At 60.5% G+C, this 115343-nt stretch carries 99 protein-coding genes and 1 tRNA gene (2 of these 100 cut by a window edge); 44 read left to right on the forward strand and 56 right to left on the reverse strand.

Features of this window, described 5'->3' with window-relative positions:
* Positions 1-2592, forward strand: partial view of a bifunctional proline dehydrogenase/L-glutamate gamma-semialdehyde dehydrogenase PutA gene (putA, locus tag PQU94_RS03435; RefSeq protein WP_272740102.1) — the 3' portion only. 480 nt of this gene lie to the left of the window's left edge; 2592 of the gene's 3072 nt are visible here — the last part of the coding sequence; its start codon lies beyond the left edge, outside the window; it ends in the stop codon at positions 2590-2592.
* A gap of 195 nt (positions 2593-2787) precedes the next feature.
* On the forward strand, positions 2788-3078 hold the full coding sequence (locus PQU94_RS03440; RefSeq protein ID WP_272740103.1) for a hypothetical protein: 291 nt from the start codon (positions 2788-2790) through the stop codon (positions 3076-3078).
* A gap of 6 nt (positions 3079-3084) precedes the next feature.
* Here the strand turns inward: PQU94_RS03440 and PQU94_RS03445 are convergent, their stop codons facing one another.
* On the reverse strand, positions 3085-4089 hold the full coding sequence (locus PQU94_RS03445) for an alpha/beta hydrolase (RefSeq protein ID WP_272740104.1): 1005 nt from the start codon (positions 4087-4089) through the stop codon (positions 3085-3087).
* Positions 4090-4197: 108 nt separating this feature from the next.
* Between PQU94_RS03445 and PQU94_RS03450 the strand changes: the two genes are divergently transcribed.
* Together PQU94_RS03450 and PQU94_RS03455 are read left to right on the forward strand one after the other, a co-directional pair.
* Complete coding sequence (locus tag PQU94_RS03450) at positions 4198-4458, forward strand: glycoside hydrolase family 97 C-terminal domain-containing protein (protein WP_272740105.1); 261 nt, start codon at positions 4198-4200, stop codon at positions 4456-4458.
* Between the two features lie 222 nt (positions 4459-4680).
* Positions 4681-5697 carry an alpha/beta hydrolase gene (locus tag PQU94_RS03455; RefSeq protein ID WP_272740106.1) on the forward strand — a complete coding sequence of 339 codons (1017 nt, stop codon included), beginning with the start codon at positions 4681-4683 and terminating at the stop codon, positions 5695-5697.
* Positions 5698-5864: 167 nt separating this feature from the next.
* Here PQU94_RS03455 and PQU94_RS03460 read toward each other — a convergent pair whose 3' ends face one another.
* The 14 genes from PQU94_RS03460 to PQU94_RS03525 all read right to left on the reverse strand — a co-directional run bounded on the left by PQU94_RS03460 (position 5865) and on the right by PQU94_RS03525 (position 21087).
* The gene (locus PQU94_RS03460) at positions 5865-7364 is read right to left on the reverse strand and encodes a CoA-acylating methylmalonate-semialdehyde dehydrogenase (protein ID WP_272740107.1); all 1500 of its coding nucleotides are present in this window, start codon (positions 7362-7364) and stop codon (positions 5865-5867) included.
* Positions 7365-7475: 111 nt separating this feature from the next.
* Positions 7476-8651 (reverse strand): aminotransferase, encoded by a 1176-nt coding sequence (locus PQU94_RS03465; protein WP_272740108.1) that lies wholly within the window; start codon positions 8649-8651, stop codon positions 7476-7478.
* A 14-nt stretch (positions 8652-8665) separates the two neighbouring features.
* Positions 8666-8818 (reverse strand): DUF2256 domain-containing protein, encoded by a 153-nt coding sequence (locus PQU94_RS03470; RefSeq protein ID WP_272740109.1) that lies wholly within the window; start codon positions 8816-8818, stop codon positions 8666-8668.
* Complete coding sequence (locus tag PQU94_RS03475; protein ID WP_272740110.1) at positions 8818-10338, reverse strand: cryptochrome/photolyase family protein; 1521 nt, start codon at positions 10336-10338, stop codon at positions 8818-8820. The genes PQU94_RS03470 and PQU94_RS03475 overlap by 1 nt, the downstream gene beginning before the upstream one ends.
* Positions 10339-10369: 31 nt before the next feature.
* Positions 10370-10759: a hypothetical protein gene (locus tag PQU94_RS03480; protein WP_272740111.1), complete on the reverse strand. Its 390-nt coding sequence runs from the start codon at positions 10757-10759 to the stop codon at positions 10370-10372.
* Between the two features lie 283 nt (positions 10760-11042).
* Positions 11043-12356: an NADPH cytochrome P450 oxidoreductase family protein gene (locus PQU94_RS03485; protein WP_272740112.1), complete on the reverse strand. Its 1314-nt coding sequence runs from the start codon at positions 12354-12356 to the stop codon at positions 11043-11045.
* Positions 12353-13354: an FAD:protein FMN transferase gene (locus PQU94_RS03490; protein ID WP_272740113.1), complete on the reverse strand. Its 1002-nt coding sequence runs from the start codon at positions 13352-13354 to the stop codon at positions 12353-12355. The genes PQU94_RS03485 and PQU94_RS03490 overlap by 4 nt, the downstream gene beginning before the upstream one ends.
* Before the next feature lie 142 nt (positions 13355-13496).
* The gene (locus PQU94_RS03495) at positions 13497-14003 is read right to left on the reverse strand and encodes a DUF2271 domain-containing protein (RefSeq protein WP_272740114.1); all 507 of its coding nucleotides are present in this window, start codon (positions 14001-14003) and stop codon (positions 13497-13499) included.
* Positions 14004-14011: 8 nt separating this feature from the next.
* A complete protein-coding gene (locus tag PQU94_RS03500; protein ID WP_272740115.1) occupies positions 14012-14632 on the reverse strand; it encodes a PepSY-associated TM helix domain-containing protein in 621 nt (206 codons plus the stop codon).
* 199 nt (positions 14633-14831) lie between these two features.
* Positions 14832-15929: an alpha-hydroxy acid oxidase gene (locus PQU94_RS03505; RefSeq protein WP_272740116.1), complete on the reverse strand. Its 1098-nt coding sequence runs from the start codon at positions 15927-15929 to the stop codon at positions 14832-14834.
* Positions 15929-16609 carry a Fe2+-dependent dioxygenase gene (locus tag PQU94_RS03510; protein WP_272740117.1) on the reverse strand — a complete coding sequence of 227 codons (681 nt, stop codon included), beginning with the start codon at positions 16607-16609 and terminating at the stop codon, positions 15929-15931. Before PQU94_RS03510 ends, PQU94_RS03505 begins: the two co-directional genes overlap by 1 nt.
* 115 nt (positions 16610-16724) lie before the next feature.
* Entirely contained in the window at positions 16725-18962 is a 2238-nt protein-coding gene (locus tag PQU94_RS03515) for a TonB-dependent siderophore receptor (protein ID WP_272740118.1), read from the reverse strand.
* A gap of 416 nt (positions 18963-19378) precedes the next feature.
* Positions 19379-20290, reverse strand: coding sequence for a DUF4198 domain-containing protein (locus PQU94_RS03520; protein WP_272740119.1), 912 nt, complete (start codon positions 20288-20290; stop codon positions 19379-19381).
* A 35-nt stretch (positions 20291-20325) separates the two neighbouring features.
* Positions 20326-21087: an energy transducer TonB gene (locus PQU94_RS03525; protein ID WP_272740120.1), complete on the reverse strand. Its 762-nt coding sequence runs from the start codon at positions 21085-21087 to the stop codon at positions 20326-20328.
* A gap of 205 nt (positions 21088-21292) precedes the next feature.
* Between PQU94_RS03525 and PQU94_RS03530 the strand changes: the two genes are divergently transcribed.
* Both PQU94_RS03530 and typA read left to right on the forward strand, forming a co-directional pair.
* Positions 21293-23764, forward strand: coding sequence for a S9 family peptidase (locus PQU94_RS03530; RefSeq protein WP_272740121.1), 2472 nt, complete (start codon positions 21293-21295; stop codon positions 23762-23764).
* A 292-nt stretch (positions 23765-24056) separates the two neighbouring features.
* Positions 24057-25892 carry a translational GTPase TypA gene (gene typA, locus PQU94_RS03535; RefSeq protein ID WP_126420263.1) on the forward strand — a complete coding sequence of 612 codons (1836 nt, stop codon included), beginning with the start codon at positions 24057-24059 and terminating at the stop codon, positions 25890-25892.
* Between the two features lie 80 nt (positions 25893-25972).
* On the opposite strand, the gene PQU94_RS03540 is transcribed toward typA, so the two are convergent.
* Positions 25973-27568: an FMN-binding glutamate synthase family protein gene (locus PQU94_RS03540; protein ID WP_272740461.1), complete on the reverse strand. Its 1596-nt coding sequence runs from the start codon at positions 27566-27568 to the stop codon at positions 25973-25975.
* Positions 27569-27841: 273 nt separating this feature from the next.
* On the opposite strand from PQU94_RS03540, the gene PQU94_RS03545 reads away from it, so the two are divergent.
* Together PQU94_RS03545 and PQU94_RS03550 are read left to right on the forward strand one after the other, a co-directional pair.
* On the forward strand, positions 27842-31006 hold the full coding sequence (locus PQU94_RS03545; RefSeq protein ID WP_272740122.1) for an autotransporter outer membrane beta-barrel domain-containing protein: 3165 nt from the start codon (positions 27842-27844) through the stop codon (positions 31004-31006).
* Positions 31007-31240: 234 nt separating this feature from the next.
* Positions 31241-32188 carry an SMP-30/gluconolactonase/LRE family protein gene (locus tag PQU94_RS03550; RefSeq protein WP_272740123.1) on the forward strand — a complete coding sequence of 316 codons (948 nt, stop codon included), beginning with the start codon at positions 31241-31243 and terminating at the stop codon, positions 32186-32188.
* On the opposite strand, the gene PQU94_RS03555 is transcribed toward PQU94_RS03550, so the two are convergent.
* Positions 32185-33351, reverse strand: coding sequence for a Gfo/Idh/MocA family protein (locus PQU94_RS03555; protein ID WP_272740124.1), 1167 nt, complete (start codon positions 33349-33351; stop codon positions 32185-32187). The two genes, PQU94_RS03550 and PQU94_RS03555, sit on opposite strands and share 4 nt — an antisense overlap.
* Before the next feature lie 158 nt (positions 33352-33509).
* Between PQU94_RS03555 and PQU94_RS03560 the strand changes: the two genes are divergently transcribed.
* A complete protein-coding gene (locus tag PQU94_RS03560; RefSeq protein WP_272740125.1) occupies positions 33510-34631 on the forward strand; it encodes a PA0069 family radical SAM protein in 1122 nt (373 codons plus the stop codon).
* Between the two features lie 3 nt (positions 34632-34634).
* Here PQU94_RS03560 and PQU94_RS03565 read toward each other — a convergent pair whose 3' ends face one another.
* Entirely contained in the window at positions 34635-35360 is a 726-nt protein-coding gene (locus PQU94_RS03565; RefSeq protein ID WP_272740126.1) for a TetR/AcrR family transcriptional regulator, read from the reverse strand.
* A 279-nt stretch (positions 35361-35639) separates the two neighbouring features.
* On the opposite strand from PQU94_RS03565, the gene PQU94_RS03570 reads away from it, so the two are divergent.
* The 4 genes from PQU94_RS03570 to PQU94_RS03585 all read left to right on the forward strand — a co-directional run bounded on the left by PQU94_RS03570 (position 35640) and on the right by PQU94_RS03585 (position 42875).
* Positions 35640-36842 (forward strand): efflux RND transporter periplasmic adaptor subunit, encoded by a 1203-nt coding sequence (locus PQU94_RS03570; RefSeq protein ID WP_272740127.1) that lies wholly within the window; start codon positions 35640-35642, stop codon positions 36840-36842.
* A 193-nt stretch (positions 36843-37035) separates the two neighbouring features.
* The gene (locus tag PQU94_RS03575; RefSeq protein ID WP_272740128.1) at positions 37036-40260 is read left to right on the forward strand and encodes an efflux RND transporter permease subunit; all 3225 of its coding nucleotides are present in this window, start codon (positions 37036-37038) and stop codon (positions 40258-40260) included.
* Positions 40260-41741 (forward strand): efflux transporter outer membrane subunit, encoded by a 1482-nt coding sequence (locus PQU94_RS03580; RefSeq protein WP_272740129.1) that lies wholly within the window; start codon positions 40260-40262, stop codon positions 41739-41741. The genes PQU94_RS03575 and PQU94_RS03580 overlap by 1 nt, the downstream gene beginning before the upstream one ends.
* Before the next feature lie 126 nt (positions 41742-41867).
* Entirely contained in the window at positions 41868-42875 is a 1008-nt protein-coding gene (locus PQU94_RS03585; RefSeq protein WP_272740130.1) for a family 43 glycosylhydrolase, read from the forward strand.
* Here the strand turns inward: PQU94_RS03585 and PQU94_RS03590 are convergent, their stop codons facing one another.
* Positions 42876-43328 carry an Lrp/AsnC family transcriptional regulator gene (locus PQU94_RS03590; protein ID WP_272740131.1) on the reverse strand — a complete coding sequence of 151 codons (453 nt, stop codon included), beginning with the start codon at positions 43326-43328 and terminating at the stop codon, positions 42876-42878.
* 129 nt (positions 43329-43457) lie between these two features.
* On the opposite strand from PQU94_RS03590, the gene alr reads away from it, so the two are divergent.
* The 4 genes from alr (at position 43458) to PQU94_RS03610 (ending at position 48188) form a co-directional block, all read left to right on the forward strand.
* Positions 43458-44588: an alanine racemase gene (gene alr / locus PQU94_RS03595; RefSeq protein ID WP_272740132.1), complete on the forward strand. Its 1131-nt coding sequence runs from the start codon at positions 43458-43460 to the stop codon at positions 44586-44588.
* 3 nt (positions 44589-44591) lie between these two features.
* Entirely contained in the window at positions 44592-45848 is a 1257-nt protein-coding gene (locus PQU94_RS03600; RefSeq protein ID WP_272740133.1) for a D-amino acid dehydrogenase, read from the forward strand.
* A gap of 110 nt (positions 45849-45958) precedes the next feature.
* Positions 45959-47719 (forward strand): DUF885 domain-containing protein, encoded by a 1761-nt coding sequence (locus PQU94_RS03605; protein WP_272740134.1) that lies wholly within the window; start codon positions 45959-45961, stop codon positions 47717-47719.
* Between the two features lie 7 nt (positions 47720-47726).
* Positions 47727-48188, forward strand: coding sequence for a GNAT family N-acetyltransferase (locus PQU94_RS03610; protein ID WP_272740135.1), 462 nt, complete (start codon positions 47727-47729; stop codon positions 48186-48188).
* On the opposite strand, the gene PQU94_RS03615 is transcribed toward PQU94_RS03610, so the two are convergent.
* Together PQU94_RS03615 and surE are read right to left on the reverse strand one after the other, a co-directional pair.
* Entirely contained in the window at positions 48185-48835 is a 651-nt protein-coding gene (locus tag PQU94_RS03615) for a protein-L-isoaspartate(D-aspartate) O-methyltransferase (RefSeq protein ID WP_272740136.1), read from the reverse strand. The two genes, PQU94_RS03610 and PQU94_RS03615, sit on opposite strands and share 4 nt — an antisense overlap.
* A complete protein-coding gene (gene surE, locus PQU94_RS03620) occupies positions 48828-49643 on the reverse strand; it encodes a 5'/3'-nucleotidase SurE (RefSeq protein WP_272740137.1) in 816 nt (271 codons plus the stop codon). The genes PQU94_RS03615 and surE overlap by 8 nt, the downstream gene beginning before the upstream one ends.
* Before the next feature lie 498 nt (positions 49644-50141).
* On the opposite strand from surE, the gene PQU94_RS03625 reads away from it, so the two are divergent.
* From PQU94_RS03625 to PQU94_RS03645, 5 genes are all read left to right on the forward strand, one after another.
* On the forward strand, positions 50142-51155 hold the full coding sequence (locus PQU94_RS03625) for an NAD-dependent epimerase/dehydratase family protein (protein ID WP_272740138.1): 1014 nt from the start codon (positions 50142-50144) through the stop codon (positions 51153-51155).
* A 654-nt stretch (positions 51156-51809) separates the two neighbouring features.
* Positions 51810-52439 (forward strand): GntR family transcriptional regulator, encoded by a 630-nt coding sequence (locus PQU94_RS03630; protein ID WP_272740139.1) that lies wholly within the window; start codon positions 51810-51812, stop codon positions 52437-52439.
* 150 nt (positions 52440-52589) lie between these two features.
* Positions 52590-52745, forward strand: coding sequence for a benenodin family lasso peptide (locus PQU94_RS03635; RefSeq protein ID WP_272740140.1), 156 nt, complete (start codon positions 52590-52592; stop codon positions 52743-52745).
* Between the two features lie 354 nt (positions 52746-53099).
* Positions 53100-53447: a lasso peptide biosynthesis B2 protein gene (locus tag PQU94_RS03640; protein ID WP_272740141.1), complete on the forward strand. Its 348-nt coding sequence runs from the start codon at positions 53100-53102 to the stop codon at positions 53445-53447.
* A 1-nt stretch (position 53448) separates the two neighbouring features.
* The gene (locus PQU94_RS03645) at positions 53449-55188 is read left to right on the forward strand and encodes an asparagine synthase-related protein (protein WP_272740142.1); all 1740 of its coding nucleotides are present in this window, start codon (positions 53449-53451) and stop codon (positions 55186-55188) included.
* A gap of 77 nt (positions 55189-55265) precedes the next feature.
* On the opposite strand, the gene PQU94_RS03650 is transcribed toward PQU94_RS03645, so the two are convergent.
* The 6 genes from PQU94_RS03650 to PQU94_RS18140 all read right to left on the reverse strand — a co-directional run bounded on the left by PQU94_RS03650 (position 55266) and on the right by PQU94_RS18140 (position 63085).
* Positions 55266-57344, reverse strand: coding sequence for an Atxe2 family lasso peptide isopeptidase (locus PQU94_RS03650; RefSeq protein ID WP_272740143.1), 2079 nt, complete (start codon positions 57342-57344; stop codon positions 55266-55268).
* 1 nt (position 57345) lies between these two features.
* The gene (locus PQU94_RS03655) at positions 57346-59901 is read right to left on the reverse strand and encodes a TonB-dependent receptor (protein WP_272740144.1); all 2556 of its coding nucleotides are present in this window, start codon (positions 59899-59901) and stop codon (positions 57346-57348) included.
* A gap of 114 nt (positions 59902-60015) precedes the next feature.
* Complete coding sequence (locus PQU94_RS03660; protein ID WP_272740145.1) at positions 60016-60969, reverse strand: FecR family protein; 954 nt, start codon at positions 60967-60969, stop codon at positions 60016-60018.
* A 79-nt stretch (positions 60970-61048) separates the two neighbouring features.
* Positions 61049-61924, reverse strand: a complete 876-nt coding sequence (locus PQU94_RS03665) for a sigma-70 family RNA polymerase sigma factor (RefSeq protein ID WP_272740146.1) — start codon at positions 61922-61924, stop codon at positions 61049-61051.
* 371 nt (positions 61925-62295) lie between these two features.
* The gene (locus PQU94_RS03670) at positions 62296-62718 is read right to left on the reverse strand and encodes a DNA -binding domain-containing protein (RefSeq protein ID WP_272740147.1); all 423 of its coding nucleotides are present in this window, start codon (positions 62716-62718) and stop codon (positions 62296-62298) included.
* A gap of 145 nt (positions 62719-62863) precedes the next feature.
* Entirely contained in the window at positions 62864-63085 is a 222-nt protein-coding gene (locus PQU94_RS18140) for a transcriptional regulator domain-containing protein (RefSeq protein WP_368407056.1), read from the reverse strand.
* A gap of 442 nt (positions 63086-63527) precedes the next feature.
* On the opposite strand from PQU94_RS18140, the gene PQU94_RS03675 reads away from it, so the two are divergent.
* The gene (locus PQU94_RS03675; RefSeq protein WP_272740148.1) at positions 63528-63875 is read left to right on the forward strand and encodes a hypothetical protein; all 348 of its coding nucleotides are present in this window, start codon (positions 63528-63530) and stop codon (positions 63873-63875) included.
* A gap of 254 nt (positions 63876-64129) precedes the next feature.
* Positions 64130-64738, forward strand: coding sequence for a hypothetical protein (locus tag PQU94_RS03680; protein WP_272740149.1), 609 nt, complete (start codon positions 64130-64132; stop codon positions 64736-64738).
* A 296-nt stretch (positions 64739-65034) separates the two neighbouring features.
* Here the strand turns inward: PQU94_RS03680 and PQU94_RS03685 are convergent, their stop codons facing one another.
* The 6 genes from PQU94_RS03685 to PQU94_RS03710 all read right to left on the reverse strand — a co-directional run bounded on the left by PQU94_RS03685 (position 65035) and on the right by PQU94_RS03710 (position 72657).
* The gene (locus PQU94_RS03685; protein WP_272740150.1) at positions 65035-65967 is read right to left on the reverse strand and encodes a hypothetical protein; all 933 of its coding nucleotides are present in this window, start codon (positions 65965-65967) and stop codon (positions 65035-65037) included.
* A gap of 409 nt (positions 65968-66376) precedes the next feature.
* Entirely contained in the window at positions 66377-69604 is a 3228-nt protein-coding gene (locus PQU94_RS03690; protein WP_272740151.1) for an error-prone DNA polymerase, read from the reverse strand.
* Positions 69604-71124, reverse strand: a complete 1521-nt coding sequence (locus PQU94_RS03695; protein WP_272740152.1) for a Y-family DNA polymerase — start codon at positions 71122-71124, stop codon at positions 69604-69606. The genes PQU94_RS03690 and PQU94_RS03695 overlap by 1 nt, the downstream gene beginning before the upstream one ends.
* A gap of 6 nt (positions 71125-71130) precedes the next feature.
* Entirely contained in the window at positions 71131-71649 is a 519-nt protein-coding gene (locus PQU94_RS03700) for a hypothetical protein (RefSeq protein ID WP_272740153.1), read from the reverse strand.
* Positions 71646-71903, reverse strand: coding sequence for a hypothetical protein (locus tag PQU94_RS03705; protein WP_272740154.1), 258 nt, complete (start codon positions 71901-71903; stop codon positions 71646-71648). Before PQU94_RS03705 ends, PQU94_RS03700 begins: the two co-directional genes overlap by 4 nt.
* A 13-nt stretch (positions 71904-71916) precedes the next feature.
* The gene (locus tag PQU94_RS03710) at positions 71917-72657 is read right to left on the reverse strand and encodes an ImuA family protein (protein ID WP_272740155.1); all 741 of its coding nucleotides are present in this window, start codon (positions 72655-72657) and stop codon (positions 71917-71919) included.
* Positions 72658-73481: 824 nt separating this feature from the next.
* On the opposite strand from PQU94_RS03710, the gene PQU94_RS03715 reads away from it, so the two are divergent.
* The 5 genes from PQU94_RS03715 (at position 73482) to PQU94_RS03735 (ending at position 78281) form a co-directional block, all read left to right on the forward strand.
* Positions 73482-74612 carry an alginate export family protein gene (locus tag PQU94_RS03715; protein ID WP_272740156.1) on the forward strand — a complete coding sequence of 377 codons (1131 nt, stop codon included), beginning with the start codon at positions 73482-73484 and terminating at the stop codon, positions 74610-74612.
* 13 nt (positions 74613-74625) lie between these two features.
* Positions 74626-75876 carry a CmpA/NrtA family ABC transporter substrate-binding protein gene (locus PQU94_RS03720; RefSeq protein ID WP_272740157.1) on the forward strand — a complete coding sequence of 417 codons (1251 nt, stop codon included), beginning with the start codon at positions 74626-74628 and terminating at the stop codon, positions 75874-75876.
* A gap of 75 nt (positions 75877-75951) precedes the next feature.
* Positions 75952-76839, forward strand: coding sequence for a nitrate ABC transporter permease (ntrB, locus tag PQU94_RS03725; protein WP_272740158.1), 888 nt, complete (start codon positions 75952-75954; stop codon positions 76837-76839).
* Between the two features lie 12 nt (positions 76840-76851).
* On the forward strand, positions 76852-77661 hold the full coding sequence (locus PQU94_RS03730) for an ABC transporter ATP-binding protein (RefSeq protein ID WP_272740159.1): 810 nt from the start codon (positions 76852-76854) through the stop codon (positions 77659-77661).
* 38 nt (positions 77662-77699) lie between these two features.
* Complete coding sequence (locus PQU94_RS03735; RefSeq protein ID WP_272740160.1) at positions 77700-78281, forward strand: MogA/MoaB family molybdenum cofactor biosynthesis protein; 582 nt, start codon at positions 77700-77702, stop codon at positions 78279-78281.
* Between the two features lie 32 nt (positions 78282-78313).
* Here PQU94_RS03735 and cobA read toward each other — a convergent pair whose 3' ends face one another.
* The 6 genes from cobA to PQU94_RS03765 form a co-directional block, all read right to left on the reverse strand.
* Entirely contained in the window at positions 78314-79144 is an 831-nt protein-coding gene (gene cobA / locus PQU94_RS03740) for a uroporphyrinogen-III C-methyltransferase (protein ID WP_272740161.1), read from the reverse strand.
* Positions 79137-81797, reverse strand: a complete 2661-nt coding sequence (locus PQU94_RS03745) for a nitrate reductase (protein WP_272740162.1) — start codon at positions 81795-81797, stop codon at positions 79137-79139. Before PQU94_RS03745 ends, cobA begins: the two co-directional genes overlap by 8 nt.
* Before the next feature lie 35 nt (positions 81798-81832).
* Positions 81833-82180 (reverse strand): nitrite reductase small subunit NirD, encoded by a 348-nt coding sequence (gene nirD, locus PQU94_RS03750; RefSeq protein WP_272740163.1) that lies wholly within the window; start codon positions 82178-82180, stop codon positions 81833-81835.
* Positions 82177-84663: a nitrite reductase large subunit NirB gene (nirB, locus tag PQU94_RS03755; protein ID WP_272740164.1), complete on the reverse strand. Its 2487-nt coding sequence runs from the start codon at positions 84661-84663 to the stop codon at positions 82177-82179. Before nirB ends, nirD begins: the two co-directional genes overlap by 4 nt.
* A gap of 228 nt (positions 84664-84891) precedes the next feature.
* Positions 84892-86037, reverse strand: a complete 1146-nt coding sequence (locus PQU94_RS03760; protein WP_272740165.1) for a CmpA/NrtA family ABC transporter substrate-binding protein — start codon at positions 86035-86037, stop codon at positions 84892-84894.
* On the reverse strand, positions 86031-86624 hold the full coding sequence (locus PQU94_RS03765; RefSeq protein ID WP_272740166.1) for an ANTAR domain-containing response regulator: 594 nt from the start codon (positions 86622-86624) through the stop codon (positions 86031-86033). The genes PQU94_RS03760 and PQU94_RS03765 overlap by 7 nt, the downstream gene beginning before the upstream one ends.
* Before the next feature lie 299 nt (positions 86625-86923).
* Between PQU94_RS03765 and PQU94_RS03770 the strand changes: the two genes are divergently transcribed.
* Both PQU94_RS03770 and PQU94_RS03775 read left to right on the forward strand, forming a co-directional pair.
* Entirely contained in the window at positions 86924-88135 is a 1212-nt protein-coding gene (locus PQU94_RS03770) for a nitrate/nitrite transporter (protein WP_272740167.1), read from the forward strand.
* 387 nt (positions 88136-88522) lie between these two features.
* Positions 88523-89344, forward strand: a complete 822-nt coding sequence (locus PQU94_RS03775; RefSeq protein WP_272740168.1) for a hypothetical protein — start codon at positions 88523-88525, stop codon at positions 89342-89344.
* Between the two features lie 51 nt (positions 89345-89395).
* On the opposite strand, the gene PQU94_RS03780 is transcribed toward PQU94_RS03775, so the two are convergent.
* From PQU94_RS03780 to PQU94_RS03800, 5 genes are all read right to left on the reverse strand, one after another.
* Entirely contained in the window at positions 89396-89905 is a 510-nt protein-coding gene (locus tag PQU94_RS03780) for an MOSC domain-containing protein (protein ID WP_272740169.1), read from the reverse strand.
* A gap of 119 nt (positions 89906-90024) precedes the next feature.
* Positions 90025-90801: a hypothetical protein gene (locus tag PQU94_RS03785; RefSeq protein ID WP_272740170.1), complete on the reverse strand. Its 777-nt coding sequence runs from the start codon at positions 90799-90801 to the stop codon at positions 90025-90027.
* A gap of 79 nt (positions 90802-90880) precedes the next feature.
* A complete protein-coding gene (locus PQU94_RS03790) occupies positions 90881-91285 on the reverse strand; it encodes a WYL domain-containing protein (RefSeq protein WP_272740171.1) in 405 nt (134 codons plus the stop codon).
* The gene (locus tag PQU94_RS03795; RefSeq protein ID WP_272740172.1) at positions 91285-92340 is read right to left on the reverse strand and encodes an endonuclease/exonuclease/phosphatase family protein; all 1056 of its coding nucleotides are present in this window, start codon (positions 92338-92340) and stop codon (positions 91285-91287) included. Before PQU94_RS03795 ends, PQU94_RS03790 begins: the two co-directional genes overlap by 1 nt.
* A gap of 69 nt (positions 92341-92409) precedes the next feature.
* Positions 92410-92772, reverse strand: a complete 363-nt coding sequence (locus PQU94_RS03800; RefSeq protein ID WP_272740173.1) for a hypothetical protein — start codon at positions 92770-92772, stop codon at positions 92410-92412.
* A gap of 106 nt (positions 92773-92878) precedes the next feature.
* On the opposite strand from PQU94_RS03800, the gene PQU94_RS03805 reads away from it, so the two are divergent.
* Positions 92879-93559, forward strand: coding sequence for an SOS response-associated peptidase (locus PQU94_RS03805; RefSeq protein WP_272740174.1), 681 nt, complete (start codon positions 92879-92881; stop codon positions 93557-93559).
* Between the two features lie 60 nt (positions 93560-93619).
* Here the strand turns inward: PQU94_RS03805 and PQU94_RS03810 are convergent, their stop codons facing one another.
* Complete coding sequence (locus PQU94_RS03810) at positions 93620-94537, reverse strand: AraC family transcriptional regulator (RefSeq protein WP_272740175.1); 918 nt, start codon at positions 94535-94537, stop codon at positions 93620-93622.
* A gap of 162 nt (positions 94538-94699) precedes the next feature.
* Between PQU94_RS03810 and PQU94_RS03815 the strand changes: the two genes are divergently transcribed.
* The gene (locus tag PQU94_RS03815; protein ID WP_272740176.1) at positions 94700-95728 is read left to right on the forward strand and encodes an aldo/keto reductase; all 1029 of its coding nucleotides are present in this window, start codon (positions 94700-94702) and stop codon (positions 95726-95728) included.
* A 168-nt stretch (positions 95729-95896) separates the two neighbouring features.
* Here the strand turns inward: PQU94_RS03815 and PQU94_RS03820 are convergent, their stop codons facing one another.
* Positions 95897-96331 (reverse strand): helix-turn-helix domain-containing protein, encoded by a 435-nt coding sequence (locus PQU94_RS03820; RefSeq protein WP_272740177.1) that lies wholly within the window; start codon positions 96329-96331, stop codon positions 95897-95899.
* 69 nt (positions 96332-96400) lie between these two features.
* On the opposite strand from PQU94_RS03820, the gene PQU94_RS03825 reads away from it, so the two are divergent.
* On the forward strand, positions 96401-97648 hold the full coding sequence (locus tag PQU94_RS03825) for an MFS transporter (protein ID WP_272740178.1): 1248 nt from the start codon (positions 96401-96403) through the stop codon (positions 97646-97648).
* 372 nt (positions 97649-98020) lie between these two features.
* On the opposite strand, the gene PQU94_RS03830 is transcribed toward PQU94_RS03825, so the two are convergent.
* The 3 genes from PQU94_RS03830 to PQU94_RS03840 form a co-directional block, all read right to left on the reverse strand.
* A complete protein-coding gene (locus tag PQU94_RS03830; RefSeq protein ID WP_272740179.1) occupies positions 98021-98995 on the reverse strand; it encodes an alpha/beta fold hydrolase in 975 nt (324 codons plus the stop codon).
* A gap of 133 nt (positions 98996-99128) precedes the next feature.
* A complete protein-coding gene (locus tag PQU94_RS03835; protein WP_272740180.1) occupies positions 99129-99914 on the reverse strand; it encodes an SDR family oxidoreductase in 786 nt (261 codons plus the stop codon).
* On the reverse strand, positions 99914-100240 hold the full coding sequence (locus PQU94_RS03840; protein ID WP_272740181.1) for a nuclear transport factor 2 family protein: 327 nt from the start codon (positions 100238-100240) through the stop codon (positions 99914-99916). The genes PQU94_RS03835 and PQU94_RS03840 overlap by 1 nt, the downstream gene beginning before the upstream one ends.
* Positions 100241-100376: 136 nt before the next feature.
* Here PQU94_RS03840 and PQU94_RS03845 point away from each other — a divergent pair, with 136 nt between their 5' ends.
* The gene (locus PQU94_RS03845; RefSeq protein ID WP_272740182.1) at positions 100377-101273 is read left to right on the forward strand and encodes a LysR family transcriptional regulator; all 897 of its coding nucleotides are present in this window, start codon (positions 100377-100379) and stop codon (positions 101271-101273) included.
* A gap of 178 nt (positions 101274-101451) precedes the next feature.
* Here the strand turns inward: PQU94_RS03845 and PQU94_RS03850 are convergent, their stop codons facing one another.
* Positions 101452-101919, reverse strand: coding sequence for a MarR family winged helix-turn-helix transcriptional regulator (locus PQU94_RS03850; protein ID WP_272740183.1), 468 nt, complete (start codon positions 101917-101919; stop codon positions 101452-101454).
* A gap of 144 nt (positions 101920-102063) precedes the next feature.
* Here PQU94_RS03850 and PQU94_RS03855 point away from each other — a divergent pair, with 144 nt between their 5' ends.
* A complete protein-coding gene (locus PQU94_RS03855) occupies positions 102064-102849 on the forward strand; it encodes an alpha/beta fold hydrolase (RefSeq protein ID WP_272740185.1) in 786 nt (261 codons plus the stop codon).
* Positions 102850-103048: 199 nt separating this feature from the next.
* On the forward strand, positions 103049-104029 hold the full coding sequence (locus PQU94_RS03860) for a recombinase family protein (protein WP_272740462.1): 981 nt from the start codon (positions 103049-103051) through the stop codon (positions 104027-104029).
* On the opposite strand, the gene PQU94_RS03865 is transcribed toward PQU94_RS03860, so the two are convergent.
* Positions 104015-104088, reverse strand: a tRNA-Gln gene (locus PQU94_RS03865). The genes PQU94_RS03860 and PQU94_RS03865 overlap by 15 nt on opposite strands.
* Before the next feature lie 145 nt (positions 104089-104233).
* Here PQU94_RS03865 and PQU94_RS03870 point away from each other — a divergent pair.
* From PQU94_RS03870 to sppA, 4 genes are all read left to right on the forward strand, one after another.
* Positions 104234-104914, forward strand: a complete 681-nt coding sequence (locus PQU94_RS03870) for an alpha/beta fold hydrolase (protein ID WP_272740186.1) — start codon at positions 104234-104236, stop codon at positions 104912-104914.
* The gene (locus PQU94_RS03875) at positions 104914-105393 is read left to right on the forward strand and encodes an MEKHLA domain-containing protein (RefSeq protein WP_272740187.1); all 480 of its coding nucleotides are present in this window, start codon (positions 104914-104916) and stop codon (positions 105391-105393) included. Before PQU94_RS03870 ends, PQU94_RS03875 begins: the two co-directional genes overlap by 1 nt.
* A gap of 51 nt (positions 105394-105444) precedes the next feature.
* The gene (gene trhO, locus PQU94_RS03880) at positions 105445-106317 is read left to right on the forward strand and encodes an oxygen-dependent tRNA uridine(34) hydroxylase TrhO (protein ID WP_272740188.1); all 873 of its coding nucleotides are present in this window, start codon (positions 105445-105447) and stop codon (positions 106315-106317) included.
* A 149-nt stretch (positions 106318-106466) separates the two neighbouring features.
* Complete coding sequence (sppA, locus tag PQU94_RS03885) at positions 106467-108245, forward strand: signal peptide peptidase SppA (RefSeq protein ID WP_272740189.1); 1779 nt, start codon at positions 106467-106469, stop codon at positions 108243-108245.
* A 110-nt stretch (positions 108246-108355) separates the two neighbouring features.
* Here sppA and clpA read toward each other — a convergent pair whose 3' ends face one another.
* The 3 genes from clpA to PQU94_RS03900 form a co-directional block, all read right to left on the reverse strand.
* Positions 108356-110665: an ATP-dependent Clp protease ATP-binding subunit ClpA gene (gene clpA / locus PQU94_RS03890; RefSeq protein WP_272740190.1), complete on the reverse strand. Its 2310-nt coding sequence runs from the start codon at positions 110663-110665 to the stop codon at positions 108356-108358.
* A gap of 160 nt (positions 110666-110825) precedes the next feature.
* Complete coding sequence (clpS, locus tag PQU94_RS03895; protein ID WP_272740463.1) at positions 110826-111134, reverse strand: ATP-dependent Clp protease adapter ClpS; 309 nt, start codon at positions 111132-111134, stop codon at positions 110826-110828.
* Between the two features lie 341 nt (positions 111135-111475).
* Positions 111476-112258 carry a hypothetical protein gene (locus PQU94_RS03900; protein ID WP_272740191.1) on the reverse strand — a complete coding sequence of 261 codons (783 nt, stop codon included), beginning with the start codon at positions 112256-112258 and terminating at the stop codon, positions 111476-111478.
* A gap of 204 nt (positions 112259-112462) precedes the next feature.
* On the opposite strand from PQU94_RS03900, the gene PQU94_RS03905 reads away from it, so the two are divergent.
* Positions 112463-113074, forward strand: a complete 612-nt coding sequence (locus PQU94_RS03905; RefSeq protein WP_272740192.1) for an LOG family protein — start codon at positions 112463-112465, stop codon at positions 113072-113074.
* Between the two features lie 96 nt (positions 113075-113170).
* Entirely contained in the window at positions 113171-113371 is a 201-nt protein-coding gene (locus PQU94_RS03910; RefSeq protein WP_272740193.1) for a hypothetical protein, read from the forward strand.
* A 32-nt stretch (positions 113372-113403) separates the two neighbouring features.
* On the opposite strand, the gene dksA is transcribed toward PQU94_RS03910, so the two are convergent.
* Together dksA and PQU94_RS03920 are read right to left on the reverse strand one after the other, a co-directional pair.
* A complete protein-coding gene (dksA, locus tag PQU94_RS03915; RefSeq protein ID WP_013478760.1) occupies positions 113404-113835 on the reverse strand; it encodes an RNA polymerase-binding protein DksA in 432 nt (143 codons plus the stop codon).
* Positions 113836-114081: 246 nt separating this feature from the next.
* Complete coding sequence (locus PQU94_RS03920) at positions 114082-114504, reverse strand: flagellar assembly protein FliX (protein ID WP_272740194.1); 423 nt, start codon at positions 114502-114504, stop codon at positions 114082-114084.
* A gap of 250 nt (positions 114505-114754) precedes the next feature.
* On the opposite strand from PQU94_RS03920, the gene PQU94_RS03925 reads away from it, so the two are divergent.
* Positions 114755-115343, forward strand: partial view of a flagellar basal body P-ring protein FlgI gene (locus PQU94_RS03925; protein WP_438263732.1) — the 5' portion only. Its footprint extends 524 nt past the window's final position; the window shows 589 of its 1113 coding nt (coding positions 1-589); it begins with the start codon at positions 114755-114757; its stop codon lies beyond the right edge, outside the window.

The raw sequence follows: 115343 nt of genomic DNA on the forward strand, positions 1-115343 counted from the left end.
AAGATGATGGGCGAAGTCTTCGTCATGGGCCGCACCATCGACGAAGCGCTTGATGTCGCCGCAAAGCCTGAAAACAAGGGTTTCACCGCTTCTTTTGACATGCTGGGCGAGTCGGCGCGCACCTTTTCCGATGCCGAAAAATACTTCGCGGCCTATGAACAGGCGCTGGACACAGTCGGGCGTTCGCCAAAAGGCAATGGCCATTCCATTTCGATCAAGCTGTCGGCCCTGCACCCACGCTATGAAGTCGCCAATCAGGAAACTTGCGTTCCGCAACTGATTGAGATGATCCGGTATCTGGCCGCCAAAGCCGCAGGCTACAATATGGACCTGACCATCGACGCCGAAGAGACCGAGCGCCTGATGATCTCGCTCGACATCATCGAAGGCGTGTTGCGCGATCCCGCCCTGTCCGGCTGGGACGGCCTCGGCATGGCGGCGCAGGCCTATGGCAAGCGCGCCCGTCCGCTGATCGGCTGGGCGCAGGCCATCGGTCAGGCGACCAGCCACCGCCTTAAGGTGCGTCTGGTCAAGGGGGCCTACTGGGATTCCGAAATCAAGCGCGCGCAGGTCGAAGGCCTCAGCGACTATCCGCTTTTTACACGCAAACCGGCCACCGATGTCTCCTACCTCGCCTGTGCGAGGGATATGCTGGACGCCTCGCACATCTGGCCGGCCTTTGCGGGCCACAATGCCCTGACCGTGGCGACGATCATGGAGTGGGCGGGCGAACGTCGCGACTTTGAGTTCCAGCGCCTGCACGGCATGGGCGAAGGTCTGCATGAGCGTCTGGTGCGCGAATTGGGCTATAACTGCCGCACCTATGCGCCGGTTGGTGGTCATAAAGAACTACTGGCCTATCTGGTGCGGCGCCTGCTCGAAAACGGCGCCAATTCGTCCTTCGTGCATCAACTGGCCGACCCAACTGTCAATGAGGAAACGCTTTTGTCAGATCCTGCCGCCCACATCGCCGCCGTCAAAGGCCGCCCGCACCCGGCCATCCCCCTGCCCGCCGGCCTATTCCCCGGCCGCACCAATTCGCAGGGTCTGGACCTCAGTGATCAGGCCACGCTCGACGCCACACTTAACGCCATTGCCACCGTCGGTGCCAAATCTCACGCCGCCACAGCGCTGGTGTCAGGTCAGGCCGTCAGCGGCACGGCCAGGACGGTTGTGCGCCCCGCCGACCCGTCGCAGCCCATCGGCACCGTGATCGAAGCCTCCGCCGAGGACGTGGCGCGGGCCCTGAAGGCCGCCGATGCCGCCGCCGATCGCTGGGCCGCGACACCGGTCGAAGACCGTGCCGCCTGTCTGGAGCGTCTCGCCGATCTCATGGAAACGCACCGCCTCGAACTGATGGGGCTGTGCGTACACGAGGCGGGGAAGACCATTGGCGACGCCGTGGCCGAAATCCGCGAAGCCGTCGATTTCTGCCGCTACTACGCCGTCAATGCCCGCGAACAGTTCCGTCCCGTGACCCTGCCGGGGCCGACGGGCGAACTGAACGAACTGCGCCTTACCGGCCGCGGCACTTTTGCTTGCATTTCGCCATGGAATTTCCCGCTGGCCATTTTCATCGGGCAAGTGACCGCCGCTCTGGTCGCCGGAAACCCTGTGGTGGCAAAGCCCGCGCCGCAAACGCCGCTGATCGCGTTCCGCGCCGTACAACTGGCTCATGAGGCCGGAATCCCGGCCGATGTGCTGCACTTCCTGCCCGGCGGCCCGGACGTCGGCGCGGCCCTGACCGCTTCATCCGCCGTCTACGGCGTCGCTTTTACGGGTTCCACCGGTACGGCGCGCGCCATCGCCCGCAGCCTGCTCAGCGACGACAGCCGCCCCCTTGTGCCGCTTATTGCTGAAACCGGCGGCCTCAACGCCATGATCGTCGATTCCACCGCCTTGCCGGAACAGGTGGTGGGCGATGTGGTGACCTCGGCCTTCCGCTCCGCCGGTCAGCGTTGCTCGGCCCTGCGTCTGCTGATCGTTCAGGAAGACGTGGCCGACACGATTATCCATATGCTCAAGGGGGCGATGGATACGCTGGTGCTGGGCGACCCGGCGGATATCCGCACCGATGTAGGTCCGGTCATCGACGCCGCCGCACGCGACAAGTTGCTTGCGTATCGCCAGTCGATGCAAACGCAATGGATTCATACGCTTGAAGTCCCGCAGACGGGCCTCTTCGTGCCGCCGACCCTGATCCGCCTCAATGCCATCGAAGACCTGTCGCAGGAATGGTTCGGCCCCATCCTGCACGTCGTCACCTGGAGGGCCGGAGAACTGGACAGCGTCGTCGCCCGCGTCAATGCCCGCGGTTATGGCCTGACCATGGGGCTGCATTCGCGCGTTGCCGAAACCGCCGAGCGGGTCAAGTCTCTGGCCAAGGTCGGCAATCTTTATGTCAACCGCTCGATGATCGGGGCCGTGGTCGGATCACAACCGTTTGGCGGCGAAGGCCTGTCCGGCACCGGGCCCAAGGCGGGTGGCCCGCACTATCTGTTGCGCTTTGCCAGCGAACGTACCGTCTCTGTCGATACCACCTCGGCGGGCGGCAATGCCACCCTGTTGTCGCTGGCCGAAACAGACATCTGACGCCCTTTATTTCGGACGCCCCTTCTCCTGATTGTCCGTTTACGGCTTCGGAGGCAGCCTCATCTTATCGGATGAGGTTGTCCTTGAGCATTCGTCGGCTCATTGGAGTTGCCTCATAGCTCATACTTTTGCATCGCTTCATGTTGTCCCGAAAAGCGGAGCCCCTTTTCGGCATGAGGCTTTAAGAGGCCTGCTATGATGATCGACCTGAAGGTTCTGGAACACGCGCTTGACCGGCTTCTCTACGTCTATGCCACCGACGATGAGGCCGAAGGGGCCGTGGTACGGGCGCTGGCCATACTGATCAGCGATCCCCTACCCGACCTGACGGGCGAAGACATCACACGCATCCACGCCTACATCTATCATGCCCTTCAGGGCTTCTATGCACCGACCATTGACTACCCGGCCATCCGGCGCGAGTTTGTCACCGCGGTTCTGGCGGCGCGCAAAGGCAACTCGGTCCTGCGGCGAATGATTGCGTGATCTGCTTTATCCCCACAGGCCGTGGCGTTGGGCAAAGGCCTCGAACAGCGGCATATAGGGCTGATCCTGACCATTGACGCGCAGGCCGTGGCCGCCGTTTTCGAAAATATGCAGCTCCGTCGGCGTCTTTTGGGTGCGCAGGGCCTGATAGAGAATCAGGCTGTTTTCCGCCGGAACAGTGCGGTCATCCCCCGCGTGGGCGAGGAAGGTCGGCGGCATATCGACCGGCAGATTAAACTCCAGCGACACCTTGCGCTTCTGCTCATCGGTACCGCCGTTCGGGAACATCGCCTTGACCGAGCCGCCATGCGCATAAGGGGCCATCATGGTCATCACCGGGTAGAACATGCCGGTCACCAGCGGCTTCGTCGGCTGCGTGTCGGCGGCATCGACCGGCGCATAGGTTTCACGCCCGAAACTTTCCGACAACCATCCGGCCAGATGGCCGCCTGCCGAAAAGCCGATGACACCGATACGGTTGGGGTCAATGCCAAACTCTTTGGCGCGGTGGCGGATCAGACGGATGGCGCGCTGAGCGTCCTGCAATGGCGCTTCCGGTCCCGCGCCCCAGCCGTCGGCCGGCAGACGGTAGGTCATGACAAAGACCGTCGTGCCGCGATCCGCAAAGTCCTTGTCCGTGCCGCCGCCCGCGCGACTGACGGCCACGCGCACATAGCCGCCGCCGGGGATCATCAGTATCGCCGAGCCGTTCGGGTTTTTCGCGCGACGCACCATCAAAATCGGCTCCGTGACGTGCGTCGCGGCTGTGTCGTTGGGATTGCCGTCCTTCGGATTGCGAAGAATCCACTCTTCCTTCACCGTCACGCCCTTCGAGCCCGGCACCTTGCCCCTGGGCCACAGCGGAAAGCTCTCCAGCGGCGGCAGAAGCGGCACCTTCATCCCTTCGGCCACCAGCGGTGCCCCGGAATCCTGCGCAAAGGCCGTCAGCGGCATCAGGGCCGAGGCGGCAGCACTGGCCAGTATCTGACGGCGGTCCAAAGAAATGGGCATGGCGGGGCTCCCTGCGCGATGTTGATTATTTCTGCGCAGTTTAGAGCCTAAACGCGATTTGACAAGCGACAGCACCAACGAAGACGGTGGCTTACCGTTATTTAGCGGTTGCCGGGTCCGGCTATCCCCCTGACCCGCCGCAACGGGAAGACCTGGTATATCGGCCTGATGAACGACAATCAGGCCCGCGCGGTCAAACTGCAGCTGAGCTTCCTGCCCCAAGGCACCTTTACAACCCGCCTGCGGACCGACGGTGCCCAACGGGCCGATGTCGTCACGTCAACGCAAAAAGCGTCGAACACCAGCGTCCTCACCCTCAACGCCAAACCCTCTGGCGGGAGTTCATTGGTAATTAAGATGAGAGAGTGAGGCGAGCGCTGACCGAGCTGAGATATAAGCCCGTGTCATAAGTCCGATTTGAGCCCTAAGTGGGCTCAAGTCCGCAACGACATCTAAAGCAACTAGGCAACCTAGGCCTGCCCTTAAGAAAGTGGGGCCTTGCTGCTTTAAAATATCAGTAGTAATTTACTAAACAAATAAAAGTCTGTTCTCAGGGATAACTCACGTTTGAGTTGGGGGGGGATGCACAAAGTGAAAACGTCGGTTTTTGTTGCGCTGACAATGAGCTTCGCGGGGGTGGGCCCGCTCGCTGCTCAGACCGCAATCCCATCCGAAAATTATGCGCATCCGCAGCGTCTGGTCGCCATTGACGGCCATCGCCGCATTAACTTGTTTTGCCAAGGTCAGGGCGCGCCAACGGTCCTTTTCGATTCGGGGCTCGGTGACACGACGGTGTCGTGGCGCTATGTTCAGGGCGAGGTCGCGAAGACAACGCGGGCCTGCAGTTATGATCGCGCCGGATATGGCTTTTCCGATCCTCCGCCGGGCGCATCGGACGTGAATGCGAATGTCAGGGACATCCACCTGTTGCTCAAGGCTACAGGAACGGACGGCCCGATAGTATATGTTGGCCACTCTATAGCGGGGCTTTACGGCGTAGGTGTGCAGGGAAAGTATCCCGAAGACGTCGCAGCTGAAGTTCTGGTCGATCCGTCTTATGCCGACATGGGCAGATGGACGCCGCCGGCGGATGCGTCCGACGACCTCCCACCGCCATGGGCACCGTTAGAGGCGTGCCTCGCCCTAGCAAAGGGTGGCGAGTTGCAGGAGCCCAAGACGGATGCCGCTAAAGCCTGTGTTCGCGAAAACCGTTCGCTTGACGAAGTCCTGCGCCGCGTAGACAGACAGCAGCAGACGAACCCCGCGACCATCAGCACTAAAATTTCGGAAATTCAGAGCCTTACGCCATCAGCGCCAAGCTGGGTGTCCACGGATACGGCCCAAATTGACGCCCTAAACCCGCAATTCGGCGATAAGCCGCTGATTATCCTGACGCATAGCAGTATGCCCGTAATGCCGGGGGACACGCCGGAACAGCATAAACTGATGGAAGACAGGTGGATGGCCGCGCATGGCAGACTCGCCGCCCTGTCAACGCGTGGCAGCCATATCGTGGTTCCTGACAGTCGTCACTATATCCATTTTAATCAGCCTAAGGCGGTTATCGACGCCATTAATAAAGCTGTCGCCGACGTGCGTGCAAAGTAGGGGCCGTTATTAGCCGCTCGGCGTAACATCCACAAACGACCTTCCGCATTTATGTCATAACTCGTCAGACGCCTACATATGGGATTAAACAGGTTGTAAGCTCGTATGCATGGGTGCGAAAAGTTGCAAACGGCTACTTTCGCGCCTCTATTTTCTGCGAAGCCCCCCTACCCCATCGTCGGGATCACAAAGCTCTGATCACGCACGACCCCGCCTTGCGGCCATCGTTGGGTGACGGTTTTGGTGCGGGTGTAGAAGCGCACGCCGTCCATGCCGTACTGGTTGAGGTCGCCGAAGCCGGAGCGCTTCCAGCCGCCGAAGGAGTGATAGGCCACGGGCACCGGGATGGGGACATTGATGCCGACCATGCCGACCTCGACCTGAGAGGCGAACTCGCGCGCCGCATCGCCATTGCGCGTGAAGATGGCCACGCCATTGCCGTAGGGGTGTTGCGACGGCAGGCGAATGGCTTCCTCCAGCGTTCCGGCCCGCACGATCTGCAACACCGGGCCGAAGATTTCGTCCTGGTAGGTCTGCATGGCGGGCGTCACGTGGTCGAACAGGCTGGGGGCCAGGAAGAAGCCGTCCTCATGCCCCTGAAGTTTGAAGCCGCGCCCGTCGAGCACCAGTTCGGCCCCCTCATCGACGCCCATCTGGATATAGTGTTCGATGCGCGCCTTGTGCGCCGCCGACACGACCGGGCCATAGTGGGCCTCGGCGTCGGTCGAGACACCGACGCGCAAGCCTTCGGCGGCGGCCAGCAGCTTGGGCCTAAGACGCTCGGCCGTCTCTTCGCCCACCGGCACCACTACGGGCAGGGCCATGCAGCGTTCGCCGGCGGACCCATAGGCGGCGCCCATAATATCGGCCACCGCCTGATCGAGATCGGCATCGGGCAGGACGATGCCGTGGTTCTTGGCCCCGCCCATGCACTGCATCCGCTTGCCATTCTGCGACCCGCGGCCATAGACGTATTGTGCGATGTCGGACGAGCCGACGAAGCTCACGGCGCGGATGTCGGGGTGATCGAGTATGGCATCGACCACGACCTTGTCGCCGTGCACGACATTGAGCACGCCTTCGGGCAGCCCGGCCTCCAGCAAAAGCGCCGCCAGCCGCACGGGCACGGAGGGGTCACGCTCGGACGGCTTGAGGATAAAGGCATTGCCGGTGGCCAGCGCCGGGGCGAACATCCACATGGGGATCATGGCCGGGAAGTTGAACGGCGTGATGCCGGCCACCACCCCCAGCGGCTGCCGCAGCGAAAAGACGTCGATGCCGGGCCCCGCCCCTTCGGTATATTCGCCTTTCAGCAGGTGCGGGATGCCGCAGACGAACTCCACCACCTCCAGCCCGCGCTGAATGTCGCCTTTGGCATCGGAAATGACCTTGCCGTGCTCAGACGCCAGAAGATGCGCCAGGGCGTCCATATCGCGCTCCAGCAGGCGCTTGAACTCGAACATCACCCGCGCGCGGCGCTGAGGATTGAGCGCGGCCCAGCCCGGCTGCGCGGCCTTGGCCACCGCTACGGCCTGCGCCAGCTCATCGGGCGTGCCCAGATCGACCTGCGCCTGCACCCGGCCAGTATTGGGATCGAACACCTCACCCATCCGGCCCGACACCCCCGCTACCGCCTGACCGCCGATAAAGTGTGAGATGTGTCGCATGGGGAGCCTCCACAAGCGCATCCCGGAAAGTGGTCGCGGTTTTCGGACCAGATGCGCGCTAAAAATGTGATCACAGATTAGCGCATTCCTCACACGGGAAAAGAGGCAATCTCAGCTCAGCAATTGCCGCGCGGCGCTGAGGCGTTCAATGCCACGATCCAGCGTCGCATCGCTCTTGGCAAAGCACAGGCGGACGACCGGCAGGCCCTCGCCACCGGGCGCGCAGAAGGCATCGAGCGGGATGGTGGCCACACCGGCTTCTTTTACGCCGCGCAGGGCAAAAGCCTGCCCGTCCAGAGCCACACCCGACCCCGGCAGGTCGATATTGAGGAAATAGGTGCCTTCGGACGGCAGGGTGCGGAAGCCTCCGGCCTCAAGCCCGGCGCGCAGGCGGTCGCGCGACCGCTGAAGGGCGGCCACCTCTTCGGCAAAGCGACCGTCGGGCAGGCCCAGACCAAAGGCGACGGCCGATTGCAGCATGGGCGGCGTGGCGAAGGTCAAAAACTGATGCGCCTTGGCCATCTGGTTGATCAGGCGCTCATGGGCGCAGACAAAGCCGACCTTCCAGCCGGTCAGGGCAAACAGCTTGCCCGCCGAGCCGATCTTGACCCCCAAAGTCTCCAGTCCGGGGACGTTCAGCACGCCGTGATGCGTCGTGCCATCGAACACCACCTGTTCCCACACCTCGTCCGACACCACACAGGCCCGATGCGCGACGCAGAACCGCGCCAGCAGCGCCCAGTCTTCGGGCGGTATCAGGCGAGTCGTCGGATTATTGGGCGTGGTGACCATCACCATGCGCGTGCGCGGCGAAAAGGCTTTGGTTAGTTGCGCCTCGGTAAAGCGCCAATCCGGCGGGTTGAGGCGCACGCGCACCACCACGCCCCCGGCGCGTTCGATCAGCGGCGCATAGGCGTCGTAATGGGGCTCAAAAACGATCACCTCATCGCCCGGCGAGATCAGCGAAAACACCGCTGCGGCCAGCGCTTCGGTCGCGCCGGAGGTGATCAGCACATTTTTTGCCGGATCAAGGCTGAGGCCCTGCGTGCGGCCGTAAAAGCCCGCAACGGCCTCCAGCAACGCGCCCTGCCCTTTCATCGGCGCGTACTGGTTTGAACTGTCGGTCAGCGCGCGCGCAGCGGCCTCACGCACCTCCGGGAAGCCGTCCGTTTCGGGAAAACCCTGCCCCAGATTGATGGCACCGGTCTCTGCCGCCAAGGCTGACATGGTGGTGAAGATGGTCGTGCCAAGCCCGGCATAGACCGGATTGAGCGGCGGCAGGGTCATGAGAGCGGTTCCAGCTATCGGGATGGCTTTTTAGCCCGGCGGCAGCGGTCCGAGCAATAGCGCACCTCGGCCCACACCTTTTCCCACTTCTTGCGCCAGGTGAAGGGAAGGCCGCACCCCTGACAGGTCTTTTGCGGCAGGTCGGATTTCTTCACACCGCGTGGCATCACAGACGCCCTTCGCGCATGGCCTGAAGGTGTGCCTGTGCCTGTGTGCGCAGGGCCATTTGCTTGTCTTCCCCCATGCGCGCCCAGTTGGCATAGACGTAGGACAGGCGCGGATTTTTGCGGAACCGCTCTTCGTGACGTGCCATAAAATCCCAGTACAGAGCATTGAACGGACAAGCTTTTTCACCGACCGGCACATCGACCTTGTAATGACAATCCTTACAATAGTCGCTCATGCGGGCGATATAGGCCCCCGACGCGGCATAGGGCTTTGAGGCCATAATCCCGCCATCGGCGTGCAACGCCATGCCGAGCGTATTAGGCAGCTCTACCCACTCATAGGCATCGGCATAGACGGCCAGATACCATTCATGCACCTGCCGTGGCTCTATACCCGCCAGCAGGGCGAAATTGCCGGTGATCATAAGCCGCTGGATATGGTGCGAATAGGCGTGCTCCAGCGTATGCGCCACCGCCGTTCGCACGCAGTTCATCTGCGTGTCGCCGGACCAGTAGAACCACGGTAAATCCTCGTGGGCTTCCAGCGCGTTCATCGCCCCATAGTCCGGCATAAAGTGCCAGTAGAGGCCGCGCACATATTCGCGCCAGCCCAGCACCTGCCGGATAAAGCCTTCCACGGCGTTGAGCGGCGCGCCGTCTTCGCGATAGGCGCGCTCAGCCGCCTGACAGACTTCGAGCGGATAGAGCAGGCCGGCATTGATATAGGCCGACAGTAACGAATGATACATATAGGGCTCACGTCCCAGCATGGCGTCTTGCCAGGTACCGAACTGCGGCAGGATGTGCGCCACAAAGTGTTCGAGTTCCTTTAGCGCCTGCGCACGCGTGACCGCAAAGTGAAAGGGCTCAAGCTGACCGGGATTGTCGGAAAAGGCTCTGGCGACCAGATCAAGCACCTCGCGCGTGATGGCATCCTTGCGAAAGCTGAGGCGGCGCGGAATGACCAGACCGTCGCGCGGCGGCGCGCGGTTTTCGGCGTCGTAATTCCATTCGCCACCGCAGGGCTTGCCATCGTCGATCAGTATGCCGTGGGCGCGGCGCATTTCGCGGTAGAAGTATTCCATGCGCAGTTGTTTGCGCCCTTCGGCCCAGCGTGAAAACCACTGCGGCGAACAGAGGAAGCGATTGTCTTCGAGCAGTGTGACATCGTCCATGGCAGCAACGACCTGCTTCAGCCGCCATTCGCCGGGTTCGGTCACCTGCACCTTGGACAGGTTCAGTTCCGTGCGGGCGCGTTCGATTTCGCCCTTCAGGCTGTGGGTATTGTCCGGATCATCAAACCGCACATAGCGAACGCGATAGCCTGCCTGTTGCAAGGCCTCGGCATAGTGGCGCATGGCTGAAAACAGAAAGGCGATCTTCTTGACGTGGTGGCGGACATAGCTGGCCTCTTCAGCCACCTCCGCCATCAGAAAGACGTCGGTTTCCTTATCGGCGCGGGTTCGGATGTCGAGCCGCGCCGACAATTGATCCGCAAGAACAAGCCTGAGTGTACCCATATGGCCAATACGACCCGCACACGGTCACGGTTCAGCAGGCGGGCGCGTGTTCTTTGGGGCCATAGGTGACGATCAGGCGGTAAAGCTCATCCTTGCCGGCAAAACTGCGCGGCAGCATGACCTCCTGACGCTGGATCAGAGCGGGGTCGTAGCCCTGAAGCGTGATCTTTGACTGCACATATTTAAGACCGGCGGCCTGAAGATCGACGATTTCCGGGTGAATACGCGAAGAGGCGAAGGTCAGCTCAATGCGGCCGGTGTCCGGATCGACCTTGTCAAGCAGAGGTTTGAGCATCGGATCATAGGGTTTGGATTTGTAGTCTATGTTGCGAATGTCGAGCGTAATCGTCCGCTCACACGGTTGCGCCACCACTTGTCCGGCGCCAAAAGCAACACTAAAAACGCCAATCAGAGCGATCATTCGCTTCATCCGTTTTGTACCCTCCCGGCGCTTTGGTTCACCTGACAAGTGTAACCGAATTCGCCTCCTCGGCTATTCGCATTTCCGTGAACGGAAACCTCTGGCTCTATAAATATGCGAATAATTCTCATTGACAAATCCGTCCGATTTCGTCACTATCAACTCAAGCGTTCGGGACCGGACAGCCTCCCCTTCCGGCGCTTTCTGGGTAACGTCTTGTTGCTCAATTATCCTCGGTGCACTCAAAACCCGCCTCAGCCTGAGGCGGGTTCTTTTTTAGCCCTCAGTACAGATCGCGGCGATAACGTCCTTCGCTGAGCGCCGCTTCCAGCCAGTCCGGGCCAAGCGCCTCTTTCAGAGCCGCATCGACACCGCGCCCCATATCCAGCCCACCGCAGACCAGCACGCTGCCGCCCTGCCCCAGCCAGTCGCGGATGGCCGGGGCCTGTTGGGCTATCACATCCTGCACATAGATTTTCACGCCGTCATCAGGGCGCGAGTAAGCCAGATCCAGTTTGCGGAGACGCCCGCCGTGTTGCCAGCCGCGCATCTCATCGGATAGACGCCCATCGTGCAGCGGATGGCGCTCGCCATAGATCAGCCAGCACGGACGGCCGCGCCCGGCCAATTCCAGCAGATGCGGTCGCACACCCGCCAGACCCGACCCTGCAGCAATCAGCAACACCGGGCCGTCGCCCGCCGGGGCATGGAATCCTTTATGCGTTTTCAGCCGCAGCGGCACGCTTTCGCCCAGGGGAAGCGTCGTCAGCAGGCCGGAGCCTTCGCCGCGTGAACCATCGGCTTTGATGACTTCGCGCACGAACAGGCGCACCCGCCCCTCTTCGGGCAGGGAGGCGATGGAATAGTCGCGACGATGCCCGGACGGCGTCAGGATTTCGGCCAGATCACCGGCCACCCACGTAGCGCCTTCGGCTATTGCAAAATCAATGGCGTAAAGCCCCGCTGATGGACTTTCGGGATTGAGCCGTTCGCGGGCAATAAGGGTTGTAGCGGCGAAATTGGCGTCCGCTTGCATCGCCGCGCCACCCCACTCTTTGAGGTAGGATTCCCACTGTTTCAGGGCCTGTGCGTCGAGATCATCGACCTCGGTGATCGGCTTTTTGGCCGTCGCGCCGCAGGCGGTAAACCAGTCGTGCAGCCGATGGCCAAAGGCGCAGAAGTCTTCGTAACTGCGATCACCCAGCGCCAGGACGGCAAAGCTCTGCGCCGACAGGTCGGGACGCGAAGACATAAGTGCGCGCTCAAAGGCCGCACCGTCGTCCGGGGCATCCCCGACACCGGTGGTCGAGGCCACCACCAGCACCAACTTCGCCTGTTGCAGGTCAGCGACGGTTGCTTGGCCCAGCGACATCAGACGCGTCGTCAGACCGCCCGTGCTCAGCGCTTTGTGCGTATGGCGCGCCAGTTCTTCCGCCTGCCCGGTCTGCGAGGCCGAGAGGATCAGGGCATCGACGGCCACGGCTGACGCACGGGCGCGACCGCGCGTCAGCATGACGCCGCTCATCAGCATCCACAACACGCCGGCCCCGGCAGCCAGTCCCACGCGCAGCGGATCGGTGGTAACGAAGTCGATCATAGCCAGTCCTCAAGGGCGGGGCTCAGCACCTCACGCCCGTCGCTCAGCCCCATCAGACAAGGGATAGCATGGGTTTGTGCAAAAGACATGGCAGGATGTTCGCCCATCACCATCAGGGCGGTGGCCAATGCATCGGCGCGCCAGCACTGCGCATCAAAGACGCTGACCTGACGGATACCGCTCTGCACCGGGGCGGCGGTGGCGGCGTCGATCGTGTGCGACAGGCGCACACCGTCATGGATGAAATAGCGTTGGCTGTCACCCGTGGTGGCCACGGCCAGATCGCTGAGCGCCACAAGGGTTTCAGTGTTGAACGTTCTATCTGCGCGTTCAATCTCCACCCACCACGGCTGCCCCTCGGCACGGATGCCAAACGCTTTCAATTCACCACCAATCTCAATCAGCGCCGAACGCACCCCCGGCGTTGCCTTGAGACTGTCGGTTACGGCATCGACCGCATAGCCCTTGGCGATGCCGCACAGGTCGAGTTTGAGACCTTCGGGTTTGGTCAACCCGTCCGGCCGCCAGTCAAGCGCGCGCCAGTCCCGACGCTTTCTCAGCGCGGCGCGCGCTTGGGGTGTCGGCGGGCCTTCAGGCACGATCTTCGCGCCGAAACCCCAGATTTCGACCGCTTCCAGCAGGGCCGGATCGAAGCCCCCCCGGGTTAAACGCGCCATATCCAGCGCGTGGGCGATGACCTGCATCAGCATAGGCGGCAGGGGCACAAACGCCCCTGCCCTGGCCTCATTGAAGCGCGTCAGGTCAGAATCAGCGCGATAAGGCGACATTTCGGCGTCAATGCGGTCGAGAATAGCCTGAATCCGCTGGCAAAGGCCCGTTCGATCCACCGGCCCGTCACTGAACAGCCGCACCTGCCACGTCGTGGCAAAGGCCTCCCCTGACACGTCACACGGCAGGCACGCTGACACGTCTTCCGGCGGCGTGATCAGCGCCGGGACCAGAACACGCCGGTTTGGTAAAGTGTCAGTTTGCGTCATTACACTTAGCTTAAGCCCCTTCCCTAATTTTAGGGGAGGTGGCATTCGAGCCCCAGGCGAGAAGGACGGTGGGGTTAATGGCCGAGCTTCATCCCCACCGCCTTTGTCACTATTTCTAGTAAAATCAGGAGAGGGATTTTTCTTACGGTTTGATGGTGAACGCCACAGCGCCCAGCTCGGTCGCCCCCTTGGTCGAGACTGCAACCGCCTTTTTGCCGTCCCACTTGAACGGCGCCTTGACCACTTCGCGGCCGCCGCCTTCACGCGCCGCTTCGACATTCAGCACGTAGTCACCGGGCGTCATGCCCTTCAAAGCCGAGGTGTCGATCTTCGCCGTCTGACGGCCGGGAGCCTTGGTGGCCGACGACAGACCGCTGACTTCGGAGGCGCTGAGGTCGCGGCCCGATTTGCGCCACCAGGTGCGCAGGTCTTTCAGCCACTTGTCGCCCTTCCCCACCTGATACCAGACAAACAGGTTGGATTTGTGCGCGCCCGCACCGTCCTCGACCCACGCCGCCACATAGGGCTTATGGTATTCAGCGACGTTGAGACGCGGCACTTCGACATCGACGGCTACTGTCCCGGCCTGAGCGGCACCCACCGCACCGGCGCTGAGAACTGTCGTCCAGATGGCGGCTTTAGCGAACATGATAAACCTCACGCATGAATAAACAGAAGGAAGAGGATGAAGGGCACGATGGTGCCCAGACCGACCAGAGGCCAGGTGATGCGACGTCCCCGCGCATAGATCCACAACAGACCCAGACCGGTGACGCAGAAGATGACCGAGGCAATGGCGATGATGTCGATAAACAGGCTCCAGGCCGGTCCGGCATTGCGCCCTTTGTGCAGGTCATTGAGCATCGCAATAAAGCCGCGATGGCTCTTTTCATAGGTGACATGGCCCGTATCGCGCTCGACGCTCATCCATTCGTCAAAGCCCGGACCCGGCATGGCGAAATAGAGTTCGCTATCAGAGACTTCCGGCAGAACTTTTGAGACATCAATCCCCGTATCGGCCTTCAGTGCCCGGGCCACATCGTCCGGCAGTCGCGCCTTGTCCTGCGCCTTGGGCAGCAGGGCCAGAGTCTGCGCGCTGAGGTCCTTTTCCCAGTTGGTGACCTGCGGCTTCGCCTCGATAAGGCTGGCGTGGTTGAGCGTAAAGCCGCTGACCGAAAACAGGATCATGCCGACCAGACAGAGGGCCGAGGATATCCAGTGCCACTGGCGTAACTGATTGCGCCAGAAGGAGGGAGTCGGTTTGAACGAAGTCGTCATCAGGCTTGGGGCTCTACTTAATAATCATTCTCATTATCAAGGCGTCCTGGCTTTTGCAAGGCAGCAAACCGTCTTATACCAAGGGTCATTGAAAATGACTCTTGGTATTCCATTCGAGAATTTCTCACGTCGCTGATACATATAAGACATTCTCGTTTCTTCAACGGCCGGATGCTGTCAGCATCTTAGGCCGTTGGTATTAAATCGACAGATGTTCAGCTCTTATACGGTCCAGGGTCGGCGTTCCCGACAGGGCCATGACCACTTCCAACTCTTCGCGCAGCGTGCGTATCGCATGGGCCACACCCAGGGGCCCCGCCGCGGCCAGCGCCTGAATATAGGGTCGCCCGATCAGCACGGCCGATGCCCCAAAAGCCAGCGCCTTGAACACATCGCTGCCGCGTCGGATACCGCCGTCCAGCAGGATCGGGACGCGACCACCGACGGCAGCGGCTATGGCTGGCAGGGCTTCGATGGCCGCCGGCAGGGTATCGAGCACCCGGCCCCCGTGATTGGAGACGATCAGCCCGTGCACCCCCATGCGGCAGGCATGATCGGCGTCTTCCGGGGCCATAATGCCCTTGAGGATGACCGGCAAACGGGCCTCGGACAGTACCCACTCGATATCGTCCCATCCGGGGGCTGCCTTCATCAGGCCTTCAAATACGCGGCTATGTCCGGATGCGGTCGGGGTGGCGGCTGACACCGGCGGTAGATTGACCGCCGAGAGGTGCGGCGGCAGGCGGAACCCCGCGCGTTGTTCCCGATTGCGCACCCCGGCCATGGCCGCATCGACCGTTATGACCAGCGCGCGATAGCCTTCGCGCTCGGCCCGGTGAATCAGGTCGAGCGATACGCCGTGATCGGCCTGTAGGTAGAGCTGAAACCACAGGGGCGGCGCGGTTTCGGCCTGCGCCACCTCTTCGAGCGTGACGGTTGATAGGGTCGAGAGCACCATCAGGGTCTGGGTCACCGCAGCCCCCAGCGCCGTGGCGCGTTCGCCGTCCGGATGAAACAGTTTCTGATAGGCGACAGGCGCTAAAAAGATCGGATGTTCATAGAGATGTCCGAACAGGTTCAGGCGCGTGTGACCGCCGGCGACCGAGCCCAGAACCCGCCCCTTAAGCAGGATTTCAGAAAAGGCCTCGACATTGCGACGCACCGTGTGCTCGTCACCGGCCCCGGCCTGAAGATAGGCCCACGTCATATCGCTCAGCCGTTCGCGCGCATAGGCCTCGTAGTCTGAGACCGCGACTATATCGGGAGGAATGACCGTCAGTAGTGCCTTGGGTGACATCACATCTGCGCCCATTGCCGCAGAAGGTTGTGATAGTGGGCGGTGAGACTCACCACTTCCTCGCTGTCGCCCAACTGGCTGCGCAAGCGCAGAATGGTCATATCAAGTTCAAACAGCATCCGCCGTTGCTCGCTGTCCTTCACCAGACTTTGCGTCCACAGGAAGGCGGCCAGCCGCACGCCACGGGTGACCGGCTCGACGCGGTGCAGGGAGGTGGACGGATAGAGGATGGCATCCCCGGCGTTCAGCTTGACCTCATGCGCGCCGTAGGTGTCTTCGACGATCAGTTCACCACCCTCATACGCTTCCGGATCATTGAGGAAGACCGTTGTTGAAACGTCGGTGCGCGCTGTGAGGCCCTTAAACGGATCGTGGTGAAGGGCGCTGTCCACGTGGTTGCCGTAATGCCCGCCGCCCTCATAGGCATTAAAGCGCGGCGTCAGGACAATATGCGGCAGGGCGGCGGACTGAAACAACGGATGACGGCGCAGCGCCGTCTCTATGCGCTCGCCCAGTATCCGCGCCTCCGGCACATCGGCGGGGAGTTGTTTGTTTTGTTTGACCTTCTGCGCCTGCGGCCCGGCCGATGCCGCGCCATCGGCCCAGCGTGCCTCAGCGAGTGCGGCGCGTATCTCGGCCACCCCTTCGCGGCTCAGGACTTCGGGCAGGTGCAGCAGCATGGCGAACTCATATAAACATGGCCCCGAGCGGAAGGTCGGAGCCAAAGATCATGAAGCGATTGATAAACGGTGGAAAGGGCCGCGCCCGCGAAACAGTGCCGCAGCCCTCGTTTTTTTAGAATTGGTAGTTCAGGGTAACAGTTGCCGAACGCGGCGCACCGGGGATCAGACGCGAGCCACCATTGTTCAGCGTGGCTATATAGTCCTCATCCAGCAGGTTATAGACGTTTAGTTGCACCGACACCTTGTCCGTCAGCTTATAAGAACCATAGGCATCGACCACCCAGTATTCCGGGATGAACGGCACGTTCTGGGTCGCCAGATCGACGCCCGGCGTATTGGCGCGGACCTGCTCACCGGTATAGCGGGCTCCGCCACCTAAGGTCAGCTTCGGCGAGACTTCATAGGTGGTCCAGACCGTGGCCGCCAGTTCCGGCGACCAGCGAGTGACCGCCCCCGTGGCGTTGGCACCGGTCGTGCCTCTTTCGACCTCGGTATCCATAGTCTGGATACCGGCGGTCAGGTTCCACTTGTCAGTGATCTTGCCGACCACGCCCAGATCGAAGCCCTTGACCGTGCGCTTGCCGAAGTTTTCGCCAAAGCCGGTATTGAAGGGATCTTCGACAAACTCGTTCAGATGTTCGGTCGAATAGTAGGCAGCGGTCAGAGACACACGACCTGACAGCACGTCCCACTTGACGCCGGCTTCGAGATTACGCGTCTCGGTGGGATCGACATTGGGGTTGTTGATATTGGTCGAGGTTTCGCTGCCGCCGACCGTGGTTGTCGAAGCCCCCAGATTGACTGTGCCCGGCGGGGTCTTTGAATTGGCATAGGCCACATACAGGCTGGCCGTTTCGACCGGCTTATAGACCAGACCAGCCTTATAGCTGGTCAGGGTGCCGTCGCCTTCGAGGCGGGCATTGGTCGCGGTTGTGGTGGTAATGTCGTAGCTATCGACACGTATCCCGGCATTGAACAGCCATTTTTCGCCAAAATGGATGGTGTCAAACAGATAGGCCGAGCCGACATTCAGCTTGACGAAGGCACGTGTGCCGTTCAGCCCATTGACCGGCAGATCGACATTGGGGTTCGGAGTGTACAGATTAGCTTGCTGAGCCGTGGTCAGGGTCACGGCGTTAACGCCATAAACCGCCACCTTTTCTGTCGAAAACTCGAGCCCGTAGGCCAGATCGTGCGTAAAGGCCCCCGTGGTCGCCGAAGCCGTGAAGTTGGTCGCATTGATCAGGGCGTCATTGTCCTTGACCACGTGCTGACGCGAACGGTTGACGGTCCAGGTCGAGCGATCATTGAGATTGGTCGCCGTAATACCGGCATTGCCCGTGCTCACCCCGGTCAGGACACGATCCAGCGACGTGCGGCTGAGGCGCGTCGTATTGGTCATATAGATGCCGGACGCGAAGTCGTGCTCGAACTTCACCGTAAACTGCGACGAGTCCGTGTCTTCATAATCATGGACGGAGCCGTAGAAGTTTTCGGAACCAACACGCGGAGCCGACTTGATGGCGGGCGTCGCATTGTAAAAGCCTGGATAGCCGACGGAGGGGATACCACCGTCCGGCACATTGTCGCCCTTTGACACTTGCGCAAAGCCATAGAGGCGCGTCGGCGTACCGATGCCGATGCCATAGGCGGCAGCGAGTGCGTAGCCCGACTTCTTCACCTCGTCGCGGCCTACGGCATTGATGTCTTCGGCCATCAGGTTGAGGCGCAGACCGCTGGTCTTACCCACGGCGCGGTTGACATCGACCGTGGCGCGCGCCCCGCCCTGACTGTAGGCCGCCAGCGTACCGGAAGCCGCCGCCTCAAGCGTCGGGTGCTTCGAGACCAGATTGATATAGCCCGAAGAGGCGCCACGCCCGATATCGGCACCACCGGCCCCCCGGATCACTTCGACCTGCTCCAGATTGAAGGTATCGCGCGAGGCCGAACTCATATCGCGCACCCCGTCGACCAGCACCGAAGTCGAGGCATCGAAACCGCGCATCTGGAAGGTGTCACCGGCTGAGGTGTTGCCGTTTTCGCCCATCTGAACCGTAATGCCCGGCACATTGCGCAGGGCTTCCATCAGGGACGCGGCCTGTTGCTGCTGAAGGACTTCCTTCTTGATGACGCTGACGGTCTGTGGCGTGTCGATCAGGGCTTGGGTCTGCTTGGGCGACGACACCACGTCGGCCTTATAGCTGTTGTCGTCTGCGGTAACGGTGACGCCTTCCAGCTTCTTGTCCTGCGCCAGAGCCGTTGCGGAAAGCGCCGGAACCGCCGCTGCGGCCATCAGGGCGGCGGTCAGGTAACGGTTGGAAGCGTGCTTGCCATTGCGAATGTGAGACATGTGCATCAACATCTTTAAAAAAAGGCGTCGCGGTTTCCGTCTGACGCCGAGGGAGGGTGACCGGCAGACCGGCCTGCGAGCATTCTCGGTGGAATTGCGAATAATTGTCAGGTGCAAATACCGCACTTCGGCTTTATTGCAACCGCAAAATGACCCTTTTCCACCGTATGACGTCGTTTTTTGCAAGTGTGTCGCAAATTCAACAAACGGCGACACCGAAAATGACCGGGGGCCGACGCCGTGGTCCCACACCCGCAACGCCGGCCCCCGTTCCCGCCGGAGCGGGTAAGGCATATTGTACCCTCTGAAAAGCCCTAGAGCATTCGTCGGCTAAGTTGAGCCGCCGAATGGCTCTAAATTTTTGTTTTGTCGCGATGTTTTTGCGGAAAACCGCTCACACTTTTCCGCACATCGCTTTAGAAGGGCAGGACTTCCAGCGTCACGGCGTAGGACGACCGCACCGGTGGCATATCACGCGACATGGGTTGTCCCTGCGGGCGCGCGGCCTGAGCGCCGGGCTGAGCACCGGCCTGCTGACCCGCTTGCGGACCATGGTCGTCATCGGCTTCGGGACGCGGCGGGTAAGAGGTATTCAGATAATACTGGCCACCGAACTTCCAGTTGACGGCGATTGTACCTTCGGCATCAGCGGTCACGGTCTGCTCGTCCAGTTCGCCGCGGAAGCGCACGCCGCCCGGCACCACCTTGACCTTGAGGCCCGGCATCGGCTTGCCATCCATCAGTACACGGAACTTTGCCGTTTCACCCACCACCAGATCGGTCGTCGGTTGCAACGGGAACAGTTCAAGTCCCTGCCCCACAGGCTTGATTTCAGACGGTTTTCCCGACGTCACGAAGGTTTCGACACGGCCAAAATTGCGGCTGACCTTAAGCTCCGGCGCATTGGCGGGCACCTGTTTGGCGAAGTCGTCTTCGGAACCACGGAAGCTCTTGGTTTCTTCGCCCGCCTTCCAGGTGGCCATCACCATGCGATTGACCGAAGCGATGCGATAGGTGCCTTCGGTCGCCAGCTTGACGTCAAAGGTCGAGCGCAGCTTGCCCGTCGAGGCGTTTTCGGCTTCGAGCGGCGAACCGTCCGGCGCGCTGATCTGAAGATTGGTCAGGCGCATGGCGTTATGGTCAGCGTAGAACAGGCCGTTGGACGAGGCGGCATCCACCGTCACATAGGTCGGGCGCTGTGGATTGGTCGAGGCTTCGACCTGCGTCGCCGAGGGCAGCAGCCACTGGCTGTGGGCCAGAGCCGCCGGGGCCGCCGCCAGAAGGCCCAGCGCGGCGGTGCCGGTCAGAAGGCGCTGAATCAGGGTCATCAAAAGTCTCCGGAAGTCTGTTCTGAAAAAATACGTCAGGCGCGTCTGAGGCCAAAGGTAATGGGGACGGTGGCCCAGGATTCGATCGCCTGACCGCCGCGCGTCGCCGGCCGGAACTTCCAGCGTTTGACGGAGTCTATGGCGGCGCGATCCAGTCGCATGGAGCCGCTGGACGCCTGCACCTGCACCTCACCAACGCTGCCGTCGGGGCGCACCTGAAGGCGCAACTGCACCGTCCCCTCCTCGCGCCGCGCCTTGGCTTGCGGGGGATAGGCGGGCGGCGGATTGCTGTTGAGTGCCGACTCGACATCGACACCCACAAAGTCATTGCGCGGTTGCGCCGCCGCCGGAGCGGCCTTAGCCACAACTTGGGCCACAACGGGAGCCGCTACCGGTGCCTGAACCGGCGGGGCCTTGACCGGAGCCATATCCAGCGGCGCGACCTGAGCGACCAGGGGCGCCGGGGTTTCGCGCGGCTGAAGCATCGGCTTGGGCTCAACCACAGGCGTTTCGGGTTTGGGCGTATCAGGCGTGATCACGGGCTTGGGCGGCGCGCGGCGCGATTCAATCGGCACCATCTCAACGACCACGGGCGCGGTTTCCTCAATCTCCGGGGTCGTCAGAGTAAACTGTGTACTAACGATATAGGCGGCCAGAGCGGCATGGACCGCCAAGGACACGCCGATAGCCACCGATGCCCCGCCGCCTGTGCCCTTGCGACGCCTTACAGGGGCAGACACGCTACATTCGCTGCGCGTTGTGCCGTTTGCGTCGGTGAGAATACTCTGAGCGGTCATGCGTCAAAAGCCAGTGACAACGAACCGGACCCCAACGATCCGGACGATAGGGCTGACTAGCACTCCTGCAATTCATTCGCAAGCGCATTGAAAACAATTCTCATTATGATAAATCGTCGCACCCTTGCGGTCCTATGTGTGTTCGCCCCTTGATTACATTTGTGACAAACGTAAGACTGTCGCCCTAATCAAAAGGGGCCATGCCATGAGACTCAGCCACCTGCGCGCCACTGCGGCCGCCGTCACCGCCTTTATTGCCGCCGCCACCCTGACTCCGGTCTGGGCCGCACCGGCCACAGGCTATCAGTTACCTCCGGCACCGATTGCGCAGATCCTCGACGCCCCGCCGACCCCCGGCGTCATGGTCAGCCCCGAACGCCGCACCATGGCGCAGATCGGCCGTGAGAACCTGCCCTCCATCGCCGCCGTGTCGGAACCGATCCTGCGTCTGGGCGGCTATCGCATCAATCCGCGCAATAATGGCCCCATCGAAGCGCGCGCGGCTTGGATGAATAGTCTGGCCTTTGAAGACGTGGCCACGGGGGCCGTGCGTCCGGTTGCCTTGCCCGCCGGGACGCGCTTCCTGTCGCCGCGCTGGTCACCGGACGGCACAAGGCTGGGCTTTCTGGTCGATGCCAGCGGTGGTCTTGAGCTGTGGGTCGCCGACGTTAAGACAGCAACGGCCAAGAAGCTGACGGCGGGAATCGTCAATAGCGCTTTTTCCCCAGATTTCGACTGGCTGTCGGATGGTTCCGGGCTCATCTTCCCGGCTGTTCCTGCCGAACGCGGCGCTGCCCCGGTGAAGGACACCACGCCCTCCGGCCCCATTATTCAGGAATCAAAGGGAAGCACCGCCGCCATCCGCACCTATCAGGACCTGCTGGGCAATGCCTATGACGAGGCCCTGTTCGACTATTATTTCACGTCCCAGATCACGCGCGTTTCGCTAAGCGACGGGGCGATCACGCCGATCGGCACGCCGGGTCTCTACACCTCGATGTCCGTTTCACCGGACGGCAAGTACCTGCTGACCAGCCGCCTCAAGCGTCCCTACAGCTATCTTGTCCCTGCCGGGCGTTTCCCGACCGAGATCGCGGTGAGCACACTGGATGGCAAGCCGGTCAAGCTTCTGGCTGATCGTCCGTTAACGGATAATCTCCCCGCCGCCTTCGACGCCGTGCCCACCGGGCCGCGCTCCGTCTCATGGCGGGCCGATGCCCCGGCCACGCTGGTGTGGGCCGAAGCGCAGGACGGCGGCGATCCGAAAGCCAAGGCGGCCATCCGCGATACCCTGTTTACGCTCAATGCGCCGTTCGACAGCACGCCGCAAAAGCTGATCGACCTCGATCAGCGCTATGCCGGGCTCGACTGGGGCCGCGCCGACTTCGCGCTGGTCACCAGCCGCTGGTTCGATACGCGCAAGGAAAAGCGTATCGCACTCGATCCCTCCAGGCCCGGCAGCGGCCGCGTGCTGCTGGAACGCAACTATCAGGACCGCTACAATGATCCGGGCAGCGCCGTGTCGCGCCTCACCGCCGAGGGCGAAGAGGTGCTGCACTTCACCCCGGACGGCAAGTCGGTCTTTGTGATGGGGGCCGGCGCCTCGGCCAAGGGCGAATTCCCCTTTGTGGGCAAGATGTCGCTGAGCGACGGCAAGGTCACCCGCCTGTGGCAGGCCGAAGCCCCCTATTACGAAGCGCCGGTGGCGCTGGCTGATCTGGCGGGCAAGTCGGTCATCACCCGCCGCGAAAGCAAGGACGACGCCCCCAACTACTTCATCCGTCCGGTGGCCACAGGCTCGAAGTCCCGTGCCCTGACGCAGTTCCCGGACCGCGCGCCGCAATTTGCCGGGGTTACCAAGCAGACCCTGACCTATACGCGGGCCGATGGCGTCAAGCTGTCGGGCACCCTCTACCTGCCCGCCGGTTATGATAAGGCCAAGGATGGTCCCCTGCCCCTCTTCATGTGGGCCTATCCGGAAGAGTTTACCGACGCCTCGGTCGCCAGCCAGACGGTGGATAGCGGCAATCGTTTCGTCCGTCCGGGCGGGGCCAGCCACCTGTTCCTGCTGACGCAGGGCTATGCGGTGCTGGACGGGCCTTCCATGCCGATCATCGGTAAGGACGGGGCCGAACCGAACGACACCTATGTCGAGCAACTGACCGCCAGCGCCAAGGCCGCGGTCGATGCCGTCGTGGCTCTGGGCGTCGCGGATCGTAACCGCATTGCTGTGGGCGGCCACAGCTATGGGGCCTTCATGACCGCCAACCTGCTGGCGCACACCGACCTGTTCCGGGCCGGGATCGCGCGCTCAGGGGCCTATAACCGCACCTTGACGCCGTTTGGTTTCCAGTCGGAACAGCGCACCTACTGGGAGGCGACCGACACCTATACGAAGATGAGCCCCTTCACCTATGTGCGTAACATCAAGGACCCGATCCTGCTGATCCACGGCGAAGCGGACGACAATTCCGGCACCTTCCCCATCCAGAGCGAGCGCTTCTACGCCGCCCTGAAAGGTGCCGGGGCCAATGTCCGCTATGTGGTGCTACCCAATGAGGCGCATGGCTATCGCGCGCGCGAGTCCAACCTGCATACGCTGTGGGAAATGACGCGCTGGCTGGACACCTATGTCAAGAACGCCCCGCCGCGCGCGGATAAACCCGCCGCGAAGTAAGCGAAGGGACGGAGCGCCTCCGGTAAGACGCGCTCCGTCCCTTCGCATCCGCAAAAATAATCCACGGTTCGGGGTGGCGCTTTGACGCAGATTCGGTTATAGACCGCGCCAAATCACGCGCGCCGAACCGGTTTGGCCTCTCACATATGTCTGCGAGAGGCTTTTTTATGGGTTGGCAAGCGCCTCCGGCACCTGACGGAGGCGTGCGGAAAAGCCCCCCACCCGGCCCCCGGTTTATATATCGGCGCGCCATCCTCTCCCGATATGGGCCGAGGAAAGATCAGAGTCTTTTATGAATCTTCGCAATATCGCCATTATCGCCCACGTTGACCACGGCAAGACGACGCTCGTGGACGCCCTTCTGGCTCAGTCGGGCGTGTTCCGCGCCAACGAAGCCACGGTTGAGCGCGCCATGGACTCCAACGATCAGGAGCGCGAGCGCGGCATCACCATCCTCGCCAAGTGTACCTCGGTCCTGTGGAACGGTAAGGCCGGCGAAACCCGCATCAATATTATCGACACACCGGGCCACGCCGATTTCGGCGGCGAGGTTGAGCGCATTCTGGGCATGGTGGACGGCTGCGTCATCCTCGTGGACGCCGAAGAAGGCGTCATGCCGCAGACCAAGTTCGTGCTGGGCAAGGCGCTGAAGCTGGGCCTGCGTCCGATCCTGTGCATCAACAAGGTTGATCGCGCCCACGCCGATCCCGACCGCGTGCACAACGAAGCCTTCGACCTGTTCGCTGCCATGGGCGCGACGGATGAGCAACTCGACTTCCCGCACATCTATGCGTCGGGCCGTTCAGGCTGGGCGACGCTGGACCTCAATGTGCCGTCCGACAACCTCGCGCCGCTGTTCGACCTGATCGTCGATCACGTGCCGCCGCCCGCCGTGCAGGCAAAGGTCAATGAGCCGTTCCAGATGCTGGCCGTGCTGATCGAATCCGATCCGTTCCTGGGCCGCATCCTGACGGGCCGGATCGCTCAGGGTAAGGCTACCCCCGGTCTGGCCATCAAGGCGCTGAATCGCGACGGTCAGGAAATCGAGCGCGGCCGCATCACCAAGGTGCTGGCCTTCCGCGGCCTGAAGCGTCAGCCGCTGGACGAAGGTTCGGAAGCCGGTGACATCGTCGCCATCGCCGGTCTGTCGAAGGCCACGGTTGCCGATACGCTTTGCGATATGTCGCTCGACACCGCCCTGCCGGCGCAGCCGATCGACCCGCCGACCATCTCGATGACCGTATCGGTCAACGACTCGCCGCTGGCCGGTCGTGAAGGCTCCAAGGTGCAGTCGCGCGTTATCCGTGACCGGCTGCTGAAGGAAGCCGAATCGAATGTCGCGATCCGCGTCACCGAATCGGGTGAAAAGGACGCCTTCGAAGTCGCCGGTCGCGGCGAACTGCAACTGGGCGTGCTGATCGAAAACATGCGCCGCGAAGGCTTCGAAGTCGCCATTTCTCGTCCACGTGTGGTCTATCAGACCGATCCGGAAACTGGTGAGCGCATGGAGCCCATCGAAGACGTCATGATCGACGTGGACGAAGAGTTTACCGGCGTCGTCATCGAAAAGCTGTCGGCGCGCAAGGCCGAGCTGAAGGACATGGCGCCGTCGGGCGCGGGCAAGACGCGTATTCAGCTCAAGTCACCGTCGCGCTCGCTGATCGGTTATCAGGGCGAGTTCCTGACCGATACGCGCGGTTCGGGCGTCCTCAACCGAGTCTTCTCGCACTACGAAGCCTATAAGGGCCCGATCGAGCAGCAGCGCAAGGGCGTGCTGGTGTCAAACTCGGACGGTGAAACGGCGGCCTACGCCCTGTGGAACCTCGAAGAGCGCGGCGTGATGTTCGTCGGTGCCGGTGAAAAGACCTATATGGGCATGATCATCGGTGAAAATTCGCGCGCCGACGACCTCGACGTCAACCCGATGAAGGCCAAGCAGCTGACCAACGTGCGCGCGTCGGGCAAGGATGAAGCCATCCGCCTCACCCCGCCGCGTCGCCCGACACTGGAACAGGCCATCGCCTATATTGAAGATGATGAACTGGTCGAAGTGACCCCGCTCAATATCCGCCTGCGCAAGAAGGAACTGAACCCGTCGTTCCGCAAGAAGCGCGCCAAGGAAGACTAAAGCGAACGGCCCCGGAAACGGGGCCGTTTTTCTTTGACATCGGTATTGGGAGCAAGGGGACCTTGCCCCCTTGTCTTGCCCTAGCCCTTCAACATCTGCTCGACGATGGCCTCGTCCAGCGGCTCGAAAGTGTCGATCTGGGCGCGGTGCCACTGCTTCATCAGACCTTCGCGCGCTGTGCCATTGAGGATGGCGCCCGGTTCGACGTGAGGATAGGCAACATCGCCGCGCACAACCTCGCCATTGGCGGCGCGCACGTGCAGATGCCACGGCTTGAGGTCACGCGGGTGGTTAAGGCCCGCCGCCGCCAGCATTTCTGACAAGGCTTTCAACGTATTGCGATGGTAGTGCTCCACGCGCGGCGCCTTGTCCCTGACCACAAGCGCGCGTCTGCGCCACCACGCCTGAGTTGTCACCCCGGTCGGACAGTGATTGGTATGGCAGGCGCGGGCCTGAATACAGCCGGCAGCGAACATGAAGGCGCGCGCCGCCATTACAAAATCGGCCCCCAGGGCGTGCACGCGGCAAAAATCGAAGGCCGAGACAACCTTGCCCGACGCGCCGATGCGGACATGACCGCGCAGCCCGGCCCCCACCAGCGCATTGTGCACAAAGCTCAATCCTTCGAACAAAGGCAGGCCGACGTGGTTGGACAATTCGACCGGTGCCGCGCCGGTGCCGCCTTCGCCCCCATCGACAACGATATAGTCCGGCGTGATGCCGGTGGCCAGCATGGCCTTGACCAGCGCCAGAAACTCGGCCCGGTGGCCGATCGCCAGTTTCAAACCTACCGGTTTGCCGCCCGACAGGCGACGCAGTGCGGCGATAAAACTCATCATTTCGCGCGGCGTCGAAAAGGCCGGGTGGGCGGCAGGCGACACGCAATCACGTGTGCGATCAATCAGGCGGGTGCGTGCGATTTCGCTGGTGATTTTGGCGCGCGGCAGAACACCCCCGTGTCCCGGCTTGGCCCCCTGACTGAGTTTCAGTTCGATCATCTTCACCTGATCGAGCGCAGCCGTGCGCGCAAAGGCCTCCGGATCAAACTGCCCTTCCGGCGTGCGACAGCCAAAATAGCCCGAGGCGATCTGCCAGATCAGGTCCCCGCCATATTTGCGGTGATATTTGGAAATGGCCCCTTCACCGGTATTGTGGGCAAAGCCGCCGAGCTTCGCCCCTTTATTGAAGGCCATGATGGCATTGGCCGACACGGCACCGAAGCTGGTGCCCGAAATATTGAGCACCGAGGCGAAATAGGGCTTCTGACAATCGCGCCCGCCGATGCTGAGGCGAAAGTCGCTGGAGGCGATTTTGGACGGGCGCATCGAATGAGATATCCATCCGTAACCCACGGCATTGACGTCGCGGATAGTGCCAAAGGGCAGCTTGTCCGACACATTCTTGGCGCGGCGATAGACGAGCGCGCGCTGCTCGCGGGTGAAAGGCACCGGGTCGCGGTCGTCCTCGATCAGGTACTGGCGGATTTCCGGCCGCACCGCCTCAAGGATAAAGCGAAAATGCCCGATAATCGGATAGTTGCGCAGGATGGCGTGTGAGGTCTGGGTCAGGTCGCGCAAACCGATCAGGCTCAACGGCGCAAGGAGGAGCAAACCCCACCACAGACGCTGATCAACAAAATAGCCCGCCACCGCGCAGGCAAGCGTCAGCAACCACACACCCTGAAGGATAAAAAATCTCGATATCACCGCCGCCCCGCCCGATTAGTCATATAGCTGACATTATCAAGCGCTTGCGACGGTTTTCTGAACGGTGCTGTTAAACCGCATCAGGGCTTTTTGGGTACGGAACTGAAACCACCCCATTGCCGGCAAAGTGCATCCGCATTGCAGCCCTGACACTCTGCGACCTTCGCGTAATCTTAAGGCCCTTCTGCCGCCTCAGCGGCCCTTTACCCCCTTGGCGACTGTCATTCCCCGCCAAGGTCAATCATGCGCCATCCCCGTCGTTCGCTGCTTCTTTCTGCCACCGCTCTGGCTCTCGTTTTTAACAGCCCGGCGGCTTTAGCGACCACCACGGTTTCGACGGCCACCACGGCGCCCTTACAAACGGCCACAGCCAACAGCGGCAGTGCAGACGATATCGACGTCACCGATGCCGCCACGATCACTTTGACAAGCGGCACCGCCCTCACCGTCAATTCGAACAACGCACTGGTGCTCAATGGGGTGGTCGAAATGTCCTCCTCAGACAGCGGCGCCACCGCCGTCCTGATTGACGGCGCCCGGACAACCAGCCTCGACCTGTCGGGGACAATTACGGTTACGGATAGCTACACCGCAGAGGACAAGAACAGCGACAATATCGTCGATGGCGTCTTCGCAGAGGGGACCAACCGCTATGGGGTTCGTGCTACTGGACTGCTGACGGGTGATGCCGATATCGACTCGACGATCAGCGTCCATGGTAATCAGTCCGCCGCCATCCTGTTTGAAAAGGGTCAGGTCGGTGATTTTCTGTTTGATGGCGCGATCAGCGTCCTCGGCGACGACGCCCGCGGTATCGCCCTGCGTGGCCCGCAAACCGGTCAGGTCTATCTGAGTGGCTCTATCTACACGCAGGGCAAGGACGCGCAGGCGGTTGAACTTTCCGGCGCGATCAACGGTGTTTTGGTGATCGACGCCTCAGTCACCAATACCGGCTATCGCTACACAAGCATCTCCGACGATTATCTGGATCTTCTGGACGCCGACGACCTCTATCAGGCCAAGGCCGCGATACAGGTCTCAAATACTGTCAGCGGTGGTGTGCTGATCAACGCCGCCGTCACCAGCGAGGACGACACCAATACCGATGAAAACGGCAATGATATAGAAGATACCGAAGAGGGCACGGCCTCTATCGTCCAGTACGGCACGGCTCCGGCCCTGCTGATCGGTTCCGATACGCAGGCCATTACGCTTGGGGCCATAGCCTATAATGACACGGCCACCGATGATTACAGTGGCCGTACCTACGGGCTCGACATACGCGGTTCCGTGGCCGCTCATGGGGGCTATGAAGGCGTCAGCGCGACCGCTGTACAGATCGCCGGTCTGGGTTACGACGTTAACGTCACCAATGGCATTGGCCTGTCCGGCTCGGTCAGCGCCTCCGCCAATGAAGCGACCGCCACGGGCCTGACGCTGAAAAGCGGTGCGCGGGTGGGTACACTGAATCTGTCAGGGACCGTTTCAGCGAACACCACCACGACCCATTCCGACACGGCCTATGGTCTGGATATCGGCAGCGGTGCGACTCTAAGCACGCTGAAGATTGAAACAGGGGGTGCCCTCACCGCCTACGGCTATGGCACGACCGCCAATGCCACGGCCTTGCGCGACACCTCCAATACCCTGACCTCGCTCCTGATCAATGGCAGCCTCTCCGCCGGCATCACCCCCGGCGATGAGGACGAAGACGATGTGACCGACACCGCCGTAAACCGCGCGGTGGCCATAAATCTCAGTGCCAACAGCGTGGGCACGACGATTGAGGTGGTCAATGCCCATCTCGATGATGACGACTACGCCCTGCCCTATATCACCGGCGATGTGAAACTGGGGTCTGGCAATGATACGCTGCGTGTCTCCAACGGCCATATTTACGGCAATATCGACTTCGGCGCGGGCAGCAACAGCCTGACCATTGAAGAGGAAGGCGTTGTTCTGGGCAAGCTGACCGGAGCCGGAACGGTGGCCGTCGATGTCGCCAACGGACGTCTGGGGCTGAGCGCGGGCTCGCAGCTTATCCTGTCGAGCCTGCATGTGGGGAGTGAGAGCGAGCTTTATCTGGGGCTGACCACCACAGCCCCCACCCGGCCCCTTCTGATCAATACCGGCACGACGGTGTTCGACGATGGCGCGGCGCTTTATCTGACGCTGGACAAGATCATCCAGACGCCGACGCGCTTCACCCTGATGACCGGCAAAAATATCGACTTCGGGACGCTCGACTTCGCAGACATGGATGAGCAGGTTCCCTGGCTTTACAAATCCACCCTGACGACGGGCAGCGCCCATGACGGACTCTATGCCGATTTTCGTCTGCGCACGCAGTCCGAATCCGGTCTGAGCGTCACCGAGTACAGCGCCTTGGGGGCAGTGCTGACGGCGGCCGCGACCGACGATGACACGACGAGTACGCTTCTGGCCGCCACGACTGAAAGCGGTTTTGTCAGGACCTTTGCGGCCTTTCTGCCCGACTTTTCGGGCGAAACCCTGCTGTCTCTGTCGCGCGGGCGCGAGGCCCTGACGCGCTCGATTGAAAAGCAATCCATCCTGCCCGGCATGGGTGAAACCCATTACTGGATTCAGGAAGAGGGCTATCAGCTCAACCGCGAACGCGGCCAGACCCTGGGGTTCAAGACCACCGGGTTCAGCTTTGCCGGCGGCATCGAACGTGGTCTGGGCTATGGGCAGGCGGTGGGGCTCTTCACCAGCTACACGGCGGCGACACCGAAGGACACCTACGCCACCGCCTATGAAACCTCTTCGGCGGCCGATTTCACCGTGGGCGGTTACTGGCGACTGGATCGTGGCGGTGTGAAGGCCTGGTTAAGCGCCGGCGCTGGCGGCACCTTCTTTGAGACGGAGCGTCAGATGGTGGGGTCAGCCAATACCCTCACGGCGCGCGCCAAATGGAACGGCTACAGTCTCTCAGGCAGTACGGGGGCCTCCTACCGGGCGACGCTGGGGCCAATCAGCGTAAAGCCGCTTGTCTCCCTCGACTATTACGCGCTCAAAGAAGAGGCGCGGGAAGAGAGCGGCGGCGGCACCGCCTTCAACCTCAGCGTGGGGGAACGCCAGAGCCATATCGCTACGGCCTCTGCGCTCCTGAGCTTCGGACGTGGCGACCGCACGGCGCTGCTGCAACCGGAGTTCTGGGTGGGTTATCGCAATAATGTCTCGGTGAAGGTGGACGATACCGTCGCGCGCTTTACGGATGGTGAGGCCTTTAGACTCTCGGCGGGAAACGTTAAGGGCGGCGCGCCGGTCATCGGTTTGCGTATGATGGCAGGCAACGAATATGGTTATCTATCACTTGAAGCCGAGGGCGAAAAATACAGTGAATACAGTAATTACAAACTTAGTCTTCGCACCGGTTTCAAATTCTGATCCCGTACCTAAAGCGTCAGTTTGCAAAAAGATAAATTATTATTTATAAACAACGTTTATTATACATTTTCTCATATATCAATTGAGCCTTATCGTCCATTGCAGGGAGTGAGCCACCTGTGGCAGCAGTAGGTTCAGAAGCGCTTTTCTCTGTTCGCACCGTTCGAGAGGTGATAACGTTGTCACCCTATAATGCAGGGCGAATCCGCGCCCTCCGGACAGAGGAAACCCACCATGATCACCCGTCGCCATAGCCTTGCCCTTGGACTGGCCGCTCTTACCTTACCGATGCAAGCCGTGGCTGCCGACACGGGTATCCGGGGCCTCGGTGGAGCGGGCGACGCCTTGGGCGAAGGCCCCTACTGGTCGGCGGCCCACAAGCGAATTTTCTGGGTCAATATTTCGGGTCAGACCATTTACGCGCTCGATCCGAAAAGCGGCGATCTGAAAACCTGGAAGACACCCAGGCCCGTCTGTTTCCTCGCCGACCGCAAATCGGGCGGCCTGATTGCGGGCCTTAGCGACGGAGTCTATGGCTTCGATCCCAAAAGCGGTGCGTTCACCCTTCTCGTCCAGCCCGAAAAGCGCGAAGACACGCGGCTGAACGACGGCAAGGTCGATGCCAAAGGCCGTCTGTGGACCGGCACCATGGACACCAAATGGAAGGAAAAGGTCGGGGCCTTCTATCGCATCGGCGCCGATCTCAGCGTCACCAAGGTTGATGGTCCCTATCTGTGCGCCAATGGCCCGACCTTCAGCGCGGATGGCCGCACCCTGTGGCACACTGAAACCTACGACAAGGAGGTCTTTGCCTTTGATGTCGCGCCCGATGGTACGCTGTCCAACAAGCGGCTTTTCGTGAAATTTGACGGCGATATGGGCGCGCCGGACGGCATGACTACGGATGCGCAGGGTGGCGTATGGATCGCCCATTATGGCGGTGGCCGCGTCAGCCGCTATAATCCGGATGGCAAACTGGATTTCGCCATCACCCTGCCCGCCACCCAGATCACCAGCATGGCCTTCGGCGGGGCCAAACTCGATCACCTGTATATCAGTTCAGCAGCGCAGTTCCTGCCCGACACTGCGCCGGATAAGGGCGTGGCCGGGACACTGTTTGAAGTGTCGCCGGCCCGGCTGCGCGGGCACACAGGCCTGCCCGCGACGCCTTTCGCGGGTTAAACCTTAACAGGCACTCCGCCCTGATCGGCGCTGCGGTACATGGCCTGAATCAATCGGATGTCACGCAGCCCCATCTCGCCCGGCGTGCGGTGCGGCGTATTGCTGCGCGCGGCCTGCGAAAAACCGTCCACCTGCGCGGCGAACTGGGTATAGGGCGGGGCAGCACGCACCGGCGTACCGGGGTCCCAGCCGCGGTGCAGATTGGCGCGGTTATCGTAATAGTCCGATGCCGGGTCCATATTGATGGCGGCGCTGGCCCCGAACACCTTGATGCGCGATCCGCCTGCGTAGCAGTAGGAGGACGAGCCCTGTGCACTGAGCCCCGACGGGAAGGTCATGCGCCAGTTTAGCCCGCCTTCGACGGTCTTAAAGCGCGGATCATCCTTCGGATAGGCATAGACCGCCGACACCGTGTCGGGCATCTGGTCGGCCAGCATCAGGGTGCCGTTCAGCGCATAGATGCCGATATCGTACATCGAACCGCCACCGGCCAGCGGCTTGTCCAGACGCCACTTCATCGGCGGGTATTGCGGGTCGGCATTGAAGCCGGCATCGCCGGTGATGTAGCGCAGGTCGCCCAGTTCACCCTGCTTGCAGCGGCGCTTCACCTCGATATTGAGCGGCTCGAAATGCACACGATAGGCCACACCCAATTGCCGATTGGCCGCCCTGGCGGCCGCGACCATCGCCTCGCACTCCTCGACCGTCGAGGCCATCGGCTTTTCGCACAGGACGTGCTTGCCGGCCTTCAGGGCGCGGATCGTGTATTCGGCGTGCAGCCCTACCGGCAGGACGATATAGACGCAGTCGATGTCCTTGTCGGCGGCGATCTTGTCGAAATCGTCATAGCCATAGGTTTTGGCCACGCCATACCGCTCGGCGAGGTCCTTTGCCTTGGCCGGATTGCCGGAGACGAAGGCGGTCATGCGCGACTCGTCGGCCTGAAGGAAGCCGGGTATCACCTGATTGATGGCGTAGCTGCCCAGACCGACCACGGCCCAGCCCAGACGCTTTTTGGGCGGTTCCGGCAGATCAACCCCGTTGGGCAGGGGCTGACCGGCGGCTTTGCCTGTTGTTTGAGCGGTAGCGGCGGCGGTAGCGGCGGCACTGGCGGCCAGCGGTAGCCCTCCGGCACCTATTAAAAGCTGTCGGCGATCCATCATGGGGGTTTCCTCTGTTTGAATTTGTAAGGTGGCGGTACTGTAAACCGGAATTCGACCATGTGACAACGTTTACCCAAGGCTTTTTTCACTGAACCTGACTTAGCTGTCCCGATACATTTTGTTCTTGTTCTGTTCTTTTTAAGTGGTAAGCTCAGGGCATGTCCTCAAAGCCCCTGCCTACCCTGCGCACCGAACGCATTACCGATGAAAACGCCCTGCCCGATCGGGTGCGCAAGGGACGCGGCGCGGTGTCGAACCGCCTTAGCGGCCGTTTTGATGCCCCTGATCGCTACGACACGACCGACGGCTGGGATTGCGAAGACCATCCTGACATCGAGCGCGTGAAAACGATCCTCGGCGTAGACGCCGTGCGCAAGGTCATAAGCTATAACGAGTCGCCGGATGTGGGTTCGAGCCGCTCCATCAATCCGTACAAGGGCTGCGAGCACGGCTGCATCTATTGTTTCGCCCGTCCGACCCACGCCTATCTGGACCTGTCGCCGGGACTGGATTTCGAAACCCGTATCTTTCGCAAACCCGACGCCCCGGAACGGCTGCGCGAAGAACTGTCACACCCCAAATACCGCGCCGCGCCGCTGGCGCTCGGTATCAATACCGACGCCTATCAGCCGATTGAACGCAGCGAACGCCTGACGCGACGGTTGCTGGAGGTGCTGTGGGAGTTTCGCCATCCGGTGCATATCGTCACCAAATCAGCCCTGATTCTGCGAGATCTGGATATTCTGGCCCCCATGGCGGCGGCCAATCTGTTTTCGGCCACCCTGTCGGTGACGACGCTCGACCGCCATATTGCGCGGGTAATGGAGCCGCGCGCCGCGACGCCTATGAAGCGTATCGAAACCATCCGCGCGCTCAGTACCGCCGGTATTCGGGTAAATGTACTAGCCGCCCCGCTGATCCCCGGCCTGACCTGTCACGAAATGGAAAACATCCTCAAGGCCGGGGCCGAAGCCGGTGCCATCCGCGGCGGCTATATTCCTGTGCGGTTGCCGCACGAGATCAAGCTGCTGTTCGAAGACTGGTTGCGACTTAACTTTCCAGATCGCGCCGACCGCGTACTTAATCGCATCCGCGCCCTGCGCGGCGGCAAGCTGAACGATCCCAATTTCAAGACGCGCATGACCGGCACGGGTCTGGAGGCGGATCTGCTCAAACAGCGCTATGATCTGGCCGTGCGGCGGTATGGCTTGGATGCGCCGCGCACACCGCTCGATTCGACGCAGTTCCGTGGCGGCGACCCGCAGATGCGCTTGTTTTAACTCTTATCCGAACAGCATCCGCGTCATATTCCCGGCAATGCCGCGCAGTTCGTCCGCTGACGCCCCGGCACGGGCGCGCACCCCCAGATTGGCCGTGATGCCGCCGATCATCTGGGCCAGCACCTTCGGGTCATGATGGGGGGGCAGACAGCCATAGGTCTGGGCGTCGGTAAAGAAGCGCTCGAAGCGCACGTCGAACTCTTCGATGGTGTTTTGCAGCATCTCTAGGATCGATTCGTGCTGTGGCGCTTCGTTGAGCGCCGTGCACATGAAGGCGCAGCCCAGCGGGTGTTCGCTCTGACCGGTGTAGGTGCCGATCATGATGTCGAAATAGCGCCCGACAATGGTGCCGAGACTATCGCCCTGCCCCTTGCAACTCAGCACCGTATCCAGTTGCTCGCTGATGCGATGACGGTAACGCTGCATGGATTTGAGATAGAGGGCTTCCTTGTCGCCGAAGCCGGCATAGAGGCTGGGGCGGTTGACGCCCGTCGCTTCGACCAGATCATCCAGAGAGGTCGCGGCAAAACCCTTTTCCCAGAACACAAACAAAGCCTTTTCCAGCACGAGATCGGGGTCATAGGCGCGCGGACGACCCCGCGGACGCTTGCAGCAGGCACTCGCCTCCAGCGCCTGATCGCCGCAGACATCGGGCAGACCCAGCACCACAGCGTCGGCATCTACGGCCTCGCTCTTATGAATCAGCGTCTCGTAAGGCTGGTGCACCATGGCAGCACGATTACTCCTTTTACTGTCCCCTATGTAGCGTGTCCTCTCCCCTGCTGCCAGTCCCCGACACGCAGATGTCATATCTGCCCGTCGACACACTAAGATTTCGACACACTTTCACGACTGCTGACAAATTTTTGTACCAATTCGCACAAAAATTTGCCCAAGCCTCTATTAATTTGCGAAACAGTACATAAATGGATGTCTGCGGCTCCGGTTCAAGGGCTGTTCCTGTGGCCGCTTCCTTTTCTTTTCCCTTTCTCCCCAAAGGTGACCCGCATGTTGACCCCGTCCGATCTTTACCGGCGCGCGCCGCGTCAGGCGCTTCTGACCGCCGCCGCCATCGCCACCCTGAGCGTGGGAGCCTTCGGCATCTACGCCCTGACTACCAAAGCCGACGCTCAGGCCACCGCCGCCGCCCCGCAGGCCATTCCCGTTAAGGTGGCGCTCATCGAAGAACAGACCGTCAGTGGCTGGGACTCCTTCTCCGGCCGTCTGGAAGCGGTGGAGCGCGTTGAAATCCGCTCGCGCGTCTCCGGGGCCGTAAAGGCTATCCACTTCCGCGAAGGCGCCTTCGTCAAGGAAGGCCAGCTTCTTGTCACCATCGACCCGGCGCCTTACGCCGCCGAGGTCGCCCGTGCCCGCGCGCAGGTGCAGGCCGCCGAGGCGCGTCTGACGCTGGCGCGCTCTGAAAACAGCCGCGCCGAACGCCTGCTGAATGAACGCGCCATCTCACAATCCGAGGCCGAAACGCGCATCAATGCCTTGCGCAGCGCCGAAGCCGACCTCGCCGCCGCGCAGGCCGTTCTGCAATCGGCCAATCTCAACCTCTCCTATACGCAGGTCCGTGCCCCGGTGTCGGGTCGCGTGGGTAAGATCGAAATCACGCAAGGCAATCTGGTCGCCTCCGGCCCCGGTTCGGCCGTGTTGACGACCCTGGTGTCGGTCTCCCCCATCTATGCCAGCTTCGATGCCAATGAAGAGGTGATCAACCGAACGCTGGCCGATCTCAACGGGGCGGAATTCGGCAAGGTGCCGGTGAAGCTGGAGCTGGACAACGGTTCCGAACCGCTGAGCGGGCACCTGCAACTGATCGACAATCAGTTCGACAGCCAGTCCGGCACCGTGCGCGCCCGTGCCGTCTTCGCCAATACCGACGGGAAGCTGATCCCCGGCCAGTTTGTGCGCGTCAAGCTGGGGGAGGCCACGGCCAAGCCGGCCATACTGATCAATGAAGTGGCCATCGGAACCGATCAGTCCAAGCGCTTCGTTTATGTGGTGGGCAAGGGCAATGCGGTGGAATACCGTGAAGTCCAGCTCGGCGGCACGATTGACGGTCAGAAGGTGGTCACGGCAGGACTGAAACCCGGTGATCGCGTGGTGATGTCGGGGCTTCAGGCGCTGCGGCCGGGTACGGTCGTCGCGCCGCAACTGATGGCCGCCCGCCCGGTCATCGACGCCACACCCAAGCCGAACGTTTAACCCCTCCCTTCCCTGTCACGCAGCGATGATGGTGGAGGGGAATGACTCCTAAAGCCTGATTTCGCTACCTTTGGCGTAACCCCCCTCCGTCTTTTGCCGCTTCGCGTCAAAATCCACCTCCCCATGCCTGAGGCACAGGGAGGAGGGCGTGCCTGCGCCGCAATCTTTCCCGTCCGCCCATAAGGGGGCACTTATGAACCTCTCAAAATTCTTCATCGACAGGCCGATCTTCGCCGGTGTGCTGTCGCTGCTTATCGTGGTGTTCGGGCTCCTCAGCCTGCGCACCCTGCCCGTCTCCGAATACCCGGAAGTCGTGCCGCCGCAGGTGGTGGTGCGCGCCGTCTATCCGGGCGCAAGCCCCGCCGTCATCGCTGAAACCGTCGCCACCCCCATCGAAGAAGCCCTCACCGGCACCGAAGACATGATCTACATGTCCTCAGCCTCGACCTCCGACGGGCAGATGACCCTGACCCTCACCTTCAAGCTGGGCACCAATCCGGACCTGGCGCAGCAGATGGTGCAAAACCGGGTGTCTCAGGCCGAGGCCCGCCTGCCGGCCGATGTGCGGGCGCTGGGCGTCACCACGCAAAAGAGCCAGTCCTCCCTGCCGCTGGTGGTGCACCTCGTCTCGCCCAATGGCCGCTATGACGAAAACTATCTGCGCAACTACGCCCTGATCCACGTCAAGGACCGCCTGCAAAAGATCGAAGGCGTTGCCCCCATCCAGATGTTCGGCGGCGGCGAATATTCCATGCGTATCTGGCTTGACCCGCAAAAGGTCGCCGAACGCGGCCTGTCGGCATCGGATGTCGCCAACGCCGTGCGCGGCGAAAACGTGCAGGCCGCCGCCGGTATCGTCGGGGCCTCGCCCGGACAACCCGACATCACGCTACAGATGTCGGTCAATGCGCAGGGCCGCCTGAAAACCGAAGAGGACTTCCGCAACATCATCGTCCGCTCCGATAACGGCGCCGTCACCTATCTGGGCGACGTGGCCCGCGTTGAGCTGGGGGCCGCCGACTATTCGCTCCGCTCGCTGCTGAACAATCAGAAGGCCGTCGGCATCCCGATCTTTGAACAGGCCGGGGCCAATTCGCTGAAGGTCTCCGCCGACGTTAAAAAGGCAATGGCCGAGCTTCAGAAGACCATGCCCGAAGGCGTTGAGTACCGCATCGCATACGACACCACCGAATATGTGCAGGAATCCATCGACTCGGTGATCCACACCCTGCTCGAAGCCATCCTGCTGGTGGTGATCGTCGTCATCGTCTTTCTTCAGACCTGGCGCGCTTCGATCATCCCGCTTCTGGCCGTGCCCGTATCCGTTATCGGCACCTTCGCCGTCATGCACGCCTTCGGTTTCTCCATCAACGCCCTGACCCTTTTCGGCCTCGTTCTGGCCATCGGTATCGTCGTCGATGACGCCATCGTCGTCGTCGAAAACGTCGAGCGCAATATCGAAGCCGGCAAATCGCCCAAGGAGGCCACCTATCAGGCCATGCGCGAAGTCTCCGGCCCGATAATCGCCATCGCGCTGGTGCTGGTTGCGGTCTTCGTGCCGCTGGCCTTCATCACCGGCCTGTCGGGGCAATTCTACCGTCAGTTCTCGCTGACCATCGCCATCTCGACCGTCATTTCGGCGATCAACTCGCTCACCCTGTCCCCGGCTCTGGCGGCGCTCCTGCTTAAGGACCACCACGCCAAAAAGGACGCCCTGACGCGCTTCATGGACCGCTGGCTGGGCGGCTTCTTCCGCCTGTTCAACCGGTTCTTCCACCGTTCGTCGGAAAACTACGGCAGGGGTCTGGGGGGCATCATTTCGCGCAAGGCCCTGATGCTCGGCGTCTATGCGGTGCTGGTGCTGGCCACCCTGTTCATGTTCAGGACCGTCCCCACCGGCTTTATCCCGGCGCAGGACAAGCAGTATCTGGTCGGCATGGTCCAGCTTCCAGACGGTGCGACGCTCGACCGCACCGAAACCGCAGCGCGCGCCATGACCGATATCGCCATGAAGCAGGACGGCGTAAAGGACGCCCTCGCCTTCCCCGGCCTGTCGATCAATGGCTTTACGCTGGCCTCCAACTCGGCCGTGGTGTTTCTGGCGCTCGACTCGTTTGAGGAACGCGGCAAAAACCACCTCGACGCCGGCACCATCGCCGGTGCGCTGAACCAGAAGTTTCTGGGCATTGGCGACGCCTATGTCGTCGTCTTCCCGCCGCCGCCGATCCTCGGCCTCGGCACCACGGGCGGTTTCAAGCTTCAGCTTCAGGATCGCGGCGCGCTTGGGCCCGAAGCGCTCGATCAGGCCACCAAGGCCTTCGTTGCCAAGGCCTATCAGACCAAGGAACTGGCGGGGGTCTTCTCCAACTATCAGATCAATGTGCCGCAGGTCTATGCCGACATTGATCGCGTCAAGGCCCGTCAGCTCGGCGTCAATGTGCAGGATGTCTTCGACACCATGCAGATCTATCTCGGCTCGATGTATGTCAACGACTTCAACAAGTTCGGCCGCACCTATTCCGTCCGTCTTCAGGCCGATGCGCCCTATCGCGCCCGCCCGGAAGACATCGGGCAGCTCAAGGTTCGCTCCAATTCGGGCGAAATGATCCCCTTGTCCGCGCTATTGAAGGTCGAACCGTCCTTCGGGCCGGTGAACGCCACCCGCTATAACGGCTATCTGGCGGCCGACATCAATGGTGGACCCGCCCCGGGCTTCTCATCCGGTCAAGCCGAAGCCGCCGCCGCCAGGATCGCCGCCGAAGTCCTGCCACCGGGGATCGAATACGAGTGGACCGACCTGACCTATCAGCAGATTCTGGCGGGCGATTCCTCCGCCGTCATCTTCCCGCTGGTTATCCTGCTCGTTTTCCTCGTGCTGGCAGCGCAATATGAAAGTCTGGTCCTTCCGCTGTCGATCCTGCTGATCGTGCCGATGGGCCTGCTGGCCGCGATTACCGGCGTGTGGGTTTCGGGCGGCGACAACAACATCTTCACCCAGATCGGCCTCTTCGTTCTGGTGGGGCTGTCGGCCAAGAACGCCATCCTGATCGTGGAATTTGCCCGCGAGCTGGAACTGGCCGGACACAAGCCGCTACAGGCCGCTATTGAGGCCAGCCGGTTACGTCTGCGCCCGATCCTGATGACCTCGATTGCCTTCATCATGGGCGTCCTGCCTCTGGTGCTGGCGCACGGAGCCGGGTCGGAAATGCGTCACGCCATGGGTGTGGCCGTCTTCGCCGGCATGATCGGTGCCACCGTTTTCGGCTTGTTCCTGACCCCCGTCTTCTACGTCACCCTGCGCGCCCTGACCGGCAATCGTCCGCTCAAGGCCCATACCCACCCCGATGAGTCCAGCGACGATGGTATCGACCCCGCGCCGAGCACCGCCACGCTGAACTCACATCCGGAGGTACATTAATGTCCCCATTTTTATCGCTCAAACGCCGCGGGGCTCCTCGCATCAGCTCGGGCGGCCAGTCGGCCTTGCCAAAGCGTGACTGGTCACGCTTTGGAGTCATCCCTCTTGCCTTTGCAACCCTTCTTCTGACGGGTTGCGCCACCGAACCGCTGACGAAGAACGCCGGGCTTACCGCCCCGGCGGCCTTCAAGGCCCCGGCCACGACCGAGACCACCGCGCCGCCTCTGGCCCAGAAGGCCGACGCCTTCTGGCTGATCTTCGGTGATCCGGTGCTTGACGATCTCGAAGCGCGTGCCATGACCCGCAATACGGACGTGGCCATCGCCGCCGCCCGCGTTCAGCAGGCCCGCGCCCTGATCCGTCAGGCCCGCGCCGTGCAGTTGCCGCAGGTCAGCGCCGGGCTGCAATCCTCGCGCGCCTCGCAAACAGGACAGTCGCCCAAGGCTTCAACCCTGCACGCGGCCGGCCTCGACCTCGGGTACGAGGTCGATCTGTCGGGCCGTCTGTCGAAGGCGACGCAGGCGGCGACGCTTGACGCCTCCGCCGCCGAAGACACTGCGAAATGGGCGCAACTGCTCGTTCAGGGCGCGGTGGCCGAAACCTATTTCGCCCTGCGCGCCCTCGATGAAGACCGCGCCATCGTGGCCGAAACGCTGGAGGCCTATCAGGGCACGCTCAGCGTTACGCAAAACCGTTATGCGGCCGGTGACGTCGCCGAACTGGATGTGGTGCGCCTGCAAACCGAGGTCGCGACGACCGAGGCCGAGTTGAAGGCGCTCGACCGTCAGAGGGCGCAGGTCGAAAACGCCCTGAGCCTGCTGGTCGGCGACCTTCCTTCGACCTTCCGCGTCGAGGCCAAGGCGTGGGAGGCGCAGCCATGGGCCGGGGCCGTGCCGCTGATCCCGGCGGGACTGCCGTCTGAGCTTCTGACGCGCCGCCCGGACGTCACCGCCGCCGAAAAGGCCATGCAGGCCGCCCAGAAGCGCGTCGGCATCGCCAGGGCCGCGTGGTTCCCGCGCCTTAGCCTGACCGCCTCTGCCGGGGGCGCGTCGAACGACCTGTCGGACATCTTCGCCGAAGGCGCGCGTAACTGGTCGCTCACCGCCATTGTAGCGCAGGCGATCTTCGACGGCGGGCAACGCAAGGCCGGCGTCGAGCTGGCGCAGGGTGATCTGGCCATTGCCTTTGCGCAGTATCGTCAGTCGGTTCTGGTGGCCTTTGGCGACGTCGAAAACGCCCTGTCGGACATAGACGGCCTGACCGGCGAAGCCCAGACCCAGTCCACGGCTCTGGCGGCGGCGCGCCGGGCGCTCGACCTGTCGCAGTCGCGCTACAAACACGGCTATGTGTCTCAGCTTGAGGTGCTGGATGCCCAGCGCTCCTATCTGCGCATCCGCCGTCAGGATCTTCAGGTCCGCGCCCAGCAATATCAGGCAACCGTGCGCCTGATCCGCGCTTTGGGTGGCGACTGGACGGTGTAAACCAGCCTCTTTGTGACTCTGACGCCTGCCGACCCGATCGGCAGGCGTTTTTTTTGCGAGCGATAACGCTTGGAATTGAACACATTTGCTCTATAAGTCGGACAAATAATTAAAGGGAAACGTCCGATGAAAACGCGCCTCAGCCTTGTCATTATCGCCCTGTCGCTGGCGGGCTGCGCCGCCCTGACACCCGCCAAACCGTCCGCCACAGCGCCCAAGCCCCTGTACCGCGACCCGGTCTATGATGGGGCAGCCGATGTGTCGATCATCTACGACCGCGCGGCAAAAGACTGGAAGATGTTTTACACCAACCGGCGGGCGACCCTGAAGACGCCAGACGGCGACGTATCCTGGGTGCATGGCACACCCATCGGGGTGGCGGCCTCGAAAGACGGCGTGAACTGGGCCTATCAGGGCATGGCCGATATTCCGCTGTCGTGCACGGGCGAAACCCTGTGGGCCCCGGAAGTCTATGCCGATAAGGGCACCTATCATATGTGGCTGACCGTCGTGCCGGGTGTCTTCAAGGATTGGAAGGCTGGGCGCTTCATCGTCCACCTGACGAGCCCGGACCTGAAAAACTGGACGTGCGGTGAGCGGCTGGAACTGGGGACCGACCGCGCGATTGACGCCAGCGTCATCCACAAGGACGGCCTCTATCGCCTGTGGTTTAAGGACGAGCGCAAGGGCAGCCGCCTGTTCGTGCTGGAAAGCCCGGATCTGACCTCATGGGTACGTCTGCCCGATCCGGTCACCGACACCAATGCCGAAGGGCCGAAGGTGTTTCAGTTCGGCGGCCACTACTGGCTGATCGCCGATGTGTGGAAGGGGTTGATGGTCCTGCGCTCCGACGATCTGAAGACCTGGACGCCACAACCCAACCGCCTGCTGGAACAGCCGGGCACGCAAGCCACCGATAACGACAAGGGCCAGCACCCCGACGTGGTGGTCAATAATGGCCGCGCCCTGATCTATTACTTCGTGCACCAGTATAAGGCCCCGGAAGCCGCGACCGATCCCAAATACGGTCAGCGCACCGTCATTCAGGTCGCCGAACTGAAGATCGGCCCCGATGGCTGGCTGACGGTCGATCGCAATGCGCCGGTCGATGCGCGGCTGACGCCGCCGGAATAGTCAGACCGCCCGCGCCAGCACATTGCGGATTGAAAAGCTGGAATGGATACGCTGCACGCCGGGGAGTTTCGACAGCACCTCGGTGTGGATGCGCTCGAATTCGCGCGCGTCAGCAATATCGACGCGCAGCACGTAGTCGGCGTCCCCGGTCATCAGCAGGCACTCACGGATTTCCGGGTAGCGCCGCACCGCCGCCTCAAAGCGCCTGAGCGTCCCCTCGCTCTGCCGCTCCAGCGAGATGCGGATAATGACGGCGATGGACTCGCCTTCGACCTCTTCTCCGATCAGGGCGGTATAGCCGCGGATGACACCGCTTTTTTCCAACAATTGAATGCGCCGCAAGCAGGCTGAAGGCGACAGGCCTACCTCGGCCGCCAGTCGGGCATTACTCATCCGCGCATTGAGCCGGAGAAGCCGGATCAGGCTGCGGTCCACCGCATCGAGAGGGCGCATGACATATTCTTTCGAAAAGCGAACAATTGTTGCGGCATATGACACATATATGAACTAATCACGTCAAATAGCATGAACATTCGATGATCCTTGCGTTAATCTTGCCCCTATTGGCGAAAGGAGGGCGGCATGGATCAGGCTCTGGCGAGAGAGGCGTTGGCAAACGGCGCGGGCGGCATACTGCGCGTCGATCTCGGCGCTCTGAAAGCCAACTATCTTAAACTGTGCCAATTGGCGGCGCCGACGCCGGTCAGCGCCGTGGTTAAGGCCGATGCCTATGGTCTGGGCGTCGCAGCGGCGACCAACACCCTTTACGCCGCCGGTTGCCGCCATTTCTTCGTGGCCCTGACGCGCGAAGCGTTCGATCTGCGCCCGCATCTGCCCGCTGATGCCGCGCTCTATGTGCTGAACGGACTGACGCCGGGCAGCGAAGACCGCGCCGCCGCAGCCGGGCTGATCGCTGTACTTAACTGCCCAGAACAGCTCGACGCCTGGGCCAATGTGGCGCGCCAGACGGGTCAGACCCTGCCCGCGCTGCTACAGGTCGATACCGGCATGTCACGGCTGGGTTTCATGCCCGAAGACCTCAAGGCTCTGGCCCACGCACCCGAGCGTCTTCAGGGCGTGCGCATCGACTATCTGATGAGCCATCTGGCCTGCGCCGATGAGCCCGCCAATCCGGCCAATGGCCAGCAACTGGAAGCCTTTGAACGGGCTTCACGCCTGTTTCCCGAAACGCCTTTGTGCTTTGCCAATTCCGGCGGGCTGTTTCTGGGCGCGGAATACCACGCCGATCTGTGCCGTCCCGGCATTGCCCTTTACGGGGCGGCGCCGCACCTTGACCGGCCCAATCCGATGCAGTCGGTCGTTGCGCTGGATCTCGCCGTCATTCAGACCCGCAACGTCCCCGCAGGGACGCGCATCGGCTATGGCGGCACGGTGGTGACCGACGCCCCCAAACGTCTGGCCACGCTATCCGCTGGCTATGCCGACGGCCTGCCGCGCCGCTTAAGCGATCAGGGCGCGGTCTATTTCAGGGGCGTGCGTCTGCCCTTCATCGGCCGCGTGTCCATGGACTCGATCATCATCGACATCGATGCCCTGCCCGAAGGTGCGCTGAAGGCCGGTGATTTTGTCGAACTGATCGGTCCGAATCAGTCGCTAGACGCGGTCGCAGAAGCGGCCGGCACCATCGCCTACGAAATCCTGACCCAGTTGGGTCCGCGGTATTACCGTCACCTCATCGCAGCGGAGGGCTGAGGCATGAAGATCGTCGTTCTGGGGGCCGGAGTTATCGGCGTAACGTCCGCCTGGTATCTGCGTCAGGCCGGGCATGAGGTCACGGTCATCGACCGTCAGCCGGGTCCGGCGCTGGAAACCTCGTTTGCCAATGCCGGCGAAATTTCGCCCGGCTATTCCTCGCCTTGGGCGGCCCCCGGTATCCCGCAAAAGGCGCTGCGCTGGCTGTTCATGAACCACGCGCCGCTGATCATCCGCCCTAATCTCGACCCGCAAGCCGTGCGCTGGATGTGGCAGATGCTGATGAACTGCAACACCGAAAGCTATAAGCGCAACAAGGGCCGCATGGTGCGCGTCGCCGAATACAGCCGCGACTGCCTGATGGCGCTGCGGCAGGATATCGGCATCCGCTATGACGAGCGCACCCAAGGCACGCTGGAGGTCTTTCGCACGCAAAAGCAGATCGACGGCCTCGCCAAGGATATTCAGGTGCTGAAAGACGGCGGCGTGCCGTTCGAACTGCTCGATACCGACGGCTGCGTTGCCGCCGAACCGGGGCTTGCGGCCTCACGTCACAAGATCGTTGGGGGCTTACGTCTGCCCAATGACGAAACGGGCGATTGTTTTAAATTTACCAATGCTTTGTCTGAAAAAGCTGAGGCGGCCGGTGTGGTGTTCCGCTACGGTGTCGATCTGCGGGGGCTGATCTGCGAAGGCGAACGCATCAAGGCGGTGCAGACCGCCGAAGGCGATATCGAAGCCGATCTGTTCGTGGCGGCTTTGGGCAGCTATACGCCCGCCTTCCTGCAACCGCTGGGGCTGGATGTGCCGGTCTATCCGGTCAAGGGCTATTCCCTGACCCTGTCCATCATTGATGAACACCACGCCCCTCTGTCCACCGTGATGGACGAAGCGCATAAGGTGGCCATCACGCGCTTAGGCACGCGCATCCGCGTCGGCGGCATGGCCGAGATCGCCGGTTTTTCGAAAGACCTGCCCGAAGCCCGCCTCAACACACTTAAATACGTCGTCGAAGACCTGTTTGGCGGCGCGGGCGACCTGAACCATCCGAACCTGTGGTCGGGCCTGCGCCCGATGACACCGGACGGCACGCCGATCATCGGCCCGACGCGCTTTGGCAATCTCTGGCTCAATACGGGGCACGGCACGCTAGGCTGGACCATGTCATGCGGTTCGGCCAAGGTGCTAGCGGACCTGATCAGCGGCCAGACCCCGGACATCGAAACGGGTGATCTGAGCCTTAAACGTTACGCCGCTTGAGACCTCGATGCGGTTGTAGTCAAATTTAGCTGTTAGGGTATAGCCTGGATTGCCAAGCTCAAATTATACGGTATACATTTTGACATTGCCACGCCTCACAGAGTGATCTCATGAAAGCCCTTCTGCGCGCTACCGCCCTGTCTGTCATTCTCGCCATCCCCGTCCTGCCCGTCTGGGCCGAGGTCGATCCGGCGGTTCAGGCGAAGTTCGAGACGATCTACAAGACAGAGTGGGAATGGCGCGGCAAGCAGTCAGCCGCCAATGAAGATACGCCCGCCGATCAGCGCGGGGGCGGCCTGCCCGACGTTTCAAAAGCCGCTCAGGACAAAAAACTGGCCTACTGGCAGACTGTGCTGAAGCAACTTGATGCCATCGACATCAACAAGTTGTCGGAAAAGGACGCTGACAATTACCGTGTCTATCGCTTTCAGATCGAGACCCTGATCAACGCTCAGGTTTATAAGCTCTACGAGCGCCCGGTGGCCGGTGATACCTCCTTCTGGGCCGATCTGGCCTATATTTCGAGCGGTACCTTCCGCAGCGAAAAGGACTATCTAAACTACATCAAGACACTCGGTGAAATGCCGCGCTATTTCGGTCAGAATATCGACAATATGCGCTCTGGCCTCAAGCGCGGCTTCACCCTGCCGCGCGTCTCGCTAAAAGGCCGCGATGTCTCACTGACGAAAGTGATTGAGGCCAAGGGCGAAGCCAACCCCTTCTATAAGCCGTTCAATCACTTCCCGGCGACTATTCCCGCTGACAAACAGGCCGAACTTAAAAAGCTGGGCCTTGAGGCGATCCAGAAAAGCGTTATTCCGGCGCACCAGAGCGTGCTGACCTTCCTCACGGGCGAATATACGCCCAAGGCCACGTCGTCCATTGCCGCCACCGACTTGCCGGATGGCCGCAACTTCTATCAGGCCCAAATCTACGAATACACCACCCTCACCCTGACCCCGGACCAGATTCACCAGATCGGCCTCGATGAGGTCGCCAAGATTCGCGGCGAAATGGACGCGGTGATGAAGGAGGTCGGTTTCAACGGTGATCTCCGGGCATTCCTGACCTTCCTGCGCACCGATCCGCAATTCTATGCAAAGACGCCGCAGGAGTTACTCGACCGTTCAGCGTGGGCGGCCAAAATGTTTGACGGGAAAGCCGGGGACTACTTCGGGCGCCTTCCCCGCATGCGCTTTGCTATTATACCTGTGGCTCCGGAGATTGCCCCCTTCTATACAAGCGGTCGCGGCGGCCCTGGCGGCTATTGGGTCAACACTTATAATCTGCCCTCTCGCCCTCTCTACTCGGTCATGGCCCTGACCTTACATGAATCAGCGCCAGGCCACGCCTTCCAAATGCCCCTGGCTATGGAAAACAAGGGACTGCCGCCATTTCGTCAGAGTGGTTACATCTCAGCGTACGGCGAAGGCTGGGCGCTTTATTCTGAACGTCTGGGTGTCGAAATGGGCATGTATCAGACGCCCTATGAGCGCTTTGGTATGCTGAGCTATCAGATGTGGCGTGCGGCGCGTCTGGTGGTCGATACGGGTATGCACGCCAAGGGCTGGACGCGCGATCAGGCGCTCGATTTCCTGCGTGAAAACACCGCCCTGTCCGAGCATGAAATCACCACGGAAGTGGACCGCTACATTGCGTGGCCGGGTCAGGCGCTGAGCTACTATCTGGGAGAGATGGCCATCTGGAAGGCGCGCGCCAAGGCTGAAGCGGCGCTTGGTGACAAGTTCGATATCCGCGCCTTCCACGACACGGTACTGGAACTGGGATCCGTGCCGTTACCGGTTATGGAGAAAGCCGTGGACCGCTTTATTGAACGCGGAGGCACAAGCCCTTATAGGGATCAGGACTGAGGCTCTTATGACGTTTCAGATACGCGAAGACGATCTGTCCGATATGCGGGTCCACGAACTTATTAAACTTCACCTGCATGGCATGTTCCAAAACTCTCCGCCTGGACACGTCTTCGCCTTCGATCTTTCTGGCCTGAAAGCCAGAGAAATAACAGTTTGGACCCTGTGGTGGGGCGAGCATGTGGCCGGCATCGCAGCTCTGAAAGCCCATACCCCTGAGCAGGGTGAGATCAAATCCATGCGGACACACCCCGACTTTTTGCAGCAAGGCGTCGGCTCTCGCCTCTTAGCTCACATAATAACAACAGCGCGCGATCGCGGATATAGGCGGATAAGTCTTGAGACGGGTACCGGCTCAGCCTTTGATGCTGCTTTTTTGCTTTACCGTCGGTTTGGATTCACTGAAGGATCTGCTTTTTCAAATTATGAAAAGAGTGACTTCAATCAGTTTTTTCACCTGGATCTTTAAGCGTCCTTAGCCACGCCTTCGATAAGCGGTACAAAACGAACCTCACCCAAATCTTCAACCTCATAGGCATCGATGGTCCGGGTATACCGAAGCAAACGCTGGACCGAGCCGCGCCCCTGCGGCGCAACCATGATCCCTTTAACCTTAAGCTGCGACAAAAGCGGCAGAGGTTCGTTGGGAAGGGCGGCAGTAACGAGAATGCGGTCAAAAGGCGCCTGTTCCGGCCAGCCGTCCCATCCATCAGCGAACCGATAGATAATGTTTTCCATCAAAAGTCGCTTGTGGCGAATTTCGGCTTCAAGCATCAACGACCGATAGCGCTCGATCGTGTATACATAACGGCATAGCCGAGACAGTATGGCTGTCTGATACCCCGAACCTGTACCGATCTCCAGTACACGATGACGGCCTTCGAGTTTCAGGGCCTGCGTCATCAACGCAACGATATATGGCTGGGAAATGGTCTGTCCCGCAGCGATCGGGATCGCGGAATCCTCCCAAGACCGATCCAGGAACAACTCTGGTACGAACAGATCGCGGGGCGTGTACTCCATGGCATGAAGCAGCTTTTCATCCTCAATACCCTGCGACTTAAGACTGGCGAGCAGGCGCTCTATACGGCTCTCAGGCATCGGGGCCTCAGTCATCGATCGATCTCCGGTTGAGGTCTGGCCTGTGAACTTGTTTCGGTGCTGCTCCGCCGAAAAAGCCCTTATAAGCCTGCAAGGTCTCGTAATGAGTAAGATCGAGATGCAACGGAGTTACCGAAATACGGTTTTCAGCCACAGCCTTAAGGTCAGTGCCATCTACAAGGTCGCAGACGTGTCCGTGGAAATCGAGCCAGTAATAGGGACGACCGCGAGGATCTACTCGCTTTACCGCATGCAGATCATGCAAGTCGCGAAATCCCTGCCGTGTCATTTCAACCCCTGTGACCGCCGCATCATCACAATCTGGGAAGTTGATATTAAATATCAGATTTTTCGCCCAACCTTTTGTTAAAAGGGAGGAAACAACAGGCGCACCGTAGGCTCGAGACGCCGCCCACTGGGCCTCAACGTCGAGGTCGAAATCCAGACATTGAGATAGTGCGATTGAAGGGATGCCAAGCGCCATGCCTTGCAATGCGCCGGCGACCGTTCCTGAAAGAGTTACGTCCTGAGCCAGGTTAAATCCCCGATTTACGCCGGAAAGCACCAAATCGGGCGGGGCGGGTAAAAGATCATTGACCGCGATCTGAACGCAATCCGTGGGAGTTCCTGTCACGGCAAACGTTCGTTCATCCAACCTGTGAGCCCGCAAGGGATCATGAAGTGTAATCCCCCTGCCTTTTCCCGACTGCTCATATAACGGCGCGCAAACCCACACGTCCTGTGACAATTGTGCCGCTATATCCCGCAGTACGGTCATGCCATACGCGTCAACACCGTCATCATTTGTCAGGAGGATACGCATGGGACTCACCTTTCGAACTTCGTACTAAAGGGGTATTTGAACGCGCACAAGATGTAGTCGGTTCCTTCCCTGTGGGATCGGCTCATTGGTTGATCGTGCCCCTCGACAGCTGGGCGTATTCCAATTCTCGACAGATATACCCCTCAGCACTACAACCCTTTCATAAGGGCAGGGTTCTCCGGTTTTGATCAGGGGGAAGGTTCACCGCCGCTAGATTGTCGAGCGCTTCGACTCACGCGAGATAAGCACCTTTCTGTGTCAATGCCCTGGTCATCCGACTTCGCATTATGCCTGCGAGATCACGTGTCGTAATGAAAAGGCGTGACAGAACTTAAGTCGATTTGGCGGGACTTGCATCTTCGTTTGTTGTCAGTCACTAGGCAAGAGAGTCTTGGCCGTACCTTCCTCTGACTGAGGGATGAGGCCTGTGAGCGAACGTCATGGTATTCACGCGACCTGGCGTTCTTTTAAAATACGGTTTGAGTGAGAAATGCGATAATGAGAGTATTTATAACCGGGACGGCAGGCTTTATCGGCTTTCATCTTGCTCGCCGGCTGCTTGCTGAGGGGCATATTGTCCATGGCTTTGACGGCTTGACCGACTACTATGATCTCGCGCTCAAAAATGCCCGTCTAGACCTTCTGAAGGCGGAGGCAAACTACACTCACACCCAGGCCATGCTAGAGGAAATGGAGGCTTTGTTGACGGCTGCGGAGGCCTGTCAGCCCGATGTCATCATTCATCTGGCAGGACAGGCGGGCGTCCGTTACTCGCTCGAACACCCTCGGGTATATGTCAACGCCAACATTCTGGGCTCCTTTAATGTGCTCGAGGTCGCAAGGGTTCTTCGACCTAAGCACCTTTTGTTGGCTTCGACGTCCTCCGTTTATGGCGCGAACGAAAAGGTGCCCTTCGAAGAGCACGACAAGACGGACGAGCCTATGACCCTTTATGCCGCTACGAAAAAGTCGATGGAGGTTATGGCACATTCCTATGCGCACCTGTGGCAAATCCCCACGACTGCATTTCGCTTTTTCACCGTCTACGGCCCCTTTGGCAGGCCAGATATGGCACTTTTCAAGTTTGTGAACGCAGCAGAGCAAGGAGAGGCCATTGATGTCTACGGAATGGGCGCCCAACAGCGTGATTTCACCTACATTGACGACCTCGTCGAAGCAATTGTGCGATTGATACCCATCGCACCGTCAGAAGAAAACCGGGTTCCTGAAGACATTGCAAATGACACGCTTTCACGCCTTGGGCCGTTCCGAATTGTAAACCTTGGTGGCGGCCAGCCTGTTAACTTGCTGCCATTCATCGAAACCATCGAAGAAGTCCTGGAAAAACCACTCAAGCGGAATATGTTGCCAATGCAAAAGGGCGATGTCCCGCGTACCTATGCAAGTCCTGAACTGCTTCAGGCTTTAACAGGTTTCGTTCCAAAAATCGGGGTTAAGCAGGGGGTGACGGCCTTTATTAAATGGTTCCGCTCTTACAAGGCAGCAACCTGATCATGGTTACCTTATGCGCAACTTCAACTCGGGCGACCGCCTTTATAATCTCCCTTACTATCGAAGCTTCAAATACTGGTGTTTGAGACAAATGCCAACGTCCGCCCACCGCCCCTGATCAGCACATGTTGCACATTTGGCGGTCACCTCACTCTATGAGTTTTTCTTACCACTATTAGCCCTCGGGTTGAAAAGGGATTGCAATAGCCCTCGGTGAGGGCGCGCTGGAAGCCAGCTTCTGGTATCGCCTACGAAGCGATACGATCTCCCCCCTGTCCCGCTTGTTTGGAGCCCGTCAGCCCCTGTCGGCTATCCACTCCTGAAACTTTCCCGATGCTTTGGGAAAAAGCCAGTTACCCTGGAGGCTGGAAGCACATTTCCGCCACAGTATGCTTTATATAGCAAAAGTGTGACACTTTCGCATCGGTTGTGATAAGTCCTTATACGGACGGGATTATAATCAGAATATATTCGATCACATGGACAAATTTCTTCGGATAAGCAACAACATCACCCAGATACCGCCGAATTATTGAAACGCAACCCTTGATTTTAATCAATGCCTACCACACACTTCCTGCGTTGAGCCCCGCCTTCAAGCCCGTCACATGTTGAGACAACGGATCATACCGCGTGGGACACCGGGAGGGTAGGATGATCGCTGTAAGACGGGAGTCCGAGCAGGTTTATCTCCTGATCAAGCGCGAACTTCTGTCGGGACAGTTTCGCCCGGGCGACCGTGTGGACAGTGCCAGCCTGCGACCGATCGTAGGAACCAGCCACATCCCGGTACGCGAGGCGCTGCAGCGGCTGTGCGGTGAAGGGCTTATCGAGGCCTTCCGGGGCGAAGGTTTCTTCATTCCATATGTGACCGAGACCAGTTTGGCGGGGCAGTTTGAGTTTCAGCACACGGTGCTTGCCTATTGTGCTCACAAAGGGATGCCGGTGGATCCGGAGGTCTTGCGCCAGATCGACTTTGCCGCGCTGCGCGCGCTCCCGAAGGCAGAGGCGACGGCGCGACTGTTCGTCGCCGTGGCGATTGCGTCGCGCAATATAGGCGCCGAACGGGCGGTGCGGCAGGCCAATGATGGTTTGCACGTGGTGCGCACACTGACGGAGGACCTGATTGCCGACCGTCTGCAGGAGTTTGACCATCTGAGCGAGACCTGGCGGGCGGGTGACCTTGCGGCGTTCGAAGCGGCGCTGGCGAGGTATTTTGAGAAGCGGCTGGCGCTGGTGCCGCAGTTTGTGCGCCGGCTTGAGCGGCCTGCGGACCTCACCTGACAGTGCCACGCAATCTCACGCCACAGCTTCCCTAGCCAAGCCCACGCTATATCTCGATTATATTCCAAATATATTATTCATATACCTCCTCACACCCCCTACCGTTGAGTGGCCATAATCCCATGGCAAGCATTCTCAATGGAGGTGACTATGAAAACGACCGAAGACAAGACCGGCGATTTCGCGCCGCTGGTCGAAGACATCATCGAACTGGGCACGGCCAGTACCGAAACCCAGGGTGTCGGTGGCGATCAGCCCGACGGCATCAACCAGCGTTTCCTGAACGCCGGCATCACCCAGGACTGAAACCCGGTGCGCGCGAAGGCTCACTTCGCGCGCACGTTTCGACGCACCGTGTTTCACATGCCGGGAACCTCCCCTCTTTTCGTTTGCCAGTCCAACGATCGGTACGTCTTTCTTGATATCGATCAGGATCGGTACTTCGGGCTTCCCCGCGATCTGGAAGCGCCGTTTGCTCGTTACATGGCCCAGGCGCCCCTCTCAGACGACGAACACCACACCTTGGTGAGGCTGGGTCTCTCAGGACGAGAGATACGCCAGTCCCTTCGTGCGCCTGATTTAGACGTAAGGTATAGTCTGTTTGATCTGAGGCTTCCCGAACCTAAACGCGGTGACACGCTTTCCGCCCTGACCCAACAGATGGTCTGGGGGTTTCGGTTACGTCACATCGGCCTTAAGGCGGTTCTGACGCGTTTAAGCGGGGAGAAAGCCCGGCTGGGACCTGACCCCGCGCAAAGCCTCGGCCGTTGCCTCGCCCTGGCCAGTGCTGCGAGACACTCCGAACGCTGGATCGCCAGCGAGACCCAGTGCCTGCGGCGTTCGCTGGCACTGATGCACCTCCTGCTGCGGAACGGTCTGACGGCCGAACTGGTTATAGGCGTGAAGACCAAGCCCTTTGCGGCGCATGCGTGGGTTCAGGCGGAAGGGCACGTACTCAACGACACGGTTGATGAGACGCGGCGCTTTACGCCGATACTGGTCGTCTAGGATGCCGTGGGCGTTTTCCGGGATATTTAGATGGCAGAGCGACGCGACTGGAACGCCAACCGGAAACGGTGGTGCTCCCGTCATTTTTGCACACCGGAATCTGACCCTCTTTCAGGAAGGCAAACTGCCCGCCCCGGTTTTCATCGGGACCTACGGCTGTGTTTTCGGCTATCTCTTTGATCGCCAAGCGGCGGACGCTCGGGTCTTGCGTTTCGACCCTGATGAGGTCGAGCGGATAATCAGCTCCAATGGGCAACACCTCCTTACCCGTTACTGGGGCGCCTACGTAGCGATCTGGCAGGAGCCGACTCGTGAGGCGCTGACTTGCCTGCGGGACCCCAGCGGCATGATCCCCTGCTATCTCATTCGAAGGAGCGATTGTGTCTTCTTCGCATCGGATGCGGGCGCTTTCCGTAACCTGACCCCTCGGCCCCGCCCGGACTGGGCGGGCTTGCGACGTTTCTTGTATGCCCATGAACTGAAATCCCGTCAGACGGCGCTGCAAGACGTTGCGGAGGTTTTGCCGGGTGAACGTATTCGCTGCGATGAGACACAATCAAAGGCGGAAATGGCGTGGTCGCCCTGGGATTTCACGCGCCGGCATACAAATGCGACGCCAGAGGCGCTGGCGGACGCCGTGGCTGCGGAGGTCGACAGGGTCGTCAAGGCCTGGCGCAGCGCGGTCGCCCGTCCGGTGCTCAGTCTCTCCGGCGGGCTCGACTCCTCGGTCCTCGCGGCATCGCTGGCACGGACTGGCCAGGAGTGGTCGGCGCTGAACATGGCCTACGCCGACGCCGGGAGCGACGAGCGCGACTATGCCGGCGAGGTCGCCGCTGCCTACGAGGTCCCTCTCTTCCGCGCCACGCACCATTTGTCCGATGTAAACAGTACCGTAGCCACATCGGGGCACCTGCCGCGTCCACTGGGGCACGCTTTTGGTCAGAGCCAGTCGAAAACGCGTCAGGCATACCTCGACGCTGAAGGCGCCGATGCCCTGTTTGTCGGTGAAGGTGGCGACAACGTGTTTGCCTATATGCAGTCGGCCACGCCCGTCGTTGACCGTTATCTGATTGAGGGGCCTCGTGGCGCGTGGCAAACGGTGCTGGACATCTCCGATATGACGCGGACGAGTGTGTGGACGGTCATGCGGTTGGCGGCGGCGCGGTGGCAACGCCACGATCCCCGCTATGTCTGGACGGGCGACGCGTCACTGCTCAGTCCGGCCACCGAGGCGTCGTTAGCCACTCTCCCCCTATCTCATCCGTGGCTCGAAGCCCCACCGGGGGCACTGCCGGGCGAAGCGACACATATCTCCATGCTGTTGCGTATACAGGGGACGCTCGACGCCGGCCCGGCCCGGCACCGGCCCACGATTATCGCGCCGCTGCTCAGCCAGCCTCTGCTCGAGCTATGTCTTGGGATCCCAAGCTGGCGCTGGTGTCAGGGTGGCATCAACCGGTCACTGGTCCGACGCGGGTTTGCCGGGCGTCTGCCGCAGCGCGTACTGTGGCGGGTCTCAAAGGGCGGAGCGAACGTCTTTTGCATGGACGTCATTGAGCGGGATCGGCCGCTTCTTTGCGCGCACCTCTGTGACGGTCGGCTGGCCCATGCCGGGCTTTTGGACGTCACGCGGATCGAAGCGGTTTTGACCTCGAAAGCGCCGATCCCATCGCCGCTTCACCTGCGGATTTCTCAACTCGCCGAGGCGGAAGCGTGGGTACGGCACTGGGAGGCGGATTGAAAAGGCGTCCCGGTCTGGCGATGACCGGGACGCAAGGTACTGGCGCGTTTTTTTTAACCGGAGACGCGCCTGAATCGTCAGGGCGTTGGCGCTGCGCGCATAGCCTTCCAACGCTGGTACTGCGCAGCCTTTTCCGGTGCGGGATCGACCTCGTCCTTCAGCCAGAAACGAAACCAGTCGATGTTGCGGTCATAGATGGCCTTACGGTGAGCGGGTTGCCATTTGGCGTGGTGTTCATCGGGAAAGACATACATTTCAACGGGTTTGCGGGCTGACTTAAGGGCCGAAAACGCCTCCAGCGCGCCTAGATACTCGTCATCGGAGACCTGAAGGAGGATCGGCAGGTTGAGACGGTCCGTGTTACGTCGCCAGGACATGGGGCGCCAGAACACGTCATTCGGTTCTGCGAGGCTCGGATATCCCATCTCGTTCAGCCATTGCGCCGTCTCCGGCCCCACGAGCGCCCCGACGGAGGTCGCCTCCTCGCAACAGCCGCTCAGGCTGGCGACCTTGAAGCGTTGAGAGTTCAGCAAGGCGAACTGGGCGGTGGACGCGCCATTACTGAACCCGGTCAGGCCGATACGAGCCGTGTCGATGACACCCAGGCGGTCGACGGCGTCGATACCGGCTTCGAGACTGCTGAGGACATGACGGAAGTCCACCCAGTCCACGCGGTTCAGCTGGTTGACCTCGGCTGGCGTTTCAGCGGTCAGGGTGCCGATGTCCGTTGGCCTCTGGACGCTTAAAACCGCAAACCCCTGCGCTGCCAGAGGAAAGATGGGGTACTCGTCGCCGGTGCCGCCTTTGAGAAAGCCCCGCGACTCGTATCCCACGATGATGAGCGGCCGCTTTTGGCCCGCCTGATAATTCGGGGGCAGGACGAGATCGCCGTAGGCCTCGGTGCCGTAAGGGGTCCGCCAGGTGAGGCGCTGAACGTTGCCGAACCCCCAGCTTTGAATGTGCGGGTTCGGGTCATAGACCGGCCGCAAATCGCCGTTTCGCGTGTCGATGCGGACTATACGGCGCGGCTGCGTTGGCCCTTCTTCTGCGCAGATGAGATCGTCAGCGACGGGCTGACACCCTATGATCAGATGGGAGGTCTTGAGCAGCGACCGTGGGGTCCCCTCGCCTATGGACCAGCGGTACAGACCGAGAGCGGCCTTGCGCCAGCCTTGACGGCGCCAGAAAACGAGGTCCTTGCCGGAAGGGCTCCACCACAGGGCCACGATACCGCGACAGGGCGCATCGCAAACCGTTTTGACGCCTGAGCGACGTACGTTCAGGACGGGACTGTCGCCAGGGCGACGGCTAAGACGCGTGGTCCATGCCCACGCGTGACCATGCCGCGCCGACAAAATGGCCCCCGCCGGCGGCGCATCCGGATCCGCCGACGATAATGACCGCCCCGGATTTTCAGCGGTCGCAGCCCCGGACTCCCCGTCGGGAAACACCGATAAACGTCGGCGGCTGAGGGGCTGCGGGGGATCGAAGGGCGAAGGCCGCACCATAGGGAGGAACCGCGCGTCGTAGAGATAGCCGTGACGGCTTTCGGCCAGGCGTCTTGCCTCCGTCTCGGGCGTCCCGGATCGAACATCGAGCCACAGGTGCTTTCCGTCAGCCGACCAGTCGAGCGCCTCAAGCGTTCCCTCCCCTGACCCAACGGTGCGCGCGTCGCTGCCATCGACGCGGACGAGACGGACACCGATACGTCCCTCGTCCTGACGCACATAGGCGATCCATCGCCCGTCCGGCGACCATTTTGGGGTGATGACCTCGGGATAACCGGTCGGGACCTCTGAGGTGTGCACCCCGGAACCGCGCTGCCGGATAAGCTCACCGCCCCTATCGACCACCCTTGCGTCCCCCGTCACCAGATCAATGACGCGCAAGGTCAATTCATAGCGGTTTTGCAGCGGATCGGCGCGGCGAAGGTGAACCGCCACATAACGGCCATCGGGCGACAGGGCGAGAAAGGGGCTTCGCAGATCATTGCCCCCCAGCGGCCCCATCTCCTCGAGGCTCAGGAGGTCATCGGTTGATATCGCCTCACGCGCTGCGGTGACCGGGGCAGCGGCTGGCGTTTTAACGTGGGCCTGCGCCCCGGCGGCCACGAGATATCCCGTGACCGCCAGGCCCACCACGAAGGGTGGACGCATGTTACCAGCTCTTTGTCAGGGTGAGCGCGACGGTGCGCCCGATGACTGTGGTGTTGGTGCTGTCGAAGCTGATCCCTTCGAAATCCAGCGACGGACTGTAAGCGATGGGCGGGTCCTGATCGAAGAGATTGGTGACCGCGAGCGCGAGTTTCACGCCACGAAAGGCCGGAACCGTGTCCCCGAAGCGCCATGAAAGGGTCGCATCGGCCGTGGTCCACGCCCCGATACGCCTGTTGGGCGACACACCGGTATCGTCCTCTTCGGCGATATGATTGACGAAGCCGGCGGCGCTGAACGCTCCACGGGTCCAGGTCAGCCCCGCCCGCGCTTTGAAGGCCGGCACGTTGAAGATGGTACCGGACAACTGGAATTCCGGAGTGGTGGTGAGAGTTTGCTGCCGGACGTCCATCCAGGTGGCATTCAGCGCCGCGGACAGACCCCCGCGGGCCAGGGCAAAGCTTTGTCGATAGCCCAGATCGACCCCTTCGACGGTCTGCGCGGTCGCGTTGGCGTACCGGTTTTGCTGGACGGCGACGACCGTAGCCGGATTGTAAGCGGCGCCGGAGAAATTGGTGAAGGTGGAGGCGCCGGCGATCAGATCGGACTGTCGGGCGGGCGACGGGTTCCATTCGACGAAGGCCGCGAAAATCGGATTGCTCAGACCTGCGGAGGTCGGACTGATCGGTTGAATGACCCGGTCTCGGTAGTCGATATCAAACCAGGTCGCCGACAGGACCATGGATCGGATCCCTTCCGGACGGTATTCCGCGCCGAAGGTGCGTGAGGTTGCCCGCTCAGGACGCAGGTCGCGGTTGCCGCCCCAGGTCATCAGAGCGGTACCGCCACCGGTGTATCCGAAAGCAGATGCCCGATAAAGATAGAGGAGCGGCGTCTGGTACATCTGGAGGAAGGACGGCGCCTTGAAAGACTTGCCCCAGCTCGTGCGCACCGTGAGACCGGAGACCGGTACGTATCGCAGACCGACACGGGGATTGGTGGTGCTGCCAAAGTCGCTATAGCGCTCGGTGCGGGCAGACAGGCTGAGATCGAGCGCCTGCAAGCCGATGCGGTTCTCGGACGCGGAGATTAGCGGAGCGAGGACCTCCGCGAAGAGGTAATCGACGTGGCGTTCGCCCTGATAGAAGTTGCGGCGGGAGGCCAGCCCATTGGCGAAGCTCTCGGTGCGCCGCCCGCCTCCGATCGCACCCTTGATCGTGCCCGTGGGCCCGGAGACGATCGGCCCATCGGCGACGACCTCGAGATACTCGATTCCATTGCGGAAATTGGACTGCCCGACATAGCCCGGCGCGCGCGTCCAGACGCTGTTGCGGCTGCCGGCGAGACCCGCCGTGGCTTTCAGGCCCCAGTCCCCGATGTCCATATCGAGCGTCCAGGCAAGGTTGTAGTTCGGGTTGTAGCTGGTGATGTAGTAGGCGTCATAGTCCTTGAGATACTGATCGACGCTCGAGACTGTGCGGTCCGAGACCAGGCCATCGAAGGACAGAGACAAGGTGGGCGTGAGGTCGCGCCCGAGGCTGACAAAGGCCGATCGCCGCGTCTGGGGCCTCAACAGATTGCTGGCGGGCGCTGCGGCTTGGGTAAAGTCACGCTGACCGGCGGTAATCCCCTCCTGATCGCTATATTCGACATTGAGAAGCGCGTGGCCTTCGGCACTGCTGCGTCCGATCAGCGCCGAGTAGGTCTGTTCAAATCCGCCGCCCTGGGTGGTGCCTCCAAGACGGGCACTGACTTCGGCGCCGTCGTAATTTTTTCGGAGAATGATGTTGGCGACACCAGCGACGGCATCCGACCCATAGAGGGCTGAGGCGCCATCGGTCACGATTTCGATGCGTTGGACGGCGGCGAGCGGAATGCCCGAGATATCAACGCCCTGGAAAAACGAGTCCGACGCCAGGCGGTGGCCATTGAGCAGAACGAGGGTCGCGTCCGTACCCAGTCCGCGCAGATTGAAGGTGGAAGCGTTGGTGATGTTCTGGTTGCCGATATTGGTGGGGCCTGAGCCGACCACGGTCGGGTTCTGGCCACCGGCGAAGTTTTCGGGCAATCCGCGCACGACGTCGCCCAACTGGCCGTATCCGGCGGCGTCGAGGTCTGAACGCCCAACGCTGCGCATTGGGGCGGTCGGCTGGCTGTTGCGAATATAGCTGCCGGTGACGATCACTTCGGTGGGTTCGGCTTCGACAGCGGCGGCACCTGCACTACCTTGTCTCTCCGACACCTTTAGATAGATGACGCCTGCGTCTTCCGAGCCCACCTCAAAGCGCGTATTGGCCAGAAGGATCGCCAGCGCCTCCTTGCGGGTGTAACTGCCTTTGAGTACCGGGGCGGTGGTCCGGGCGGCTTCGGCGTAGTCAAACATGAGCTGGAGGCCCGACTGCCGCGCAAAGGCGTTGAGCGCCGCCGCGGTGGACTGGGCCTCGATGACATAGACTTTTCTATCCTCGGCCGCGATGGCCCCGGCGGTGCCGAGGAAGAGGGCCAGTGACAGGGTACAGACGGAGACGTGGTTACGGAGTGTGGTGCGTGAAACGGACATAGCGGTATCCCCTGATTGATATGTCACTCGTGTGACACTGGACCGCTTGATAAAAATACGGGGGCTTCCCCTACACGCTTACGCTGGATTTGATCCCTACACGGAAAACGCTGACTATCGCGAAAGAATGATGGTGTTGTCCTGCTGCGTCACATGGATGCCGAAGGAGACTTCGAGCCCGGCCAGAAGCCGCGCCGGATCGCGGTTGGTGAAACGACCGCCCAGCTGTATGGCGCCGAGTTCCGGATTGGCGATGATGATCTTTCGGTCAAGATAGCGGTTGTATTCTTCGACGACTTCACTGAGGACCTGACCGTTGAGGACCAGTTCGTCGGTGCGCCACCCGGTGAGAAAATCGAGATCGTTGGTCGAGACGGGCCGGACGCGCTCTTGACCCTTAATGAGAATGGCCGCCTGGTGGGCGTTCACGCGCAAGGGCGGCGCTCCGTCCTGAGATACGGTGGCGGTTCCGGCGAGACTGATGATGTCGAGTGAATTGTCGCGCAGCCGGGCGATGTATTCTCCGGGACCCAGAGACGCGGCGTGCGGTCCCGCCTTCAGCTCAAGGCCGCGGCCGGACACGGGGACCTTGACGGCGACTTCCCCGCGCTTCAGCCACAAGGTCCGCTCGTCGCCATTGATCTTCCAGGCCGCCCGACTGTCGGTGTTCAGTTCGATCTCACCGCCATTGGGAAAAACGACGGTCTTGCGTTCACCGACGCGGGTGGCGGCTTCAACGCGCCCGCTGGTCAGGATAAACAGGGCCATGCCCGCCAATGAGGCGACCGTCACAACGGCGGCTGCGCCGCCTATCTGCAACAGGCGCCGCCGCGTCGTCAGCGGAGCCGATACCTGAACCCTAACTGGCTCCGGATCGGCCAGACCGCGCAGGCGTTCCATCTGGCGCATGGAGGCGTAGATTCGGGCGAAGGCGGCGGCGTGGCGCGGGTCGGCGGTACGCCAGGCCTCGAAGGCGGCCTGATCGCCCTCGCCGCTATCCATGCGGGCAAACCACTGTGAGGCGGTCTCCATAATGTCATCGACGGATGTCGAAGATTCGGATGTCATGCGTTTGCCACCCTTCGAGGGCCCGAAACCGCGCCGGGCGGCCTGTCGATCAGAGCATAATTCAATTCAGGGTTACAGTCTAATCGCTGTCGCGCGAAGACCGACGAAGGGCGCGCGGTGTGCCCACGACGCCGCCGCGCGCGAGCGGACCAAGGCCTTCCAGCCCGGCCACTTCGACGGCCTTGGCGAACTGATAGGCGCCGCGCGCGATGTGGTAATCGACGCCCTTGACCGTCATGCCCAAAAGCCGGGCAATCTCTTTGACGGACAAGCCCTGCAGGCGGCGCATCATCAGGACGCGTCGCGTCATATCGGGCAGCCCATTGAGGGCGGCCAAGCCGACCTTAAGCTGCTCGCGCATGGCCACTGCCTGAAAGCCATCCGGCTCAGACGAAGAAAACTCCAGTGTCTCAAAATCCGGCAGGGCCTGAAAGGCCACTACCCGGGCACGACGGATGCGCTGAACCCCCAGATTGAAGATGGTGCGCATGACGTAGGCGCGAGGATTCTCAATTGACCGCCAGCCCTCCCCGTCCAGCACATTGGCGTAGGCATCGTGCAACAGGTCACGCGCCGCCTCGACGTCCCCCATCATTCGCCGCGCCACCCGCAGATAACTGCGCTCATGAACCACAACGAAGTCTGCAAACCAGCGGTCAACGTCGCGAACCCAACACGAACTCGAAGAAAGCGACGAAGACGAAGACGAAACCTGAACCGGGCTCTCCCGATTAAGCCCCTGATAGAAGTACCGTTCAGCGACCTTCAAAACCTCCGCAGCCACCGAAAGCCGCGCGTGGCTGACACGGCGCTCGCCCGTTTCAATCTCCTGCCATTCCAGGGCTGAAATCCCAAAAGCACCGGCCAGATGTTCAATGGACATACCCAACTCGAGACGTCGCGCCCTGAGGCGTGCGCCGATATGGACGTCTGATGCTCGGTTGTGAGGGGTCATGGCCACACTCCCCGAGGTTCCAATGGGCGGTACGTCCCCGCCTGAGGAAGCCTCCTTCGATCCTGGTGATCGGGGAGTTAGAAAACCGTCGTTACTCGGTCCCTATGGCCTTTAGCCGGGGCCTATTGCATACGCCATAGGCTCCCCGACCATAAGTCAAGGAAGGCAGCACCGAAATTGTCGGCACTCACAAGTAACGATAGGGGCTTTCTACGACCCCAGCGCTGCACGTACAGCGCCGTCAAGAATCTTACATAAAAACGGGGAGGAACGCCAGTGCGATTACGACCTCGGCGGGTACTGTCACACCGTCACTTCAACAGAAGCAGATCGCGCTGGCCGTCAGCAGCACCGCCCCACCTGCTCAACGATCACCGCAGAAGGCCTGCGTAACCACCGTTGATCATCTCCGTTGCATACCGAAGAAGCCGCCTTGTCCGGAGCCTCAGATAATCAGAGCCATCGTGCCAATCGTCGCGGACAGCCTTCTCGCCAAAGAGTGCGCACGCAATCTCTCTCTGGCTGGCGCCGGCGCGCCAGGCGTCATGGGCACGCGCTGCCAGCACCCAGCGCTCGGCCTTAGTTTCAATAGGATAAAGCTTGGGAAGAAATCGGCCTTGCTGGTGCAATCCAACCAGACGACGAAGGCTCAGAATACGGGTTTCGAGGTGCTTAAAACCCGAAAGTGCGTAGCGGAGATAAACAGGCCCTTTGAGAACCGTGCCTTCAAGAACGAAAAGCTGTAGGTGATGTATGCCGTCAGATAACAGCACAACCTCAAACCCTTCCTCCATGACAAGCACCGTCGCCAGCTTCCCATAAATGTGGAGGTCAAAGGCGTTCTCGGTGGTGAACGCAGGTAGTGTGCGGACAAGTAAAACTGATTTGTCCCAATCCGGTCGCCAAAAGACCTTTTCGTGCTGCTCTCGGCCGTAAGGCTCAACGACGAAAGGATACCCCCCAGCGACCTGCGTCCGAGGCCACCCGTCCCCGAATGACCCCTACGTCGCCGGGTCCCGATCGTACCAGTCTGCGGTCCTGCCCCTGCAAGCCCTTTTGATAATCTGGGTTTCGTTTGAGCCACGCCCACGCCCACCCGACCCTATCCGTCGCCGCCAACGCGTCGTAGTGGCGGCTATCTAACCACTCGAATGCCATCATGAGCCCCACCCCTTGAGCCACCTCAAGCGATAAGAAATAGCATATTACCGCTAAAGTTGCAAATTCTTGTTTCTTCACGAATGGTTGGGATGAGGAGCGCTAGATGTTCCGCCCCTGTGGACTATTCTCAACGTCTCATTCGCGCCCAAAGGCGACATTTCGGAGTAGCAGCAAAATCCCATTACCGGACATTTGGCGGGTGTCATCAGATCCCGTTATCGGACCTACAGCGGCTAACGAAAGCTCGCGTTTTCGACCTTCACTTGAGCTTGTCGCTCTGATGCTACGCCTTGGTCGATGCGCATAAATTTCCAGCAACTTTCCGATGATCGGGAGTATCGTTTGGAGGCGACCTGAATTATGATATGAGGAACTATTGTTTCCCATATTCATTCTTAAGTGGGAACACTACCGATGAGGCTTCACTCGGTCACAGGCTGGCATGACTCTAGTTCCGAAACTGTCTTTTTCTACAGTTGCCGCTTGGCTGCTCCCTTTAATGTTCACGTTGCACCTCGTGGCACACACGATCTTCATGCAGGTCGCGCCAACGCAACTATGTACCTATCACAACGAACTCGAACGGGAATGCGGAGATGGTCACTGGAGTTTGGCCATGGAAACATTGCTATTTATAGAGGCATGGATTTCTATCGCCGGAATGGCAGCAGCGATATTCGTATTATTGAAGGGGAACCTCAAGCTCTGGGGCAAAATGGGTCTACTTTTCTCGTCGATACTCGCCTTGATGATCTTCGCGGACGCGGCCTACTACTCCGGTGATCATTAGGCTCAGAGGGACACCACGACCCCATAACCGCTAGACGGTCGCCTCAGTGCCCTTACCGGACATTCGGCGGCTGCCGAAAGATCCCATAACCGGACGTTTCCGAGACGAATAAATGCTCCTAGCTTCAAGCTATCGTTGATATCAAAGGGGGTCGTGTTATCAGTAGGTATGGGATTTGCGATATCAAAGAAATAAGGGTTTCAGAAAATATTGGACAAAATTAAATGAATAAGGAGTGGTCTCCATATCGTGTAATGAAACTATTAGAAATTGACATGCCAAATGGGGAGGATCGTATTGATGAGGTGTTAAATCACTTTTATAAATCGGAAGATTGCCTTGATTTAAAAATGTCTATTTTATCGAAAAACGAAATAATTTCTCGGCGCGCTCTTTATATAACGTCAGAATTGGGAATAAAGTGTTGCTCCTGTTTGTCCGCCATATTGAAAAATGTAAATCACCCTCATGAAAAAGCTAGATTATTTGTTTTAAGTTCTATTTTTGACTGTATAAATTATTTAAATTCCTCCGACATTTGTGTTCTTTTTTCCATGTTTGATGATGTTTCAGATCTCGTCAAGGGGAGTCTGATTTCTCTATTATCTAAAATCGACGCGAATTTGATTTTCGAGGGGGCAAAATTGTTTTTGGCCTATAATAAATTGGATTTAGATGCAGAATTATTATTTACTCCGGCAATTGTAGATGAAATTATTCAAATGCTAAATAAATCCAATCGTTTTATTTTGTTTTTGGGGTATGTGTTTTTATTGAAGTTTCATCTATCTGGGGAAGATATCTCAAGCGTCCTTGAGCTATGCGATGTTCCCAAAATTGTACGCGAGTTGCTCTTCGCGTAAAGTGAAACCGTAAATTTGTGCAATTCTGGCCCTCTTGAGGTCGATTTTCGCGTCCAGCTCGCCCCCTAACCGCCTGCAAAGCAAGATTGCCACTTCCGCTCTTCGCGGATGTTTTGGTGCTGCCGATGTCGCCTTCGAGCCATTAGGCACCTGCGCGCCCAGAGCGGTCATTTGGAGAGGCCGAAGATTTCATTACCGGACGTCGTGAGGTTTGGTCGTGCGGCCGCCTGTTAACGCATTGGAGCGGTCACCTGCCATATCGTTTCGAGTACGGGCGTCCGCCAGATTTAGGCGGTTCAGTTCGCCGCACGGTACTTGGCAGAAAACTCAGCCCTGCCAACCTTAAGTTCCGACGCCACATATTCCCTGTTGGACTTATCTATTTCCATCACAGCGTCCACGGATTTTGCGATAGTCGGCGTTTTGTACAGTTGCGCCAATGATTTTAATTCATCAATATTAAACCGTTTTGCCAAGTAGGAAACGAAATGATCTTCAATGTTTGATTTTAATGAATCCCTCCCGGCTATTAATATTGGCTTGAAACGGGCCCTTTCAGTCTCTGTTAGGGCTTCGAGCGGTAAGCGACTGTTTACGGATTCTAACAATCGATAGACGAAAATATCGTTCATGGCTTTCTCAAGCACACGCTTATTTCCGCTCAATGCAAATACCACCTTTGCTGCCTCGGCGTCTTCTCTAGACGTAAAGACAGTGCCATTTGCGAACGAATATGAAGTGCCGGCTTTCATCGCCGAAACAATATTTTGAGCCGTTTTCTGAACATAATTGTCGAATTTTTTCAGATCAAAAGCCTGATTAGACGCCATGTCCGAGACAAACCGGGCACCTAATGGAGAGGTATTAATACCGATCAGCTCTTCTACATCGGCTGAATTCAATCTTGGCGCCATATCATGCACTGCCCGGTCATCCAGACGCATGACAAGACGTTGGCATATTGGAGAAACGATCGCCTCAAAACGCTCTCTCTGTGCTGCCGTCAACGATCCGCCCGCGTCAGCGAGGACATCCTCTAACAAGCTCTCCCTGAGACGTTGAGCCATCATAACATTTGCCTGGTGAAGGCCGTTAACAGCCACCAGCCGTTTCACGCGTATCTCGTGGTCCGACCTCTGATGTTCAGAGTTAGCGGAATTGGCCGCCAGAGCGTGCTCAGGAAAAAGGGCGATCGCAATAAATAAGAGAAGAGATCTGAAAAGTGCCATTCTTTCCTCCATGTTTTCCGTGCTCCAGCTATTTCTGACTTTAAGCGCCCAGGAGCCTTCCAGCCAGCAGCAACCTCTTCTTTACGTCGGTGTTGTTTTCGTATCGCCCGCTTTAACAGCCGTATCGGCGATCTTCCATGATATGAAACGCGCAAATTCATGAACACTGACTCGCTTGATAATGACAGCTTTCGATGACACTACGCGGCACTCCTGCATGTAATGGCCCATGATGATTTTTACTCCGCTTAGCGCGGCGTCAGAAACGGTCATCATCGGGGTGCGTGTGGGTGACTAAAAAATTCGCGTCTCCTTACACATCGACGCGGTTTGACTTCCGCTTTTTCTAAGACCCTAAGTTGCCGCGCGTCGGCTTTGGGCCAAAACCAGCCCCCGACCGCGCCCTCCCTCACCGAAAATCCCGGCTCTTCTGAACCCAGCCGCCGCCCTGCGCTCTGGCCACCCGCGCGTCCTGTCCGGGCCCGCCATTGCGGAACTCATCGCCCGGCATACGGGGCACGCTCAACGGCGTATCGCGCTCACCGATACTAGCCAGAAGCGGTGACAGATCAAAGACGGAGCGCGCGATAAGATGGACCACCTCGCCTTCGCGCTGGATGTAGCCGTTGATGGCCACAAACGACGAGCCATAGACGGCGGCCTTATGAGCGGCCGCCACCTTCTCCCAAACCACCACATTGGCGTCGCGGGTCTCGTCTTCCAGCGTCATGAACATCACGCCATTGGCCGAGCCGGGCTTCTGGCGGACGAGCACCATGCCCGCCACGCTGACGAGGCGCCCATCTTTTGAGGCCATGGCGTCCGCGCAGGTCATCAGGCCGCGCTGGCGAAGCTCTTCACGCAGGAACGAGACGGGATGGGTCCCAAGCGTCAGACCCAGGTGATTATAGTCTTCGACCACCCTGGCCCCGGCCGTCATGGGTTTGAGGATCACTTGGGGTTCCGGCATTGCAGACGTCTCCCCTGCCCCCGTCTCCAGATGATCGAACAGCGGTAGAGGATCATCGCGCAGGGCACGGATGGCAAACAACGCGTCCCGACGGTTCAGACCGAGGGCGGGAGAGAAGGCATCGGCCTTGGCCAGTTGTCGCAGCGTCACCACCGGCGTGCGGGCCCGCTTCCACAGATCGGGAATGGATGTGAAGGGGTGATCTCCGCGGTGCAGGATCATCCTGGCAATGTCCGCGCTCTTGAGCCCTTTGACGAGCCGAAAGCCTAACCGCACGGCATAGCGTCCCGGTCGGTGTGTCTCCTCCAGCGTACAGTCCCAGCGCGAGGCATTGACGCAGACCGGGCGGACCTCCACGCCATGTTCCTGAGCGTTGCGCACCAGCTGCGCCGGGGCATAGAAGCCCATGGGCTGGGAGTTCAGGAGCGCGGCACAAAAGACGTCCGGGTGATGGCATTTCATCCAGGAGGAGGCATAGGCGATCAGGGCGAAGGAATAGGCGTGCGACTCCGGAAACCCATAGGAGCCAAACCCTTCCAGCTGGCTGAAGATCTGCTCAGCATAGTCTTGCGTGTAGCCGTTTGTGAGCATCCCCTGCACGATCTCGTCGTGGAATTTTGAGACGCCGCCGGTGTGTTTGAAGGTGGCCATGGCGCGGCGGACCATATCGGCGCGCCCCGGCGAGAAGCCGGCCGCCTTGATGACAACCGACATGGCCTGCTCCTGAAACAAGGGTACGCCCAGGGTTTTCGAGAGAATGGCTTCCAGTTCCTTTGAGGGATAGGTGACCTCTTCCGTGCCCTCACGCCGTCGCAGGTAGGGATGGACCATGCCGCCCTGTATGGGGCCAGGCCGGACTATGGCGACCTGCACCACAAGGTCATAGAAGGTCCGTGGTTTGGTACGTGGCAGCATGGCCTGCTGGGCGCGGCTTTCGATCTGGAAGACGCCGACCGTTTCGGCCTTGCGGATCATGGCATAGGTGCGCGGGTCTTCGGCCGGGATGGTGGCCAGGTCCAATTCTATGCCCTTGACCTCGGCGAGCATATCGAGCGAGCGCTTCATGCACGACATCATGCCAAGCCCCAGGCAATCGACCTTCATGAAGGCCAGCACATCGATATCGTCCTTGTCCCATTCAATGACTTGCCGCGCCTTCATGCGCGCGGGCTCTATCGGCACCAGCTCATCCAACCGGTCGTGGGTCAGGACAAAGCCGCCCGGGTGCTGGCTTAAGTGCCGGGGCACGTTCATCAAGAGCAGGTGCAGGTCGATGGCGAGTTTCAGGCGCCGGTCATTGAGATTGAGGCCCAACCCTTCGGCCTCGGCCAAAGTCATACCGCCCCGGTGCCAGTGCGTCACCTGTTTGGAGATCAGCTTGATCGTGTCTTCGGGATAGCCCATCACCTTGAGCACGGCCCGGATGGCCCCGCGCGTGCGGAACCGCGTGACCACGGCGGTAAGCGCGGCGTGCGAACGGCCATAGGTCTCATAGACCCATTGCAGCACCTCCTCACGCCGCTGGTGCTCGAAGTCCACATCGATATCGGGCGGCTCCCCCCGCTCTTCGGAAATGAAACGCTCGAAGAGAAGATCATTGCGGTCCGGATCGACGCTCGTAATGCCCAACACAAAACAGACGCAAGAGTTGGCGGCCGAGCCTCGCCCTTGGCAGAGGATGTCCTGCGAGCGGGCGAAGTTGACGATGGCGTTGACCGTCAAAAAATAGGGCGCGTAGTTGAGCTTCTCGATCAGGGTCAGTTCATGACGCAGAAGGTCGATGACCTTTTGTGGCACGCCTTCCGGGTAGCGTCGCTTCGCCCCTTCCCAGGTCAGCTTTTTGAGGGCGTCGATGGCCGACAGCCCCGGTAAAAGCTTTTCTTCCGGATATTGGTATTTAAGCTCGTCGAGGCTGAAACGGCACTGATCGGCGATCTCGACACTGCGCCTTAAAGCCCCCTCGTAGCCCGGAAACAGCCGATACATCTCCTCCGGCGTCTTCAGATAGCGATCGGCGTAGCGGTGGCGCAGATCCCCCAGGGTGTCGATGGTACAATTGTGCCGGATGCAGGTGACCACGTCGTGCAACTGGTCGCGCTCATGGACATGATAGAGGACGTCATTGGTAACAACGGTGGGGACGCGCACCCTAGCCGCCAGGTTCGACAGCTCATGCAGGCGCAGATGATCCCCCTGCCGGCGGCGCAGCGTCAGCGCCACATGGGCGCGCTCGGCAAAGATGGTCTTGAAGCGGCGCAGGCGCTGGGCGCAGACCTCGTCGGCCTCGTCCGGAATGAAGATGCCGATCAGGCCTGCGTTGAAGTCCTCGACATCCTGCCAGCTGAGGTCGCACCGGCCCTTGCCGCCCCGCGCCTTGCCCACCGTCAAAAGCCGCGATAGTCGCGCATAGGCCGCCCGGTCGGTGGGATAGACGAGCAGCGACGAGCCATCGGTCAGATCAAGGTGGCAGCCGACGATCAGGCGCACCCCCGTGGCTTTGGCGGCGACATGGGCACGCACCATACCGGCGAGTGTGTTGCGATCAGCAATGGCAAGCGCCTCAAGACCCAGTGCCTGCGCCCGCACGAACAGCTCATCGGGGGATGAACAGCCCTGCAGGAAGGAGAAGTAGGACGCGCACTGAAGCTCGACGTAAGGTGGCTGCATCAGTCGAACTTCCCATGCAGATACCAATTGAGAGAGCCGGTGCCCATGTGTTCGCCGTCCCCGGCCCGGAAGACCCAGAAGCGCTCACCCGTGGCGGTTTCAAGGATATAGTAGTCGCGCACCTTGCCGGTTTCGGTGTCGCTGACCCACCATTCCCCCTTGACGCGTTCGGGGCCATCGGCACAGACGACGCTGTAGCGCTGACCGCGCCAGGTAAAGGCGCGCGGCGGATGATCGGGCAAGGCCGCCAGCGCCTGCACCGGTTCGGGGCGATAAAGGCGCGCCGGGCGTCGATAACGGGCATTGCGTGAGGAGCCTGTCCCGGATGCCGAAGGCGCGATCCGTCTGACTGAGCGCTCCGGGATGTCGCTTGCGACTTCCACCGCGCGGTAAAGTCGACCCTCGCCGTAGCGGTTGCTGAGCGTGTCCCATAGGTCTTCGACGTCCGGGCGGCCGGGCGCGGCAAAGCGCGTGGCGACCTGGGTGAAGGACAGCGGTTCGACCAGAGGGGCGGACAGGGTCATCTTGTCGATGCCGAAGCCCGGCTCAACGGTTTCGATCTTATCGACCAGCAGTTTCGACAGACGCTTTACGTCGCGCACCGGCTTCGCGGTACCGACGGATATGGTCTCGATGCGACTATCGACGCGCACAAAGTGCAAATCGAGCCGTCGCGCCCCAAGACCCGCCTCTTCCAGTTTCAGGCACAGGGATTCAGTCAAACGGCGGGTATATTTTTCAAGCGTGTCAGGCGCCCCGATGGGCTCAAAGAAAGCGCGTTCGACCGAGATCAGTTCGGGGACATGGACGGGCTCAATGGGTTCGGCCAGTCGCCCAAACGCCATATCGACGCGCCGCCACAGGTCGGGACCATAGCGCAGCGCCAGCGGGGCGCGCGGCTTGGCCGCCAGTTCGCCGATGGTGTCGATACCGATAAGGCGCAGTTCCTCGACCGTCTCGGCCGGTAGGCGAAGCGCCCCGACCGGCAGGGGCAGGATTGCCTCAGAGGACTTACCCGCTGGAATGATCAGCGAAGACTTACCGGCAAAGCGCACCAGGGCATGGGCGGCCCCCCAGCTATCTGCGACGGTGGCGTAGGCGGTGATGTGGAGAGCGTCGAGGCGCCGCAGCATATCGGAGACCAGAGCGGCCTCTCCCCCATAGAGATGGGCCGCGCCGGTGATATCGAGGATCAGACCGTCGGGCGGATCAGCGGCCACCACGGGCGAGTAGAGCCGCAGGGCCCAGACGGCGAGCTTCTCCAGCGCCTCGGCGTCACGCTCCACCTCAGCGTCACGCACCTCAAGACCGTCTATCAGAACCTGCGCCTTGGCCACCGCCATGCCCCGTCGCACGCCGCGTTGATGAGCTAACGCATCGACTGCCGTGACGAGGCGGCGGCTGCCGACCTTGCCCTGTAGCACCAGAGGTCGCTCAAGCGGCAGCACGTCCAGGCCTATAGCCCGGCGCAGACGATCGGTCCCCCAAAATGGCAGATAGAGGCTGAGGTAGCGGGCCATGACACCCTACACCGCCTGTCGCGTGAGAGGATCGACCCAGTCGGCCCAGGCTTCCAGAAGGGCGTCACGCTCAGCCGTCAGGACGTCGAGCGGCACGGCGACGGAGGCCGAGCGACGAATGGGTTCGCTGAGGCCCGAAACATGAATGTCGTAGATCGGCTGATGACGGCTGACGCTGCCCCAGCCGCCCACAGTGACCGTCTTCGTGTATATAGGACTGACGGCGGAGATAGCCTGAAGACTGATCAGAAGATGGGACAGGTCGAACAGGCCCGGCGATACGCCGTCCTTAAGATGATAGCGCCGCCAGGCGGCCACGAGTTGCGCATGCGCATCTCTGAGTGCGGCCCTTTCCTCGTCTGAGCCATCCTCCGACTGGAACCAAAGGGTTTGAGGCAGGCCCTGGATATGGACCGGGAACGCCAGATGCGTGTCTTCATAAAGGCCATTTCTCCATACCGGCCCGATAGCGACGAGGGGCGCCAGCGCCACCACCTTCCCCGCACAGGTGACAAGTTCACTCATGCGATATCCGCGTAATCGGTCTGATAGAGATCAACGACGTCGAGGATCTGGGGCGCGCGCGGCAATTGCGGCAGGGGCGAGCCATCGGCGTGGTATCTGTAGCCGGCCACATCGTAATAGACCGTGCCTTTGGGACCGATCTTCTGCACACAGGCCATATAGTCGCGCTCATGCCGGGCGACCGTAAGCAGGACGGCGGCCCCATCGAACAGGGCCAGCCGGGCGTGTTCATCCGGTGTCTCAAACAACTGCATAGTCTCCCTCCTCTTAAGATGCGGCCCGCAGGGTGTTTGTCATTTGTGCGTCCCCGGACAGGCGGATATGCCCCTCCCCGTCACAGGCCTCGACCTCGAAATCATGACACTCGCCGCCGCGGGCCCGGATCAGTTCGAGCATCCAGCGCGCGCGTCCGACGCCGCGCACCGGCAAAGGCGCTGAGTTCAGTTCGGTGACGCGCCAGCGGGTAAAGGCGGCCGTGGGGCGGCCAAAGTCTTTGGCATCGACCTGCCGGCGCCAGCGGCGCACGATCAGGGCCAGCGTTCCTGTGCCCTCCGCCGCCATCAGAAGACGTTGTGAGGCGACACGGGAGAGATTGGCGAGTTCGCCCACGACCGCGGTGAGGCCGCCGTGGCGCAGGGCTTCCTCACAAGCCCCCAGCACGGCGGCCTCATCGCCGGCTTCGAAGAAGACGACCTTGTCATCGGTCAGGCCTGAACGGGCCAGCGCCGGGGCAAACAGATCAGGCTGCGTATAGGCCCAGAGAACGCGCCCGCCAGAGCGCGCCGCGATCCCGGCGGCAAAGGCAATGGCGGCGGCCCCATCTACCGCGCCATTGGCGCCACCGGCGATCTCGTGCAGGGCCCCAAAGGCCAGCCCCCCCTTGGGAATACGGGTGTCGATGTCGGGAACGCCGAAGGGGAGAACGACGCGTCTGGGCGCACTGTGACCGCCGATATGGTCGATCCGGTCTCGCAAAGCGCTGAGGACGGCGGGGTTGGCAGCGGGCATGACATCAAGCATCCTTTCTGAACGCCAAAGGCTATGTTCGCTTTTTGTTCTTTAATTTGAACAAGAGTCAATAGGCCGAGATCGGCGTCTGCGTGCTGCCAGAAATTGTCAGGGCGATGGGTCAGAGCGGAATCGTGAGGAGTCACAAATCCTTAACAGCCGATTCTTGGGAAACAAACAGGGAACAAATTTCTGTGAATTGTCGGTGTTCCCTGTAACGGCGGAAGGCCAAGGCTCGCGCCTAAATGCACAGCTTGAACGGAAGCCCGCACAACTGTGTTGGCCAGACGGTTGCAACGCTCTTCTTCTCTTCAGGATCAAGGCTCAAAACGCATATCGGCACAGCGCGTCTTACGAGCATGCGGATGAGCGCATAGCTCACCTTCAAAGAGAGCCCCTCTCGGATACAAAGCCCCCGCTTCGCGTCTTAACAGCGCACGAACGAGGCATCATTTGACTTTTTGTTGCCAATTTATCTCACTCGATGGCTCAGCTTAACAATTCTTACGCGACTGCGAAAAAAAGATTGACGCGTCGTGAATGTTATATGACGCTGACAGTGTTATCCAAAGGCGGATGACACGCGGCGCTGCCATTGAAGGCTTCGCCCATCACCGGACAACGACGTCTCAGAGCTTTACCGCATAAGGGGAACCTGCGGTTTAGTCTGGGGCGTTTTTTTTTTGCTCTTTTCAGGGGATAGGACCGTGGCCCATCTAAAGCTGCGTCGGAAAAGTGCGCCCTTAATTTTGTGCGGCGCAACAATTTTAAGCGGGGTGTGCGCCCCGGCTTTCGCTCAGGAGACATTTGGCGAAGCGCTGGCCATGGGCAAGCCGCTGCTTGAAAGCCGCCTGCGCTACGAAGGCGTTGATCAGGCCGGGCTGAAAAAGGGGTCGGCGCTGACCCTGCGCAATCGCATCGGCTTTCAGTCGGCGGACTGGAAGAACCTGAAATTCCTCGTGGAATTCGAGGATGTCCGCGCTCTGGATGACGACTACAACTCGACGACCAACGGCAAGACGCAATATCCGACGGTCAATGATCCCACGGTGACCGAATTGAACCGTGCACAGGTGGTGTGGACGCCGTCGAGCTTCACCACCGTCACCGCCGGTCGTCAGCGCATTATCCTCGACGATGCACGCTTCATCGGTAATGTCGGATGGCGTCAGGACGAACAGACCTTCGATGCCCTGCGCGTCGATACCACGGTGGGCAAGCTGGCCGTCACCTACGCCTATGTGTTTCAGGTCAACCGCATCCTGGGCGAAAGCGCCGACTGGGATTCCGACAGCCACCTGCTGAATGTCACCCTGCCGATCACTGAAGCCCTGAAGATTCAGGCTTTTGATTACGCGCTCGATTTTGAGAATGCCAAGGCGAACTCGACCAATACCATTGGCCTCAAGGCGTCAGGTTCGGCCTGGGTGTCATCCTTCAAGCTGGCCTATTCCGGCTATTATGCCAAGCAGACCGACTATGGCTATAACCCGGCCGATTTCGAGCTGTCCGCTTCCAATATCGACGGGGCGGTGACCTGGGACATGTACACTTTCAAGGTCGGTTACGAGACCTTTGAAGGCGACGGCACGCGCGGCTTTATTACGCCGCTGGCCACGGCGCACGCCTTCAATGGCTGGTCCGATGCGCTGGCCTTCAATGGCAACAAGACCATGGCCAACGGGTTCAAGAACCTCAGCTACACCCTGACGGTGGCGGGCTACACGCACCCCGCCTTCCCGCTGATCAAGAACCCGACCCTGACGCTCGCCTACCACGATTTTGAAACGGAGCGCCTCAGCCAGTCGATCGGCACGGAGTTCGACGCGCAGTTCGCCTCCGGCCTGACCAAGAACCTGTCGCTGCTGCTGAAATATGCCGACTTTGAGCGCGCCAATACGATCATGCCCGCCTCGCGCACCAAGGTGTGGGTCGGCTTCGAATACAAACTTTAAGGGACCTACTGATATGACCACCTTTTCCCGTCGTCAGGCCCTGATCGGGGCTGCCGCCACCGTCGCCGCCGCCAAAGGGCTTTTCCCCTCAGGGGCCTTTGCCGCCGGCAAGGGACCGGAGGTTTCCGGTGCCAAGCTGGGCTTTATCGCCCTGACCGATGCCTCCCCCCTCATCATCGCCAAAGAGAAGGGCCTGTTTGCCAAATACGGCCTGCCCAATGTTGAGGTGCTGAAACAGGCCTCATGGGGGGCCACGCGCGACAATATCGTTCTGGGTGCACAAGGCGGTGGAATCGACGGGGCGCATATCCTCAGCCCCATGCCCTACCAGTTCACCCTAGGCGTCGGGGCGCGCAAGACGCCGATGTATATTCTGGCGCGCCTCAACACCAACGGTCAGGGTATCAGCGTCGGCAACGATCTGAAAAACGTGCTGGTCGGGCTGAATGCCGCCGGCGCGAAGGCCAAGTTTGCCCAGATGAAAGCCGCCGGCAATCTGGCCAAGGTGGCCATGACCTATCGCGGTGGTACGCATGATCTGTGGGTGCGCTACTGGCTGGCGGCCGCTGGGATCAATCCGGATACGGATGTCTCCACCATCGTCATTCCGCCGCCGCAGATGGTGGCCAATATGAAGGCCGGGACGCAGGACGTCTTCTGCGTGGGTGAACCGTGGAACGGTCAGCTCGTCAATCAGAAGATCGGTTATACCGCCACCACGACCTCCGAAATCTGGATGAACCATCCGGAAAAGGCCCTGGGGATGCGTGCCGACTGGGTCGATAAGTACCCGAATGCGGCCAAGGCCCTGATCGCGGCGGTCATGGAAGCCCAGCAATGGTGCGACACAAACCGCCCCGCCATGTGCGCCATCACCGCCGGGCGTCAGTATATCAACGTCCCTATCAACGACATCCTGCCGCGCCTTCAGGGCAAGATCAATTACGGCGATGGCCGGAACGTCTCAGGTTCAGCGCACCTGATGAAGTTCTGGGCCGACAATGCGGGCTTCCCGTTCAAGTCGCACGACACCTGGTTCGTCACCGAAAACAAGCGCTGGGGCATTATCGACAACGACGTGGATACCAAGGCGCTGGTCAACAAGGTCAACCGCTCCGACCTGTGGCGCGAAGTGGCCAAACAGTATGGCATCCCGGCCCCGGCGGATTCCCGCGGCGTCGAGCGCTTCTTCGATGGCAAGACCTTCGACTGGACCAACCCCTCCGCCTACCTCGCCAGCCAGCCCGTCAAGAAGCTGGCCTGATTTAAGCCCTCCCAACCCTCTCCCCCGTCAGGGGAGAGGGATATTGAGGTTTCCATGCCCTTTGAAGTTCACAAAATGACCGCCCCTCAGTCTGACACGCCCGCCGATCCTGTCGCCGATCATAACCAGATCCTTCTGGCGGCGGCGCAGGCCAAACAGATAGCGGCCTCCAGACGGCGAAAGCTGGCTGACAAGGCTGGGAACTACCTGATGCCTTTGCTCACGGTGAGCGCCTTGCTCCTGATGTGGGAAGCGCTGGGCACCGCCTTTCCGGGTGGTCTGCCCTCGCCCTCCATGGTCCTGATGGACGCGCAGGAACTGATCTTCAATCCTTTCTATGACCGCGGCGGCGTGGACAAGGGCCTGTTCTGGCACGTGCTGACCTCCCTGTCGCGTGTGGGTATCGGTTTTGGCCTGGCCGCCGTGTGCGGCGTTCTTCTGGGCGCCTTCCTCGGCACGGTGGATTGGGCGCGCAAGGGGACCGATCCGATCATTCAGGTCCTGCGCACCGTGCCGCCTCTGGCCTGGTTGCCTATCTCGCTGGCCGCCCTGCGAGAAGCCCAGCCGTCGGCCCTGTTCGTCATCTTTATCACCTCCATCTGGCCCATCGTGATCAACACCATGGTCGGCGTGCGCAATATCCCGCAGGACTATGTCAATGTCGCCAAGGTGTTACGCCTGACGCCCGGCGAATACTTCTTCAAGATCATGCTGCCCGCGGCCACACCGCACATCTTCACAGGTCTGCGCATCGGGGTCGGCATGAGCTGGCTGGCCATCGTAGCGTCTGAAATGCTGCTGGGCGGCGTCGGCATCGGCTTCTTTATCTGGGATCAGTACAACTCCTCGCGCATGTCCGACATCATCGTGGCCCTCGTCTGGGTCGGTCTGGTCGGCTTTGTGCTCGACCGTCTGGTGGCCCTTGTGGGTCAGTACGTCTCGCGCGGCACCACAGCGGATTAAAAAGGTAACCTCATGTCCAAACCGCTCCTTTCCCTTGAAAACATCTATGTCGATTTCGAGCGCGATGGTGTCATCTCGCAGGTGCTCGAGAATGTTTCACTCAGCGTCCACAAGGGCGAATTCCTGTCGATCATCGGTCATTCCGGTTGCGGCAAGTCCACCCTTCTGAACGTGGTCGCGGGCCTTGTGCCGGTGACGCTTGGGGCCGCCCTGCTCGACAATAAAGAGATCAAAGGCCCCGGGCCTGAACGCGCTGTCGTTTTTCAGAACCATTCGCTTCTGCCGTGGATGACCGTTTATGAGAACGTGCGTCTGGCCGTTGCGAAGCTCTATGGCGCCAGGGAAAACCTGAAACAGCTCCACGACCGCACTCTGCACAATCTGGAACTGGTCAAGATGACCCACGCCAAGGATAAACGTCCCGGCGAAATCTCAGGCGGTATGAAGCAGCGCGTCGGCATCGCCCGCGCCCTGGCTATGGAACCCAAGGTTCTGCTGCTGGATGAGCCCTTCGGTGCGCTTGATGCGCTTACCCGTGCTCACCTTCAGGACACGGTGATGGAGCTTCATGAGCGCATTCGTTCAACGGTTCTGATGATCACCCACGATGTCGATGAGGCCGTTCTGTTGGCCGATCGCGTGGTGATGATGACCAACGGCCCCAAAGCCCGCATCGGGGAGATCGTAGACGTGAAAACGCCCCGGCCCCGCGATCGCAAACAGGTCCTGCAGGACGCCCAGTTCATTGACTGCCGCCGCAGCATCGTTGGCTTCCTTGAAGCGCACGATCACGCGCACCCGGCCCCTGCTGAGCCAGCCTGACACTTACATGACGCATCCTCAGCGCGCGGCCTACGCCCATGACATCCGATAAATGCCGTGTCTCGGCTTGCATACTCAATGTGACCCGCAACCCACAGGGCGCGCCGACGGAGGCCATGCGCCATTTGAGCGCACGACTGGTCGAGGCCGGCTACGAGGCGGTAGAGTGGGGTGAGGTTGTGTCTGAGGCTGGGCCTCTTCGATCGGAGGTTAAACGACGGATTGCCTCACCCGATTGCCGCGTCCTGGTCCTTCTGGGCGGCACCGGCCCTAATCCTGATGACATTACACCTGAAGCGCTCGAAACGATTCTGGAAAAGCGTTTTGATGGCTTTTCCGTCTTGTTTCATGTCTACAGCCACGCGTCGGCAGGTCTGCCAGGCCTTTTGTCCCGCGCTGTGGCCGGCATTGCAAATGGGACCTGTGTCCTTGCGCTGCCGGCCTCGCTCTCTGCCCTGAGAGACATCTGGGACAATCTGCTCTTCCACCATCTGAGCCTGGATCCGGACATATGCTCGCTAGTACGGGCGGGCCTGCGAGCGGAAAAGAAAAGCACGGTGGCCGCTGACGGGATGGATATCCCCGTAGATTCCTACGCGGTGTCTCAAGATAAGATTTAAGCGGATGGCCTGAAGAAGCGGCCATTCAACCTTCAAAGCGCGGCGCGTGTCCGTCCGGTTCGGGCCAAACGGGTGTCGTGCGGGCAAACGGCGGTGGCTTCGGCCGCTGTCATCGTCTCTTGCGTGTGTCCGGGCCGATGCGTACGTGCGAAGGCGCACACATCGCCAATACAGATGAGGACCGGCCCCTCATAAACAGCCTCGCGCACCGTGCTGACCAGACTTCTTAGACTGCAGCGCCGCATGGCCGCGTGGGTGCGACCGACATTTTCAAGAATTAGAACCGGCGTTGACTCCGGCCGGCCAAGCGCCAGTAAGGCGGTTTCTATAGCCTTCGCTTTTTGCGCGGCCATATAGAAGACGAGTGTTGTTTCTGAGCCCTCGAGCCCTTTCCCGTCTAAGTCAGGCAATCCGTCCTTTGTGCGCCCGGTCAGATAATGGACGGAGCGCGCCGAGGCCCGATGAGTCAGTGGAAAACCAAACTGAGCGGCGGCCGCGCTGGCTGTCGTCACACCGGCTATGGTCCGGTGCGCAACACCATAGGCGTCGAGATACTGCCGCTCCTCCTCGACCCGACCGAAAACGGAGGGATCACCGCCTTTAAGTCGCACGACGTTCAGCCCCTTGTGCGCCAGACGAACCATGAGGGCGTTCGTTTTATCCTGTGACACCGATAGGCGGCCGCCCCGTTTCCCGACGCAGATTTTAACGCACCGCTGCGGCGCAAAAGCCAGGACCTCATCGTCCACCAGCGCATCGTAAAGGAGAGCCTGCGCGCTTTGCAGGGCCTTTACGGCCCCGAGTGTCAGGTAGTCCGACGTGCCAGGCCCTGCGCCAACCAGAGAAACGGATCCCTCAGACATGGGCCTTACCCCTTTCTTTTTGTGTGCTTTGCCTCTGCAAGCACTGTTTCAGCTCGCCTTTGCAGGCGCCACAGGCGGTGCCTGCGCGCGTGGCTTCGCCTATCTCTTCAACCGTCGTCGCACCGGCTTCAATGCTGGCCAAAATAGCGTTCTCACCCACACTGTTGCAGGCGCAGATAATCCGGCCCCTGTCCGACACGCCCGGCATCCGCCCGATCAGCAAGGCCGCAAGCTGTGGCGCGCTCAGTTGCGTCTCTCCGAAACACTCAAGCAGCCAGTCGCGCGGCGGCAGTTTTTTGTGGATGGGCGCTATGAACAATACCCGCGTCAAACGGCCGTTTTCGACGCGCACCTGACGCCGGATGCCGGTGGCCGGGTCCTCAAGCGTCGCCGTGGCGTCAAAGTCCGCGCTGTCCGGCGTGCCCGTACCCGCCATCTCATAGCCATCCGCGTGGGCATAGGCGGTGCGACGCCAGACCGTATCCGACTGAAACTCAGGCAGTGTGCCGTCGAAGTCTCGCGGCACCATCAGAAAGCCGTGCCACACCTCCCCGAAGGCCCGCACCTGCGCCGGGGTATGCTTAAACTCCGGCTGCCCGGACAAGGGATCGACCGCTGGGTTGATCAGCGGGTTTGAGCGACCATAGGGCGCGAACTGTCTTGTCCAGTGCATAGGGGCGTGCAGAGTGCCGACGCGTACATCGTCGGTCACGCGCGCCTTATAGATGGCCTCACCCTGCACCGTTGTCACGACCGCCAGCCGGCCCTCGCGTATCCCCAGCCGCCGCGCATCCTTCGGGTGGATATCGAGGGTGGGCTCGGTAATATGGCGGTTCAGTTCCGGCGCCAGCGCCGTGCGCGTCATCGTATGCCAGTGGTCACGCACGCGGCCGGAATTGAAACTGAATGGATACTCCGGCGTCGGACGGTTAGCCGGGCCGCGCACGACCGGCGGTACCAGTCGCGCCCGACCGTTCGGCGTGTTGAAACGCCCATCGCTAAACAGGCGCGTCGCCGGCAGCCCCTCGGCGGGAAACGGCCAGCGCACCGGCATCAGCGCGTCGTATGACGCCCTGGTCATCCCGGCCAGACCGCCCAGATCGAGAAAACGCTGTCCGTTATTTTCAAACGCCGTCAGCCCGGCGTGCTCGGCAAAGACCTCATGCGGACCCGCCCAGTCAAAGGCCGGGGCCCAATCCGGGTTCATCCGTCGCGCCACCTCGGCGATGATCGCCCAGTCCGGACGCACTTCGCCCGGCAACCGGGTCAGAGTACGCTGCCTTGAGATGACGCGCTCGGAATTGGTCACCGTGCCATCCTTTTCACCCCAGGCCGCCGCCGGGAGCTGGATATGCGCCATATCCATCGTATCGGTACGCGCCATGACGTCGGACACGACCACCAGGTCGCACCTCGACAGGGCTTCGTGGATGCGGTTGGCATCCGGCATGGACACCATGGGGTTGGTGGCCATGATCCAGATGGCCTTGATCCTGCCCGTGCGCACCGCCTCAAACATATCGACGGCTTTCAGGCCGGGTCTGGGCGCAATCGTCGGTGAGCCCCAGTAGCCTTGCACCAGGGCCTTCGATGCTTCATCGAAATCCATGTGCGCGGCGAGCATATTGGCCAGCCCGCCAACTTCGCGCCCGCCCATGGCATTGGGCTGGCCCGTGACCGAAAACGGCGCGGCTCCAGGCTTGCCAATCTTCCCCGACAGGAGGTGCGCATTGATCAGGCTGAGCCCCTTCTGCACCCCCTGCGCCGATTGGTTGGAGCCCATGGAAAACAGACTCACCACCTTTTCGGTGTGCAGAAAGGCCTCATAAAACGTCTTCAGATCGGCTGGCGATACATCGCAATCCGCGGCCACGGCCTCAAGGCTCTGATCGTCGGCGGCGAGCGCGGCCATCAGGCGCGAAAAACCCTGTGTATGCTGATCCACAAAGTCATGATCGAGCGCATCGCGCGCGATCAGATGCGCACACAGGCCATTCCACAGGCGCACATCCGTCTGCGGGCGGATCATCAGGTGCAGGTTGGCCGCCTTGGCCGTATCGGTGCGGCGCGGATCGATGCAGACGCGAAACTGATCCTGACGCCCCTCGATCCGCCGATAGAGGACCGGATGGGTCCAGGCGGCATTGTGGCCACTGAAGATCAGAAGGTCCGCCTCAGTCAGATCGTCATAGACACCCGGCACGAGATCCGCCCCGAAGGCCAGTTTGTGGGCGGCAACGGCCGAACTCATGCACAGGCGCGAATTGGTGTCGATATTGGCTGTCCCGATATAGCCCTTGGCCAGCTTGTTGACCGCGTAATAGTCCTCGGTCAGCAACTGACCGGAGACATAAAAGGCCACGGCGTCCGGGCCGTGTTCGGCGATGATGTCGCGAAACCGCCCGGCCACCTCGCTAAGCGCCGCGTCCCACGTCGTATCGACAAAACCCTGTGGCGTACGACGGCGAGGGCTGAGTAAGCGCCCTTCCAGCCCGAAGGTCTTGCCCAAAGCCGTGCCCTTGGAGCAGAGCCGCCCCAGATTGGCCGGGTGCGCCGCCTCGCCCCGGACAGTCATCTGCCGGCCATCAAGCGTCGCTTCAACGCCGCAACCGACGCCGCAATAGGGACAGGTGGTGGATTGGGTGGTTGTCATTGAACCTCTCCCCCTCTCCCTTTAAGGAAAGGGGTTCAACACAGTCCCAGAAAAATGCGGGCGTTTTCGATCTTCAGCGGCACGGTAGGCGTACAGCCCTTCCCCGCATCGGCCCCGACGGCTTCCCCCGTTTCGAGACTGAACGACCAGTTGTGCAGCGGACAGGCGATATGACGGCCGTGCACGATGCCTTCGGACAGAGGGCCGCCCTTGTGCGGGCATTTGTCCATGACGGCGTAATAGTCATTATCCACGGTGCGGAAGACGGCGATGGCCCCCTTGTCCGTCTCGACCCGCCGGGCCCCCTGAAACGGTACATCCGCCGCCGCTCCGACATCGAGCCACGTCAGAGGTGGCCTTTGCAAAGCCAGATCGCCGCTCATCGCGCCATCTCCTTCTTTTCGCTGCGCAGGTCCGCCAGCGGTGAAAACACTTTGGCCGGCTCGGACTGGGGGGCGTGTTCCGCCCATGGATCGACCTGAAACACGGCCTGTGACTCGAGAAAGCGCGCCATTAAAGCTTTGCGGGCCTCCTCATCGAACAGTCTGGCCTTGATCGCCTCAAGGCCCACACGCTCAATCCACGGCGCGGTGCGCTCCAGGTACCAGGCGTCCTCACGGTAGAACTGCACAAAGGCCATCGAATACTCGCGGGCCTCGGCCTCGGTCGCCACCTTGCACAACAAATCCGTGCCGCGCAGGTGAATGCCGCCATTGCCGCCCACGTGCAGCTCATAGCCGGAATCGACGCAGATGACGCCGAAGTCCTTGATCGTCGCCTCGGCGCAGTTGCGCGGGCAACCTGAGACCGCCATCTTGAACTTGTGCGGCATCCAGGACCCCCAGGTGTCCTGTTCCAGCCGGATACCCAGCCCCGTCGAATCCTGCGTGCCGAAGCGGCACCATTCCGACCCGACGCAGGTTTTCACCGTCCTCAGCGCCTTGGCATAGGCGTGGCCTGAGACCATACCGGCGGCATTGAGATCGGCCCAAACGGCGGGCAGGTCTTCTTTTTTGACGCCGAAGATATCGAGGCGCTGCCCGCCCGTGACCTTGACCATGGGCAGGTTGAACTTATCGACGACATCGGCAATGGCGCGCAGCTCCCTGGCCGAAGTGACGCCGCCCCACATGCGCGGCACGACGGAATAGGTGCCATCTTTCTGAATATTGGCGTGGTTACGCTCATTGACGAAGCGCGAGCGCGGATCATCCTGATACTCACGCGGCCACGCACACAAGAGGTAGTAATTCAGCGCCGGCCGGCACGAAGAACAGCCATCCGGCGTCTCCCATTTCAGCGCTTGCATCACGTCTGGGATGGTCATCAGTCCTTGCTCGACAATCGCCTGACGCACGACCGCGTGGCCGTGTGAGGTGCATTTGCACATCGGCTTGGGGCCGATCTGCGCCTTGAAAGCATCGCCCAGAGTGACCTTGAGCAACTGTTCGACAATGCCGGTGCACGAGCCGCACGAGGCTGAGGCCTTGGTGCAACCGCGCACCTTGTCCAGCGTGTCCGCGCCGCCGCTGATGGCCGCAACCACCGTACCCTTGCTCACGCCGTTGCAGCCGCACACTTCCGTGTCGTCGGGCCATGCCGCAACGGCGGCGTTAGGGTCCACACCGGCCAGCGCCTCCGTCACGGCCTGACCGAAGATCAGGGTGTCGCGAATCTCACCGATGCTTTCCCCCTTTTTGATCAGGTCGAAATACCAGCCGCCATCGGCCGCCTCACCAAACAGCACCGCGCCCACAAGCTGGTCATTCCTGATGACGATGCGCTTATAGACGCCGCGCGCCGGATCACGGAACACGATGTCTTCGCAATCGTCGCCGCCATTGAACTGACCGGCCGAATAGAGATCGACGCCGGAGACCTTAAGCCGCGTCGCCAGTTCCGAGCCCAGATAGGTCGCCTGGGGATTCTTGCCGGTCAGCACATCGGCCAGCGTGCGGCACATGTCCCAGATGGGTGCCACAAGGCCATAGCACTGCCCGCGGTGCTGCACGCATTCGCCGACCGCAAAGATGAAGGGGTCGCTGGTGCGCATCTGGTCATCGACGACGATGCCACGCTCGACCGTCAGACCGGCTGACTTCGCCGGTTCCACGTGCGGGTGGATACCCACCGCCATGACCAGCAGCGAGGCCGGAATCACCCGTCCGTCCTTGAGTTTCAGCCCTTCCACATGGGTTTCGCCCAGTATGGCCTCGGACTGCGCACTCAGGACGGCCGACACACCGCGTTCGGCCAGCGCCTTTTCCAGCAATCGCCCGGCGGCCTCATCGAGCTGACGCTCCATCAGCACATCGACCAGATGGATCACGGTGGCCTTCATGCCGCGTTTGGCCAGACCATAGGCGGCCTCCAGGCCCAGAAGCCCGCCGCCGATGACCACCGCCTCGCCGCCTGCCTCCGCCGCTTTCTGCATCAGATCGACGTCGTGCAGGTCGCGAAAGGCCACGACGCCTGACAAATCCGCACCGGGTAGAGGCAGTCGGATGGGGTCGGAACCGGTAGCCAGAATCAGACAGTCGTAACTGATCGTCTGACCGTCATGCAGCACCACCCGCCTAGCGTCGCGGTCAATGCCCTGCACCCAGACGCCAAAGTGTGTTTTCACGCCATTGACGTCGTACCAGTCCTGCGAATGGGTGACGATCTGTTCAAACGTCTTTTCGCCCGCCAGCACCGGCGATAGTTGGATGCGGTCGTAGGTGGCGCAAGACTCGGCACCGATGATCGAAATATCAAACATCCGATCATCGCGTTTGAGGATCTCTTCGACGATGCGGCCACCGGCCATGCCCGCGCCGATGACGACGATCCGGGGTTTGGCCACAGGCTCAGAATGAAAAGCCATGGGGTTGCTCCAATGCGAGCGCGTGGGAATTGGGCCAAAAAAAATCCCGCACCCCTTTGACGCCAAAGCGTTTCAGGAGTGCGGGACATCTTTGTCCGATGAAGGCTCAAACGCGCCGCCGTTGGCGCTTCTGGGCAAATGTCGTGGATCGACCTTGATCCGTAGCTTCATTGGGCCACAGGACGCACGCCCTGTCAATCTCCGTTTTTGCGCGTGCGAGACGAAGCTTTAGCCTCTGTGGACGCGAAACACCCCACCATCAAACAGGGCGTTGGGCGGCATCACGATATCGTGCGGCCTCGCCCGAACCTTCCAGTTCACGTCGGCGCCGCCCTCGTCCTTTTCATCGTCGATCGGGAGCGCCAGACCCAATGGTTCGGCTGCCTGACGCCACAGGTCCGGACGGTAAATCCGGCGGGCGACAGCGTCAAAATCATGATTATCCTCCGTGAGGCCCCATCGTACGAACTGCCCGATAAACCATTTGGCATGGCTGATCCACGGGAAGGTCGCCGTTTGCGGATCGAGGATCAGTCCGGCCCCGCCGGTTGCAAGAGCCGCCTGAACCGCCTCAAGGGGAGCCCGCACGTACAAATCCGCGCTGAGGAGACGGGCCAGATCATCGGCGTTCTCAGCCTTGACTGCCCACTGCCCGGCCCGTAGCAGAGCGCGTGTCAGAGCGACCACGGCCTGAGGGTTGTCTTCCCCCCAGGTGCCCCGCACAGCCAGTACCTTCTCAGGTTTCAGTGTCCAGAAAGCCGGATCGGAAAACAGCACCACCCCATCACCATTCAGCTCGGCCATCTGTGGCCAGGGGGAGCCTGAGCAGAAGCCATCGATCACCCCGTCGCGCAGATGATCGGCCATCCGCGATGGCGGCAGAACCACCCATTGCACCTGGCGATCCGGGTCAATCCCCCCCGCCGCCAGCCAGTGTCGCAGCACAAAATGATGCGGCGAATAGTTGAAAGGGATCGCCAGTGTCACCTTGCCTTCGCTGACGGCGCGCCGGTGCTGGATCACCATGCGCAGAGCCCGTGCTGATTCCAGAAGGGTCGAAGCCCCAAGTCCCTCGAAAACCTCTTTCAGCTTTGATGAGATGACCACCGAATTGCCGTTCGCCCCCAGAGCCATGGGGGCGATGATATGCCCTATGGCCGGCCCAAGCCCCAGTCCGCGCGCGAGCGGAAGCGTTGCGAGCACATGGGCGGCGTCCAGTAAACCGTAGGAAAGCTTGTCTCGGATATTCGACCAGTTGGCCTCGCGGCTTAACGAAACATCCAGTCCCTCAGCGCTGTAAAATCCCAGCGCTTCGGCCAGGACGACGAGCGCGGCGTCGTTGAGGGGGCTAAAGCCGATACGTACACTCAGCATCCGTCGTCCCTCTTTTTCAGCAGGTCGGAAATGGCAAGAATATCTTCGGCAATGGCCGCAATCGGGCGGCCTGAGTCCATGGCGTGCTTGCGCATCAGGCGATAGGCCTCTTCCTCCCCGATCCCGCGTGAGGTCATGAGCACCCCCTTGGCCCGGTCAATGGTCTTTCGCGCCGCCAGATCGGCCCGCGCCTTTGAAAGGTCATGGCGCAGGGTCTGCATCAGATTGAAGCGATGCGCGGCGACCGAGAGAATTGATGCGACCCGGTTTGGGGAGTAGCCGTCCACGACATAGGCGGCCACTCCGGCCTCAAGGGCCTGGGCCGTAGTGTTGGCATCGGAACGGTCCACAAACATCGCCACAGGGCGGGGCGCGTGTTCATGGGCGATCTGCAGCGCATCGAGCGTATCGCGGTCCGGACTTTCGCACGCGATGATGACCATGTCGGGGTTGATAGCGCTTAGGCGCGCGAGTTCGAACCGTGGCCAGACGTGGATCGTTGCGCCCTGAAGGCCGTCGTCCAGCCGCAGGCCTTCCGCCACCAGGGCGGCGCGCGCATCGTCAGGGTCGATGATCAGCACATTCACGGGAATTATCCGGCAAGGGACAGATCGACACCCCGATTTCGGGGCGGGGTTCGAATCTCCCACTAGGGCTAATGCGAATATACCGCAGCGCGCAAGAGAAAAATTCAACGCCTCTCGCGGTGCAAAAATCCAGTCTTGACAGAGCGGGTCAGGGTAACTTAGCCTTTGATATGCGACTGGGGAACTGACCAACGGCGGTCAGCTTCCGGAACGAACCGGACCGTCGTCTTCACCCAAAAACGTTTCCCCATGGCTGTGGCGCCTGTCAGGCTGCCCGGCACGACGCCGCAGGTTTATCCATGATTTCCAAAGACTTCCTCAAATCCGGGCACGTCCCGACCCTGGCGTCGGCCTTTCTATACTTCGACATGAGTTTCATGGTCTGGGTGCTTCTGGGGGCGCTAGGCGTACAGATTGCCAACGACCTCGGCCTAAGCCCGGCACAGAAGGGCTTCATGGTCGCCGTGCCCATTCTCACCGGGGCCGTGTTACGTATGGTGGCGGGCGTTATGGTCGATCGCATCGGCCCCAAAACCACCGGTGCCATCGCTCAGGCCATCGTCATTTCCGGCCTGCTGCTGGCCTTTGTTCTGAAAATTGACTCCTACACCGGTGTCCTGATGCTGGCAGGCGTGCTGGGTGTCGCCGGCGCTTCGTTTGCTGTCGCCCTGCCTCTGGCGTCGCGCTGGTATCCCCCGCAATATCAGGGCGTGGCTCTGGGGATTGCAGGCGCGGGCAATTCCGGCACGGTCTTCGCCTCACTGTTTGCGCCGTCGCTGGCCAAGGCGTTTGGATGGACGACCGTCTTTGGATTTGCCGCGCTTCCGTTGATCGCGGCCTTTATCTTTTATCTCCTCTTCGCCAAAGACGCGCCCGATCCGCCGGCGCCCAAGCGTCTTGACCAGTATTTTGCCGTCCTCAAACAGCAGGACGCCTGGTGGTTTCTTCTCTTTTACGGCGTCTCCTTCGGGGGTTTCGTCGGTCTCAGCTCTTCTCTCAACATCTACTTCAACACAGAGTACGGCCTAGATCCGATCAAGGCGGGCTTCTTCACCGCCGCCTGCGTTTTTGCCGGTTCTCTGTTCAGGCCGGTGGGCGGCAGCGTCGCAGACAAGATTGGCGGCATTCGGACGCTGTCGATCATGTACATCGTCGCCGCGATAGCCCTCACCACAATCAGCTTCCGTCTCCCAAACGCGTTCAGCGCTCTTTTGTTCCTGATCGTCGGCATGGGGGCATTGGGTATGGCCAATGGTGCGGTCTTCCAGTTGGTGCCCCAACGCTTTCGCGCTGAGATCGGCGTCATGACGGGTCTAGTCGGCATGTTCGGTGGCATTGGGGGCTTCTATCTGGCCACGAGCCTTGGCTTGTCGAAACAAGCTCTGGGCTCCTATCAGCCCGGCCTGATTGGCTTTGCGGTACTGGCATTAATAGCCTTCAGCGGACTGACCTTGATCAAACGCCGCTGGCGCACGACGTGGGGCGGGGTTCTGGAGAACGTGCGTATATGATATGGTCATCGCGGTAGTGTTCGCCGATGGTCGGGGGCTTCGCATCAGCTTGAAGCAGACCCGCGGCTTCTCCCGGTAACCCAGTATGCAACTTACCCTCAATCGCCAAAACCACCGGGAGGGGCGCTCTAACCGCGGCCGGTCTGTCCGCCGACCCAGCGTTCTGCCAGCGTATTCCCTTCCGGCCGAAAACATATTCACCCATATAGAGGCTGAACACTGGCGTTAACGGCGGCGCTCAAGACAAAGCGGGCCGGACGCCGATGGCGGCAACCGGCCAACCCCCTGATTGGCGTTCAGCGCGTGCCCGCCTCGATTTAGAGCGCCTTTCCGCAATCCATTTCTGCTCGGGGACGTAAGACCTCTCAGACGGCTATGGGGGAAATCGTGTTCAAAGCGGAAGACTACGGCTTCGCGTTCAGCGGGGCGCAAGACTGGTTTTGGGCAGCAACCGCAGGCTTTGGGCTGGCCTTTATCCTTACGACACTCCTTCTGGCTCTTGATCGACGGCGCATAGCGGGCGAGCCCGTATGGCTGAAACCCCTGAAGTTTGCCTTATCCCTGTTCATCCACTTCCAGACGCTGGCTTTGCTGACGGGTGGCCTGTCCATAGAGCTGCGTCAGAGGGGTTTCTTGACCGCAACGGCTATTGCCGCCTGCGTGGCCGCCGCATTTGAAATTCTCTATATCGGGTTCAGAGCCGCGCAGCAGGAGCGGTCTCACTTCAACGTGGGCACGCCAGTAGCGCGGCTGATGTACGCTCTGATGGCGCTCGGGGCCGTCGTGCTTACGCTGGCAGCCGGCATTCTGGGCGCTTACATATTTTTGGATCCCGGCTTTGCCGGTGGCGCCGGTTTGAGATGGGGCAGCGTGCTCGGTCTGTCCCTTGGTACGCTGATGACATTCATCACGGCGTTTGCCATGGGCGGAGCCTTATCGCACCATGTCGGCCAGGAAGCGGCGGGGGCACCGAAGATGCCGGTTACCGGCTGGTCACTCACCGTTGGCGACCGCCGCCCGGCCCATTTCGTGGCGACCCATATGATGCAGATCTTACCCATAGTCGGGCTGATCTTCGATCAGGCATTACCGCCGTCTGTCGCGGCCACCCTTGTGACGCTTCTGGCTGGCCTGAGTGTCTTGTTGACGCTCTGGCTATTCCGGCAAGCCGGTCAGGGACGCCCAATTTTCAGGGGACGGCATCATTAGGCTTTGAAAGCCAGTCATGGCGCTCCCCCGAACAAAAGATATCGGCCTGGCTCAGGTTAACTGGGTCTCGTCGCCTTCCACTATCAGCCGATCCCCAACGCGAAAGCGGCCACCTTCAATGACCCGTGCGGTGATCCCGCCACGTCCACGCACGGCATTGTAGCCTCCGACACCGAATATCTCTTCCATGCGAGAACAGGGATGGCATTCGCCAGTGTATTCGAGCACCGCCTTGCCCAGTCGGAAGCGCTTATCCTTCAGCGCCAGCAGATTGATCCCTGAGGTGACGACGTTGCGCCGAAGCGCGTGCGCCTGCACGGACACACCGAGGAAGCTTGCGATCGCATGTATGTCCTCCTGGCCGATAAGCGTCAGGTGCCGGTTGCCACTTCGTCCCTGGTAATGATCGCCGATTAAGCCAATCTCAGGTGACAGATGGGCGTCATCTGCAGCAACAATCTCCCCTCGCCGCTCCAGCCGCAAACCGATCCACTGCACTGTGCCGGGACGCACCGGAGCCTTCAGGAGCTGAGCGAGCCTGGATTTGGGATGAAAGGGCATGGTGGTCCGGTTAGGGTTGGGATAGCGAGATTTTCAGGGCGTAAACTTACTCAGGCGCGGCGTCTTTAACCAGCGCGAACGTCTTGAGCCTAAGCATCGCCGACGTTCTCTCTGGTCGTCTATTTTACCGGCGCCAGTTTCGCGGACTCGATATGCCAGCGGCGTTGAGCCGGGGTGGCCCCGTCGACATCGTTGACGCGGCGAAGCGTGTAGCTCCCCTTAAAGCGCTGATGCTCTCCGGTCTTCAGCACCGCATCGATGGTGACCGGCACGCTCTGAAACACCGACCCCGCCCCGGCATCGCCCTCGGGCAATTCCCCAATCGTCACGTTGGTGGACCGGGTCTCCGCAAAGCCCGAGCTGAACCGCGGTAAGGACTGGTTGGGTGGACCGTCCTCGCCCCACTGCGACCAGGCCGTGCCGTAATCACCTGCATTGATGGCCGAATAATAGAGGCGGACGACCGCCGCAGCCGCCTGCGCACTTTTGGGATCAGGCCGGCAATCGGCGGTTGGGGCGTCCTTTTCGTCGAAGAGCGCGCAACTGCGCGCAATCTCATCGGAAATCATCGCGCAACTGTTGGCGACATTGCAGGGCGGATGCGTCGCCGGGGATACGTTCCGGCAGCTCTTCGCAAGACGCTCGGCCGCCTTCGCGCCGATTTCGGTCGAACAGGCCACGGGTCCCGCCGCCTCGGTCGCGGGCAGGGTTTCCAGCGCCGAACGCGAAACCGGGGCCGAAGCCGCAACGGGATCGACGATCTCTATGCCGCCCGAGGCCGCGTTGCCGGACTCTGCCCGGGAAGCCGTATCAAGGGCTTCACTGTCAGGAGCGCCACACGCACTCAAAACGCACATAGCGGCAAGCAGAACGGGGGTCAGGGCTATAGGCTTCATCGGTCGCTCCTCTCAACGGCTGTGGGCTTCCTATAGCGCGCATTGCAAATAAGCCATTCCCCTCTGATAGGAGATGGCTTTACCCAAACGCCGGCACCTCAGATTGAGACTGCACAGACCATCCGGTGATCCGATCCTTGCGAAACGTGCGTTCCTCCTGCCGGTTGAGGCAAACGCCTTCGATATAGGCACCATGGCTGCGCCAGTTGGACACGCGACGCTCGGTGACCACCCCGTCGCGATCGGCATAGGTGAAGTTGGCAAACTCACCCTCTTCACCCTCGATCCAACGGGGATCCGTTGCGGCCATATCGCGATCATGCTCATCGAGCGTGCGCGCAACCTCCGGGTCGGCGCGTTTGTATTTCGAGGGATTGCGCAGGGCCTCGGCAGGCACCTCGCGCCCCTTGATGACGATCAGATAGGTCAGGGCCACGCCCGCAATAAACCCTGCCAGAAACGCGATCAGTGTCGTTACAGTCATCACTTGCCTCCCCGAACGAGATCAATGGCGATCGGCCAGTGGTCAGAGGTGCCGGACCCCTTGCCGGTTTCGGCGTTAAAACGGAAGGCCTTCGGACGCATGACCTGATCGCGATCGTCCCACTGCAGTTGTTCGTTGTCGGTCAAAACGGTGCGGAAGGTCTTCGGATCAATGGTCCAGTCCTGGCTCGAACCGCTGGCCTTCTGGGTGATGACGTCGAGATAGGACCAGGTCTTTTCGCGACCATAGAACTGGCTACCGCTACCGCGGCAGGCATTGTCCAGTTGCGCGGGCAAGACCCAGCCAGTGAAGGCGGCTGCAAGGCCTTTGCGTTCCTCGGGCGCACAGTTGAAATTGAAGTCACCGGCTGCGAGGATGACGTGGCTCTGCGGCAGTTTGGCCGCCAGAGTTGCTATCGTCTGGGCCGCGATTTCCCGGCACACGCGCGGATTGCCGCCGGACGGCAGATGTCCGCCAAAGAGGGTCAGCGTCTTGCCGTCGGGCAGAGCCAGATCGACTTGCAGAAGGTCGCGGGTTGTACCGGCAGCCCCATCGCGGCTTTTGCAGTCGGACGCTTTTGTCAGATCCACCGGGAAGGACCTAGGCGTAAAGCCACTGGCCAGAGGCAGTTTGGACAGAAGAGCGACCTTGATCCCACGCTGGTCGGGCTTGGGGGCGGGACGGTTCGGATCGGCATCCAATAGCACCGCCGTCACATAGGCGGCACCGGCGTTATTCAGGGCACCTTTAATCGCCTCAAGGCTCGCCTGGCTTTCCACCTCGGTCAGAACGAGGACATCCGGCCCTCGCCCGAAATCAAAGCGCTGGATGACGCGCGCGACGTTTGCCGCCTTGGCCGACACCCAGGCCGGGGTGTTGATGACCTCGTTGCTCGAGCCATTGGGCATCCGGGGATCGTCTTCGGCGTCAAAGAAGTTCTCGACATTGTAGGTCATGACGGTCAGACGCGACGTGACCTCTTGCGCAGCAGCGCTGCCCGCAATGACAAGGCTCAACAGGCCACTTACCAGCCAGAGGGCAGTTTTCAGGGTCATGACGGGCTCCTTTGATATTGGCTCATTTATCGACAGGGTTTTGATCCCGTCCAGCGGTTTTGAGGTGCGCTAATCCGAAACGGCGGACGCCTGCGCCGCTTCGAGCGTCGCCATGGCCTCAATAAAGGTCAGGCCCTCACCGGCCTGCGGCAGATGAAACGCAACACCGTCAAAATCGCCACAGACCCATTTGTCATCGCGCAGCATGCGCAGGGTCGCGCCATCACGCGAGACGTCCTTTCGATCGACCTCGGTCATGGCCCGCGTCTCCCAGTCAGTAAGCAGCTTTTCGATGCGGCGCTGCATAGAGGTCAGGGTGCCAAGCGCACAGGCGCGGCCCTTGACAAGGGGTTGCGGCAGGTCTCGTAAGGCGGCGATCATTGCGGCCAGGCGGTCATGATAGAGGCGCAGGCCTTCGGGGTTGAGGCTCATATCAATTCGGATCTGTCAGCGAGAGCGGTGAGGTGCCACGCGGGCAAAGCCCTTGGCAAGGTGCCGATATTGGGTTTCACTGAACGGCCCACAGGAAGAACGACCGATGTGTAATCTCTACTCAATGACCAGCAATGAAGCGGCCATTCGCGCCCTTGCCAGGGTCCTCAAATCATCGGTCGGCAATCTGCCTCTGTTCGAATACATCGGTGCCAATGGGTTTGGCCCCATCGTGCGCAACACCGCCGAGGGCCGCGAACTGGCTATATGCCGGTGGGGGATGCCCTCTCCGCCTTTCACGCTTAAAGGCAAAAACTACGACTCCGGCGTCACCAATATCCGCAATACGGATAAGCCCTACTGGGCCAAATGGCTAACGGATCCGGCAAACCGTTGCCTTGTGCCGTTTACGTCCTTCTCCGAGCCCGATCAGGTGTCCGGCAGCAATGTCATCCACTGGTTCGCCCAAAGCCCTGAGCGCCCCCTGCTCTTCTTTGCCGGGATCTGGACGCCTCAATGGACCTCCGTGCGCAAGGTCAAGGATGGCGAGACGACGGATGATCTCTATGCCTTCCTGACCACGACGGCGAATGCCGAAGTCGGCGCGGTTCATGACAAGGCCATGCCCGTTATTCTGACGACGGAAGCCGAGCGCGATCTCTGGATGACCGGCTCATGGCGCGAGGTTCAGGCGCTGCAGCGCCCCCTCCCCGATGGCAGCCTGCACGTCGTGGCGACCGGACGGCGCAAGGACGGGCCGCATTTGGATGAATTGACTATACACTGATACGCCGAGGCGGTTGGCATCGAAAGATCAGTTTTGTTGGACGAAGGCACGCCCTTAACCTCAGGCGGCGACCTCAGGGGTCAGGCTCTGGCGAATGCGGGTGGAATCGCGCCCCGGCGGTGCGCCAAACAGTCGGCGGTATTCGCGGCTGAACTGTGAAGGACTTTCATAGCCGAGCGCATAGCCGACCTGGGTCACGTCTGCTTCATTCAACAGAAGTCGGCGTCGCGCCTCCTGAAGGCGCAGCGTCTTCTGAAACTGTACCGGCGACAGGGCGGTGGCGGCTTTGAAATGACGGTGAAATGTGGCCGGGCTCATGCCGGCCAGCGCCGCCAGAGACGGCACGTTCAGCGGCGCGTCGTAATGGTCGCGGATATGGGCGATAGTACGCCCGATACGCGACAGGCGTGTATCGGCAAAGCCGATCTGACGCAGATTACGGCCCAGCGGGCTGTTGAGTAGCCGCCAGACGATCTCGCGCCGGATCAGCGGGGCCAGAACGGGCCGGTCGCGCGGCCGATCGCACAGAGCCATAAGACGCATCAGAGGATCGATCAGGTCGGCAGGCAGGCTTTGCACCTCAAGCGCGTCGCAGGCGTTGGGGGCATCGGCGGGGCCGTGCTCGAGCAGCAGATCGGCGACCAGTTCGGAATCTATACTCAAGCTGAAGGCCAGATAGGGCGCCTCCGGACTGGCGCGGACGATATGGGCGCGCACCGGCACTTCCAGTGAGGCGATCAGGCATTTTCCGGCCTCATACTGATAGAGGCGCTCACCCAACTGACTGGTCTTCGCACCCTGTACCACCACGCACAGGGACGGGCGATAAACGGCATGAATCGGACCGGACGGGGCTTCGGCGCAGGTCAGGAACAGCCCGGGAATGGGGCTTTCACGGCCATGCGCCTGCCATTGACGTTGGATATGGGTGGCCAGCGGAGCCAGATCGGCGGACAGGCAAGAAGCGGTTTGGGTCATACACCTGCTATATATCGCCCGCGCTGTCCCGCGAAGGGGCACGGACGGCGATTGAGAGAATCAGGCAGTTTTAAGCGACAATCAGGAGGTGCGCGGCGCGGGCCTTGGGCCTAACTATCCCCTGCCGAAGTTTTCTGCCATCCAAAGTCAAGGACATACATCATGCGTTATCGTCGTCTGGGGCCAAGCGGCCTGCTGGTATCGGAACTGTGTCTGGGGACCATGACCTTTGGCGGGTCAGAGGGGATGTGGGGCCTGATCGGGCAACTGAACCAGTCCGAAGCCGATAGGCTTATCGCGTCTGCTGTCGAGGCGGGGGTAAATTTCATCGACACGGCCAATGTCTATGCCTTTGGCGAAAGCGAGCGCATCGTGGGACAGGCCATGCGCAATCTGGGGCTGAAGCGTGACGACCTCGTCATCGCCACCAAGGTCATGGGCGTGATGGGCGACGGCCCCAATCAGCGTGGGGCGTCACGCGCCCACATCATGGCGCAGGCCAAGGAGAGCCTGAAACGCCTTCAGATGGACCATATCGACCTCTACCAGATTCACGGGTTCGATCCGCTCACGCCGATCGCCGAAACGCTTGAGGCGCTCGATACACTCGTGCGGCACGGGCATGTGCGGTATGTCGGGCTGTCCAACTGGGCCGCCTGGCAGATCGTCAAGGCCATTGGGATCGCCGAGGCGCGCAAGCTGGCCCCCATCCTGTCTCTTCAGGCCTATTACACCCTTGTCGGGCGCGATCTTGAGCGCGACATCGTACCGATGCTCAAATCGGAAGGGCTGGGCCTGATGGTGTGGAGCCCGCTGGCCGGGGGCTTTCTGTCTGGAAAGTATTCTGGTGAGGTGGCCGATGACGACAGCCGCCGCGCCAAGTTCAACTTCCCCCCGGTCGATCTCGCTCGCGGCGACGCCGTGATCGCGGTGCTGCGTGAGGTGGCGGCGGCAAAGGGTGTCAGCGTGGCGCAGGTGGCTTTGTCGTGGCTCCTGCATCAGCCGCACGTGACCAGCGTCATCATCGGAGCCAAACGCCCTGAGCAACTGAGCGACAATCTTAAGGCCGCAGAGGTGACGCTCAGCACCGAAGACCTTGCCGCGCTGGACGCCGCCTCACGCCTGCCCGCCGAATATCCGGGCTGGATGCTGGAGCGTCAGGGTCAGTACCGCGCGGGCTTTGATGCGTAATAGACTGTGCTGGCATTGCTCCGCCCTTCGATCGGTCTGATCGGATAATATTGCATCCTGATGACCGTTTTCGGTACGGCAGTCACGCGCTAACCGACGTCTCTATCGAGCCACAAAGAGCGGAAGGCCTGTAGCGCTCTCGCCCAGTGAAACGAGAGTGCTAGGGAGCTATAGCCCTTCTTTGAGCGGCCGTCGATTCCGGCGCTTTACCTGACGTTTGCCTGCAACCTCTACCAGTCGCCGAAACGTCGGACATTCCATATGGGAGGGCGCGGGGCAAGCGGCGACATGGCGGATGGTGTCGCGCAGTGCGGTCAGCTCAATGATCTGACGGTCGATCTCATCGGCCTTCGCGTGAAGCCTGTCACGGGAGATATGCGGTCCACCGCCCTGGCCAAACATCCCGCCGATTTCCTCAAGTGAGAATCCGGCCGTCTTCCCCATCGCGATCAGATTCAGTTGCAACAGCACTTCCGGTGAAAACTGCCGGCGCAATCCGTGGCGGGAGATGGAGGTAATCAGACCGGACTGCTCGTAGTATCGCAAGGCTGACGGCTTAACTCCGGTTCTTTCCGCCACCTCTCCGATATCCAGAAATTTCATGCTTGACCTCAACTTGACTTGAAGTGGCAGTTTGCTCGCGCACCAACATTCAGGCAAGGGATCAAACAGATGGAACGAACACAACCCCGTGCGGTCAGGAATAGAGAAGCGCCCCTCCAAGTCACGCTGGCTCTGGCGACACTGCTGGCATCCCTCGGAACCAGCATCGCCAACATTGCGCTGCCAACTCTGGCCGACGCGTTCTCCGCGCCGTTTTCGCAAGTGCAGGCGGTCGTGGTCGTCTATCTCGTGACATTGACGATCTCGGCGGTGATTGCGGGCCGCCTCGGTGACAGGTACGGACTGAAACCCATGCTCGTGACCGGGCTCAGCGTGTTTACGGTCGCCTCGTTACTTTGTGCCGTGGCCCCGAACCTACCGCTGCTTATCGGTGCGCGAGCGATTCAAGGTGGCGGCGCGGCATTTCTGATGACACTCGCCCTGGCGCTGATGCGCCAGACCGCGAGCGAAGCTCGGGTTGGACGCGCCATGGGTCTGCTCGGGACGGTTTCGGCGCTCGGGACGGCACTCGGCCCTGCGCTTGGAGGCCTGCTGATACCGGTGATGGGATGGCGGAGCATATTTTGGGTGCAGGTCCCGCTGGCGCTCTTAGCCTTGGTACTTACGCTCACCACGCTTCCTGCCGATACCGGTAAAAAAATGGCACCATCGATCGGCCTTTGGTCGAGCGTCAACTGGACCCTGGCCTCCAATCTCCTCACCAACATCGTGGTCGCCGCCGTGATGATGACGACACTGGTGATCGGCCCGTTTTTCCTTGGCATCAGCCTTGGTCTGACGCCGACGCAGGTGGGTTTTGTCATGGCGGTAGGTCCCGTGATCTCCATCTTCAGCGGCGTTCCGTCAGGGCGATTGGTGGATGCCTGGGGCAGTGGTCGCATGCTCCTGGTTAGCCTTGGCTTGTTGGCCATAGGCGCATTACTGCTGGCATTCCTACCAACCGCTATCGGCGTTACGGGTTATGTCCTCTCCCTCATAGCGCTGACGCCCGGCTACCAGCTCTTTCAGTCTGCCAACAACACAGCGGCATTGCGCGACGTCACAAATGACTGGCGCGGCATGGTCTCCGGGCTGCTTGGCCTGTCACGCAATATCGGTCTGATCACGGGGGCATCCTTGATGGGAGCGGTGTTCACGTTCGGCGTGGGAAGCGACCCGTTAGAACACGCGACGGCTTCGGAGATTGCCTCTGGTATGCAACTCACCTTCCTGCTCGCTGGCGGAATGATGCTTGTGGCATTCGGGATGACGTTTGGGCACCATAATTTCACCAAACGCCTGCGTTCACCCTCATGACCTACGAAATTGTCGAATTCCCAATGAGTCTACGCCGACGCATCGATAACGGGTAAGCGCCCAAGGCGGTCATTCGGCCAATGCCGAAATATCTCATTACCGGACATTTCGGCCAGCGTGCCGGTCTTTGCCGAAAAGCGGAAATGGCGAACCCGAATTGGCGAAAAATCACTCCTCCAGCGGTCTAATCCTTTCGTTCAGTATTTCAAGCTGCGCATCCAACATGATCTGGTTCGGATCGTGGCCGGTACGGGGCAATAAGCTCCCAACGGCGACAGCGCCAAATCAGCGAACGGCCCGACTTCGGCTAAAAGTCGGGCCGCATCCTTTTCAGCAGGTCATGGTTGTTTAATCAGGACTTGAGGCCAAGGGCTAGGCTTGGAAGAAGGCCAGCAGATCGGCATTGATGATATCGGGATGGGTCGTGGCCATACCGTGGGGCAGTCCCGGATAGACCTTGAGCGTACCCTTCTTGACGAGCTTGATGGCCAGTTGAGCGGAATCGGCGATGGGGACAATCTGGTCGTCATCACCGTGCATGATCAGCACAGGGACGTTGATGGCCTTGAGGTCTTCGGTGAAATCCGTTTCCGAAAAGGCCTTGATGCAGTCATAGTGGGCCTTGACTCCCCCCATCATGCCCTGACGCCACCAGTTGTCGATCAGGCCCTGGCTGACTTTGGCGCCGGGACGGTTGAAACCGAAGAACGGACCAGAGGGGATGTCCCTGAAAAACTGCGCGCGATTGGCCACCAGCGCGGCGCGGAAGCCGTCGAATACCTCCATCGGCAGGCCGCCCGGATTGGCGGGTGTTTTCAGCATGATCGGGGGCACCGCACCGATAAGCACCGCCTTGGCAACCCGGCCGGGTTTGGCACGAGCGACATAGTGAACGACTTCGCCGCCCCCCGTCGAGTGGCCCACGTGGAAGGCATTTTTCAGATCGAGATACTCCGTCAGGGCAGCGACATCGGCGGCATAGGTGTCCATCTCGTTGCCAGTGTGGGTCTGAGTCGAACGCCCATGCCCCCGACGATCATGCGCAATGACGCGATAGCCCTTCAGCAGGAAGAACATCATCTGGGCATCCCAGTCATCGGCGCTAAGGGGCCAGCCGTGATGGAAGACGATCGGCTGAGCGGTCTTGGGTCCCCAGTCCTTGTAATAGATTTGAACCCCGTCCTTCGTGGTGACAAAGCCGCTTTCGGCGCGATCCAAAGGGGATCGGGCGGGCTGGGTCTTTTTGGGGGCCGCTTCGGCGCTTGCGCCCGCTGTCAGAGCGGCGGTGGCGACGGTGATACCGGCCGTCAGAGCACTGCGACGGGAGGCGTTGTGGAGAGCGTTCATGGTCATACCTCTGCATTTAAACTTTGCGACATTTATTATTGCGATAACATTTACACCTCTATATTCTCAGACCGGGCGTGTCCAGTGATTATTTTTCGCGATAATGTTTTTCGCGATATTTTTAACCTCCCCCTCAGACCGTTGGTACCGTTCCCCCGTCGATGACGTAGTCTGCGCCATGAATAGAGGCGGCCCGATCAGAGGCCAGAAAGGCAATCAGTTCCGCCACTTCAGTGGGTTCGGCCGCCCGCCCGAGCGGGATGCCACCCAGCGCCTGAAGTACGCTTTGCCGCGCCTCTTCCAGCGTGCCGCCGCTGCCCTCTGCAATCAGCTTCAGAAAGTCGGCCGTAGCCTCCGTATTGATCCACCCGGGTGAAACGGCGTTGACCCGAACCCCTTTCGGCCCCAGCTCCTTGGAAAGGGCCTTGCTGTAGGTCGAGAGGGCGGCTTTGGCGGCCGCATAGGCGATTGTGGACTCCGGCAGAGGCAGTGTGCGCTGAATGGAAGAGACGTGGACGATGACGCCAGCCTTTCGCGCGATCATTTGTGGAACGATCAGTCGGTCGAGACGCACGGCCGTCATCAGATTCAGATCAAGCTCTGCCTGCCAGTGCGCGTCGCTAAGCGCTGTGAACCCACCGGCGGGCGATGACGAGCCACCTACGACGTGGACCAGCACGTCTATGCCTCCGAAGCGCGTCAGCGCCGCATCGGCAAGGGCCGCCGTGCCTTCCGGGGTCGTCAGGTCGGCCTGAACAAACTCGACGCCCGACAGCGTATCGGATTTCGCCCGCGCTGCCGTGATGACGCGCGCCCCGCCCGCGAGAAAACGTTCGACCGTAGCGCGTCCGGCCCCCTTGGTGCCGGCAGTGACGAGGATGCGTTGATAGGTGAATTCAGTGGGGTCCGGGCGTGCCATTACAGGGTAACCTCCAGAGCGGTGATCAGGTCGTTTTCGAGGGTGAAACGGAAGGTGAAGCGCAGGGGGCTGCCCCGGAAATTCCCAGTGGTCGGTCCTTCGACGATCACGTAACCGTCCTCTTCGCGCTGCGTATCCGGGGTAAAGATCGCTTGGAGGGCGATGACGTTCTTCTGGATCAGAGCCAGAATTTCGGAGTGACCGGTGTGTGCGCGACCCTCATCATGCATGACCGCGTTGGGCGCGAAGGCCTTGAGCATGCCTTGGGCATCCAGGCGCGCATTGGCCTCTACATAGGTGGCGATGGGCTTTGGCAAATTTATCATAACTGAGCCTTCCTTTTGAATGTCGGCGGAGCGTGGAAACCGCCGGTTTCCGCGTCGATAGGAGGCACTTTACGCCCCCCTCCATTGACTTGATAATCGCAGCAAAGCAGGATGAGTTGTTTCGAGAAGAGGGATAATGACGCGCTCTGTCTTAGCCGAACTGGATGCTGTACTGTGTATCGCCCGCCGGGGCTCCTTTACGGCGGCGGCGCTTGAACTCGGCATATCGACGACATCTCTGAGCAATGCGGTCGCAAAGCTGGAGAGGCGTCTGGGGATTCGCCTTTTCAATCGTACGACCCGAAGCGTATCCATCACCGAAGCGGGTAAGGCCTTTGTGGAACGGGTCGCGCCGGCCATGACCGACATCCATGACGCCATGCTGGCGGCACAATCGCTTCAGGCGACACCCACGGGCACATTGCGTATCAACGCCTTTGCTTCGGCCGCCAGAGAGGTGATGGCCCCGCTCGTCCTTGCCTTCATGCAGCGCTATCCGCACGTGCATGTCGATCTGGTCACCGAGGGCCGGATAGTCGATATCGTGGCCGCGGGTTTCGATCTGGGCTTAAGGCCGCTGGATCTGGTGCCCAGCGACATGATCGCCTTGCCGCTGGGGCGGGCCCGCCGCAATGTAGTGGTCGCCTCTCCGGACTTTCTTGGCACTTATGGCACGCCTGTGGAGCCCGCCGACCTGTACCGCTATCCCTGCATTCGTGCCCGCCTCCCGAATGGCGCTTTGCTCAGGTGGCGATTTGAAAAGGACGACCAGCCGGCGCAGATCGACGTGCAGGGCGCACTCACCCTTGATGAGCCGAGCCTTGTCCGTATTGCCGCACAGGCAGGCGTTGGGCTTGGTTATATTATGGAGGCGGATGTGCGCGATGACATTGCCGCCGGGCGACTGGTCTGCGTTCTGGAAGACTGGACGCCAACCTTGGCACCCTTAGCCCTCTATTACCCTGGACGGAAAAACCCGCCAGCGGCGTTCAGTGCGTTCCTGCAGGTCGCGCGTGAATTTGCGAACGGGTAAGCCAGAACCTTACGGCCCATTGCCCCGAAGTTCGGAACAACTCGTCCATTTTTGCCATAACTGTGCGGGCGAGATGTGCATAATCTCGATGACGCCTGTGGGGACCTACCGGTCGCTGTGCATCCCGCTAGATGACGCCATCGAAGGTGGTGGCTCCGCTTTGGGCGACCGCAGACGGTCAGGCTGGCGCCTGCCAGCCATCAATGTGAGTATAGATGGTGTCGCGTAGATTCCGGATATGTCCGTTCAACTCCGCCAGGGCCGAAGGGCTTTGCTGAGACGCTTCAAGCATGGCTTGGCCCAAACAACCGGCTTTAGACTTCAGCGCCCGGCCTTGATCGGTCAACGTCAGCAATACTTGCCGCTCGCTTTGCGGGTTACGGGTCCTGTTGACAAGCCCTGCGGCCTCAAGGCGTTTGAGCATGGGCGTCAGTGTACTCGACTCCAGCGCCAGCGCCTCGGCAATGGCGCCAACGCTTTGTCCGTCTTCACGCCAAAGGACATTCAGGACGAGGTACTGCGGATAGGTCAAACCCAACCCATCGAGAAGCGGCTTATAAATGCGTTGAATGGCGATACCCGCAGAATAAATCGAGTAGCACAGTTGCGCTTCCAGGGGCGGCGGACCGCTTCGTTCAATGGCCATAAGTTGCTCCTTTACCCCTATATAGAGCGCAACATCGCGAAAAACAATATCGCGATAATTTTATCGCTTGACGGACGTACAAACCATCTCTAAGGATTATGTTATCGCGATAATATTTATCAGCAAAATCACATGGAGGCGACAATGAAGACCACGATCAACACGGCTCTCGCTGCCACCGCCGCCACTCTGGCCATACTGGCTATTTCACCCGCGAGCGCGAAAGACGCGATCCCGCAGAACCAATTAGTTAAAAATGTCGTGCTGGTCCACGGCGCCTTTGCGGACGGCACCGGCTGGCGCGCGGTCTGTGACCGGCTGACCCAGCAAGGTTACCGCGTCACTATCGTTCAGAACCCCCTGACCTCGCTCGAAGACGACGTCGCGGCGACGAAGCGCGCTTTGGCGCAGCAGGACGGTCCTACCATTCTCGTGGGTCACTCCTGGGATGGCACCGTCATTACCGAGGCCGGCGTCGATCCGAAGGTCGTCGGGCTGCTCTACGTTTCCGCTCTCTCCCCTGATGCAGGCGAAACGACGGCCAAGCAATATGAAGGCTTCGCTCCGGCGACGGAGTTCGTGCTCAACACGGGCGAAGACGGCTTCGCCTATGTCGCCCGCGATAAGTTTAAGGCCGGTTTTGCTCATGATGTGAGCGACGCCGACGCCACCTTCATGGCCAACTCGCAAGTTCCGATCAATCTGGCGGCCTTCGGCACGAAACTCAAGAACGCTGCCTGGAGGACGAAGCCGAGTTGGGCCGTCATCGGTAAGGAAGACAAGGCGTTCGATCAAGCCATGTTGTTGCGCATGGCCCGCCGCATCAACGCCAGGGTCACCAGGGTCTCGGCCAGCCACGCTCTGTTTATGACCCAGCCCGAAGTCGTTGCCGACACCATCGACACGGCAGCCAAAGCCGCCTCGAAGTAAAACTCATCTATACGAAGATCGGTTCGGAGCAGCCGGCCTGTGGCCGCTCCTGCTCTGACCTCGCTTGCCGAAGCTGACGCGCGCGTAATTATTCCGCGTCTTGATGCAATCAGGCAAAACCATCCTGGAGAACAGCTAGCGCGACCTTAGTGGCAGCGAAGATGGGCTAATCGAGATTGACGCAAGCTGCGCTCATATCATCCGAAAGATTTTCGAATGGTACGCGACCGGAGCTTACTCGATTAGGGAAGTAGGGCTGATGGCGCGCAACATAGGTCTTGTCCACCCTCGTAGCCAAGCCAAAGTCCCCAACAGTTCCATCCATCGCATTCTACGAAACCGCGTCTACACCGGCGAGTTCGAATGGCTTGGTGTGGTCTACAAGGGCCGGCGCGAGGCCCTGATATCGAAGGACCTGTGGCTAATGGCGCAGGACGTCATGGACGGGCGCGTGGATGCAAGGATCCCAAGAACCGGCGGCTCTGCCTACGCGTTTGCCTTCTCCGGCTTGGTGTCATGTGGCCACTGCGGATGTGCCCTTACAGCAGAAATCAAAAAAGGCCGCTATATCTATTATCACTGCACGCAATACAAAGGGAAATGCCCCGAAAAATATGTTCGAGAGGAGGTCATGGCTGAACAGTTTGCCGCCATCCTGTCGCGACTGAAATCCGCTCCCGGCATCCATGACCTGATTGTCAGAGCTTTAAAGAGCAGCTTCGCCACCGAGCGCGAAGAACATGAACTGGCCGTCACACGACTGACTGGGGAGATCGACCGCTTAGGTAAGCGCATCGAGGCCGTCTACACCGACAAGCTCGATGGGAAGATAAGTGCCGAATACTACAAACGTGCGTCGAGCCAATGGCAGGATGAGATGCGGCGCTGCCACGACGAACTGCGACGGTACCAGGAAGCCAGCGAGGCCTACATGAATGAGGGTGTGGATCTGCTTATCCTCGCCCGAGACGCGGAGGAAATCTTCCAAAAACACGAGGGCGCATCGCGAAAAAGGCTGCTAAATTTAGTACTAGCGAACTGCACTTGGAAGGACGCTCAACTTTCAGCGAATTTTCGAAAACCGTTTGACTTGATTCTGGAAAACACCACTTCGCAACATGACCCAAAATCGGGCGATGGGTATGATGACGCTGGAAAAGAAAATTGGCTGGGGAACTAGGACTCGAACCTAGAATGACGGTACCAAAAACCGGAGTGTTACCATTACACCATTCCCCAGCAGGTCTTTAGAAAGTCTTTGAAAGACTTGCTGGCCTCGCTTGTCTCAGCGAGAGGGCGCTTCACTAACCCAAGCTTTTGTGACATGCAATCCCCCCGTTGAAATTTTCCCCAACTTCTCTGGATTTCGCTAATGCCTGCGCCCATGGTTATCCTGCTGCCCGGAACCGATGGTACAGGGGTGTTTTTTCAAGGCCTCGTTGAAGCACTTAAAGCCTTTTGCGAGATAAAGGTTCTATCTTATCCACAGAACGGCGATCAATCGTATGAACACCTTGGCCAACAGCTTTTACCAGAGTTGCCTGACAAACGTGATTATATTCTCGTCGGTGAGTCGTTTGGCGGTCCGTTGGCGATCTGGTTGGCGACACATGCGGTCAACCCGCCGGTGAAGTTGATTTTGGGCTCCACCTTTGCCGCCTCACCTTTTTCACTTCCGGGCCGATGGGTAGCGCCTCTTGTGCCATTCGCGCGTTTTATCCCACTGCGAGAGTGGCAGATAAAGTTTATGCTATTCAACGGTGGTCACGCGCAATGGGCCGCTCAAATCTTTGAACATACTCGTTCTATAGATCGCCGCGTACTCTTGTCGCGCGTACAAAGTGTCCTGCGATGCGATATGAGAGCCGCACTTTCAGCGCTTCCAATCCCTGTTCTTTGTCTGAATGCGACACAGGATCGGCTCTTACCGCCTTGGTTGCCACGTCATTTTCCACAACAAAGCCATATTCGCATCGTCGATCTCCCTTTACCTCATATGATTTTTCAATGCGCACCAGACACAATCGCGGAAAATCAAATCCTTCCGTTTCTGATGAGCACATAATGCCCCATGCCCTTGACCCTGCCGTTCAGGCCTATAACCGGCTGATGGCCAACAGCTTCCGTCGTTTTACCGGGCAAGAGATTGTCGCCGATGCCGCCGGATTGAACGCCTCCGAACTGGCTGAGGCTTTGTTCACGGCCCCGCAAGCCATCGTCTCCCACGGTATCGAAGCCGACCCCATCTTTCGTTATGCCAATGCGCAGGCGCTCAACCTTTGGGAAATGGACTGGGACACCTTTACCCGTCTGCCTTCGCGCCAATCCGCAGAACCCGACAACGGCATACAGTCCGACCGTAATGCCCTGCTCAAAGCCGCGCTGGCGCAGGGTTATGTCGATCATTATGCCGGCATCCGCGTGTCCGCCAGCGGTCGGCGCTTTTACATAGAAGATACCGTCCTGTGGAATGTCGTCGATGAGGCCGGCACCCGTCACGGGCAGGCCGCCTTTATCCGGCGCTGGCGTTTCCTGACTGCATAGCGACATCCCGCCCCCTTTCGCCGCAGGAACCTTTGTGATAGCTCCCGCCGCATGTCACAGCCACCCTACGTCATCGCCGCCTTCTATCATTTCTTTGACTTTCCCGATTTCGAGGCGCATCAGGCCCCGCTGCTCGACCGGTTGAAAGGGCTCGGCATCAAGGGATCACTGCTGATCACCTCCGAAGGCGTCAACTCGACCATGGCCGGCACGCGCGAAGCCATAGACCGCTTCCTGACCTATCTTCAGGGCGAACTGATCGGCGAGCCGATTATATGGAAGGAGTCCTATGCGGACACCCAGCCCTTTGGCAAGGTGCGCGTGCGCCTGAAGAAAGAGACGATTTCGCTGGGGGAACCGGTCAACCTCCGCCACCGCGGCCACTATGTCGAGCCTAAGGACTGGAACGACCTGATCCGCCGCAACGATGTGGTGATCCTCGATACGCGCAATGATTACGAGGTAAACCTCGGCACGTTCAGGGGGGCCATTGATCCGAAAATCCCGACCTTCAAATTCCTGCCCGAATGGACGCGCCAGCACGCCGATCAGCTTAAAGGCAAAAAGATCGCCACATTCTGCACCGGTGGCATCCGCTGCGAGAAGTACACGGCCTGGATGATGGAGAACGGCTTTGATGAGGTGTATCACCTTAAGGGTGGCATCTTGCAGTATTTCGAAGACGTTCCCGCCGAAGAGTCTCTATGGGACGGCGAATGTTTCGTTTTCGATGAGCGTATCGCCGTCGATCATCACCTGAATCCGTCGCAAACCGCCGTGCTCTGCCTTTATTGCGACCACGCCCTGACCGCCGAGGATCAGCAAAGTCCGCTATATGCGCCAGGTGTCTCATGCCCGCATTGCCACGGCGACCCGAAATATCAGCATGACCGTGAGCCCGCAGCGGGCCGCACCAAATTCTGACTAACGGCGGCCTGTCTTATTACACGGTCTTCATTTGACCTTATCGTAAGGCGCGCTATGGTACGTGCCGGAGTGCGCGTGCGTCGCCCATCGTGGTTCCGGCGCATTTTTGATATAGCTGCACCCAATTCGGGGATGACGTTCGTCACATGAAACAGTTTTTCATTACGGTAGCCGCCGTATTCGCCGCCTTTGTGCTGTTCTTCGTCGGCGTGCCCTTTCTGCTCATCACCATGATCGCGGCCGCGTCCAAGCCCACCACACCGTCGGCCATCACATTGGTGGTTGATCTGCGTGAAGGCCTGACGGATCAGTCGCGAGCCGATCCGTTCGCCTTCATTACGGGGCGTCCCCTGTCCACCATGGACATCGTTACCTCGCTCTATCACGCGGCCGACGACAGCAAGGTCAAGTCGGTGCTGATCCGTCTGCCCGAAGGCGGACTGATGCCCGCTGCCGCGCAGGAAATCCGTACGGCCGTGCGTTATGTGCGCAGCAAGAACAAGCCGGTCTATGCCCACTCTCAGGGTCTTTATCCTTCGACCATGGTGCTGGCCTCCTACACGGTAGGCACAGCGGCGACCGAGTTCTGGATGCAGCCCCGCTCGTCTTTTCAGGTGACCGGCATTGCCACCGAGGAAATGTTCCTCAAGCGCGCCTTTGATAAGTACGGCATCACGCCGCAATTCCAGCAGCGCTATGAGTACAAAAACGCTGTCAACCCCTACCTGCAAAGCGACTTCACGCCGGCGCACCGCGAAGCCACCCTTTCTTGGATGGGATCGGTCTATGACTCGCTGATCAGCGATGCCGCGATCGACCGCAAGGACGCCAAGCTGGATGCCGTCAAGCTGAAGACCATTCTCGAAGCCGGTCCGTATAGCGCCGAAAAAGCCAAGGAACTGGGCCTGATCACCAATCTGGGTCAGGTCGAGGAGATCGAAGAAGCCGCAAAGGCCAAGGGTGGGGCGGATACGCAACTGATGGACATCGAGTCCTATGCGGCCACGACCGTATCGACCGGCAGCCAGACCATCGCCGTCATCAATGGCGAAGGCCCGATCATGACCGGTAAGGGGTCTGGCAGCGGCTTTGGCAGCGAAGCGCAGATGCTGTCCGATGATGTGGCTGAGGCCTTCTACGACGCCGTCGATAATGACAAGGTCAAGGCCATTGTCTTCCGTGTCTCCTCGCCCGGCGGATCGGATACCGCTTCTGAACAGATTGCGCGCGCCATGGCCTACGCCAAAAAGTCAGGCAAGCCGGTCGTGGTGTCGATGGGGGATTACGCGGCTTCGGGCGGGTACTGGATCTCGGCGGGGGCCAATGCCATCGTCGCCAACCCGACCACCCTCACCGGCTCGATCGGTGTCTATGGCGGCAAGATGGCCATTGGCGAAGCGGCTTCGCGCTTCGGTGTCGATTTCCGTCAGATCGGCGTGGGGTCGGACTATGCCGGGGCCTATTCGGCCGGCAAGCCCTTCACCGAAAAGCAAACCCAGGCCATCTCCAACTGGATGGACACCATCTATAACGCCTTCATCGGTCACGTCGCGGAAGGCCGCAAGCTGGCCCCCGAACGCGTGCGTGAAATCGCCAAGGGCCGTGTGTGGACGGGGGCTCAGGCCAAGCAACTGGGGCTGGTTGATGAAACCGGCGGCTTCTACGCCGCCGTGGCCAAGGCCAAGCAACTGGCCAAGATCGGTGACGACGTGAAGGTGAAGCTGGTCAACTACCCCAATAACAAGTCGCCCTTCGCCATGTTCGGTAAGGGCGTCGAGGCAAGCGCCAAGGGCTTCGAAGCGCTGTCCTTCCTCGGCTGGGCCGCCAGCGATCCACGCGCCCAGATGATCATGAAGGAAGCCCGCGACGCCCGCCTACGCGAGCAAGGCGCCAGCGTTCTGGCCCCGGAACCCTACGCACCGTAGAGTTCGGACCTCGTCACTGTAATAAAAAACCCTCCGGATCAATCCGGAGGGTTTTTCTTTGGGATTCAGTGATGTGGGGTCACGGACCCCACACCCCGTAAGTTACAGGCTTAGTCCACAGCTTCGGCGCGTGAGGCATTCTTGTCCTTGGCCGGCGTAATGTCGAAGGCGATCTTGCCTTCGGCCAGCTTGACCAGAATATGCCCGCCACGCACCAGCTTGCCGAACAGGATCTCGTCCGCCAGCGGCTTCTTGATGTTCTCCTGAATGACCCGCGCCAGCGGACGCGCGCCATAAAGTTCATCATAGCCGTTCTCCGCCAACCATTTTTCGGCATCCGGCGACAGCTCGATCGTGATGTTACGGTCGGCCAGCTGCATTTCGAGCTGAAGGATAAACTTCTGCACGACCTGCCCGATGACCTCCGGCTTAAGCTGACGGAAGGTGACGATGGCGTCCAGACGGTTGCGGAATTCCGGCGTGAACAGGCGCTTGATCGCCACCTCGTCCTCACCCGACACCTTCTCGCGTCCAAAGCCAATCGAGTTCTTCTGATTGTCCGAAGCGCCTGCATTGGTGGTCATGATCAGCACCACATTGCGGAAATCGACTTTCTTGCCCACCGCATCGGTCAACGTCCCGTTATCCATCACCTGCAGCAGGATGTTGTAGATATCCGGGTGCGCCTTCTCGATTTCGTCGAGCAGGACGATAGCGTGCGGCGTCTGATCCACAGCATCAGTAAGGAGGCCTCCCTGATCGTGGCCGACATAGCCCGGCGGGGCCCCGATCAGCCGCGACACGGTGTGACGCTCCATATATTCCGACATGTCGAAGCGCAGCAGCTCGATGCCGAGCGTTTGCGACAACTGCTTGGCCACCTCGGTCTTGCCGACGCCGGTCGGACCGGAGAAAAGATAAGAGCCGATGGGCTTGTTGGAATCGCGCAGACCTGCACGGGCGAGCTTCATTGCCGCCGAAAGCTGTTCGATGGCTTCGTCCTGACCGAAGACGACCCTTTGCAGATCGTTGGTCAGGTCACGCAGCGCCTCCGTATCGGTCTTGGAGACCGACTTCGACGGGATGCGGGCGATCTTGGCGATAACCGTTTCGATCTCCTTCGGCCCGATGACCTTCTTGCGCTTGCCTTCGGGCAGGATCACCTGCAAGGCCCCGGCTTCGTCGATCACGTCGATCGCCTTATCCGGCAGCTTGCGGTCGGTGATGTAGCGCGCCGACAGTTCCACCGCCGTCTTGATAGCGGCATCGGTATATTTCAGATTGTGGAAGGTCTCGTAGTAAGGCTTGAGGCCCTTCAGAATCTTCACCGTGTCATCAAGCGACGGCTCGGTCACGTCGATCTTCTGGAAGCGACGGACCAGTGCCCGATCCTTCTCGAAGTGCTGACGATATTCCTTATAGGTGGTCGAACCCATGCAGCGCAGGGCACCCGACGCCAGCGCTGGCTTCAAGAGGTTGGAGGCATCCATGGCCCCGCCCGACGTCGCGCCGGCACCGATGACGGTGTGGATTTCGTCGATGAACAGTATGGCATTGGGATGCGCCTCCAGTTCCTTGACCACCTGCTTGACGCGCTCTTCAAAATCGCCGCGGTAGCGGGTCCCGGCCAGAAGCGTGCCCATATCGAGCGAATAGATGGTCGCCCCGGCGAGCACTTCCGGCACCTCGCCTTCGACGATCTTCTTGGCCAGACCTTCGGCGATGGCGGTCTTGCCGACGCCCGGATCACCCACCAGCAGCGGATTGTTCTTGGTGCGGCGGCACAGGATCTGAATGGCGCGCTCGACCTCGGCCGAACGCCCGATCAGCGGATCAACCTTACCGTGGCGCGATTTCTCATTGAGATCAACACAATAGGCCGCCAACGCATCCGTGGAAGCGGCCTTGCCCGACTTTTCTTCGGAAGAGGTCGTGCCGTCTTCTGAGGAACCGCGCACCGGCCGCGGCTCGGACGCACCCGGCTTCTTGGCGATGCCGTGGGCAATATAGTTGACCGCGTCATAGCGCGTCATCTCCTGCTCCTGCAGGAAGAAGGCGGCATGGGATTCGCGCTCAGAAAAGATAGCCACCAGCACATTGGCACCGGTTACTTCGTCCCGGCCCGAAGACTGCACATGGATTACCGCGCGCTGAATGACGCGCTGGAAGCCGGCTGTGGGCTTGGCTTCCTCCGAGTGGGGAACGACCAGCGATTTTAGGTCGGTTTCAATATAGGCCGTCAATGCGGTCCTGAGCTTGGTCAGATCGACATTACACGCCGTCATGACGCCTGCGGCATCCACGTCATCGACGAGGGCCAGCAGAAGGTGCTCCAGGGTCGCGTACTCATGGTGATGGGTGTTCGCATGACCCACCGCGCGATGCAGGGTTTCTTCGAGAGCGCTTGAAAACGATGGCATGTCGGCCTCTCCTTGGAGCAAAAAGCGGGTACAGGGTAGTCTGGTCTCTCCTCGATGAACGGGGGCTGAAAGTCGGGTTTAAGCGATCCTCAGTCCTTCTCTATCGTACACTGGAGAGGGTGTTGGTGTCGGCATTCTGGGTAGAGTGTCGGCATCAGATTCAGTCTTTCTCCATGGTGCACTGGAGAGGGTGCTGATGCCGACGGGCCATGTCCACCACCTGGGCGACCTTGGTTTCCGCGACCTCATAGGTATAGACCCCGCAAACGCCGACGCCCGTCTGGTGGACGTGCAGCATGATACGGGTGGCGTCCTCGCGCGACTTGTTGAAGAATCGTTCCAGCACGTACACGACGAATTCCATAGGGGTATAGTCGTCGTTGAGAATTAACACGCGATAAAGAGAGGGTTTCGCCGCCTTGGGCTTGGCGTCGATAACGGCAAACGGCGCATTAGCCGGCTTGTCCACATCGGTGACCGGGGCCTTCGGGGCGCGCACCGCCTCAACCGGCAAATTTGCCGATGTCGGAAAGCGCAGCAGGGCGGGACCAAACGTCAAACCTGTCCTCTTTAACTTGGCGAAAAACGGACGCACCGCCCCTCGTCTTTTGAGACTCATACCGGGTGAAAACTCTACGGACAGAATGCTCCGACAGTTTTCGCCTGAGTTCAAGATAGTGCAAACTTTAATCCTGTTAAGAGGCCACAGCGCACATATTTGCGTTATCCGCATCACAGTTTGCGCAACTGCGTTACAAATATGTCGTCATTGATGCAGTGCAAAAGGCTGTGAGGCGCTTGCGATCAGGCTCAGAACACGACCGTGGTCTGGAGCCCGCCGCCGCTGATGGCCCAGTCCACATACCACGCGCCGCCCGTCAGGACGGCACCTTCGGAGGTCGGGTGGCGCAGGCTGATCTGGCGGGTTTCGAAGCGGTCGCGCGAATGGACGCCGATGGTCACCGTGCCATTGCGCAGACCGCCTCTGACCGGAAGGGCCGCCGTATAGACGCCATTTTCGCCCGAGCGCACCTCAAGGGCGGGCTGACCGTCGATTTCCACATCGACCGTCAGACCGGGATCGGTACGTCCTGATACCGCCATCGCCCCACCGGCGTCATAATCGACCACCGCCAGCAGGCTCGCCTGCGGCCACAGAGGCAGGGCCGAGGCACCCGGTCGCAGCAGCACAGATCGCGGCGGCGCCCCGATATCAGAGGCCGGAGGCACGAAGAGACGGCCTTCGGCGCGCATCAGTCGCCCCTCGGTTTCCATGGCCAGATCATAGAAGCTGCCGCCGGACATCTGCGGCAGGCTGGCCTGAAAGCGACCGTCAGCGCCTGCGGTCACCCCATAGGCCTGGCCAGCGGGAGCCGTCAGGCGGACACGCGCCTCGGGCAGGGCCGATCCGGTCACCAGCAACTCACCCGCGGCGGTAACGGCCACCGAGGTCACTTCCGGCGATCTCACATACCCACGATTGGTGGCGACATAGTCGGCCACCTCGACCTTTTCCGGGGCTTTCTCGCCGCAACCCGTCAGCACCACTACTGAAGCGGCGCAGAGTGCCACATTGCTCAGCCTGAACCCCATCGGAACGCCGAAACCTTTCAACAGGCTTATCAGGGCCTGACAAATCCCATACACAGAACACGTATGTCGTCGCTGAAAAGCGTTGCGCGCTCGCGGCAAAGCCCTTTAATTTACGACGACATTCATTTGTTTACGCGACTGACCATATCTTTTGTCACGGGCGGTAATCAAGTCCGTCCATCGCCATAGTTCCGAGGATTTCCAATGCCCGATTCCGTTTCTGCCGCCGCACAACGCCCCATAGTGTCGGTGTGCATCTATTGCGGATCGTCGGACGCCGTGGATCAGCGCTATAAGGACGAAGCCCGGCAACTGGGCGGCATACTGGCGGCGGGGAATCTGCGTCTGGTCTATGGCGGGGGCGGCGTCGGCCTGATGGGTGAAGCGGCGCGCGGGGCCTATGAAGCGGGCGGCAAGGTGCTGGGCATCATGCCGCAATTCCTACGCACCAAGGAGCGCCTGCTGGACGAGGTCGAAACCATCGTCGTGCAGTCCATGCATGAGCGCAAGATGATGATGTTTGAAGAAGCCGATGCCTTTGTCGTCCTCCCGGGCGGGGTCGGTACGCTGGAAGAGGTCATAGAGCTACTGTCGTGGCGGCGGCTCGACCTGCACAAGAAGCCGATCATCTTCCTCAATTCAGGCGGCTTCTGGCAGCCCTTCTTCGATCTGGTCGATTTTACCGTGGGTAAGGGCTTTACGCCGGAAGCCTTCCGCCGCACCTATAAGAGTGTGGACACGGTCGAGGAGGTGCTGGGGGCTATCGAAGACCTGGCGTCCTATGATGAGGAAATCGACACGCGTCGCGTACTTTAACACTAACGGCCGAAGATGCTGACCTCATCCGGCCGTTAAAAGCTCGGATCGCTTCTTTAGACCGCCGCGGGCAATCTCAGGGCAAAGGAGACGACTATGCCCGACCTGCCGCCGCACAACGAACCACCCAAAAAGAATGGCCTGAACGATTATGGCCCCAAGACCGGTGCCGCCAGCGATCACCCCTATGGCATGGATGAGATGCCGCCGGCTCCCAAGACCAAAGGCACGCCGCCTGACGCCAGAACGGAGGTCAGCAGTGAAGCGGATCTGGGCGATCCGACACAGACAGGATAATAAAAAAGGCGCTGTTTCAGCGCCTTTTTTATTCAGTCATCACGGTGGACGCGCTCGGAGCGTTCATGACGTTCCTGTGCTTCGATGGACAGGGTCGCCGTCGGGCGCGCCTCAAGCCGCCCCAGACCAATGGGTTCGCCGGTTTCTTCGCAGAAGCCGTAGGAACCATCGTCGATACGGGCGATCGCTTCGTCGATCTTGGAGATCAGTTTGCGCTGGCGGTCGCGGGTACGCAGTTCGAGCGCACGGTCCGCTTCTGAGGAGGCTCGGTCCACCAGATCGGGGTGGTTTTCCGTTTCCTTCTGCATGACCGACACGGTTTCTTTCGAACCGGCCAAGATTTCCGTTTTCCACGAAATCAGCTTTTTGCGGAAATAGGCGAGCTGACGCTCATTCATATATTCTTCGTCGTCCTTGGGACGATAGGCATCGGTATCGGATTTGGAAAGCTCGACAGCGCTCATCTTTGCACCACACCCCATGACATTGTTCACCGGCACCCTTGGCGCCGCCCCGAATTGAGACGTCGCCCGCCGCTGCGTCCCTCCCTGCAAGAACAGGGCCCCATATGGACGTACCGGCACGGGTCCGATGGCGCGGCTTATACCCGTGGAATCAGCCGTGAACAATCACGTTTTCTTTACATTAACGGGGTTTCGATGGTGCAGCGCACACAGCGGCAAGGGGCGGACTTCGCGCCGTAAGGGAATTTACATCAGCCGCCGCTTGGCCAGTTCGACATAAGCGCGGGTTTCGATTTCATTGAGCACGTTTTGCAGCCCCTGATCCTCGACCTCTTCGCGCTGAAGTTCGATCATCTTTTGCAGCGTTAAAAGCGCGCCGTCGTCGAGCGTGCCGCCCAGCAAAGCCAGCTTGAGCTCTTCAAGCGCTTCCAGAATGTCCTGAGAGCGTTTGATCTGACGGCGGCGACGCCCGTGAAGCACGTCGTCCTCGGCCTGCAGGGCCAAAAGCGCATCTATGCCGCCCAACGATAAAGCCTGAGACACCGAGGCGGCGGACGCACTCGACCGGGTTTCCGATGATCCGCTCAGCGAAAAGGCGCCAGACGTGCGGCGCGGTGCGCTGCCGCCGCCCACATTGGTCGGTCCGGCCGGTCCGTTGATCTTGATCATGCTTGCCCCATTCAGCGGTGGTATGGTCATGTCGGGGCCGTTCTGGCGAAAAGACGCGAAACCCTCTTCTGAGAGTGTACAGGCGGTGAGTATTTGCCTGTCCGTGGTTTCCAAGCCCTTAACGGCCCGGCAGATTTTTCCCCTGCCCGCACAACGCCCCCTCCGCGCCCCTGACTCTTAAAGGCTTTTTGTGTGGCATGAAATTAGCAGCCAGGAAAACATGGTTAATGCCTTCTGTGTGGACATGCGTATGCGCCTCCTTCTTGCCGCCCTCGCCGCCTTTATGACTCTGTGTGCGCCGGTGTTCGGTCTGTCGAATGCCTGCGCCGCCTCCCGCATCAAGGACATTGTCGATTTCGAAGGGGTGCGTAAGAACCAGTTGGTCGGTTACGGCCTCGTCGTCGGGCTGAATGGCACGGGCGACACGGTGCGCAACGCCCCCATGCTGAAACAGACCATGGAAAGCATGATGGGGCGGCTGGACGTCAATATCCGCGACGCCACCCTTAATACCAAGAATGCCGCCGTGGTCATGGTCACCGCCGAACTGCCGCCCTTTGCCGCACCCGGCGCGCGCATCGACGTGACCGTCTCGGCCATGGGCGACGCCAAGAGCCTGCTGGGCGGCACGCTGCTGGTCACCCCCCTGCTGGGGGCCGACGGCGAAGCCTATGCGGCGGCACAAGGTTCTATCCAGACGGGGTCGGTATCTGCCGGCGGGGCGTCGGGCTCGTCCGTCACCAAGGGCGTGCCGACCGCCGGGCGTATCGCCTCAGGCGGCATCATCGAACGCGAAACGGGTTTCGACTTCAACGCCATGCCCATCGTGCGCCTGACGC

Source organism: Asticcacaulis currens (assembly GCF_028550395.1).
Lineage (GTDB): Bacteria > Pseudomonadota > Alphaproteobacteria > Caulobacterales > Caulobacteraceae > Asticcacaulis > Asticcacaulis currens.

What these genes read in the sequence shown, in the direction of transcription:
- PQU94_RS03635 (WP_272740140.1), top strand. Translation starts at nt 52,590, where the DNA reads ATGAAAACGACCGAAGACAAGACCGGCGATTTCGCGCCGCTGGTCGAA.
- PQU94_RS03650 (WP_272740143.1), bottom strand. Translation starts at nt 57,344, where the DNA reads ATGCGTCCACCCTTCGTGGTGGGCCTGGCGGTCACGGGATATCTCGTG.
- PQU94_RS03845 (WP_272740182.1), top strand. Translation starts at nt 100,377, where the DNA reads ATGACGCGCTCTGTCTTAGCCGAACTGGATGCTGTACTGTGTATCGCC.
- PQU94_RS03820 (WP_272740177.1), bottom strand. Translation starts at nt 96,331, where the DNA reads ATGAAATTTCTGGATATCGGAGAGGTGGCGGAAAGAACCGGAGTTAAG.
- PQU94_RS03910 (WP_272740193.1), top strand. Translation starts at nt 113,171, where the DNA reads ATGCCCGACCTGCCGCCGCACAACGAACCACCCAAAAAGAATGGCCTG.
- PQU94_RS03670 (WP_272740147.1), bottom strand. Translation starts at nt 62,718, where the DNA reads ATGGAGGAAGGGTTTGAGGTTGTGCTGTTATCTGACGGCATACATCAC.
- PQU94_RS03830 (WP_272740179.1), bottom strand. Translation starts at nt 98,995, where the DNA reads ATGAACGCTCTCCACAACGCCTCCCGTCGCAGTGCTCTGACGGCCGGT.
- PQU94_RS03695 (WP_272740152.1), bottom strand. Translation starts at nt 71,124, where the DNA reads ATGGCCCGCTACCTCAGCCTCTATCTGCCATTTTGGGGGACCGATCGT.
- PQU94_RS03665 (WP_272740146.1), bottom strand. Translation starts at nt 61,924, where the DNA reads ATGACCCCTCACAACCGAGCATCAGACGTCCATATCGGCGCACGCCTC.
- clpA (WP_272740190.1), bottom strand. Translation starts at nt 110,665, where the DNA reads ATGCCATCGTTTTCAAGCGCTCTCGAAGAAACCCTGCATCGCGCGGTG.
- sppA (WP_272740189.1), top strand. Translation starts at nt 106,467, where the DNA reads ATGAAACAGTTTTTCATTACGGTAGCCGCCGTATTCGCCGCCTTTGTG.
- PQU94_RS03640 (WP_272740141.1), top strand. Translation starts at nt 53,100, where the DNA reads ATGGTCTGGGGGTTTCGGTTACGTCACATCGGCCTTAAGGCGGTTCTG.
- PQU94_RS03520 (WP_272740119.1), bottom strand. Translation starts at nt 20,290, where the DNA reads ATGACCCTGATTCAGCGCCTTCTGACCGGCACCGCCGCGCTGGGCCTT.
- surE (WP_272740137.1), bottom strand. Translation starts at nt 49,643, where the DNA reads ATGCGTATCCTCCTGACAAATGATGACGGTGTTGACGCGTATGGCATG.
- PQU94_RS03805 (WP_272740174.1), top strand. Translation starts at nt 92,879, where the DNA reads ATGTGTAATCTCTACTCAATGACCAGCAATGAAGCGGCCATTCGCGCC.
- PQU94_RS03790 (WP_272740171.1), bottom strand. Translation starts at nt 91,285, where the DNA reads ATGACTGTAACGACACTGATCGCGTTTCTGGCAGGGTTTATTGCGGGC.
- PQU94_RS03580 (WP_272740129.1), top strand. Translation starts at nt 40,260, where the DNA reads ATGTCCCCATTTTTATCGCTCAAACGCCGCGGGGCTCCTCGCATCAGC.
- nirD (WP_272740163.1), bottom strand. Translation starts at nt 82,180, where the DNA reads ATGAGCGGCGATCTGGCTTTGCAAAGGCCACCTCTGACGTGGCTCGAT.
- PQU94_RS03460 (WP_272740107.1), bottom strand. Translation starts at nt 7,364, where the DNA reads ATGCGACACATCTCACACTTTATCGGCGGTCAGGCGGTAGCGGGGGTG.
- ntrB (WP_272740158.1), top strand. Translation starts at nt 75,952, where the DNA reads ATGACCGCCCCTCAGTCTGACACGCCCGCCGATCCTGTCGCCGATCAT.
- PQU94_RS03495 (WP_272740114.1), bottom strand. Translation starts at nt 14,003, where the DNA reads ATGTTCGCTAAAGCCGCCATCTGGACGACAGTTCTCAGCGCCGGTGCG.
- typA (WP_126420263.1), top strand. Translation starts at nt 24,057, where the DNA reads ATGAATCTTCGCAATATCGCCATTATCGCCCACGTTGACCACGGCAAG.
- PQU94_RS03645 (WP_272740142.1), top strand. Translation starts at nt 53,449, where the DNA reads ATGCCGTGGGCGTTTTCCGGGATATTTAGATGGCAGAGCGACGCGACT.
- PQU94_RS03685 (WP_272740150.1), bottom strand. Translation starts at nt 65,967, where the DNA reads ATGGCACTTTTCAGATCTCTTCTCTTATTTATTGCGATCGCCCTTTTT.
- PQU94_RS03505 (WP_272740116.1), bottom strand. Translation starts at nt 15,929, where the DNA reads ATGTCACCCAAGGCACTACTGACGGTCATTCCTCCCGATATAGTCGCG.
- PQU94_RS03900 (WP_272740191.1), bottom strand. Translation starts at nt 112,258, where the DNA reads ATGGGGTTCAGGCTGAGCAATGTGGCACTCTGCGCCGCTTCAGTAGTG.
- PQU94_RS03770 (WP_272740167.1), top strand. Translation starts at nt 86,924, where the DNA reads ATGATTTCCAAAGACTTCCTCAAATCCGGGCACGTCCCGACCCTGGCG.
- PQU94_RS03510 (WP_272740117.1), bottom strand. Translation starts at nt 16,609, where the DNA reads ATGCTGCTGCACCTGCCCGAAGTCCTGAGCCGCGAAGGGGTGGCCGAG.
- PQU94_RS03760 (WP_272740165.1), bottom strand. Translation starts at nt 86,037, where the DNA reads ATGCTGAGTGTACGTATCGGCTTTAGCCCCCTCAACGACGCCGCGCTC.
- PQU94_RS03465 (WP_272740108.1), bottom strand. Translation starts at nt 8,651, where the DNA reads ATGACCCTGCCGCCGCTCAATCCGGTCTATGCCGGGCTTGGCACGACC.
- PQU94_RS03835 (WP_272740180.1), bottom strand. Translation starts at nt 99,914, where the DNA reads ATGGCACGCCCGGACCCCACTGAATTCACCTATCAACGCATCCTCGTC.
- PQU94_RS03610 (WP_272740135.1), top strand. Translation starts at nt 47,727, where the DNA reads ATGACGTTTCAGATACGCGAAGACGATCTGTCCGATATGCGGGTCCAC.
- PQU94_RS03600 (WP_272740133.1), top strand. Translation starts at nt 44,592, where the DNA reads ATGAAGATCGTCGTTCTGGGGGCCGGAGTTATCGGCGTAACGTCCGCC.
- PQU94_RS03445 (WP_272740104.1), bottom strand. Translation starts at nt 4,089, where the DNA reads ATGCCCATTTCTTTGGACCGCCGTCAGATACTGGCCAGTGCTGCCGCC.
- PQU94_RS03905 (WP_272740192.1), top strand. Translation starts at nt 112,463, where the DNA reads ATGCCCGATTCCGTTTCTGCCGCCGCACAACGCCCCATAGTGTCGGTG.
- PQU94_RS03715 (WP_272740156.1), top strand. Translation starts at nt 73,482, where the DNA reads ATGGGCAAGCCGCTGCTTGAAAGCCGCCTGCGCTACGAAGGCGTTGAT.
- PQU94_RS03875 (WP_272740187.1), top strand. Translation starts at nt 104,914, where the DNA reads ATGCCCCATGCCCTTGACCCTGCCGTTCAGGCCTATAACCGGCTGATG.
- PQU94_RS03555 (WP_272740124.1), bottom strand. Translation starts at nt 33,351, where the DNA reads ATGATGGATCGCCGACAGCTTTTAATAGGTGCCGGAGGGCTACCGCTG.
- PQU94_RS03515 (WP_272740118.1), bottom strand. Translation starts at nt 18,962, where the DNA reads ATGTCTCACATTCGCAATGGCAAGCACGCTTCCAACCGTTACCTGACC.
- PQU94_RS03440 (WP_272740103.1), top strand. Translation starts at nt 2,788, where the DNA reads ATGATGATCGACCTGAAGGTTCTGGAACACGCGCTTGACCGGCTTCTC.
- PQU94_RS03605 (WP_272740134.1), top strand. Translation starts at nt 45,959, where the DNA reads ATGAAAGCCCTTCTGCGCGCTACCGCCCTGTCTGTCATTCTCGCCATC.
- PQU94_RS03480 (WP_272740111.1), bottom strand. Translation starts at nt 10,759, where the DNA reads ATGATCGCTCTGATTGGCGTTTTTAGTGTTGCTTTTGGCGCCGGACAA.
- cobA (WP_272740161.1), bottom strand. Translation starts at nt 79,144, where the DNA reads ATGTCTGAGGGATCCGTTTCTCTGGTTGGCGCAGGGCCTGGCACGTCG.
- PQU94_RS03570 (WP_272740127.1), top strand. Translation starts at nt 35,640, where the DNA reads ATGTTGACCCCGTCCGATCTTTACCGGCGCGCGCCGCGTCAGGCGCTT.
- PQU94_RS03810 (WP_272740175.1), bottom strand. Translation starts at nt 94,537, where the DNA reads ATGACCCAAACCGCTTCTTGCCTGTCCGCCGATCTGGCTCCGCTGGCC.
- PQU94_RS03470 (WP_272740109.1), bottom strand. Translation starts at nt 8,818, where the DNA reads ATGCCACGCGGTGTGAAGAAATCCGACCTGCCGCAAAAGACCTGTCAG.
- PQU94_RS03675 (WP_272740148.1), top strand. Translation starts at nt 63,528, where the DNA reads ATGACTCTAGTTCCGAAACTGTCTTTTTCTACAGTTGCCGCTTGGCTG.
- PQU94_RS03850 (WP_272740183.1), bottom strand. Translation starts at nt 101,919, where the DNA reads ATGGCCATTGAACGAAGCGGTCCGCCGCCCCTGGAAGCGCAACTGTGC.
- PQU94_RS03710 (WP_272740155.1), bottom strand. Translation starts at nt 72,657, where the DNA reads ATGCCCGCTGCCAACCCCGCCGTCCTCAGCGCTTTGCGAGACCGGATC.
- PQU94_RS03630 (WP_272740139.1), top strand. Translation starts at nt 51,810, where the DNA reads ATGATCGCTGTAAGACGGGAGTCCGAGCAGGTTTATCTCCTGATCAAG.
- PQU94_RS03800 (WP_272740173.1), bottom strand. Translation starts at nt 92,772, where the DNA reads ATGAGCCTCAACCCCGAAGGCCTGCGCCTCTATCATGACCGCCTGGCC.
- alr (WP_272740132.1), top strand. Translation starts at nt 43,458, where the DNA reads ATGGATCAGGCTCTGGCGAGAGAGGCGTTGGCAAACGGCGCGGGCGGC.
- dksA (WP_013478760.1), bottom strand. Translation starts at nt 113,835, where the DNA reads ATGAGCGCTGTCGAGCTTTCCAAATCCGATACCGATGCCTATCGTCCC.
- PQU94_RS03500 (WP_272740115.1), bottom strand. Translation starts at nt 14,632, where the DNA reads ATGACGACTTCGTTCAAACCGACTCCCTCCTTCTGGCGCAATCAGTTA.
- PQU94_RS03550 (WP_272740123.1), top strand. Translation starts at nt 31,241, where the DNA reads ATGATCACCCGTCGCCATAGCCTTGCCCTTGGACTGGCCGCTCTTACC.
- PQU94_RS03720 (WP_272740157.1), top strand. Translation starts at nt 74,626, where the DNA reads ATGACCACCTTTTCCCGTCGTCAGGCCCTGATCGGGGCTGCCGCCACC.
- PQU94_RS03785 (WP_272740170.1), bottom strand. Translation starts at nt 90,801, where the DNA reads ATGAAGCCTATAGCCCTGACCCCCGTTCTGCTTGCCGCTATGTGCGTT.
- PQU94_RS03660 (WP_272740145.1), bottom strand. Translation starts at nt 60,969, where the DNA reads ATGACATCCGAATCTTCGACATCCGTCGATGACATTATGGAGACCGCC.
- PQU94_RS03745 (WP_272740162.1), bottom strand. Translation starts at nt 81,797, where the DNA reads ATGACAACCACCCAATCCACCACCTGTCCCTATTGCGGCGTCGGTTGC.
- PQU94_RS03735 (WP_272740160.1), top strand. Translation starts at nt 77,700, where the DNA reads ATGACATCCGATAAATGCCGTGTCTCGGCTTGCATACTCAATGTGACC.
- PQU94_RS18140 (WP_368407056.1), bottom strand. Translation starts at nt 63,085, where the DNA reads ATGATGGCATTCGAGTGGTTAGATAGCCGCCACTACGACGCGTTGGCG.
- PQU94_RS03680 (WP_272740149.1), top strand. Translation starts at nt 64,130, where the DNA reads ATGAAACTATTAGAAATTGACATGCCAAATGGGGAGGATCGTATTGAT.
- PQU94_RS03815 (WP_272740176.1), top strand. Translation starts at nt 94,700, where the DNA reads ATGCGTTATCGTCGTCTGGGGCCAAGCGGCCTGCTGGTATCGGAACTG.
- PQU94_RS03855 (WP_272740185.1), top strand. Translation starts at nt 102,064, where the DNA reads ATGAAGACCACGATCAACACGGCTCTCGCTGCCACCGCCGCCACTCTG.
- PQU94_RS03825 (WP_272740178.1), top strand. Translation starts at nt 96,401, where the DNA reads ATGGAACGAACACAACCCCGTGCGGTCAGGAATAGAGAAGCGCCCCTC.
- PQU94_RS03705 (WP_272740154.1), bottom strand. Translation starts at nt 71,903, where the DNA reads ATGCAGTTGTTTGAGACACCGGATGAACACGCCCGGCTGGCCCTGTTC.
- PQU94_RS03690 (WP_272740151.1), bottom strand. Translation starts at nt 69,604, where the DNA reads ATGCAGCCACCTTACGTCGAGCTTCAGTGCGCGTCCTACTTCTCCTTC.
- PQU94_RS03730 (WP_272740159.1), top strand. Translation starts at nt 76,852, where the DNA reads ATGTCCAAACCGCTCCTTTCCCTTGAAAACATCTATGTCGATTTCGAG.
- PQU94_RS03920 (WP_272740194.1), bottom strand. Translation starts at nt 114,504, where the DNA reads ATGATCAAGATCAACGGACCGGCCGGACCGACCAATGTGGGCGGCGGC.
- PQU94_RS03700 (WP_272740153.1), bottom strand. Translation starts at nt 71,649, where the DNA reads ATGAGTGAACTTGTCACCTGTGCGGGGAAGGTGGTGGCGCTGGCGCCC.
- PQU94_RS03545 (WP_272740122.1), top strand. Translation starts at nt 27,842, where the DNA reads ATGCGCCATCCCCGTCGTTCGCTGCTTCTTTCTGCCACCGCTCTGGCT.
- PQU94_RS03485 (WP_272740112.1), bottom strand. Translation starts at nt 12,356, where the DNA reads ATGATCGACTTCGTTACCACCGATCCGCTGCGCGTGGGACTGGCTGCC.
- PQU94_RS03490 (WP_272740113.1), bottom strand. Translation starts at nt 13,354, where the DNA reads ATGACGCAAACTGACACTTTACCAAACCGGCGTGTTCTGGTCCCGGCG.
- PQU94_RS03530 (WP_272740121.1), top strand. Translation starts at nt 21,293, where the DNA reads ATGAGACTCAGCCACCTGCGCGCCACTGCGGCCGCCGTCACCGCCTTT.
- PQU94_RS03625 (WP_272740138.1), top strand. Translation starts at nt 50,142, where the DNA reads ATGAGAGTATTTATAACCGGGACGGCAGGCTTTATCGGCTTTCATCTT.
- PQU94_RS03795 (WP_272740172.1), bottom strand. Translation starts at nt 92,340, where the DNA reads ATGACCCTGAAAACTGCCCTCTGGCTGGTAAGTGGCCTGTTGAGCCTT.
- PQU94_RS03615 (WP_272740136.1), bottom strand. Translation starts at nt 48,835, where the DNA reads ATGACTGAGGCCCCGATGCCTGAGAGCCGTATAGAGCGCCTGCTCGCC.
- PQU94_RS03565 (WP_272740126.1), bottom strand. Translation starts at nt 35,360, where the DNA reads ATGGTGCACCAGCCTTACGAGACGCTGATTCATAAGAGCGAGGCCGTA.
- PQU94_RS03870 (WP_272740186.1), top strand. Translation starts at nt 104,234, where the DNA reads ATGGTTATCCTGCTGCCCGGAACCGATGGTACAGGGGTGTTTTTTCAA.
- PQU94_RS03655 (WP_272740144.1), bottom strand. Translation starts at nt 59,901, where the DNA reads ATGTCCGTTTCACGCACCACACTCCGTAACCACGTCTCCGTCTGTACC.
- PQU94_RS03475 (WP_272740110.1), bottom strand. Translation starts at nt 10,338, where the DNA reads ATGGGTACACTCAGGCTTGTTCTTGCGGATCAATTGTCGGCGCGGCTC.
- PQU94_RS03840 (WP_272740181.1), bottom strand. Translation starts at nt 100,240, where the DNA reads ATGATAAATTTGCCAAAGCCCATCGCCACCTATGTAGAGGCCAATGCG.
- PQU94_RS03585 (WP_272740130.1), top strand. Translation starts at nt 41,868, where the DNA reads ATGAAAACGCGCCTCAGCCTTGTCATTATCGCCCTGTCGCTGGCGGGC.
- PQU94_RS03560 (WP_272740125.1), top strand. Translation starts at nt 33,510, where the DNA reads ATGTCCTCAAAGCCCCTGCCTACCCTGCGCACCGAACGCATTACCGAT.
- PQU94_RS03780 (WP_272740169.1), bottom strand. Translation starts at nt 89,905, where the DNA reads ATGCCCTTTCATCCCAAATCCAGGCTCGCTCAGCTCCTGAAGGCTCCG.
- PQU94_RS03575 (WP_272740128.1), top strand. Translation starts at nt 37,036, where the DNA reads ATGAACCTCTCAAAATTCTTCATCGACAGGCCGATCTTCGCCGGTGTG.
- nirB (WP_272740164.1), bottom strand. Translation starts at nt 84,663, where the DNA reads ATGGCTTTTCATTCTGAGCCTGTGGCCAAACCCCGGATCGTCGTCATC.
- trhO (WP_272740188.1), top strand. Translation starts at nt 105,445, where the DNA reads ATGTCACAGCCACCCTACGTCATCGCCGCCTTCTATCATTTCTTTGAC.
- PQU94_RS03590 (WP_272740131.1), bottom strand. Translation starts at nt 43,328, where the DNA reads ATGCGCCCTCTCGATGCGGTGGACCGCAGCCTGATCCGGCTTCTCCGG.
- PQU94_RS03525 (WP_272740120.1), bottom strand. Translation starts at nt 21,087, where the DNA reads ATGACCGCTCAGAGTATTCTCACCGACGCAAACGGCACAACGCGCAGC.